The organism is Microtetraspora malaysiensis (genome assembly GCF_001528665.1).
Classification (GTDB): Bacteria; Actinomycetota; Actinomycetes; order Streptosporangiales; family Streptosporangiaceae; genus Microtetraspora_A; species Microtetraspora_A malaysiensis.
Genome location: NZ_BBYJ01000031.1, coordinates 1 through 98,415, shown reverse-complemented (window position 1 = coordinate 98,415; position 98,415 = coordinate 1). Strand labels below are relative to the sequence as shown.

Annotated in this window: 87 protein-coding genes, 2 tRNA genes, 1 rRNA gene, 1 pseudogene and 1 riboswitch; of the genes and pseudogenes, 53 read left to right on the top strand and 38 right to left on the bottom strand. The window is 71.2% G+C overall.

Annotated features, from left to right (window positions below):
- The coding region (locus tag AWQ71_RS42185; protein WP_157570730.1) for an HNH endonuclease signature motif containing protein at positions 1 to 610 on the top strand (610 nt) is incomplete at its 5' end.
- Positions 611 to 768: 158 nt separating this feature from the next.
- Here the strand turns inward: AWQ71_RS42185 and dapD are convergent.
- Genes dapD through AWQ71_RS33590 form a run of 3 tightly spaced genes read right to left on the bottom strand, consistent with a single transcriptional unit; the run spans position 769 to position 2,250 of the window.
- A complete protein-coding gene (dapD, locus tag AWQ71_RS33600) occupies positions 769 to 1,734 on the bottom strand; it encodes a 2,3,4,5-tetrahydropyridine-2,6-dicarboxylate N-succinyltransferase (RefSeq protein WP_067141214.1) in 966 nt (321 codons plus the stop codon).
- A gap of 1 nt (position 1,735) precedes the next feature.
- Positions 1,736 to 2,047 (bottom strand): response regulator transcription factor, encoded by a 312-nt coding sequence (locus tag AWQ71_RS44070; protein WP_067141211.1) that lies wholly within the window; start codon positions 2,045 to 2,047, stop codon positions 1,736 to 1,738.
- On the bottom strand, positions 2,044 to 2,250 hold the full coding sequence (locus tag AWQ71_RS33590; RefSeq protein WP_067141208.1) for an ATP-binding protein: 207 nt from the start codon (positions 2,248 to 2,250) through the stop codon (positions 2,044 to 2,046). Before AWQ71_RS33590 ends, AWQ71_RS44070 begins: the two co-directional genes overlap by 4 nt.
- Here AWQ71_RS33590 and AWQ71_RS33585 point away from each other — a divergent pair.
- The 8 genes from AWQ71_RS33585 (at position 2,249) to AWQ71_RS33545 (ending at position 11,605) form a co-directional block, all read left to right on the top strand.
- Complete coding sequence (locus AWQ71_RS33585) at positions 2,249 to 2,536, top strand: hypothetical protein (protein WP_157570729.1); 288 nt, start codon at positions 2,249 to 2,251, stop codon at positions 2,534 to 2,536. The genes AWQ71_RS33590 and AWQ71_RS33585 overlap by 2 nt on opposite strands.
- 90 nt (positions 2,537 to 2,626) lie before the next feature.
- Positions 2,627 to 3,922: a glutamate-cysteine ligase family protein gene (locus tag AWQ71_RS40915; protein ID WP_084259578.1), complete on the top strand. Its 1,296-nt coding sequence runs from the start codon at positions 2,627 to 2,629 to the stop codon at positions 3,920 to 3,922.
- 80 nt (positions 3,923 to 4,002) lie between these two features.
- A complete protein-coding gene (gene egtB, locus AWQ71_RS33570; protein WP_067141202.1) occupies positions 4,003 to 5,433 on the top strand; it encodes an ergothioneine biosynthesis protein EgtB in 1,431 nt (476 codons plus the stop codon).
- Positions 5,434 to 5,439: 6 nt separating this feature from the next.
- Entirely contained in the window at positions 5,440 to 6,315 is an 876-nt protein-coding gene (locus AWQ71_RS33565) for a class II glutamine amidotransferase domain-containing protein (RefSeq protein ID WP_067141199.1), read from the top strand.
- Between the two features lie 48 nt (positions 6,316 to 6,363).
- The gene (gene egtD, locus AWQ71_RS33560) at positions 6,364 to 7,293 is read left to right on the top strand and encodes an L-histidine N(alpha)-methyltransferase (RefSeq protein ID WP_067141195.1); all 930 of its coding nucleotides are present in this window, start codon (positions 6,364 to 6,366) and stop codon (positions 7,291 to 7,293) included.
- Positions 7,294 to 7,450: 157 nt separating this feature from the next.
- Positions 7,451 to 9,094 carry a carbamoyltransferase family protein gene (locus tag AWQ71_RS33555; RefSeq protein WP_067141193.1) on the top strand — a complete coding sequence of 548 codons (1,644 nt, stop codon included), beginning with the start codon at positions 7,451 to 7,453 and terminating at the stop codon, positions 9,092 to 9,094.
- Between the two features lie 144 nt (positions 9,095 to 9,238).
- Positions 9,239 to 10,594, top strand: a complete 1,356-nt coding sequence (locus AWQ71_RS33550; RefSeq protein ID WP_245658744.1) for a cytochrome ubiquinol oxidase subunit I — start codon at positions 9,239 to 9,241, stop codon at positions 10,592 to 10,594.
- Positions 10,595 to 10,615: 21 nt separating this feature from the next.
- Positions 10,616 to 11,605: a cytochrome d ubiquinol oxidase subunit II gene (locus AWQ71_RS33545; RefSeq protein ID WP_067141190.1), complete on the top strand. Its 990-nt coding sequence runs from the start codon at positions 10,616 to 10,618 to the stop codon at positions 11,603 to 11,605.
- A gap of 28 nt (positions 11,606 to 11,633) precedes the next feature.
- Here the strand turns inward: AWQ71_RS33545 and AWQ71_RS33540 are convergent, their stop codons facing one another.
- A complete protein-coding gene (locus tag AWQ71_RS33540; protein WP_067141187.1) occupies positions 11,634 to 12,395 on the bottom strand; it encodes a Mut7-C RNAse domain-containing protein in 762 nt (253 codons plus the stop codon).
- An 86-nt stretch (positions 12,396 to 12,481) separates the two neighbouring features.
- Positions 12,482 to 13,102, bottom strand: coding sequence for a hypothetical protein (locus AWQ71_RS33535; RefSeq protein WP_067141183.1), 621 nt, complete (start codon positions 13,100 to 13,102; stop codon positions 12,482 to 12,484).
- A gap of 659 nt (positions 13,103 to 13,761) precedes the next feature.
- Between AWQ71_RS33535 and AWQ71_RS33530 the strand changes: the two genes are divergently transcribed.
- From AWQ71_RS33530 to AWQ71_RS33515, 4 genes are all read left to right on the top strand, one after another.
- Complete coding sequence (locus AWQ71_RS33530; RefSeq protein WP_281196423.1) at positions 13,762 to 14,730, top strand: cobalamin biosynthesis protein; 969 nt, start codon at positions 13,762 to 13,764, stop codon at positions 14,728 to 14,730.
- Positions 14,731 to 14,849: 119 nt separating this feature from the next.
- Positions 14,850 to 15,773 (top strand): ABC transporter ATP-binding protein, encoded by a 924-nt coding sequence (locus tag AWQ71_RS33525; protein ID WP_067141177.1) that lies wholly within the window; start codon positions 14,850 to 14,852, stop codon positions 15,771 to 15,773.
- Positions 15,754 to 16,554 (top strand): ABC transporter permease, encoded by an 801-nt coding sequence (locus tag AWQ71_RS33520; protein ID WP_067141174.1) that lies wholly within the window; start codon positions 15,754 to 15,756, stop codon positions 16,552 to 16,554. Before AWQ71_RS33525 ends, AWQ71_RS33520 begins: the two co-directional genes overlap by 20 nt.
- On the top strand, positions 16,554 to 17,666 hold the full coding sequence (locus tag AWQ71_RS33515) for a PucR family transcriptional regulator (RefSeq protein WP_067141171.1): 1,113 nt from the start codon (positions 16,554 to 16,556) through the stop codon (positions 17,664 to 17,666). Before AWQ71_RS33520 ends, AWQ71_RS33515 begins: the two co-directional genes overlap by 1 nt.
- On the opposite strand, the gene AWQ71_RS33510 is transcribed toward AWQ71_RS33515, so the two are convergent.
- On the bottom strand, positions 17,656 to 18,615 hold the full coding sequence (locus AWQ71_RS33510; RefSeq protein WP_067141168.1) for a quinone oxidoreductase family protein: 960 nt from the start codon (positions 18,613 to 18,615) through the stop codon (positions 17,656 to 17,658). The genes AWQ71_RS33515 and AWQ71_RS33510 overlap by 11 nt on opposite strands.
- A 264-nt stretch (positions 18,616 to 18,879) precedes the next feature.
- Between AWQ71_RS33510 and AWQ71_RS33505 the strand changes: the two genes are divergently transcribed.
- Positions 18,880 to 19,158 (top strand): hypothetical protein, encoded by a 279-nt coding sequence (locus tag AWQ71_RS33505; protein WP_067141165.1) that lies wholly within the window; start codon positions 18,880 to 18,882, stop codon positions 19,156 to 19,158.
- Positions 19,159 to 19,199: 41 nt separating this feature from the next.
- On the opposite strand, the gene AWQ71_RS33500 is transcribed toward AWQ71_RS33505, so the two are convergent.
- The 4 genes from AWQ71_RS33500 to AWQ71_RS33485 are packed head-to-tail and all read right to left on the bottom strand — an operon-like array spanning position 19,200 to position 23,141.
- Complete coding sequence (locus AWQ71_RS33500) at positions 19,200 to 20,303, bottom strand: ABC transporter ATP-binding protein (RefSeq protein ID WP_067141162.1); 1,104 nt, start codon at positions 20,301 to 20,303, stop codon at positions 19,200 to 19,202.
- Entirely contained in the window at positions 20,300 to 21,151 is an 852-nt protein-coding gene (locus AWQ71_RS33495) for an ABC transporter permease (RefSeq protein ID WP_084259576.1), read from the bottom strand. The genes AWQ71_RS33500 and AWQ71_RS33495 overlap by 4 nt, the downstream gene beginning before the upstream one ends.
- On the bottom strand, positions 21,139 to 22,002 hold the full coding sequence (locus tag AWQ71_RS33490; RefSeq protein ID WP_067141159.1) for an ABC transporter permease: 864 nt from the start codon (positions 22,000 to 22,002) through the stop codon (positions 21,139 to 21,141). The genes AWQ71_RS33495 and AWQ71_RS33490 overlap by 13 nt, the downstream gene beginning before the upstream one ends.
- Positions 21,999 to 23,141: an ABC transporter substrate-binding protein gene (locus tag AWQ71_RS33485; RefSeq protein WP_245658742.1), complete on the bottom strand. Its 1,143-nt coding sequence runs from the start codon at positions 23,139 to 23,141 to the stop codon at positions 21,999 to 22,001. The genes AWQ71_RS33490 and AWQ71_RS33485 overlap by 4 nt, the downstream gene beginning before the upstream one ends.
- Positions 23,142 to 23,387: 246 nt before the next feature.
- Here AWQ71_RS33485 and AWQ71_RS33480 point away from each other — a divergent pair, with 246 nt between their 5' ends.
- Both AWQ71_RS33480 and AWQ71_RS33475 read left to right on the top strand, forming a co-directional pair.
- Complete coding sequence (locus AWQ71_RS33480; RefSeq protein WP_084259575.1) at positions 23,388 to 23,654, top strand: DUF6504 family protein; 267 nt, start codon at positions 23,388 to 23,390, stop codon at positions 23,652 to 23,654.
- Complete coding sequence (locus AWQ71_RS33475; protein ID WP_067141150.1) at positions 23,654 to 27,400, top strand: DNA polymerase III subunit alpha; 3,747 nt, start codon at positions 23,654 to 23,656, stop codon at positions 27,398 to 27,400. The genes AWQ71_RS33480 and AWQ71_RS33475 overlap by 1 nt, the downstream gene beginning before the upstream one ends.
- Before the next feature lie 59 nt (positions 27,401 to 27,459).
- Here AWQ71_RS33475 and AWQ71_RS44065 read toward each other — a convergent pair.
- The 3 genes and pseudogenes from AWQ71_RS44065 to AWQ71_RS33465 all read right to left on the bottom strand — a co-directional run.
- Positions 27,460 to 27,939: pseudogene (locus AWQ71_RS44065) on the bottom strand (DUF4328 domain-containing protein); the annotation flags it as partial.
- A gap of 356 nt (positions 27,940 to 28,295) precedes the next feature.
- On the bottom strand, positions 28,296 to 29,309 hold the full coding sequence (locus tag AWQ71_RS33470) for an LLM class F420-dependent oxidoreductase (protein WP_067141147.1): 1,014 nt from the start codon (positions 29,307 to 29,309) through the stop codon (positions 28,296 to 28,298).
- 50 nt (positions 29,310 to 29,359) lie between these two features.
- Entirely contained in the window at positions 29,360 to 30,073 is a 714-nt protein-coding gene (locus tag AWQ71_RS33465) for a FadR/GntR family transcriptional regulator (RefSeq protein ID WP_067141144.1), read from the bottom strand.
- 100 nt (positions 30,074 to 30,173) lie between these two features.
- On the opposite strand from AWQ71_RS33465, the gene AWQ71_RS33460 reads away from it, so the two are divergent.
- The 3 genes from AWQ71_RS33460 to AWQ71_RS33450 are packed head-to-tail and all read left to right on the top strand — an operon-like array spanning position 30,174 to position 33,039.
- A complete protein-coding gene (locus tag AWQ71_RS33460) occupies positions 30,174 to 30,926 on the top strand; it encodes a (Fe-S)-binding protein (protein WP_067141141.1) in 753 nt (250 codons plus the stop codon).
- Positions 30,923 to 32,377: a lactate utilization protein B gene (locus AWQ71_RS33455; protein ID WP_245658740.1), complete on the top strand. Its 1,455-nt coding sequence runs from the start codon at positions 30,923 to 30,925 to the stop codon at positions 32,375 to 32,377. Before AWQ71_RS33460 ends, AWQ71_RS33455 begins: the two co-directional genes overlap by 4 nt.
- Positions 32,374 to 33,039: a LutC/YkgG family protein gene (locus AWQ71_RS33450; protein WP_067141138.1), complete on the top strand. Its 666-nt coding sequence runs from the start codon at positions 32,374 to 32,376 to the stop codon at positions 33,037 to 33,039. The genes AWQ71_RS33455 and AWQ71_RS33450 overlap by 4 nt, the downstream gene beginning before the upstream one ends.
- Here the strand turns inward: AWQ71_RS33450 and AWQ71_RS33445 are convergent.
- Positions 33,029 to 34,096, bottom strand: a complete 1,068-nt coding sequence (locus AWQ71_RS33445) for a baeRF2 domain-containing protein (RefSeq protein ID WP_067141135.1) — start codon at positions 34,094 to 34,096, stop codon at positions 33,029 to 33,031. The genes AWQ71_RS33450 and AWQ71_RS33445 overlap by 11 nt on opposite strands.
- Positions 34,097 to 34,110: 14 nt before the next feature.
- Positions 34,111 to 34,491, bottom strand: a complete 381-nt coding sequence (locus AWQ71_RS33440; protein ID WP_067141133.1) for a DUF2795 domain-containing protein — start codon at positions 34,489 to 34,491, stop codon at positions 34,111 to 34,113.
- 79 nt (positions 34,492 to 34,570) lie between these two features.
- On the opposite strand from AWQ71_RS33440, the gene AWQ71_RS40905 reads away from it, so the two are divergent.
- The 10 genes from AWQ71_RS40905 to AWQ71_RS33390 all read left to right on the top strand — a co-directional run bounded on the left by AWQ71_RS40905 (position 34,571) and on the right by AWQ71_RS33390 (position 49,598).
- Positions 34,571 to 35,647 carry a GNAT family N-acetyltransferase gene (locus AWQ71_RS40905; protein ID WP_169806691.1) on the top strand — a complete coding sequence of 359 codons (1,077 nt, stop codon included), beginning with the start codon at positions 34,571 to 34,573 and terminating at the stop codon, positions 35,645 to 35,647.
- Positions 35,648 to 35,799: 152 nt separating this feature from the next.
- Entirely contained in the window at positions 35,800 to 36,699 is a 900-nt protein-coding gene (locus tag AWQ71_RS33430) for a sirohydrochlorin chelatase (RefSeq protein WP_084259571.1), read from the top strand.
- A gap of 16 nt (positions 36,700 to 36,715) precedes the next feature.
- Positions 36,716 to 37,804 carry a nicotinate-nucleotide--dimethylbenzimidazole phosphoribosyltransferase gene (gene cobT / locus AWQ71_RS33425; RefSeq protein WP_084259570.1) on the top strand — a complete coding sequence of 363 codons (1,089 nt, stop codon included), beginning with the start codon at positions 36,716 to 36,718 and terminating at the stop codon, positions 37,802 to 37,804.
- A 147-nt stretch (positions 37,805 to 37,951) separates the two neighbouring features.
- Positions 37,952 to 39,184, top strand: coding sequence for a uroporphyrinogen-III C-methyltransferase (gene cobA / locus AWQ71_RS33420; protein WP_067141130.1), 1,233 nt, complete (start codon positions 37,952 to 37,954; stop codon positions 39,182 to 39,184).
- Positions 39,181 to 42,948 (top strand): GTPase, encoded by a 3,768-nt coding sequence (locus AWQ71_RS44060; protein ID WP_245658733.1) that lies wholly within the window; start codon positions 39,181 to 39,183, stop codon positions 42,946 to 42,948. The genes cobA and AWQ71_RS44060 overlap by 4 nt, the downstream gene beginning before the upstream one ends.
- Complete coding sequence (locus tag AWQ71_RS33410; RefSeq protein ID WP_067141127.1) at positions 42,945 to 44,576, top strand: GTPase; 1,632 nt, start codon at positions 42,945 to 42,947, stop codon at positions 44,574 to 44,576. Before AWQ71_RS44060 ends, AWQ71_RS33410 begins: the two co-directional genes overlap by 4 nt.
- Positions 44,577 to 44,691: 115 nt before the next feature.
- Positions 44,692 to 45,426 carry a single-stranded DNA-binding protein gene (locus AWQ71_RS33405; protein WP_067141124.1) on the top strand — a complete coding sequence of 245 codons (735 nt, stop codon included), beginning with the start codon at positions 44,692 to 44,694 and terminating at the stop codon, positions 45,424 to 45,426.
- Positions 45,427 to 45,846: 420 nt separating this feature from the next.
- Positions 45,847 to 47,142, top strand: a complete 1,296-nt coding sequence (locus AWQ71_RS33400; protein WP_067141121.1) for a GGDEF domain-containing protein — start codon at positions 45,847 to 45,849, stop codon at positions 47,140 to 47,142.
- 31 nt (positions 47,143 to 47,173) lie between these two features.
- A complete protein-coding gene (ettA, locus tag AWQ71_RS33395; protein WP_067141119.1) occupies positions 47,174 to 48,838 on the top strand; it encodes an energy-dependent translational throttle protein EttA in 1,665 nt (554 codons plus the stop codon).
- Positions 48,839 to 49,115: 277 nt separating this feature from the next.
- Complete coding sequence (locus AWQ71_RS33390; protein ID WP_369407232.1) at positions 49,116 to 49,598, top strand: acyl-CoA thioesterase; 483 nt, start codon at positions 49,116 to 49,118, stop codon at positions 49,596 to 49,598.
- Here the strand turns inward: AWQ71_RS33390 and AWQ71_RS33385 are convergent.
- The 5 genes from AWQ71_RS33385 to AWQ71_RS33370 all read right to left on the bottom strand — a co-directional run bounded on the left by AWQ71_RS33385 (position 49,573) and on the right by AWQ71_RS33370 (position 53,415).
- Positions 49,573 to 51,144 carry a glycoside hydrolase family 13 protein gene (locus tag AWQ71_RS33385; protein WP_067141113.1) on the bottom strand — a complete coding sequence of 524 codons (1,572 nt, stop codon included), beginning with the start codon at positions 51,142 to 51,144 and terminating at the stop codon, positions 49,573 to 49,575. The two genes, AWQ71_RS33390 and AWQ71_RS33385, sit on opposite strands and share 26 nt — an antisense overlap.
- Positions 51,145 to 51,173: 29 nt before the next feature.
- On the bottom strand, positions 51,174 to 51,542 hold the full coding sequence (locus AWQ71_RS33380) for a globin (RefSeq protein WP_067141110.1): 369 nt from the start codon (positions 51,540 to 51,542) through the stop codon (positions 51,174 to 51,176).
- Between the two features lie 34 nt (positions 51,543 to 51,576).
- Positions 51,577 to 52,539, bottom strand: a complete 963-nt coding sequence (locus AWQ71_RS33375; protein WP_067141107.1) for a mechanosensitive ion channel family protein — start codon at positions 52,537 to 52,539, stop codon at positions 51,577 to 51,579.
- Between the two features lie 127 nt (positions 52,540 to 52,666).
- Positions 52,667 to 52,954, bottom strand: a complete 288-nt coding sequence (locus AWQ71_RS42180) for a hypothetical protein (RefSeq protein ID WP_157570728.1) — start codon at positions 52,952 to 52,954, stop codon at positions 52,667 to 52,669.
- A 197-nt stretch (positions 52,955 to 53,151) separates the two neighbouring features.
- Positions 53,152 to 53,415, bottom strand: coding sequence for a hypothetical protein (locus AWQ71_RS33370; protein ID WP_067141104.1), 264 nt, complete (start codon positions 53,413 to 53,415; stop codon positions 53,152 to 53,154).
- A 339-nt stretch (positions 53,416 to 53,754) separates the two neighbouring features.
- On the opposite strand from AWQ71_RS33370, the gene AWQ71_RS33365 reads away from it, so the two are divergent.
- The 4 genes from AWQ71_RS33365 (at position 53,755) to purU (ending at position 59,014) form a co-directional block, all read left to right on the top strand.
- Positions 53,755 to 55,359, top strand: a complete 1,605-nt coding sequence (locus tag AWQ71_RS33365) for an NsdA family TPR-like regulatory protein (RefSeq protein WP_067141101.1) — start codon at positions 53,755 to 53,757, stop codon at positions 55,357 to 55,359.
- On the top strand, positions 55,356 to 55,862 hold the full coding sequence (locus AWQ71_RS33360; protein WP_067141098.1) for a GNAT family N-acetyltransferase: 507 nt from the start codon (positions 55,356 to 55,358) through the stop codon (positions 55,860 to 55,862). Before AWQ71_RS33365 ends, AWQ71_RS33360 begins: the two co-directional genes overlap by 4 nt.
- Before the next feature lie 329 nt (positions 55,863 to 56,191).
- The gene (locus AWQ71_RS33355; RefSeq protein WP_245658723.1) at positions 56,192 to 58,096 is read left to right on the top strand and encodes a tetratricopeptide repeat protein; all 1,905 of its coding nucleotides are present in this window, start codon (positions 56,192 to 56,194) and stop codon (positions 58,094 to 58,096) included.
- Between the two features lie 69 nt (positions 58,097 to 58,165).
- Positions 58,166 to 59,014, top strand: a complete 849-nt coding sequence (purU, locus tag AWQ71_RS33350; RefSeq protein ID WP_067141094.1) for a formyltetrahydrofolate deformylase — start codon at positions 58,166 to 58,168, stop codon at positions 59,012 to 59,014.
- An 89-nt stretch (positions 59,015 to 59,103) separates the two neighbouring features.
- Here purU and AWQ71_RS33345 read toward each other — a convergent pair whose 3' ends face one another.
- Entirely contained in the window at positions 59,104 to 61,161 is a 2,058-nt protein-coding gene (locus AWQ71_RS33345) for a prolyl oligopeptidase family serine peptidase (protein WP_067141091.1), read from the bottom strand.
- A 316-nt stretch (positions 61,162 to 61,477) separates the two neighbouring features.
- On the opposite strand from AWQ71_RS33345, the gene AWQ71_RS33340 reads away from it, so the two are divergent.
- The 3 genes from AWQ71_RS33340 to AWQ71_RS40900 all read left to right on the top strand — a co-directional run bounded on the left by AWQ71_RS33340 (position 61,478) and on the right by AWQ71_RS40900 (position 63,184).
- Positions 61,478 to 61,987: an HNH endonuclease gene (locus AWQ71_RS33340; RefSeq protein ID WP_067141088.1), complete on the top strand. Its 510-nt coding sequence runs from the start codon at positions 61,478 to 61,480 to the stop codon at positions 61,985 to 61,987.
- 12 nt (positions 61,988 to 61,999) lie between these two features.
- A complete protein-coding gene (locus AWQ71_RS33335) occupies positions 62,000 to 62,827 on the top strand; it encodes a GNAT family N-acetyltransferase (protein ID WP_067141085.1) in 828 nt (275 codons plus the stop codon).
- 147 nt (positions 62,828 to 62,974) lie between these two features.
- A complete protein-coding gene (locus AWQ71_RS40900) occupies positions 62,975 to 63,184 on the top strand; it encodes an FmdB family zinc ribbon protein (protein WP_084259568.1) in 210 nt (69 codons plus the stop codon).
- 6 nt (positions 63,185 to 63,190) lie between these two features.
- On the opposite strand, the gene AWQ71_RS33330 is transcribed toward AWQ71_RS40900, so the two are convergent.
- The 3 genes from AWQ71_RS33330 to AWQ71_RS33320 all read right to left on the bottom strand — a co-directional run bounded on the left by AWQ71_RS33330 (position 63,191) and on the right by AWQ71_RS33320 (position 66,439).
- On the bottom strand, positions 63,191 to 63,667 hold the full coding sequence (locus AWQ71_RS33330; RefSeq protein WP_067141082.1) for a helix-turn-helix transcriptional regulator: 477 nt from the start codon (positions 63,665 to 63,667) through the stop codon (positions 63,191 to 63,193).
- A gap of 157 nt (positions 63,668 to 63,824) precedes the next feature.
- On the bottom strand, positions 63,825 to 65,663 hold the full coding sequence (gene ilvD, locus AWQ71_RS33325) for a dihydroxy-acid dehydratase (protein ID WP_067141080.1): 1,839 nt from the start codon (positions 65,661 to 65,663) through the stop codon (positions 63,825 to 63,827).
- Between the two features lie 71 nt (positions 65,664 to 65,734).
- Positions 65,735 to 66,439, bottom strand: a complete 705-nt coding sequence (locus AWQ71_RS33320; RefSeq protein WP_245658721.1) for a nuclease-related domain-containing protein — start codon at positions 66,437 to 66,439, stop codon at positions 65,735 to 65,737.
- A gap of 262 nt (positions 66,440 to 66,701) precedes the next feature.
- On the opposite strand from AWQ71_RS33320, the gene AWQ71_RS33315 reads away from it, so the two are divergent.
- The 3 genes from AWQ71_RS33315 to AWQ71_RS33305 all read left to right on the top strand — a co-directional run bounded on the left by AWQ71_RS33315 (position 66,702) and on the right by AWQ71_RS33305 (position 68,852).
- Positions 66,702 to 68,123, top strand: coding sequence for an amidase (locus AWQ71_RS33315; protein ID WP_067141074.1), 1,422 nt, complete (start codon positions 66,702 to 66,704; stop codon positions 68,121 to 68,123).
- Between the two features lie 70 nt (positions 68,124 to 68,193).
- Positions 68,194 to 68,487: a hypothetical protein gene (locus tag AWQ71_RS33310; RefSeq protein ID WP_067141071.1), complete on the top strand. Its 294-nt coding sequence runs from the start codon at positions 68,194 to 68,196 to the stop codon at positions 68,485 to 68,487.
- Between the two features lie 5 nt (positions 68,488 to 68,492).
- Entirely contained in the window at positions 68,493 to 68,852 is a 360-nt protein-coding gene (locus AWQ71_RS33305; RefSeq protein WP_169806690.1) for a TPM domain-containing protein, read from the top strand.
- Here the strand turns inward: AWQ71_RS33305 and AWQ71_RS33300 are convergent.
- The 4 genes from AWQ71_RS33300 to pepN all read right to left on the bottom strand — a co-directional run bounded on the left by AWQ71_RS33300 (position 68,849) and on the right by pepN (position 74,581).
- The gene (locus tag AWQ71_RS33300) at positions 68,849 to 69,823 is read right to left on the bottom strand and encodes a hypothetical protein (protein ID WP_067141066.1); all 975 of its coding nucleotides are present in this window, start codon (positions 69,821 to 69,823) and stop codon (positions 68,849 to 68,851) included. The genes AWQ71_RS33305 and AWQ71_RS33300 overlap by 4 nt on opposite strands.
- Positions 69,824 to 69,848: 25 nt before the next feature.
- The gene (locus AWQ71_RS33295) at positions 69,849 to 71,267 is read right to left on the bottom strand and encodes a DUF2207 family protein (protein ID WP_067141063.1); all 1,419 of its coding nucleotides are present in this window, start codon (positions 71,265 to 71,267) and stop codon (positions 69,849 to 69,851) included.
- Between the two features lie 2 nt (positions 71,268 to 71,269).
- On the bottom strand, positions 71,270 to 71,821 hold the full coding sequence (locus tag AWQ71_RS33290; protein WP_067141060.1) for a LemA family protein: 552 nt from the start codon (positions 71,819 to 71,821) through the stop codon (positions 71,270 to 71,272).
- Between the two features lie 192 nt (positions 71,822 to 72,013).
- Entirely contained in the window at positions 72,014 to 74,581 is a 2,568-nt protein-coding gene (pepN, locus tag AWQ71_RS33285; RefSeq protein ID WP_067141057.1) for an aminopeptidase N, read from the bottom strand.
- A 165-nt stretch (positions 74,582 to 74,746) separates the two neighbouring features.
- Here pepN and AWQ71_RS33280 point away from each other — a divergent pair, with 165 nt between their 5' ends.
- Complete coding sequence (locus AWQ71_RS33280; RefSeq protein ID WP_067141054.1) at positions 74,747 to 75,367, top strand: mycothiol-dependent nitroreductase Rv2466c family protein; 621 nt, start codon at positions 74,747 to 74,749, stop codon at positions 75,365 to 75,367.
- Between the two features lie 118 nt (positions 75,368 to 75,485).
- Positions 75,486 to 76,892, top strand: a complete 1,407-nt coding sequence (locus AWQ71_RS33275) for an aldehyde dehydrogenase family protein (RefSeq protein WP_174550780.1) — start codon at positions 75,486 to 75,488, stop codon at positions 76,890 to 76,892.
- Here the strand turns inward: AWQ71_RS33275 and def are convergent.
- Positions 76,889 to 77,377, bottom strand: a complete 489-nt coding sequence (def, locus tag AWQ71_RS33270; RefSeq protein ID WP_067141048.1) for a peptide deformylase — start codon at positions 77,375 to 77,377, stop codon at positions 76,889 to 76,891. The genes AWQ71_RS33275 and def overlap by 4 nt on opposite strands.
- A 120-nt stretch (positions 77,378 to 77,497) precedes the next feature.
- On the opposite strand from def, the gene AWQ71_RS33265 reads away from it, so the two are divergent.
- On the top strand, positions 77,498 to 77,965 hold the full coding sequence (locus AWQ71_RS33265; RefSeq protein ID WP_067141045.1) for a ribose-5-phosphate isomerase: 468 nt from the start codon (positions 77,498 to 77,500) through the stop codon (positions 77,963 to 77,965).
- 57 nt (positions 77,966 to 78,022) lie between these two features.
- Here AWQ71_RS33265 and AWQ71_RS42175 read toward each other — a convergent pair whose 3' ends face one another.
- The gene (locus AWQ71_RS42175; RefSeq protein ID WP_157570727.1) at positions 78,023 to 78,184 is read right to left on the bottom strand and encodes a hypothetical protein; all 162 of its coding nucleotides are present in this window, start codon (positions 78,182 to 78,184) and stop codon (positions 78,023 to 78,025) included.
- Between the two features lie 9 nt (positions 78,185 to 78,193).
- Positions 78,194 to 79,435, bottom strand: a complete 1,242-nt coding sequence (locus AWQ71_RS33260) for a GNAT family N-acetyltransferase (protein ID WP_067141042.1) — start codon at positions 79,433 to 79,435, stop codon at positions 78,194 to 78,196.
- 121 nt (positions 79,436 to 79,556) lie between these two features.
- Between AWQ71_RS33260 and AWQ71_RS33255 the strand changes: the two genes are divergently transcribed.
- Both AWQ71_RS33255 and AWQ71_RS33250 read left to right on the top strand, forming a co-directional pair.
- Positions 79,557 to 80,672: a PP2C family protein-serine/threonine phosphatase gene (locus AWQ71_RS33255; protein ID WP_084259566.1), complete on the top strand. Its 1,116-nt coding sequence runs from the start codon at positions 79,557 to 79,559 to the stop codon at positions 80,670 to 80,672.
- 76 nt (positions 80,673 to 80,748) lie between these two features.
- Positions 80,749 to 82,053 (top strand): M50 family metallopeptidase, encoded by a 1,305-nt coding sequence (locus AWQ71_RS33250; protein WP_067141039.1) that lies wholly within the window; start codon positions 80,749 to 80,751, stop codon positions 82,051 to 82,053.
- Between the two features lie 98 nt (positions 82,054 to 82,151).
- On the opposite strand, the gene AWQ71_RS33245 is transcribed toward AWQ71_RS33250, so the two are convergent.
- The 3 genes from AWQ71_RS33245 to AWQ71_RS33235 all read right to left on the bottom strand — a co-directional run bounded on the left by AWQ71_RS33245 (position 82,152) and on the right by AWQ71_RS33235 (position 85,220).
- Positions 82,152 to 82,838 (bottom strand): VldE C-terminal domain-containing protein, encoded by a 687-nt coding sequence (locus AWQ71_RS33245; protein ID WP_245658719.1) that lies wholly within the window; start codon positions 82,836 to 82,838, stop codon positions 82,152 to 82,154.
- Positions 82,839 to 83,109: 271 nt separating this feature from the next.
- Positions 83,110 to 83,284, bottom strand: a riboswitch (cyclic di-AMP (ydaO/yuaA leader).
- Between the two features lie 71 nt (positions 83,285 to 83,355).
- Complete coding sequence (gene galT, locus AWQ71_RS33240) at positions 83,356 to 84,417, bottom strand: galactose-1-phosphate uridylyltransferase (RefSeq protein WP_067141033.1); 1,062 nt, start codon at positions 84,415 to 84,417, stop codon at positions 83,356 to 83,358.
- Positions 84,414 to 85,220: a DeoR/GlpR family DNA-binding transcription regulator gene (locus AWQ71_RS33235; RefSeq protein ID WP_067141222.1), complete on the bottom strand. Its 807-nt coding sequence runs from the start codon at positions 85,218 to 85,220 to the stop codon at positions 84,414 to 84,416. The genes galT and AWQ71_RS33235 overlap by 4 nt, the downstream gene beginning before the upstream one ends.
- A gap of 151 nt (positions 85,221 to 85,371) precedes the next feature.
- Between AWQ71_RS33235 and AWQ71_RS44900 the strand changes: the two genes are divergently transcribed.
- Positions 85,372 to 85,449, top strand: coding sequence for a 50S ribosomal protein bL37 (locus tag AWQ71_RS44900; RefSeq protein ID WP_387416559.1), 78 nt, complete (start codon positions 85,372 to 85,374; stop codon positions 85,447 to 85,449).
- A gap of 59 nt (positions 85,450 to 85,508) precedes the next feature.
- Here the strand turns inward: AWQ71_RS44900 and AWQ71_RS33230 are convergent, their stop codons facing one another.
- The 3 genes from AWQ71_RS33230 to AWQ71_RS33220 form a co-directional block, all read right to left on the bottom strand.
- Positions 85,509 to 86,204, bottom strand: a complete 696-nt coding sequence (locus AWQ71_RS33230) for a hypothetical protein (protein ID WP_067141030.1) — start codon at positions 86,202 to 86,204, stop codon at positions 85,509 to 85,511.
- A gap of 81 nt (positions 86,205 to 86,285) precedes the next feature.
- A complete protein-coding gene (locus AWQ71_RS33225) occupies positions 86,286 to 88,019 on the bottom strand; it encodes an ATP-binding SpoIIE family protein phosphatase (RefSeq protein ID WP_245658717.1) in 1,734 nt (577 codons plus the stop codon).
- 204 nt (positions 88,020 to 88,223) lie between these two features.
- Positions 88,224 to 88,297 (bottom strand) — tRNA-Pro (locus AWQ71_RS33220).
- Positions 88,298 to 88,386: 89 nt separating this feature from the next.
- Here AWQ71_RS33220 and AWQ71_RS33215 point away from each other — a divergent pair.
- Positions 88,387 to 88,457 (top strand) — tRNA-Gly (locus AWQ71_RS33215).
- Positions 88,458 to 88,558: 101 nt separating this feature from the next.
- Here the strand turns inward: AWQ71_RS33215 and AWQ71_RS33210 are convergent.
- Positions 88,559 to 89,020: an ATP-binding protein gene (locus tag AWQ71_RS33210; protein ID WP_245658715.1), complete on the bottom strand. Its 462-nt coding sequence runs from the start codon at positions 89,018 to 89,020 to the stop codon at positions 88,559 to 88,561.
- A gap of 281 nt (positions 89,021 to 89,301) precedes the next feature.
- Here AWQ71_RS33210 and AWQ71_RS33205 point away from each other — a divergent pair, with 281 nt between their 5' ends.
- The 7 genes from AWQ71_RS33205 to AWQ71_RS33175 all read left to right on the top strand — a co-directional run.
- Positions 89,302 to 90,168: a Sco1979 family transcriptional regulator gene (locus AWQ71_RS33205; RefSeq protein WP_067141025.1), complete on the top strand. Its 867-nt coding sequence runs from the start codon at positions 89,302 to 89,304 to the stop codon at positions 90,166 to 90,168.
- A gap of 198 nt (positions 90,169 to 90,366) precedes the next feature.
- Positions 90,367 to 91,764, top strand: coding sequence for a trigger factor (gene tig / locus AWQ71_RS33200; RefSeq protein ID WP_067141023.1), 1,398 nt, complete (start codon positions 90,367 to 90,369; stop codon positions 91,762 to 91,764).
- Positions 91,765 to 91,964: 200 nt separating this feature from the next.
- Complete coding sequence (locus AWQ71_RS33195; protein ID WP_067141022.1) at positions 91,965 to 92,609, top strand: ClpP family protease; 645 nt, start codon at positions 91,965 to 91,967, stop codon at positions 92,607 to 92,609.
- Complete coding sequence (locus tag AWQ71_RS33190; RefSeq protein WP_067141019.1) at positions 92,606 to 93,268, top strand: ATP-dependent Clp protease proteolytic subunit; 663 nt, start codon at positions 92,606 to 92,608, stop codon at positions 93,266 to 93,268. The genes AWQ71_RS33195 and AWQ71_RS33190 overlap by 4 nt, the downstream gene beginning before the upstream one ends.
- Before the next feature lie 194 nt (positions 93,269 to 93,462).
- Positions 93,463 to 94,746, top strand: coding sequence for an ATP-dependent Clp protease ATP-binding subunit ClpX (gene clpX / locus AWQ71_RS33185; protein ID WP_067141016.1), 1,284 nt, complete (start codon positions 93,463 to 93,465; stop codon positions 94,744 to 94,746).
- Between the two features lie 36 nt (positions 94,747 to 94,782).
- Positions 94,783 to 97,407, top strand: a complete 2,625-nt coding sequence (locus tag AWQ71_RS33180; protein WP_067141013.1) for a valine--tRNA ligase — start codon at positions 94,783 to 94,785, stop codon at positions 97,405 to 97,407.
- Positions 97,408 to 97,978: 571 nt separating this feature from the next.
- A 16S ribosomal RNA gene (locus tag AWQ71_RS33175) occupies positions 97,979 to 98,415 on the top strand; the annotation flags it as partial.

Sequence of the window (98,415 nt, the reverse complement as noted above, 5' to 3'; positions counted from 1 at the left end):
CGGTCAGAGTGCGGGTGGCCGGGGCACCCGGGCCGGTAGGCCGAACGATCGGCCTGCCCGCGATGGCGAACAGCGCAAACAAGGACCGGGACACGCACGGGGACAAGGCCAGGCGCGGGGACCGGGACAGGAACAGGAGCGGGGACAAGCACAGGGGCGGGGTGCGGACTGGGCGACGCCCGGCGGGCTCATCTCAGGACGCACACTGCCCGGGCTGCTGCTCGCCACCGGACAGCTCCTGCCCGTCACCGACATCCACCGCCTCGCCCAGACCTCCAGCCTCACCCGCCTGGTCATGGACGCCGACGGCTGCGTCCTCGACGTCGGACGCACCGCCCGCCGCGCCACCCGACGACAACGCCGCGCCATCCTCACCCGCTACACCCGATGCATGGTCGACCACTGCCCCATGCCCGCCCACCTGTGCCAGATCGACCACATCACCAACTGGTCCGACGGCGGCACCACCGACCTGGACAACCTCGGACCCACCTGCCAGTTCCACAACCGCGACCGCTACCGCAACCCCACCCACTACCAACTCCACCGCACCGGCAAGAACCGCTGGGGCTTCACCTACATCAGCCCCCGAACCAGGACCCGCCAATGATGATCACAAGGTGGGTCTTCCGAACGGCGCTCCGAACGGCGGTTCGGACCGCGCTCCGGACCGCGCTGCCACCGGGCGGTCGCTGTGCTGTGGCGTCGGGATGGGCAAAGGGGGCGCCTCGCGCCGTCTGGGTGGTGACGGGGCGAGGCTGGGCCGGGTCAGTCGTTGGCGTGCAGGGCGGCGTTGAGTTCGATGCCGGTGCCCGTACGCGGAACGACCTCGACGGCACCCGTCGTCGAGTTGCGCCGCAGGAGCATGTTGGAGCGGCCGGACAGTTCCTTGGCCTTGACCGTGGTGCCGTCGGGGAGGGTGACCTTGGTGCCGGCGGTGACGTACAGCCCGGCCTCGACCACGCAGTCGTCGCCGAGGGAGATGCCGATGCCGGAGTTCGCGCCGAGCAGGCAGCGCTCGCCGAGGGAGATGACCTCCTTGCCGCCGCCGGAGAGGGTGCCCATGATGGACGCGCCGCCGCCGACGTCGGAACCGTCGCCGACGACGACTCCGGCCGAGATACGGCCCTCGACCATCGAGGTGCCCAGCGTGCCCGCGTTGTAGTTGACGAAGCCCTCATGCATGACGGTGGTGCCGGGGGCGAGATGCGCCCCGAGCCGTACCCGGTCGGCGTCGGCGATCCGGACGCCGGACGGCATGACGTAGTCGACCATGCGGGGGAACTTGTCCACGCCGTACACGGTCACCGGGCCGCGGGCGCGCAGGCGGATCCGCGCGTTCTCGAAGCCCTCGACGGCGCAGGGGCCGTGGTTGGTCCACACGACGTTGGAGAGCAAACCGAAGATGCCGTCCAGGCTGAGCCCGTGCGGGCGGACCAGCCGGGCGGACAGCAGGTGGAGCCGCAGGTAGAGGTCATGCGTGTCCACGGGCGGCTCGGACAACTTCGCGATGCCGGTCTCGACCGCGACGACCTCGACGCCGCGCACGTCGTCGCGCCCGAGGAGCGGGGCGAGCTCGCCCGCCTGCGAGGCGTCGAGCCGCCGCGTCCCCGCTGCGGGGGCGTCGCCCAGGGTGGGGGCGGGGAACCAGGTGTCGAGGACGGTGCCGTCAGAGGCGATCGTCGCAACGCCAATGCCGTGCGCACCCATGGTGCCGGAATCGAGAGCTGTCATGTCACCCAACGCTACCGGCATCGCCCGGACGGACGACTCCCGACTCGTACGCGTACCGGACGGCCTGGGCGCGGTCGCGCAGCCCGAGTTTGGCGAGGATCAGGCGGGCGGCGGCGAGGCCGTCCAGCCGGGGCATCGCGATGTCGAGCAGGACCACGTCGGGACGTAGCCGCCGGGCCAGCTCGACCGCGGCCCGCCCGTCGGCGGCTTCGCCGGTCACCATGAGGTCGGGCTGGGTGCCGATCACCAGCCGAAGCCCGGCGCGGATCATCGCCTGGTCGTCGGCGATGAGGATGTCGATCGTCTCGCTCACAGCGGGATCATCGCCCGCACGCGATAGCCGCGGGGGGAGAGCGGCCCGGCGGTGAGGGTGCCGTGAAACAGGGCGACCCGCTCTCGCATGCCGAGCAGGCCGTGCCCGCCGCGGGCCGGCGTGCTCCCGGCGTGCGGGCGGCACATCGTCATGTTCCAGCGGTTCCCCGTCGCCGAGGCCCAGGAGATCATGGGGGCCGCCATGCGTCCCGCGATGATCGTCGGCTGGCAGCTGCCCGGAAGGATCGGCTCGTTCCTCGGGCTGATCCTGGTCGCGGTCGCGGTCGCGGTCGCGTACGCCCGGTCCGGGCGGGCGGGCCGGTGGTTCCCGGCCGGTGTCCTCGTCGGGATGCTCGTCTGGCTCTTCGGGGCGAGGTCCTGGAACCTGGTGCTCGGGCTCGCGGGCCCGGTCATCCTGCTCCTGGCGTTCGGCGCTGTCGGCGTCGCGATCCTCCGCATGGACGACCGGGAGTGGTCCTCCGCGGGATGAGTCTCATGGCACGTCAAAGCCCACTTTTCACTACAGGCGTTACAAATCAGTCAAAGCGGGGATGACATTGGTCCCGTGGCTGGAGGGGCGATGACTGATGTTCAGGCTTTTGCTCGGGGGTGCTTCCAGCGCACCGAAACGGACCGGGTGGGCGTAGAGCTGGAGTTCCTGGTTTTCGACGCGGAGACGCCGTCGCGCCAGGTGCCCATCGCTCGCGTCGCCGACGCGCTCCCGCCGCTTCCCGGCGGGAGCGGCGTCACGTTCGAGCCCGGTGGCCAGCTGGAGCTGGCCACGCCCCCGCTGCCGCTGTCCGAGGCCGTGGCGGGTCTCGTCGCGGATATCGACGCCGTACGGCGCGCCCTCTCGGCGGCGGGGCTGGTGCTCGGGAGCCGCGCTCTCGACTCGATCCGGATACCGGTTCGGCAGCTTCGCCTCCCGCGGTACGAGGCCATGGCGGCGTTCCTCGGCCTGCCGTACGGGCGGCTGATGATGTGCTCGACGGCCTCGGTGCAGGTGAATCTCGACTTCGGGGCGAACCCCCGGGCGCGCTGGGACAGGGCACACCTGCTCGGTCCGGTGCTGGTGGCGGCCTTCGCGAACTCGCCGAGGGACGGCTGGATGTCCGGCCGTCAGGCCGTCTGGCTCAACCTCGACCGGACCAGGACCGCCCCGGTGGCGATGGGCGGCGACCCGGCCGAGGAGTGGGCCGAATACCTCCTCGACGCCCGCCTGATGCTGGTCCGCGAGCCCGAGAACGCGCCCGGGACGAACGCGCCTGCGACGAACGCGGCCGGCACGAGCGCGCCCGGCACGAGCGGAGCCGACATGAACGGTGCGAACGAGGCGGGCGCGAACGACGTGAACAGCGCGAACGCGGCCGGCGTGTACGGCGGCGGGCGGGGGCGGGCGCCGATAGGCCCCGGCGTGGTCGCGTGCCGCGCGGTTTTGGACGGCTCGCCGTACCGGGACTTCGCCCGGGTCGCGGGCAGGCCGCCGACCGGCGACGACCTGGCCTACCACGCCACGACCATGTTTCCCCCGGTGCGGCCGCGGGGGTGGATGGAGATCCGCTACCTCGACGCCCAGGGGCCGAAGGACTGGCCCGTCTGCGTCGCCGTCGTCCACGCGCTCGTCACGGACGACCGGGCGGCGGACGCCGCGCTCGACGCGGCGTTGCCGGTGCGCGGGGACTGGGCGCGGGCCGCCCGGTTCGGCCTGGCGGAGCCGCGGATGCGGCGGGCGGCCGAGGTCTGCTTCCGCGCCGCGGTCGAGGCGCTGCCCCGGCTCGGGGCGGATCCCTGGCTGGTCGAGCGGGTCGGCCGGTTCGCCGCCCGGTACATCGAGCCCGGCCGTTCCCCCGCCCTCGATCTGGAGATGTGCGGGTGATCGCCGGACGGCCGCGACGGCGTCCGCCGTGACTTCTTCCCCCAGGCCGCGCCCGGAGTCTCCACACCGAAGGAGATCGGATGAGAGAACGGCACGCCCCGCCTCCCCCGGCAGCGGGAAAGGAACTGATCGCCGCCGAACTGGCCGCCGCGCGTGCGCGGTCGCTCGCGTACACCGACATGGAGGACGACCTGCTGGTCCGCCAGCACTCGCCGCTGATGTCCCCGCTGGTGTGGGATCTGGCGCACGTCGGCAACTACGAGGAGCTGTGGGTGCTGCGCGCGGCCGGGGGGATCACACCGCTCCGGCCCGAGATCGACGACATCTACGACGCGTTCAAGCATCCGCGTAAGGACCGGCCCTCGCTGCCTCTCCTCGGGCCCGCGGAGGCGCGGCGCTACATCTCCGGCGTCCGGGGCCGGGTGCTGGACGTGCTCGACGCCGTCGATCTGGACGATCCGGACCCGCTGCGCGCCGGGGGCTTCGTGTTCGGGCTGGTCGTGCAGCACGAGCACCAGCACGACGAGACGATGCTCGCCACGCTGCAGCTCTCGGGGGAGCCGGGGCTGATCAAGGACGGCGAGCTCCCGGCCGGACGTACCCAGAACGCGGGCGAGACGCGGTCCGGTCAGGACGAGGTGTTCGTGCCTCCGGGGCCCTTCGTCATGGGGACGGACGCGCTGCCCTGGGCGTACGACAACGAGCGCCCGTCCCATCTGATGGACCTGCCGGGCTACTGGATCGACCGCTGGCCGGTGAGTAATGGCGACTACCTCGCCTTCATCGCGGACGGCGGGTACGACGACCCGCGCTGGTGGCGCCCCGAGGGCTGGGAGTGGGTCTGGCAGAAGGGGATCCACGCCCCGCTCTTCTGGACCCGCGGTCGCGCGGAAGGCGGCGCGGGACGCCGCACAGGAAGCCATATAGGAAGCCATATAGGAAGCCATATAGGAAGCCACGCTGGACACACAGGAAACGGCGGCCGGCGGGCCGCGGGCGGCGACGGCTGGTGGCGCAGGCGCTTCGGCCGGATGGAGCCGGTGCCGCTCGACGAGCCGGTGCAGCATGTCTCCTGGTATGAGGCCGACGCGTACGCCCGATGGGCGGGCAAGCGGCTGCCGACCGAGGCGGAGTGGGAGAAGGCCTGCGGTGGCCGGAGGTTCCCGTGGGGGGACGCCGACCCGCGGCCGGACCAGGCCAACCTCGGCCATCGGGCGGCCCGGCCCGCCCCCGTCGGCGTGTACCCCGCCGGGGCCGGGTCGTACGGCGCGGAACAGATGATCGGGGACGTGTGGGAGTGGACCTCGTCCTGGTTCCAGCCCTATCCGGGGTTCCGCAGCTTCCCGTATCCGGAGTACAGCGAGGTGTTCTTCGGCGAGACCTACCGTGTGCTGCGCGGCGGGTCGTGGGCCACTCATTCCGCGGCGATCCGTACGACCTTCCGGAATTGGGACTATCCGATCCGGCGGCAGATCTTCGCGGGGTTCCGGTGCGCCCGCGTGGCCGGGTGACCGCCCGTGTGCAGGCACGCGGCCTGGCTGGGGCCGCCCCGACCGCTGTCGTCGCTGATCGGGGAGTCCGAGCACGGCCTCCTCCACCAGGCGTACGCGCCCCGGCTGCAGCGGTACGGGACCGTCAACGCGGACGGGTTCGGCATGGGGTGGTACGACGACGGGCGGACCGAGCCGGTCCGATACCGCCGCTCCATCCCCATATGGGCGGACGCCAACCTGCCGGGGCTGGCCGCGGTGGCGCGGTCAGGCTGCCTGCTGGCGGCCGTGCGCTCCGCGACCATCGGGATGCCGATCGAGGAGAGCGCCACGGCGCCCTTCTCCGACGGACGCTGGCTGCTCAGCCACAACGGCCGGGTGGAGCGCGACGCCCTCCTCCCGCTGCTGTCCGCCGACGTCACCGTCCCGGAACGCGTGCCCGCAGGTGGGGCTGACGGAGAGATGCCGGCCCCAGCGTCGGTCCCGGCGTCGGTCCCAGCGTCGGTCCCAGCGCCGGCCCCGGCGGCGGTCCCGGCCGCGGCCTCCTGGAACGGCGCCGCCGCCCCGGCCGCGGGCGGCGCGACTCCGGAGAGTCTGTGCGACTCGGCGTGGCTCGCCGCGGCCGTGTTCGCGCGGCTCCGCGCGGGGATGCCCGCGGCCGAGGCCGTGGCGCGGATCGTCACCGAGGCGGCGCGGACAGACCCGGCGGCCCGGCTCAACCTGCTCGTCTGCGGCGGATCCGAGATCGTCGCCACCGCGTGGGGCGACACCCTTTTCACCCATGTTCACGAGGGCGTGCTCCTGGCGAGCGAGCCCCTGGACGGCAGGCCGGGCTGGCGTGCCGTGGATGACCGCACTTTGGTCGTGGCATCCCCCGACGGCGTGAGCGTGACCCGCATCTGACCCGTCAGGCACCTCTGAGCACGTCTGACACGTATCCGAGGAGCGGAAGTGATCAACCATCTCGACGGCGGTTATCTGCGCCAGGCACTGGAACGAGACGTCCGCACCGGCCTCACCTCCGAACCGAAGTGGCTGCCCCCGAAGTGGTTCTACGACGAGGTGGGCAGCGAGCTGTTCTCCCGGATCACCCGGCTGGACGAGTACTACCCGACCCGGCGTGAGCTGGCGATCCTGCGTTCTCACGCCGCCGACATCGTGCACAGGAGCGGCTCGGACACCCTGATCGAGCTGGGCTCCGGCACCAGCGAGAAGACGGCCCTGCTGCTTCCGAAGATGCGCGTCTACATGCCGGTGGACGTGGACGCGGTCACCCTCCGGGCGAGCGCGCGGCGGCTGTCGGCGCGCTTCCCCCGCCTGGCCGTACAGCCGGTGTGCGCGGACTTCGAACGGCACCTGTCGCTGCTCCCGCCGGGGATGGTCGCCTTCCTGGGCGGGACCATCGGCAACCTCGACCCCGAGGCCAGGGAGGTGTTCCTGAACGAGCTGCGCTCCACCCGCAAGCCCGGCGACGCCTTCCTGCTCGGGGCCGACCTGGTCAAGGACAGGGGGCGGCTGATCCGCGCGTACGACGACGCCGAGGGGGTGACGGCCGCCTTCAACCGCAACGTGCTCCACGTCATCAACCGCGAGCTGAACGCCGACTTCGTCCCGGACGACTTCGCGCACGTGGCCCGGTACGACGAGGAGAACGAGTGGGTGGAGATGCGGCTGCGGGCGACCCGCCCGATGCGGGTCCACATCCGCGACCTCGACCTCACGGTCTACTTCGTCCGGGGCGAGGAGATGCGCACCGAGATCAGCGCCAAGTTCCACCGCGACGGGCTGGCGGAGGAGCTTGCGCGGGCGGGCTTCGCCCTGGACCGCTGGTACTCCGACCCGGGCGGGGACTTCGCCCTCGCGCTCAGCACCGCGCGCTGAACCGTCCGGCGGAGCCCACGGGTCAGCTGCCATCTGGCTACATAGCGTGACATTCCTCAAGTAGCGCTTCTGTCTCGTCCGGCCTTCACACAGGGCGGCGTTTCAGAAGCGCTGCTCTCGGTAACAGCATCGGAACGCTCCGAGCGGAGGTACGCGGATGCGGTTCTTGGGGATCAACGCCATATTCCATGATCCGGCGGCGGCCCTGGTCATCGATGGCGAGATCGTCGCGGCGGCCGAGGAGGAGCGGTTCAGCCGGCGCAAGCACGGCAAGCGCTCGGTGCCGTTCTCCGCCTGGGAGCTGCCGGAGGAGGCGGTGGCCTGGTGCCTGAGCCAGGCCGGACTGCGCCCCGACGACCTCGACGGCGTGGCCTACTCCTACGACCCCGCGCTGGTCCGGCCGGGGCTCGCCGGGGCGGACGAGCATTGGGAGGACCTGCGCACCGCATACGCGCGGAGGGCCCCCGCGTTCCTCGCCACGGCCGTGCCCGGGTTGGACCCGGACCAGGTCAGGTTCGTGCCGCACCACATCGCGCACGCGGCCTCGGCCGGGCTGGCCGCGCCGTACCGCGAGTCGGCGGTGCTGGTCTGCGACGGGCGCGGGGAGGCGGTCTCGCACCTGGCCGGGCACTATCGCGACGGCGAACTGACCGTCCTGGCCGGCCAGGAGCTCCCGCACTCCCTCGGGCTGATGTACGAGGAGGTGACCGAGCACCTCGGCTTCCTCCGTTCGGGCGACGAGTACAAGGTGATGGCGCTCGCGGCCTACGGCGAGCCGCGCCACCTGCCGGAGCTGCGGGAGCTGGTCTACGCGACCGGCGACGGCGGGTTCCGGGTCGAACCGATCGACTGGACCGGGTACGCCAAGCGCCGCGAGGGTGGCCAGGGGGTGTGGGCGCCCGAGCACGCCGACCTGGCCGCGAGCGTGCAGGCCCGGCTGGAGGAGGTGCTGCTCGACCTCGCCCGCTGGCTGCACGACCGCACCTCGGCCCGCTATCTGACGATGGCCGGGGGAGTGGCGCTCAACTGCGCCGCCAACACCCGCCTGCTGGCCGAGGGGCCGTTCGCGGACATCTGGGTCCAGCCGGCGGCGGGCGACTCGGGGACCGCGCTGGGCGGCGCGCTCCATCTGGCCCGCGCGTACGGCGAGAACGTCGCGCCGATGCCGGGCGCCGACCTCGGGCGCGGCTGGCGGGACGAGGAGCTGGCCGTCTGGCTGGACGTGGCACGGGTGGCCTACGACCGCCCCGACGATCTGGCCGGCGCGGTCGCGGCCGAGCTGGCCGCCGACCGGATCGTGGCCTGGTTCCAGGGCAGGAGCGAGTACGGCCCGCGCGCGCTCGGCCGCCGCTCCCTGCTCGCCCACCCCGGCCGGGCCGGCAACACCGAACGGCTGAACGCGGTGAAGGGACGCGAGCGGTTCCGCCCCGTCGCGCCCATGGTGCTGGCCGAGCGGGCGGCCGAGATCTTCTCCCGGGGGCCGGCGTCCAGCCCGTACATGCTGTTCGTGCACGACGTGCGGCCGGAGTGGCGGGACCGGATCCCGGCGGTGGTCCACGTGGACGGCACCGCGCGGATCCAGACCGTGGAACGTTCCCGCGAGCCGCTGCTCGTCCGGATGCTGGAGGAGTTCGAGGTCCGCACCGGGCTGCCGGTCGTGGTCAACACCGGCCTGAACACGTCCGGGCGGCCGATGGCGGACGACCCCAGGGACGCCCTGGAGTGCTTCGGTTCCACGCCGGTGGACGTGCTGGTGCTCGGGCCGTTCCTGGTCCGCAGGCGGGCGGTGGTCGGCGTGTGATCACCGTGGCCGTCCCGGCGACCGGCGCCCCGACGGTCGCTCGACCATGTGATGGCATAAAGTCACCGATCGCGTACGCTGTGTCGTTTGATGGCGATACCGGGTGGGGACGTGCCATGACATGTCATCCCGACGGGCGCTGCCGTGCTGAGCCCGCTCGCCCTCGCGGCGGGCCCGGCCAGCCCGGCCGACCTGCTCGCGGCCCGGATGCAGATGGGGTTCTCGCTCGGGTGGCACATCATCATCGCCTGCCTGGGGGTGGGGATGCCCAGCCTGCTCCTCTTCGTGGAGTGGCGGGCCGTGCGGGCCGGCGACGCCGACCTCATGCGGCTGGCGCGGCGGTGGGCCAAGGGGATCGGCGTGCTCTTCGCGGTGGGCGCGGTGTCGGGCACGATCCTCAGCTTCGAGATGGGCCTGCTGTGGCCGGGCCTGATGGACGTGTACGGCCAGGTGATCGGGATCCCGTTCGCGATTGAGGGCGTGGCGTTCTTCATCGAGGCGATCTTCCTCGGCATCTACCTGTACGCCTGGGACCGGCTGCCGCCGCGTATCCACCTGCTGAGCGGGCTGCCCATCGCGATCGCGGGTGTGGCGTCGGCGTTCTTCGTCGTGTCCGCCAACGCGTGGATGAACCAGCCGCGCGGCTTCGACCTGGAGAACGGCCGGGTGACCCGGGTCGATCCGATGGCGGCCATGTTCAACCCGGCCACGCTGCACCAGACCGTCCACATGATCATCGCGGCATTCATGGTGGCCGGGTTCGGCACCGCGGCCGTATACGCGGTCGGGATGCTGCGCGGGCGCCGGGACCGCTACCACCGGCTGGGCTTCCTGATCCCGTTCACGCTCGCCGCGGTTCTCTCCCCGATCCAGATCTTCGTCGGCGACTACGCCGCGCGGGTCCTCGCCGAGCACCAGCCGACCAAGCTCGCGGCGGCCGAGGCGCTCTTCCGCACCGGCACGCACGCGCCGCTCAGCTTCGGCGGCGTGGTCCGGAACGACACGCTGCACTGGGCGGTCGAGGTGCCGAGCGCGCTCTCGATCCTCGTCGGGTTCAGCCCCGCGACCCTGGTCAAGGGGCTGGACCAGGTGCCGCGCGCCGACCGGCCGCCGGTCAACCCGGTCCACTGGGGGTTCGACGTGATGGTGGCGATCGGGTTCTTCCTGCTGCTGATCTCCGCCTGGCTGGCGGTCGCGTGGTGGCGGCGGCGCGACCTGCCCCGCCCGCGGCTGTTCCTCTGGCTGGCCGCGCTCGCCGGGGTGGCCGCGGTCGTCGCCGTCGAGGCGGGCTGGATCGTGACCGAGGTGGGCCGCCAGCCCTGGATCGCGTTCGGCAGGATGCGCACGGTCGAGGCGGTGAACCCCGCGCCCGGCCTGTGGGTGGGGTTCCTCATCGTGCTGCTGGTCTATCTGCTCCTCACCGTGGCGACCGTCTACGTACTGCGGGTCATGACCAGGGCCGCGCTGGTGCGCGCGGTCGCCCCCCAGGAAAGGGCCTGACGGACAAGCCATGGACGCCTGATGGACACTGCGCAGATCGTGCTGGTCGTGCTGTGGGTGGGCATCACCCTCTACGCGCTGCTCGCCGGGGCGGACTTCGGCGGCGGCGTCTGGGATCTGCTCGCCGGGCGCGAGCACGCGAACCGGCGGCTCATCGAGCACGCGATCGGGCCGGTCTGGGAGGCCAACCACGTCTGGCTGATCTTCGTGCTCGTCGTCCTGTGGACGGGGTTCCCGCCGGTGTTCGCGGCGGTCATGTCCACGCTCTACATCCCGCTGACGGGGGCGGCCCTCGGGATCATCTTCCGCGGCTCGGCGTTCGTCTTCCGCAAGGTGAGCACGCAGTGGTGGCAGCGGCGCCTCTTCGGCGCCGCGTTCGCGATCTCCTCGGTGTTCACCCCGTTCTTCCTGGGCGCGGTCGCCGGGGGGATCGCGTCGGGCCGGGTGCCGCGCGGCCTGGCCGCGGGGAACCTGCTCGGCAGCTGGTTGAACCCCACCTCGATCTACGGCGGCGTGCTCGCGGTCGGCGTCTGCGCCTATCTCGCCGCCGTCTATCTGTGCGACGACGCCGTACGGGCCGGGCTCGACCCGGAGGGGTTCCGGCGCAGGGCGATCGGCACCGGGATCGTGGTGGGCCTGATCGCGGTGGCCGGCATCGGCGTGCTCCGCCTGGACGCCCCCAGGCTCTTCACCGGGCTCACCCATCGCGCGCTGCCCGTGGTCGTGGCCGGCGCCGTCATGGGCCTGGCGTCGCTCGGCCTGCTCCTGGCGCGCCGGTACCTGCTGGTCCGGCTCACGGCGGTGCTCGCGGTGACCGCGGTCATGTGGGGGTGGCCGCTCGCTCAGTACCCCGTGATGCTGCCGCCGTCCCTCACTTACCAGCAGGCGGCGGCCGGACCCGGGGTGCTCCTGTTCCTGTTGATCGCGCTCGGCGTGGGCGCGCTGCTGATCCTGCCGTCGATCGGGTGGCTGCTCCTCATCCAGCGGCGACTGCCGTACGACTCCCACTGACCGGGCGTCGCCCGGGGTACGGCCGAAGTCACACGATTCGGCGCGCCATGGCGATGATCTCCTCCAGGCGGTCGCCGTGCGCCCCGCGCCAGTAGACCCGGTGGCAGGCCGGGCAGCGGGCGAACGTCTCGTAGGTGCGGCGCGTGCCCGGCGGCAGCCTCCGCACCACCTCGGCCTTGCCCGTCGCGACCAGCGGCCCGTTGCAGGCCGTGCAGCGGGTCCACGGGGCCAGCGGCGGCGCGAACCTCTCCAGCACGTCGGCGAGCTGCTCGTCCGGCCGTGATCCCCGGACGTACGCCCCGAGCCACAGCGCCCTGCGCCGGAGCAGCCCGCGGTCCTGGGTCAGCAGCACCCGCCGCTCGGCGTTCGCCCGCTCGATCAGCGTGTCGTCGTCCAGGTCGTTGCGGTACGCCGTGTCGACGCCGACGACCCGCAGCCGCCGGGCCAGCGTGCCCAGGTGCACGTCGAGCAGGAACCGGGACGAGGGCACCCGCTGCGGCCGCTCGACCCCGAGCACCCGTACGGCCTCGCCCGGCGCGGGCCGGTACGCCGGGGGCACCGGGCGGCCCTCCACCACCAGCGCGCCGACCTCGGTGAGCGGAACGCCGATCGACTCGACCACGTGCCCGAGCGAGGACGTGCCGTCGTAGGGGACCGGGAGCGCCGTCTCTCCCGCTGCCTTTCCGCCGGCCTCTCCCGATCCGGCCCGCGCTTCCGTGCGCCGCAGGCGAGACGAGAGGAAAAGCCGCAGCTCGGGCGCGACGGTGACGGTCAGCTCCCGTCCGGTCATGCTCCCAGCATGCCAGCCGCCGCCCGTACGGCAGGGCGCGGTCCGCCCGCACCGCCGCCGGTAACGGGTAACGGGTGAGCGCGCGGTCAGATCTGGTCGACCCGCCAGAGCGTGAGACCGAACGCCGTGGCGACGGGACGCCACTGCTCCACGAAGCGGGTCTTGGCGTTCTGGGCGTCCGCCGACCGGTCGAGGCCCGTGACGTAGTCCTCGTCGCCGGTGACGGGGCCGGTGCAGCCGCCCTTCAGGTACCGCCGCGCCCAGGACAGGAAGGCGGTGTCCGCGTCCGCCGAGGCGTCCAGTGCCTCGATCAGCGTCGCCTTGAGGTTGTCGCCGCCGGACAGGGACGACACGTCGAGGTCCCGGGCCGACGCGAGCTGCTCGCGGCGGCTGTCGGTGATGGACGCGATCGTGTCCGCGCCGGAGCCGTCGCAGCCGCTCACGCTCGCGATCGCGCCACTCAGCCCCGAGCGGGCGGAGTGGCTGCCCGCCAGGAGGGTCTCGATCGCCCGCGCCTGCCCGCCGGCCTTCTCATCCGAGCCGCCCGCCGTTCCGGTCTCCGTGGTGGTGGGGTCCGGCGTTTCGCCGGGCGTCGGCGAGGAGGCGGTCGGCTCCGTCGAGGCGTCCGGGCTCGCCGTGGCGATCGAGCCGGTCGGCGGGCCCGTGTGCGTCGGTCCGGTGGACCGCCCGGCGACCAGCCACCACACGAGCGCGAGTGCGAGCAGCGCCGGGACGACGCCCAGAGCGACCTTGGGCCAGCGCCGGTTCCGCAGACGCCACGGTTCCGAGGGCTCGAAGGGCGTGCGAGGACCCGGCGGGTCCCAGGCCGCATGGTGTTCCTGCGGCGCGTGTGTCGGCGGTCCTTGCCATGCCGCACGGCGCCCCCGCGGCGCGTGCGGCGGCCCTTCCCATGCCGCCGGTCCCTCCGGGGCGCGCGGTCCTCCCGGCGTCTCCTGGCCCGGCTGCCGTACCGGCTTGGGAGACCAGTACGGAGAGGTCTCCGGGGACAACCAGAGCCGGCCTTCCGCGGACGGCTCCGCCGCCGGCGGCCGGATCGGCTGGGGAGCGGGCAGGGAACGACCGCATCGGGGGCAGGAGGGAAGGCTCCCCATATCTGCCCCGCAATGGTCACATACACGACTGGGCGCAGGATCCCGGTTCACGAGCTCCCCATATCCGGTCAGGCAAAAATGTGACAATGTTCGGCTTTTTCCGTCAAAGCCGAATTGATGCGCGACGGGGAAGACGACTGTTTTGCACCGACTCTACTCATGGTCGTTTTGCGTTTCATAGACTCTTCCACCCCCGGTTTCCCTCCCGGGAGGCTCGGTGGTCACGTTCCACGCGATCACGAGACAATTCCCCCGTGAAACGTACGGAGAGGTACACCGCCGCGGGGATGGCGCTCGGGGTCGTGGCCGACGCCCTCGTGGGCGACCCCCGCAAGGGGCACCCGGTCGCCGTCTTCGGCGGCCGCGTCGCCGCCCTGGAAAACCGCATACACGCCGACTCACGGGCGCGCGGGACGCTGTTCACCGCGATCTGCGTGGGCGCGGTCGCCGGGATCGGGGTCGCCGCGGACCGGCTCACCCGCGGCCGCCCGCTGGCGCGTACCGCCGTCACCGCCGCCGCCACCTGGGCGGTCCTCGGAGGGACCACGCTCGGCCGCGAGGGCGCGCACATGGCCGCGTCCCTGGAGTCCGGCGACCTCGCCGCCGCCCGCGCGCGGCTGCCGCACCTGTGCGGGCGGGATCCCTCCCGGCTGGACGCGCCGGAGCTGGCGCGGGCCACGGTCGAGTCGATCGCGGAGAACACCTCCGACGCCGCCGTCGCGCCGCTCTTCTGGGGCGCGGTGGCGGGGGTGCCCGGCCTGCTCGCCTACCGGGCGATCAACACGCTCGACGCCATGGTGGGACACCGCTCCCCGCGCCACGAGCGGTTCGGCTGGGCGTCCGCCCGGCTCGACGACGCGGCCAACCTCGCCCCGGCCCGGCTGACCGGCCTGCTCGCCGTCGCCCTCGCCCCGGTCGCGCGCGGGTCGTCCCGCCGGGCGCTGGCCGCGCTGCGGAGGGACGGGCACCGCCACCCGAGCCCCAACTCCGGCCAGTGCGAGGCCGCCTTCGCCGGAGCCCTCGGCGTACGGCTCGGCGGCGTGAACGACTACGGCGGGCGGCGCGAAGCGCGGCCCGAGCTGGGGGACGGGCCGCGGCCCGCCGTCCCCGACATCCGCCGTGCCGTACGGCTCGCCCGGGCGGTCTCCTGGACGGCGGCGGCGTTCGCGGTCGGCGCCCGCTGGGCGGTGGCGGCCCGGCGTGGAGCGAGCGCGGCGCGGTGACCCCCGGCCACGATCCGGGGTGAGCGCGGCTGGTTGCCGGAACCGCGAAAGAAACAGATCGCCAGATATCCGATGACGGGCATTTCCTCCGCGAGGCACGTGGGAGGACCATTCCGGTCATGACAGCGGTTGTTCAGACCGAAGGACTGACCAAGTTCTACGGGAAACGACGGGGCCTGCACGACCTCGACCTGGAGATCCAGCCGGGCGAGGTCTTCGGATATCTCGGCCCCAACGGTGCGGGGAAGACGACGACGATCCGGCTGCTCCTCGACGTGATCAGGCCGACGTCGGGCCGGGCCGTCGTCCTCGGCCTCGATCCGCGCGACAGCCGGGCGCGGGCCAGGATCGGCTACCTGCCCGGCGAGCTGGCCGTGGAGGGCCGCGAGAAGGCGGGCGCCTACCTCGAGTTCATGGCAGCGGTACGCGGCGGGCCGTCGCGCCGCCGCATCGAGGAGCTCGCCGAGCGGCTGGAGGCCGACCTGTCGGCCCGGATGGGCGAGCTCTCCAAGGGCAACAAGCAGAAGATCGGCCTCATCCAGGCGTTCATGCACGAGCCCGAGCTGCTCATCCTCGACGAGCCGACGAGCGGCCTCGACCCCCTCGTCCAGCAGGAGTTCCTCGCCATGGTCCGCGAGGTCAGGCGCGAGGGCCGCAGCGTCCTGATGTCCTCGCACGTCCTGGCCGAGGTGGAGCACGTCTCCGACCGGGTCGGCATCGTCCGCTCGGGCCGGCTGGTCGCGGTCGAGGACGTCGCCGCACTCAGGGAGCGGGCGGTCAGGAAAGTCGAGTTCCACTTCGACGCGCCGGTCCCCCGGGAGGCGTTCGAGAACCTGCCGGGCGTGCGGGACCTGGTCGTCGAGGGCGCGAACCTGCGCTGCACCATCGACGGCCGTCCCGACGCGCTGATCAAGGCGGCGGCGCGGTTCACCGTCGTCCACATGGTCAGCTCGGAGCCCGACCTGGAGGAGATCTTTCTCACCTACTACAGCGAGGAAGAGCACGGTGACGAGGAGGCCGGGCATGTCCGCGCTCGTGCGTAAGACCCTGGGCGACTACCGCAGGGCGCTCATCGGCTGGACCATCGGGGTCTGCGCGTTCTTCCTGCTCTACCTGTCGATCTACGACAGCATCGCGGCGAACCCGGACCTCTACGAGAAGGCCGCGCTGGCCAAGTATCCGGGCGCGCTCAAGGACCTCATGGGCGGGCTGGCCGACCTGGCCACCGGCGCCGGATTCCTCCAGGTCATCGCGTACCAGCTGTTCGGCCCCATGATGCTGATCATGTGCGCGGCGGTGCTCGGCAACCGGGCCGTCGCCGGGCCGGAGGAGTCCGGCACGCTGGAGCTGGTCCTCACCCTGCCGATCAGCCGGCGGCGGCTCGTCCTCGGACGGTTCGCCGCGCTCGCCCTCGGCCTGCTGGGCGTCGGGCTCGCGACCTTCCTCGTGATCGCCGTCATGTCGGCCGTCCATGACATGGGCGTGCCGATCGGCCACATCGCCGCCGCGCACGTCGGGCTGTACCTGCTGGTCCTGTTCTTCGGCACGCTGGCGCTCACGCTGGGCGCGGCCGTCGGGAGCAAGGCGCTCGCCCTGGCGGCGACCGCGGTCTACGCGATCGGCGGGTACGTCGTCGAGACGCTCGGCAAGAGCGTGGACGCGATCTCCTGGCTCCGCGTGATCTCGCCGTTCCACTACTTCCTGGACGGCAGGCCCATCTATCAGGGCTGGCCGGTGGGCGACTATCTTGTCCTGCTGGCGGCGACGGCCGTGCTTCTCGCGGTGGCCGTCCTCACGTTCGACCGGCGTGACGTAGGAGTCTGATGGACGTGCTCGTTCGGGTGAGCGAGGCGACCGGGGTACCCGCCGACCTGCTCGGCGGGTACCTTTCCGCGCTGGCGGCGTCCGTCGCCACCGGCCGGCTCCCCGACCGCGCGGAGACGGACGCGCTCAGGGCGTGCGGCACGCTCGCCGCCGAGCGCGGGGTCCCGCTGCGCGCCCTCGCCGACGCCTGCCTCCTCGTCGCTGAGCTGACGCAGGCGACACCGGGGACCGCCGCGATCTTAGGAGTCGTACGGCGCGGCCTCTCGGCCTTCGCCGAGGGATACGAGGAGGCCCACCTCACGGCCATCGCCACGGAGGAGGGGGCGCGCCGGGAGTTCGTGGACGACCTGCTCCAGGGCCGGGCGGACGCGCGGCAGGCCGAGCACTTCGGGCTCCGCCTGGCCGAGGCGTACACCGTGACCGTGGTGCGGGCGGCGGACCCGCTGCCGCCGGACGCCCCCGTGGTCAGGCGGATCGAACGGGCGCTGGTGGCGAGGTTCGGCTCGCACAACATCCTCGTTGCCGGGCGCGACGGCATGCTGGTCTGCGCCGCGCCCGCCTCGCTGGCGGCGGCGACGGGGGAGTTCACCCACCAGGTGCGGTCGTCGCTCGAGGCGTGGCGGGCCGGTGTCGGGCGGCCGCACCACGGGCCGGGCGGCATCGTCACGTCGTACCGGGAGGCGGTCGGCGCGATCGACCTCGGTGAACGGCTCGGCCTGCGCGCGCAGGTGCTCAAGGCGGCCGACCTGCTGGTCTTCCCTGTGCTGCTGCGCGACCACGGCGCGATCGTGGACCTGGTCGGCACCGTGCTCGGCCCGCTGGAGGCGGCGCGCGGCGGACCGGAGCCGCTGCTCTCCACCCTGGAGGCCGTGTTCGCGTCCCACGGGAACCACACGGCCGCCGCGCGCCGGCTCGGCGTCAGCACCCGGGCCGTCACCTACCGGCTGGAGCGGGTGCGCAGGCTCACCGGCTTCTCCCCGGTCGACCCCACGCAGCGGTTCACCCTGGAGACCGCGGTGCTCGGGGCGCGCCTGCTCGACTGGCCCGCCCGTCCCCTCGACGGCCGGGCGGGATCCGACGGGCGGCACGACCCCTTCGGGCTCAGGGGATGAGCAGGAGCTTGCCGGTCGTGCGGCGGGCCTCCAGGTCGTCGTGCGCCCGGCGTGCCTCGGCCAGCGGGTAACGCCCGGTGATGTGCACCTTGAGCGCCCCCGACGCCACCCAGCCGAGCAGCTCGCCCGCCCGCCCGAGCAGCTCCTCGCGCGTCGCGACGTAGTGGCCGAGCGACGGCCGGGTCAGGAACAGCGAGCCGCCCAGGTTCAGCCGCTGCGGGTCGACCGGCGGGACCGGGCCGCTGGCCGCGCCGTACAGGGCCATCATGCCGCGCGGGCGCAGCGACGCCAGCGAGCCGTCGAACGTGGACGCGCCGACGCCGTCGTAGACGACGTGGACGCCCGCGCCGGTGATCTCGTGGACCGCCTCGCTGAAGTTCTCGTAGCGCAGCACCTCGTCGGCGCCCGCCTCCCGGGCCAGCTTCTCCTTCGCCTCGGTGGAGACGGTGCCGATCACCCGGGCGCCGAGCAGCTTGGCCATCTGGGTGAGCAGCAGCCCCACGCCGCCGGCCGCCGCGTGGACCAGCACGTCGTCTCCCGGTCGCACCGCGTACACCGAGTGGGTCAGGTAGTGGGCGGTCAGCCCCTGGAGCAGCACGGCGGCCGCGAGCTCGGGCGAGAGGCCACGGGGGAGCGGCACCGCCTGGTCGGCCGAGACCACCGCGCGCGTGGCGTAACTGCCGAGCGCGTTCGCCCAGCCGACGGCGTCGCCCACGACCAGGTCGGTCACGCCCTCCCCGGTCGCGATGACCGTGCCCGCCCCCTCAGAACCGGGGACGAACGGCAGCGGAAGCGGGTAGCGCCCCTGCCGATGGTAGACGTCGATGAAGTTGACGCCGCTCGCCGCGACCTGGACGAGCACCTCGCCCGGGCCGGGCGCCGGATCAGGCCGCTCGGCGTACTCCAGGACGGAGGAGTCACCCGGGGTGGAGACGACTATGGCACGCATGAAAACTCCCGTTGCGAGACTTCCTTGCTCGTGCCCAACCCCCGCGCCGCCACCCCTTGTTCCCGCCGCCCGAAGACCCACGTCGACGCGGCGATCTCCCGGACATCCGGATCCGGTCCACCACGAGCGTCGACGTCGAGCCGGGTCAAGTGGTCGGTAAGTGGTCTGTACCTACGGTCGCCAGTGTGATTATGATCATGATTCCGGTGCGGCGGGGTCCCGCCTCGCCGGGAACGGCCGATCCCCACCCCGAAGGGACAGCTCATGTCGAACAAGCTCACCAGATTGGCCGCGACGTCGCTCGCGGCGGTCACCCTGGCGACGGCGGGTTCCGCGCTGGCGGCACCCGCCGAGGCCGCGGTCACCGGCTCCGGCACGTCGAGCACCTCGGTCGCCCTCGCGTCCACATGGATCAAGTACGGCGATTACTCGTCCGAGGCGAAGTGCAAGGCGAAGGGCGAGGAACTGCGAAAGAAGGGGACGTACCTGTCGTACTTCTGCGAATACACCGGCTTCTTCACGCTGATGGTCCTGACCAGGTGACCGGCTGAACGCATGCGGCGCGGGAAACAGATGTACCGCCGCTAGGAGTCGGCGCCCTCGAGGTCGGCGGCCGACACCAGGACGGGGCGGTCGACGAAGGCGACGGTCACGGTGACGCCGGGCGCGAGCCGGACGGAGTCGTGGCCGGGCACATCGGCGAGCAGCTCCGCGCCGTCCGCGAGCTGGACGCGCAGGCGCGCGATCGAGCCGCGGAAGGAGGAGGCGACCACCGTGGCCGTGCCCTCGGCCGAGGGGGTGGCGAGCACCGCCTCGGGCCGGACGAGCACGTCGACCGGCCCGTGGACGGGCGGTCCGTCGACGGGCAGCGTCTGTCCCAGCACCGTGACCCGCTCGCCCGAGGCGGCCCCGGGAACGTGGTTCATCGTGCCGACGAACTCGGCGACGAACGGCGTGGCCGGCCGGTCGTACAGCGTGGCCGGGGCGGCGACCTGCTCCAGGCGTCCCGCGCGGAGCACGGCCACCCGGTCGGCGACCGACAGCGCCTCCTCCTGGTCGTGCGTCACGAAGATCGTCGTGATGCCGAGGGAGAGCTGGAGTCGGCGGATCTCCTCACGGAGCGCGCCGCGGACCTTGGCGTCCAGGGCGGACAGCGGCTCGTCGAGCAGCAGCACCCGCGGTTCGAGCGCGAGCGCCCTGGCGATGGCGACGCGCTGCTGCTGCCCGCCGGAGAGCTGGTGCGGGTACCGCTCGCCGACGGTGGGGAGGCCGACCAGCTCCAGCAGCTCCTGCGCCCTGGCGTGCCGTTTGGCCGCCGCGACCTTGCGTACGCGCAGGCCGAAGGCCACATTGTCCCGGGCGTTGAGGTTCGGGAAGAGGCTGTAGGACTGGAACACCATTCCGGCGTCGCGCCGGTTGGCGGGCACGCCGGTGATGTCCCGGCCGTCGATGAGGACCGCTCCCTCGTCGGGGTGCTCGAACCCGGCGACGCACCGCAGGGCGGTGGTCTTGCCGCATCCGGACGGGCCGAGCAGGGCGAGCAGTTCGCCGGGCTCGGCGGCGAGGTCCAGGCCGTCGAGGGCGACGGTGCCGCCGAAACGCCGGTGCAGCCCGCGAAGCTCCACCCTGGCTCCGGCGGCGGCCTCCGTGACGGCTTCGCCGGTGGCCCCGGTGACGGGCGCGGTCATGATCGATTCCTTCCTGCGAGGGAGACGGCGAGCAGAACCAGCCAGGTGAGCAGCAGGCTGAACAGCGAGACGGCGACCGATACCTGGGCCTGCGAGCCGGAAATGTAGACGATCCACACCGGGAACGGTTGGAAGCTGAGCAGCCGCGCGACGGTGAACTCCCCGAGCACCAGCGCCAGCGTGAGGAACGACGCGCCGGCCAGGGCCGAGCGCAGGTTCGGGACGATCACCCGGAACATGACGTGCGGCCAGGAGGCCCCGCAGTTGCGCGCCGCCTCCACGAGCGTGCGCACGTCGATCGCGCGCAGCCCCGCGTCCAGTGAGCGGTAGACGTAGGGCAGGGCGAGCACCACGTACGCGAGCACGAGCACCACGGGGAAATCCGGGTTCTGCAAGGCGATGATCGTTTGGTAGAAGGGGGTTGTGGCCAGGTATTCCGGCCCGAACCGCAGCACGGTGCCGATCCCCGCGACGAACGTGATCGGCGGGACGACGAGCGGCAGCGTGCACACCACCTCCAGGACCGGCCGCAGCCGCGGCGCGCCCAGTCGTACGGCCAGCATGGCCGGCAGGGCGAGCAGCAGGACGACCGCGATGGTCGCCACCGCCAGCGCCAGCGACAGCAGCAGGCTGGAGGCGAACCCGGGAGCCGAGAAGATCTGGCCGTAGGCGTCGAGGCTGAAGCCCTGGGGGTCGTCCACCGTGAACCAGAACGAGGCGGCCATCGGCACCAGGAAGTACACCGCGGCCAGCGCCAGCACGACCACGCGCCAGGCCCGCGGCCGTTCCTTGCGCCCGGGGGCGGAGGACGCGTTTCCGGCGATCGGGGCCGGCGTCAGCGCAGCCATCGGGCGCTCCTCCGTTGCAGCGGCAGGTAGACGGCCATGACCAGCCCGGCGACCACGATCATGTCGAGGCTGAGCGCGAGTGCCACGTTCTCGTGGCCGATGAGGACGTTGCCGGTCAGCGCGTTCGCGATCTGGAGGGTGACCAGCGGCACCGTCGTGCCGACCATCGCCGCGGCTGTGGCGTAGGCGGCGAAGGCGCTGCCGAACAGGAGCACCACCGCGCCGAGCAGTGACGGCGCGAGCACGGGCACGCCCACATACCGCCAGTACTGCCAGGCCGAGGCGCCGTTGTTCAGCGCGGCCTCGCGCCACTGCGGCCGCAGGCCGTCCAGGGCGGGGGTGACGACGAGAACCGTCAGCGGGACGGAGAAATACAGGTAGACCAGGGTGAGTCCCCAGAAGTTGTAGAGGCTCCACCCGTGCTCGCCGAGCCCGAGGGCGCGGGTGACGACGCCGGAGTTGCCCAGCGTGGCGATCCAGGCGAACGCCAGCGGCACCCCGCCGAAGTTCGCCAGGACGCCCGACGCCGTGAGGACGGCCTGGCGCAGCCGGGAGGCGACCACGGCCTGGGCGAGGAAGACGCCGAGGACCGTGCCGAGCACCGCGACCGTCGCCGACAGCTTCACGCTCCCGATCAGCGCGGTGAGATAGGCCCCCTGCAGCGACTCGGCCAGGTTCTCGCCGGTGAACCGCCCCTGGCGGACGAACGTGCCGCCGAGCAGCACGACCAGCGGCGCGCCGAAGACGACCGCGACGAACGCCAGCAGCGGCGCCGTCGCGATCCATCCTCTCGAGCTTTTACGGTTCCGGCCCGGCACCGGGACGGAAGCCGTACTTACGGGACGGCTCATCCGGAGACCGCGGCGCCCCAGCCGGAGGCGAGGGTCTCCTTGGCCTTGTTGATCTGGGCCTCGCTCGCGAACGTGGGCGTCCCCTCGACCGTGGGGAGCTTGGCCACGACGGCGGCGTCGGCCGTGCCGTCGGTCTGCATCGCGGGCAGCAGGACCGCGCGGGCGTAGCCCTTGAGGTAGAGGTTCTGGCCCTCGGCGCTGAAGAGGAACTCCTGCCACAGGCGGGCGGCCGCCGGGTGCGGCGCGTCCTTGTTGACGGCCTGCGCGTAGAACTGCGAGTACTTGCCGTCGCTCGGCACGACGACCTTCCAGTCGACGCCCTTGTCCGCGAACTGGTCGGCGTACCCGGCGTTGAGGTAGTCCCAGTCGATGCTGATCGGCGTCTCACCGTTCTGGACGGTGGCCGGGGTGGACTCGACGGGGTTGAAGTTGCCGGCGGCCTTGAGCTTCTTGAAGAACTCCAGGCCCGGCTGGATGTCGTCGAACGAGCCGCCGTCGGCCAGAGCCGCGGCGTAGACCCCGGCGAAGGCCGCGCCCGCCTTGGTCGGGTCGCCGTTCAGCGCGACCTTGCCCTTGTACTCGGGCTTGAGCAGGTCGGCGTACGTCTGGGGGCAGTTCGGCACCCTCTTGGCGTCGCAGCCGATCGAGACGTAGCCGCCGTAGTCGTTGACCCAGCCGCCGTCCGCGGCCTTCTGGCCGTCGGGGATCTTGTCCCACGTCTGCACCTTGTACGGCGCGAACAGGCCCTCCTGGGCGCCGCTCAGGGCGAAGGACTGGCCGAGGTCGAGCACGTCGGGGGCGCGGTCCTGGCCCTTGAGCGTCTTCACCGCGTTGATCTCGTCCGAGCTGGAGCCGTCGGGGTTGTCGCTGGTGATCGTGATGCCGTACTTGCTCGAGAAGGTGTCGAGGAGTTCCCCGTAGTTCGCCCAGTCGCGGGGCAGCGCGATGACGTTGAGCTTGCCTTCCTTCTTGGCGGCCTCAACCAGCTTGTCCATCCCGCCGAAGTCGGCGACGGAGGTGGCGGCCTTCGCGTCGGGTCCTCCGGAGGAGGTGTTCTCGGCGGGTGCGGCTCCGCAGGCCGCGCTCAAGGGGATGGCCAGGGAAAGGGTGGCCACGAGGCCGGCGATGCGTGCAGACACGCTTTTGTCTCCCGCTGTCGTACCTGAATCGAACATGGGCGAACCCGATGTAACTGAGCAAACCCAGTTAGCCCTGGGCAGATTGCGCTTTGGTGAACAGAAGGGCCCGAGATGATGGCGCTTTGTGAACGGGTCGCGGCGCGTTCCCCCCGACCGGGTTGCGGTCGATCTTCTGAGAACATATGTTCGAAGTAGTACGTAGCGCCCGCCTTCCCCCGGGTGCCGACCATGGGGGGAAGATCCGTCTTGAGCAGACTTTACGGCGATCCGATCGAGGTGTGGGTCAGGGACGGCCGGCCCGCCCAGTTCGTCTGGCGCGACCGTCTCTATGCGATCCGCCAGGTCCAGGATCACTGGGTGGTGGCCCGCGAGTGGTGGAAGACCTCCGACGCCGACCCGGGTGAGCGGCGGTTCTGGCGGGTCGAGGCCGGCATGGGCCCCGGCGTCGGGACCTACGAGCTGCGCTTCGACACCGCGAGCCGCGGCTGGCTGCTGCTGAGGGCGTGGGACTGATGGCCTCCTTCGTCCATCTCCACGTGGCCTCGGCCTACTCCCTCCGGTACGGCACGGCCTTCCCGCCCGCCCTGGTCGCGCGCGCGGCGGCCCACGGCATGGACGCCCTCGCGCTGACCGACCGCGACGGCCTCTACGGCGTGATCAAGCACATCCAGGCATGCCACGCTGAGGGGCTCGCCCCCATCGCCGGCGTCGACCTGGTCCTGCGCGCCCACGACCACCGTGCGGCGCGCGGCGGGCGCGCGGGCGTCCACGGCGACGCCGGGGAGACCCGGGGCGACGGCCCGGCGGGCGACGACGAGCGGCGGGTCGTCGTCCTGGCCCGCGCGGACGGCTGGGGCCCCCTGTGCCGCCTCGTCACCGCCGCTCACCACGCGGGCGAGCGCGGCGAGCCGTACGTGACGCGCGAGATGCTCGCCGAGCACGCGCGCGGGCCCGAGGGCGAGCCTCGGCTGGTGGTGTTGCTCGGGCCCAGGTCCGACGTCGGCCGCGCGGCGGCCGGGCAGCGCGACGAGGAGGCGCGGGCGCTGCTGGCCGACTGGCGCGCCGCGGCGCCCGACGTCGTGGTCGAGGTGGCCGACCATTACGGCTACCGCGACGCGAACGTCGCCGCCCGGATGCTCGGCCTGGCCGACTGGGCGGGCCTCCCCGCCGTGCTGACCAACGCGGTGCGCCACCTCGACCCCGACGACCACCAGGTCGGCAACGTGCTGGACGCCGCGCGCCGGCTCGCGCCGCTGCACGCCCGGCACCTGGAGCAGTCCTCCCAGGCGTACCTCAAGAGCGGCGAGGAGATGGCCCGGGTGGCGGAGCGGGTCTGCGGCGGCGACCGGAGCCGGATGGCCCGGCTCCTGGCGGAGACGCGCCGTGTGGCGGAGCGGTGCGCGCTCGACCCGGTCGAGATCGTCCCGCTGCTGTCCGACCCGCCGGGCGCGCCGCACCTGCCCGAGGTCGGCGGCGACCCGGTCCCGATGCTGCGGAGCCGCTGCGAGGAGGGGCTGCGCCGCCGCGGGATGGAACGGTCGAAAGAGGCCAGGGAGCGGCTCGCCACCGAGCTGGACATCATCGAGCGGAAGCGGCTGTCCGGCTACTTCGTCGCGGTGGCCGACATCACCGACATGATCCGCGGCATGGGGGTGCGCTGCGCGGTCCGCGGCTCCGGCGCGGGCAGCCTGGTCAACTACCTTGCCGGCATCGGCGAGGTGAACCCCCTCGAACACGGCCTGCTCATGGAGCGCTTCCTGTCCGAGGGCCGCCGCGGCCTGCCGGACATCGACGTGGACGTCGAGTCCGCGCGCCGGCTCGACTGCTACCGCGCCATCCTCGGCCGGTACGGCGAGGCCCAGGTGGCCTGCGTCTCCATGATGGAGACCTACCGGGCGCGCAGCGCGATCAGGGACGTCGGCTCCGCCATGGGGCTGCCCCCGCACGAGATCGACGCCATCGCGAAGGCGTTCCCGCACATCCGCGCCAAGCAGATCCGGGCCGCCCTGGCCGACCTCCCCGAGTTGCGCGACAGCGGCCTGAACGACCGGTCGCTGGAGACCGTGTTCCGGCTCGCGGAGAAGCTCGACGGGCTGCCCCGGCACATCGCGCTGCATCCGTGCGGCGTGCTGGTCGGCAACGCGGCGCTGCGCGACCGCACGCCGGTGGAGCGCAGCATGCTCGACTTCCCGATGTCGCAGTTCGACAAGGACGACGTCGAGGAGGCGGGCCTGCTCAAGCTGGACGTGCTCGGCGTGCGGATGCAGTCCGCGATGGCCCACGCGCTGGACGAGATCGAGCGGGTCGACGGCGTGCGGGTCGACCTGGACGCCGTCCCGCGCGACGACGTGGACACCTACGACATGATCTGCTCGGGCCACACGATCGGCTGCTTCCAGATCGAGTCGCCCGGCCAGCGCGAGCTGGTCGCCAAGCTGGAGCCGCGCACGATGCACGACCTGATCGTGGACATCTCGCTGTTCCGGCCGGGCCCGGTCAACTCCGACATGGTCACGCCGTACCTGGAGGCCAGGCACGGCTTCCGGCGGCCGTCGTACGCGCACGAGGAGCTGCGCGAGGCGCTGCGGGAGACCCACGGCGTGGTCGTCTTCCACGAGCAGGTGCTGAAGGTCGTCGACGTCATGACCGGCTGCGGGCTGTCGGAGGCGGAGCAGGCCCGCCGCGCCCTCGGCACGCCGGAGGGCAGGGAGGCGGTCCACGACTGGTTCGTGCCGCTGGCCGCGGAGAGGGGGTTCGACCCCGCCACGGTGGAGAAGGCGTGGAAGGTCCTCGACGCGTTCGGCGCGTTCGGGTTCTGCAAGGCGCACGCGGCGGCGTTCGCGCTGCCGACCTACCAGTCGGCGTGGCTGAAGCGGCATCACGCGGCCGCCTTCCTGGCGGGCGTGCTCACCCACGAGCCGGGCATGTATCCGAGCCGGGTGATCCTCGACGAGGCCCGCCGGTGCGGCGTCGGGATCCTGGCTCTGGACGTCAACCACTCCGGCCGGCACTGGCGGGTCGAGAAGACCGGCGGCGAGCCGGCCGGACCGCCTCCCGAGGAGCCGTACGGCGAGGCGACGGGAGAGCCGACGGAGGAGCCGACGGGAGAGCCGCTGACCCTCCGCGTCCGGCCCGGCGACCTGGGCCCGCGGCGGCAGGACGTCGATCTCGGCAGTGGTGTCGACAGCGGCGTCGGTAGTGGCGTTGATGGCGGACCCGACGGGGGGACCGGAGGGTTCGGCCGGGGCTACGCCCTGCGCGTGCCGTTCTCCGCGGTACGCGGGGTCAGCGAGGCCGAGATCGACCGGATGGTCGCCGGCCAGCCGTACACGTCGGTGGCCGACTTCTGGGAGCGGGCCCGCCCGTCCCGGCCGGTCGCGGAGCGGATCGTCGAGGTCGGCGGCCTCGACACGATGTACGGCCTGCGCCCCGGCGGCCCCCGATGGCGGCCCGGCCGCCTGACCAGGCGGGACCTGATCGCCCAGGTGGGCGCGCTCGACCGCTCGTCGGCGGCCGGCGTGGCGGCCAAGGGCGACACGGCGGCGGTGCAGCTCCCGATGGCGTTCGCCGAACGGGTCACCCCGGGCGAACTGCCGGAGATGACCGAGGCCGAGGTGGTCGAGGCCGAGCTCGCCGTCCTCGGCATGGACGTCAGCCGGCACGTGATCGGCTTCCATGACGAGCTGCTCGACGCGATCGGCGTCGTCCGGGCGAGAGACCTGCTGCGGCAGCGCAACGGCGCCGAGATCCTGGTCGCCGGGGTCAAGGTGGCGACCCAGACGCCCGCCGTGCGGTCGGGACAGCGGGTCATCTTCCTCACCCTCGACGACTCCACCGGACCGATCGATCTGACGTTCTTCGAGTCGGTGCAGGCGCACACGGCGGCGACCGTGTTCGGGTCGTGGCTGCTGGTCGCGCGGGGGGTGGTCCGGCGGACCGGCGCGCGGGCCGTCTCGCTGCGCGCCCTGAACTGCTGGAACCTCGTCGATCTCGACGAGCTGTGGCGCGCGCCGCCGCCCCGCGGAGGCGTCGACGCCGTACGCGCCCTGCTGGAGGAGACGCCGGAGCCCGACGGCGGCGTCGGCGGCCGTCCCATCGAGTACGGCAACGGCTACCGGCTCTCGCCCTACTCCGACATCGGGCCGGCCCCGGGCGTGCGCGACGCCGCGGCCTTCCTGGCCCATCCCACCGAGCCCCAGCGGCGGCTCTGGCACGCGAGCTCCGGCAGCTCCGGGCCCACCCGCACGCGCAGGCGGTGACGGCCCGCGTCGGCCGGGGCGGCGGCCGCCCGCGGGTCGCGGAATCCGGTGATCCGGTGGACGGTCGCGGCGCACAGCGCGGCGGCGACCGCCGCCGTCACCAGTTCGAGCGGCCCCACGCCGGTCAGGTCGGCCGGACCGTGGGTGCGCGGCAGCCGTACCAGGATCAGCCAGATCAGCGTCAGCCAGCTCATCCACCAGCCGGCGAGCAGCGGGAGCCAGCGGGAGCGGCTCCCCCTGCCGCGCGCCGCCTCCCGCCAGGCCTGGTCGGCGACGATCGGGGGCGCCACGAGGTTCACGCCCGGCACCAGCCAGGCGCCGAGCGTGTAGAGGCCGGAGGAGGCCGGCCGCACCTTCCGCAGCCAGCCCAGATAGGCCACCGCCGCCGCGACGGTGGCCCCGGCGAGCAGCAGTATGAGGATCGCGAACACGGTCACGGCCCCGACCACCTCGCGGGCGGCCGGGTTGTGCGGATCGCCGCCGAACGCCGCGATCTCGCGGGACAGCCGTCGTCCGCGTACGTGCTCGAAGAGCACCATCGCGGCCATCGCGGCGACCTGCGCGCCGAGGCTCGCGTAGACGGCCGCGGCCGACCGGCTCACTTCCGACGAGGCGGACCGCATGTGTTTCTCCCCCCGGCCTCCGTGTCACTTGCCCCTCTCGTATCCCATTGATACCGGCGCTAATCGGAGCCGATCCGGCGTCCGCCACGGGCCATAGAAAGGTTTGGCACACGCTTCCCGCCAGCTTTGGCCGGGCGATCGATCGTCGCTGGTGAAGGGAGGTCCGAAGGGTGGTCTGAAGGGAGGTCCGAAGGGTGGTCTGAAGGGAGGTCCGAAGAGTGGGGTGAAGAGTGACCGCGGTGCAGGGGGCGACCGCTGACGGCGGGGAGGGTCTAGCCGCGGACGAGGTCGCGGACGGTCCGCAGCGTCTCCTCGTCGCGCGGCCCCATGACGAGGAGGTTCGTCACCGGGCTGGCCCGCCACGGCTTCAGCCGCTCCCGGATCCGGGCGGGCGGCCCGACCAGCGAGATGCCGTCGGCCAGTTCGTCCGGGATCGCGGCGAACGCCTCCTCCTTGCGTCCGGAGAGATAGAGCGCCTGGATGCGCTCGGCCGCCTCGGCGTACCCCATGCGGCCGATGATGTCGGCGTGGAAGTTGCGCGTCTTCGCGCCCATGCCGCCGATGTACAGCGTGAGCATCATCTTGACGCCGTCCAGGGCGGCCCGGACGTCGTCGGTGACCATCGTCATGACCATGGCCGCCACGTCGAAGCCCGGCCGCGTCCCGGCGAGCGCCGTGCCGTACATCGTGTCGATCTTGTCGGGGAAGGTGAACAGCGGCAGCCAGCCCTGGGCGATCTCGGCGGCGAGCGCGACGTTCTTCGGACCCTCCGCGCCGAGGTAGACGGGGATGTCGGCGCGGAGCGGGCGGGTGATGAGCTTCAGCGGCTTGCCGAGGCCGCCGGGCAGCGGCAGCGGATAGTGCGGCCCGTCATTCGTAACAGGTTCTTCCCGGCGCCAGATCTTGCGCATGATCTCGACGTACTCCCGGGTCCGGGCCAGCGGGCGGGCGAACGGCCGGCCGTACCAGCCCTCGACGACCTGCGGCCCGGACGCGCCGACGCCGAGGAGCAGCCGGCCGCCGGTGAGGTGGTCCAGCGTCATCGCGGTCATCGCGGTGGCCGCGGGTGTGCGCGCGGAGAGCTGCGCCACGCTCGTGCCGAGCTTGATTCTGCTGGTCCGCGCGCCGTACCAGGCGAGCGGGGTGAACGCGTCGCTCCCGTACGCCTCGGCCGTCCACACCGAGTCGTATCCCAGGCGTTCGGCGGCCTGGACGAGCCCGGTGGCGTCGTCGGCGGTCCGCTGCCAGTAGCCCAGATTCAGTCCCAGTCTCAGGTCCTCGGCCACCCGGTCCTCCTCAGGTCGCGTCTGCGCGTGGAACCTGATTAGAACACGTTCTAGCTCGGATAGGCACGGGCCAGATGCTCGGCGACGGCGGCCGTCGCGGCCTCGGCGTCGCGGGCGCGCACCGCGTCGAGGATGCGGCGGTGGTCGGCCTGCAGATCCGCCGTGTCGCCGAGGCGGCGCACCGCGTCGACGGCGTAGCGCCGTACCGCGTCGCGCAGGGCGCGCATGATCGCGGAGGTGAGCCGGTTGCCGGAGGCCGCCGCGAGGGCCATGTGGAAGGCGATGTCGTGCGCGACGAACTCCTCGGGGGTGGCGGCGGCGTCCATCGCGGCGACGGCCCGGGCCATCTCGTCGAGCGCGGCCCCGCCGTCGCCCGCGGCACGGGCGGCCGCCCACTGCTCGATCATCAGGCGGGTGTCCACGACCTCGCGCATGGTGAGCGTGGACAGGCTCAGGTTGAGCCGGAGCAGCTCGGTGAGCGCGCTGTCCGGCCGCGACGTCAACACCGCCCCGGCGTCCGGGCCCCGCCCGGCCTGGGACGACACCACACCGAGGGTCGCGAGCGCGCGCAGGGCCTCGCGGACCGACGAACGGCTCACCCGGAGCTCCTCCGCGAGCTGGCGCTCCCCGGGCAGCCGGTCGCCGACGGTGAGCCCGCCGGCGGCGATCCGCTCCTCGATCCGGTCGAGGACCTCCTCGAAGGCCCGCGTCCGGGCGCCCTCCGGGGCGCGCCGGGGCTCCCGGTGACCGTCGACGACGCTCAACGTCCGTCCTCCTCCGCGTGGGACCGGCTCTCCGGCCGGGTGTGTGGGCGGGTGTATGGTCAGACCATATTTGGTCCGACCATACCTGCGGGAGCCGTACGTGCGGGTCGCCCTGTTCATCACCTGCGTCAATGACACGCTCTTTCCCGGGACGGGGAAGGCGACGGTGACGCTGCTGCGCCGCCTCGGCGTCGACGTCGCGTTCCCCCGGGCGCAGACCTGCTGCGGGCAGATGCACGTCAACACCGGCTATCGCGAGGAGGGCGTACGGCTGGCGCGCCACTTCGCCGAGGTCTTCGGCGGGTACGACGCGGTGGTCGTGCCCTCGGGCTCGTGCGGGGCCATGGTCCGCGAGCAGTACCCGCGGCTGGCCCCCGCCGCGACCGAAGAGGTGGTGCCGAAGGTTTACGAGCTCTCCGAGTTCCTGATCGACGTGCTCGGCGTGACCGACGTGGGGGCGTATTACCCGCACCGGGTGACCTACCACCCCACCTGCCACTCGCTGCGCGGCCTCCACCTCGGCGACCGGCCGCTGCGGCTGCTGCGGAACGTCCGGGGGCTGGAGCTCGTGCCGCTTCCCGGCGCCGAGGAATGCTGCGGCTTCGGCGGCACCTTTGCCGTGAAAAATCCTGCGATATCCGCCGCGATGTGCGCCGACAAGGTCGGGAACGTCATGGCCACGGGGGCGCAGGTCCTGTGCGCCGCCGACAACTCCTGCCTGATGCACATCGGGGGGACGCTCACCCGCCAGAAGACCGGAGTCAAGATCATGCATCTGGCCGAGATCCTCGCCGCGACCGAGGCCACCGAGGACGCCCCGGCCGCCGCGACGATCGAGAGGTCCGCGCCGTGAGCCGCACCTTCCTCGGCATGCCCGGCCGCGCCCTGGAACGCGGCTTCCCCGCCAACGCGGCCGCGGCCGTACGCGACTCGCAACTGCGGTTCAACCTGCGCAAGGCGACCCGCACGATCCGCGGCAAGCGGGCGTCCGTCGTCGCCGAGCTGCCCGACTGGGAGGGGCTCCGCCAGGCCGGCAAGTCGATCAAGGACCACACGCTGCGCAACCTCGACCGCTACCTGCTGCAGCTCGAAGGCGCGGTCACCGCCGCCGGCGGGCACGTCCACTGGGCGAGGGACGCCGACGAGGCCAACCGCATCGTCGCCGGCCTGGTCAAGGCCACCGGCGAGACCGAGGTGGTCAAGGTCAAGTCGATGGCCACCCAGGAGATCGGCCTGAACGAGGCGCTCGCCGCCGAAGGCGTCACCGCGTACGAGACCGACCTGGCCGAGCTGATCGTCCAACTCGGCGACGACTGGCCCTCGCACATCCTGGTCCCGGCCATCCACCGCAACCGCGCGGAGATCCGCGAGATCTTCCGGAAGCGGATGGGCGAGTGGGGCCGGCCCGCGCCGGAGGACCTCACCGACGACCCGCGGGCGCTCGCCGAGGCCGCCCGGCTGCACCTGCGCGAGCGCTTCCTCTCCACCAAGGTCGCGATCTCCGGGGCGAACTTCATGATCGCCGAGACGGGGACCCTGGTCGTGCTGGAGTCCGAGGGCAACGGCCGGATGTGCCTCACCCTGCCCCGGACGCTGATCAGCGTCGTCGGCATCGAGAAGATCCTGCCGACCTGGCGCGACCTGGAGGTCTTCCTCCAGCTCCTGCCCCGGAGCTCGACCGGCGAGCGGATGAACCCCTACACCTCCACCTGGACCGGCGCGACCGAGGGGCAGGAGTTCCACCTCGTCCTGCTCGACAACGGGCGCACCGACGTCCTCGCCGACGAGGTCGGCCGCCAGGCGCTGCGCTGCATCCGCTGCTCCGCCTGCCTCAACGTCTGCCCGGTGTACGAGCGCGCCGGCGGACACGCCTACGGATCGGTCTATCCCGGCCCGATCGGGGCGATCCTCACGCCGCAGCTCCGCGGCATGGGATCGGAGCTGGACCGTTCGCTGCCGTACGCGTCGTCGCTGTGCGGCGCCTGCTACGAGGTGTGCCCGGTGGCCATCGACATCCCGGAGGTGCTGGTCGACCTGCGGGCCAAGGCGCGGCATCCGCGCGCGGAGCGCCTGGGCATGGCGGCCGCGGGCTGGATATTCAACCGGCCGGAACGGCTGGCGCTGGCGCAGCGGGCGGGCGGGCGGCTGCGCCGGTTCGTGCCGAAGCGGCTGCCCGGCCCGATGTCGGCGTGGACCGACACCCGCGACATCCCGGACATCCCCCGCGAGTCGTTCCGCGACTGGTGGGACCGCACCGGAGGAGGACAGACGGGAACCGAACCCAGGGACGGAGCCGCCCGATGAACGCCCGCGACCAGATCCTCGCCCGCATCCGGGGCGCCGTCACGGGCGCGCCCGACGTGGAGGTGCCCCGCGACTACCGGGGCGCGACCGGCCCCGGCCCCGGTGCCGGGACCGCGGAGCCGCGGCTGATCGACCTGCTCGCCGAGCGGCTGCGCGACTACCGGGCGATCGTCCACGTGGTCCCCGAGGCCGAGATCGCCTCCGTGGTGCGGGAGGCGCTCGCCCGCCGCGCCGCCGCCCGCCTCGTCGTCCCGGACGGCCTCCCGTCCGCCTGGCTCCGCCCCCCGGAGGGGGAGGCCGTGCCGTACGAGACCGTGCCGTACGAGACCGTGCGGGACGACCCCGAACTGAGCGCCGGCGACCTCGACCGCGTGGACGGCGTGATCACCGGATGCGCGGCGGCGATCGCGGAGACCGGCACGATCGTCCTCGACGCCGGCCCAGGCCAGGGACGTCGCGCGCTGACGCTGCTGCCGGACTACCACCTGTGCGTCGTCCGCGCCGACCAGGTCGTGGCGGGAGTGCCGGACGCCGTGGCCGTGCTGGTCGCCGAACGGCCCCTGACCTGGATCAGCGGGCCGTCGGCGACCAGCGACATCGAGCTCGACCGGGTCGAGGGCGTGCACGGCCCGCGCACCCTCGAAGTCGTGATCAGTACCTGAGCACCGCGCCGACGCCGTCGGGAGAGTCGAGTTCCGGCACGAACCAGAGCTCGGCGTCGGTCATCGCGACGGCGCGGGCCAGGGCGGCGTCGGCCCGCTCCTCGACCGGCAGGTCCACCCCCAGGTCGGTCAGCTCGCCCGGCTCGGCGGCGAGCTGGGTGCCCTCCGGGCCGATCCACAGCGTGGCGTCGGAGGACGGGTCGTCCCGCAGCAGCAGCGTCGCCACCCGCCCGTCGCGCAGCACCCGCGCGGTCTCGGCCAGGCCGGTCGCGTACGGCCCCTCGTGGTAGGCGTCGAGCAGCGCGGTGTGCCGTTTGCGCTGCCAGGCCTCGATGGCGTGGTTCACCTCCGCATGGAACGGCCCGTCGGCGGCCCCCGGGGCGCGGCTGCCGCGCTCGGCCACCACGACCCGGGACGCCGCGTCCTTGCCGAGAGCATCCATGATCATGCGGCGGGTCTGCGGCTCGCCCGCCAGCACGATGATCTCCGCGCCGATGCTGTGCGCCTCCTTGTCCATCACCTCGGCCACCGCGACGGCGTTGAGCCGCCAGGTCTCCTCGGCGTCCCGCTCGTACCGGGTCTGCGACCATCCCCCCTGGCCGGTCTTCTGGATGGGCCAGTCGGCGGCCTCGACCGACAGCTCGCGCTTCGGGCCGCCGCAGGAGACGATCACGTCCGCGCCCGCGTGGTCGGCCAGGACCGCCAGATGCGGCACCGTCTCTCCGCGCTGGGCCAGCATGGGCACCACATGGGGCAGCGGCGACCAGCGGGCGATCTCGCGCCGGGGCGACGCGGCCAGGGGTTCGGTCAGCACGACGGAGGTCCCCTCGGCGAACACCGCGCGCCCGGGCGCCGTCGGCGTCGGCTCCTTGACCAGCTCGCCGACGGCGGCGCGTACCTCGGGCGAGGCGCCTCGCGCCGCCAGCTCCTCGTCGATCCGCCGCCAGCGCAGCTCGACCGCGCTGGCCTCCTCCTCCGTGATGCGGGTGGTGTCCAGATAGACCGAGACGAAAGGTCCGCGGCGCTCGTACAGATGACGGACTGAGTCCAGTCTCACGAGGTCTCCCCTCATCAGCGGTGGCGCTCGACGCCGAGCCCCAGGGCCTCGGCCACCTCGCCGACGTTGTGGAACTTGAGCTCGGGAAGCTGGCGTACGGCCTCGATCACGGCGTCGGGAGCGCTCTTCTCCTCGGCGTGGGCCAGCAGGTTCTCGCGGTTGGCCGGATATTCGGCGTCGCTCAGCCACATCGCCAGGTGGCTGCGGCGCTCGACGTCCGCGGGGGTGATGCCGCTCGACGTCCCCGGCGGCCGGCGGCCCGGCTGCGGATCGTTCGGCTGTGGATCGTTCTCGGTGTGGGTGGTGCCGCCGCCCTGAGTGAGGCCCTCAGTCTCGTGCTTCCGCTCGTCGTCCGCCCGGGGGCTGTGCTTGTCGCTGCCGCGTTGGATACTCATGACCTCACCTCCCGAATCGGGTCATGTGGAGGCCCGTACCCGCCCCGTCCCCCCCAAACATCGCAACCGGAGGGAATCCATGTTCGACGAGCGCCTCACGATCGCCACCGAGCGGCTCGTCCTGCGGCCCTTCGGCCCCGGTGACGCCGCGCAGGTACGCGAGATCGTCAAGGAAGGCGAGCAGGTGGGGCTGCCTCCGGGCGCCCCGGGCCACGCGATCGGCGTCGCCGCCTGGCTCTCCCAGGGCGTACACGAGCTGTGGCGCTCGGGCCAGGGCATCCACCTCGCGATGGAGACGGGTGGCGTGATCGTCGGCGCCATCAGCCTGTTCAAGGCCCAGTGGGCCGCGGCCATCGCCGAGGTCGGCTACGGCGTCCGCCCCTCCTACCGGGGACGCGGGTACGCGCCCGAGGCGCTCAGGGGGCTCACCGACCGTGTGCTCGGCCCCGGGCCGCTGCGCCGGGTCGAGCTGCGGGCGAACCTGGACAACACCGCCTCGATCAGGGTCGCGGAGAAGGCGGGGTTCATCCGCGAGGGGGTGCTGCGCGGCGCCGGTTTCGAGGACGACGGCCCGCACGACCTGGTCGTCTTCGGCCTGCTGCGCGGCGACGGCCGCACGGTCGTCGGACGCAGGCTCGGCGGCGAGCACATCGTCCTGCGGCCGTTCGACCGGCGGGACGCCTTCGACGTGCTCGCCGCGGTGCGGGACGACCCCGAGATCGCCCGCTGGATGCCGTGGGCCGCCGGTTACACCCTGGAGCGCGCCGTCGAGTGGTGCACCCGCCACGCCCACGCGCCCGGCCTCTCCGGCGCCAACTTCGCCATCGAGCCGCGCGACGGCGGGCGGTTCGCGGGCGCGGTCGGCGTCCACCGGGCCGACCGGGAGCGGGGCGACGTCGAGGTGGGCTACTGGATCTCGCCGTGGGCGCGCAGGCGCGGCTACGCCGTCGAGGCGACCCGGCTCGTCACCGCGCACCTGCTCGACCTCGGCTTCGACCGCGTCCAGTTGGTGATCGCGACCGGCAACCACGCGAGCCAGGCGGTGGCGAAACGGGCCGGATTCGCCCAGGAAGGCATCCTGCGGCAGGCGGTTCCGGTGCCCGGCGGACGCTCCGATGCCGTAATGTTCAGTGTGCTCAGAGGGGAAATGCAATGAAATTCCCTATGTGTGGAGCGGCCACCGGCCGGATGATCGTCTCGCCCGTCTGACCCTGCCGATGGCACGAGCAGTGCCCATCGTCGGCACGGTCGGCTATCCTCGCGAGCCGGATTACAAATCCGCAGGTCAAGGCATGGGAGATCAGGCAGATGAAACCGCCGCTGCTGCTCATCGGGCACGGTACCCACGATGAGACGGGGGTCGCCGAGTTCGGCAGGTTCGTCCATCGGCTCCGCTGCCGACTCGACCAGCGCGTCGCCGAGGTCAGCGGAGGCTTCATCACCAAGGCCAAGCCGCAGCTCCGCGACTCCATCTCCTCGCTGATCGCGCACGGCCACCATCACCTCATCGCGCTGCCGCTCAGCCTCACCGGCGACCGCGAGGCCCTCGGCGACATCCCCGGCACCATGGCGCTGGAGCAGGAGCGTCACCCCACCCTGGAGTTCGACCTCGCCCGGCCGCTCGGCCCCGACCACCGCATCCTCGAACTGCTCGCCGAGCGGCTCGCCGACGCCCAGGCCGACATGCCCCGCCTCGTCACCGAGGAGATGCCCGAGGACATCACCCCCGCCGAGACGGCCGTCGTCCTGGTCGGCCACGGCGCCGCCGACCCCGCCGTCAACGCCGAGGTCCACCGCGTCTCCCGGCTGTTCTGGGAGACCCACGCCCCCGAGATGCTGACCGTCGAGACCGCGTACATGTCGCACAACCGGCCCGGCGTCCCCGGCGGCCTGGAGCGCTGCCGCCGGCTCGGGGCCAAGCGCGTGATCGTCCTGCCGTACCTGCTGTTCGCCGGCGGCGTCCTCGAACGCATCTGGGCCCAGGCCCTGGCGTACGGCGCGAACCACGAGGGCCTGGACATCCGCTGCGCCGAGGTCATCGGCGACTGCGAGGGCCTCGCCGACGTCGTCATCGACCGGTACGAGGAGGCGCTGGCCGGCGCCGCCGACCCGGGCGTGTGGACGGCACGCCGCCGGTTCACCGAGGCCCTGGCCGTCGAGCGCATGGCCAGGGACGAGCCCGAGCCGGAGATCCCCACCCCCGTCTGACATTGGAGAACACGCGTTGACCCCGCTTGATGAGACGATCTCGGCGATCCGCCCGGCCGACCGCAACGCGATGGCGCGGGCACGAGAGCACCAGGACCGGCTCACCAAGCCGCGCGGCGCCCTCGGCGCGCTCGAAGACGTCGCCGTACGGCTCGCCGGGGTGGCGGGCGTCTGCCCGCCACCGATGCCGGCGCCCGCCGCGCTCGCGATCTTCGCCGCCGACCACGGCGTCCACGCCCAGGGTGTCTCGCCGTGGCCGCAGGAGGTGACCACCCAGATGGTGGCCAACTTCCTGGCCGGCGGGGCCGTGGCCAACGCCTTCGCCGCCTCGGCCGGGGCCTCGGTGACCGTGGTCGACGTGGGCGTCGCCGCCGACCTGCCCGCCGCGCCCGGCCTGCGCGCCCGCAAGGTCGCGTACGGCACGGCCGACCTGTCCCTCGGTCCCGCCATGACCGCCGGCCAGGCCGCCGCCGCGCTCGCGGTGGGCGTCGAGACGGCCCGCGAGCTGATCGAGGACGGCGCCCGCTGTCTCATCACCGGGGACATGGGCATCGCCAACACCACCGCCTCCGCCGCGCTCATCTGCGCGTACACCGGGCGCGAGGCGGCGGAGGTGACCGGGCGCGGCACCGGCATCGACGACGTCACCCACCAGCACAAGATCGACGTCGTGCGCCGGGCGCTGGAGGTCAACCGGCTGCGGGAGGCCGACGGCTTCGCGCCGGAGCGGCGCGACGACGCGCTGCGCGCCCTCGCCTCCGTCGGGGGGTTGGAACACGCCGCGATCGCCGGGTTCATCCTCGCCGCCGCCGCGGCGCGCGTGCCGGTCATCCTCGACGGCGTGATCGCCGGCTCCGCCGCCCTCGCGGCCGTCGCCCTTGCCCCCGCCGCCGCCGCCTATTGCGTCGCCGGGCACCGATCGGCCGAGCCCGGCCACGCCGCGACCCTCGACCACCTCGGTCTGCGGCCGCTCGTCGACCTCGAACTCCGCCTCGGCGAGGGCACCGGCGGCCTGCTCGCCCACCCGCTGGTCAGCGCGGCCGTACGGGTGATGCACGAGGTCGCCACCTTCGACTCCGCCGGCGTGACCGACAAGGAGCGGTGACCCGCCCTGCTCTAGGATCTGTCGGGCGAACGGCACGGGGGAGCCCGCCGCCCGACGGAGCCTGATCCGCTGAGCCGCCGGTCACCGGCCAACCGGTAAATTTGCCTCCTAGCACAGCACGCTTGACGCATTAGGGAGATAGGGGTCATGGCGCCCTACCTGCTCGGCCTTCGCCTCGATGGGCGGCGGGTCCTGGTCGTGGGCGGCGGCCGCGTCGCGCAGCGGAGGATCCCCGCCCTGCTCGACGCCGGGGCCTCGGTCGTCCTCGTCTCGCCCAGCGCCACCCCCGCCCTCGACGACCTGATCGCCGACGGTCGCGTTACCTGGGAGCGCCGGTCGTACCAGGTGGGGGACTGCGACGGCGCGTGGCTGGTGCACGCCTGCACCGACCGGCGCGAGGTGAACGCGGCGATCGCCGCCGAGGCCGAGGCCAAGCGCATCTGGTGCGTACGCGCCGACGACAAGGAGGCGTCCGCCGCCTGGACGCCCGCGAGCGGCCGGGTCGGGGAGATCGGCGTCGCCATCACGGCGGGCGGCGACCCGCGCCGGGCCGCGGGCATCCGCGACGAGGTCGTCAACGCGCTCCGCGACGGCAGCGTGGACGCGCGCCGCCACCGCGGCAAACCCGTCGGTGTCGCCCTCGTCGGCGGCGGGCCGGGCGACGCCGGGCTGATCACCGTCCGGGGACGTCAGCTCCTTGCCCAGGCGGACGTCGTCGTGGCCGACCGGCTCGCCCCGCGCGCCCTCCTCGACGAGCTGCCGCCCGACGTCGAGCTCATCGACGCCGCCAAGATCCCGTACGGCCGTCAGCTGGCGCAGGAGCGGATCAACGAGCTGCTGGTCGAGCACGCCAGGCAGGGCAAGTTCGTCGTCCGGCTCAAGGGCGGCGACCCGTTCGTCTTCGGACGCGGCGGCGAGGAGATGATCGCCTGCGCCCGCGCCGGCATCCCGGTGACGGTCGTGCCGGGCGTCACCAGCGCGGTGGCCGTCCCGGCCGCGGCCGGAGTGCCGGTCACCCACCGGGGGGTCAGCCAGGAGTTCCACGTGATCTCCGTACACGTGGCGCCGGACGATCCGAAGTCGACGGTCGACTGGCCGGGGCTCGCGCGGTCGAAGGGAACGCTCGTCCTGCTGATGGGCGTCGAACGGGTCGCGGAGATCGCCGACGCGCTCGTACGGTACGGACGTTCGCCGGAAACTCCCGTGATGGTGGTGCAGGACGGTACTCTTCCCACCCAACGAGCACTCGCCGCCACGCTCTCCACGGTGGCGGAGCGCGTGACCGCGACCGGGGTGCGGCCACCGGCGATCGTGATCGTCGGCGACGTCGTCAGAGTCGGCCAGGAGATCGAAATGGTGCGAGCGGGGCGGATCTCGTGAAGCCGCCTGCCTGGAAGACGCCCGACGACGGGTCCGTCGACCGGTCCGGCCACGCGGAGAACGAGGAGCAGGCCATCGATCACACCGGCGAGCACCCGGAGACACCGGGAGAGCAGACGGTCGCCTTCCGTCCCATCCAGGACGGCGGCCCGGCCGACTCCGGATCGGGGAACGGCGACCACCCGGCCCAGAGCGATCCCGCACGTTCCGACTGGGACAGGGGCGACAGCTGGGACGGTTTCACGGTGCGTCCCTCCCACGGGGCGACGGACTCCGGCACCGACGACGACCACTGGGACGCCTTCGCCGAGCGAGACGCGCGCACGCCCGACACGACCGGTGCCCCCGACCGCCCGGCCCGCCCGCGCATCGGTGACCGTACGGCGTGGGCGACGCCGGGCTGGGACGCGTTCGCCACGCAGCAGCCGAGGCGCCCGTCCCCGCTGAGCGGCGCCTCCGGCGCGCCGGGAGCGGGCGAGCCGCCCCGCGCCGCCCGGCCCGACATCGACGAGCCTCTCGTACGCGGTCGATCGGCACACCGCGAACCGGCGTGGGACGCGCCCCAGCACGACGTGACGCCGGGACCGGCGGAGGAGACGTCCGTCTGGGACCCGCCCGCTCGTGACGACGCGGCCCTCCCTCGCCGAACTCCGGCGGAGGGGACATCCATCTGGGATCGGCCGGCCCGTGACGCCGCGGCGACGGAGAGCGCGCCCGAGAGCGCGCCGGAGGTGACATCCGTGTGGGACGCCCCCACGACGGACACCGCCGCCGACCGGACCTCGGTCTGGGACACCCCGGCACGCGCCTCCCGCGACGCCGCGACGCCTCCGAGTGACGCCCGTACGGGTTCGGAGAGGACGGGCGACTGGGACGCCTTCGCGCCGCGACCCGCCGCCGACGCCGCCCGCGAGGGCGCCGAAGCGCCGGAAACGACCGGGCAGCCCGACCTGGCCGATGTGGTCAGCGCCGGATTCGCCGCCGTCGCGGACGGGCTCTCGGGCTGGGACGCTTTCAGCGCGACCACGCGGCCCCGGACGGGCGGCGACCTCGACCCCGTTGCGGCGCCGGACACGTCCGGCACGCCCGCCCACGACAACCGGACGTACGGCGAGAGCGCCACGTCAGATGACCGCGCGGCGCCCCCCGTCCACGACGGAACGGCGGACCGGGCAGATCGCTCCGACGCGGCGGACAGTCAGGAAGACGGTTCGGATACGCCCTCCGCGGGCGCGCCGTCGCCCTGGCATCACGCCGAGGAGGCGGGGGACGAGACCGCCGCCGACCGCTCCGCCACCGCGTCCGACGGTGACGTCGCCTCCGGTGACTCCACCACCGTGTTCATCGGCCCCGCCGAGCCGTACGACGCCGGTGTGCCGGACGTTCTCGCCGTCGGGGACGGCGAGAACGTCCTGGACGTGACCGGCGACGGCGGGCACGTCGGCGAGATCGCGGACACCCCCGAGGCCGTTCGCGACATCGACGCGCTCCAGAGCGACGGGCATCCCGCGCAGATCGAGGACGCCCCGGGCGCGGCGGACGACGGGGAAGCCGAGGAGGCCGGGCGATCCGGAGCGATCGAGTGGCCCGACGGGGCGGGACAGATCGAGGACGGCTCGACATCCGAGCCTCGGCCGGACGACTCCGGTGACGCCGAGGAGGCCGGGCGATCCGGAGCGATCGAGTGGCCCGACGGGGCGGGACAGATCGAGGACGGCTCGACATCCGAGCCTCGGCCGGACGACTCCGGTGACGCCGAGTCCGCCGCGTTCGGACACGCGGCCGACGGCGAGGGTGTTTTCGCCTACGAGGCGTGGCGCTCGGACGAGACCGGCGACGCGAGCGCCATCACGGGCGAGAGCGGCGACGCGGCGGATAGCGAGGACGCCGAGGTCGGGCTCCGCGCCGCCGAGGGCATGCCTCACGGCGCCGAGGTCAGGACGGGCGACGCCGAGCACGCGGAGGACGCGACCGGCGGCCCGGACGACGAGGCCGACGGGGTTGAGCGGGTCGAAGAGCCTGAAGAGGCAGCGGCCGAAGAAGAAGTCGTAGAGGCTGACGAGGACCCCGTCGCCCGGGTGCGCGCGGTGCCGCTGCCGGAACCCGTCTCCGCCGCGCTGACCGAGGCGCTGGACCAGCTCCGCCTGGCCGTCGAGGACCTGCACTTCGGCCTGGACATCCCGGGCGCGGAGGAGGCCCGCAAGGCGCAGGCCGCCGTGCTGGCCCAGCTTGAGGACTACGTCATCCCGCGCGTGCACATGAGCACCGCACCCGCGCTGATCGTCGTCGCGGGCTCGACCGGGGCGGGCAAGTCCACCCTGGTCAACACGCTCGCCGCGCAGCGGGTGAGCATGACGGGCGTGCGCCGCCCCACGACGGGGACGCCCGTGCTGGTGTGCCACCCCGACGACCACGAATGGTTCGCCGAGGGAGACCTGCTCGGCGGGCTGACCCGGCTTGAGCGGCCCGTCGAGGGCGTAGGCGCGGACAGCGTCGTGCTGTCCACCACCGAGCGCCTCCCGCCGGGCGTGGCGCTGCTCGACACCCCGGACATCGACTCGGTCGTGGAGGAACACCACGAGATCGCCCATCGGATGCTCGACGCGGCCGACCTGTGGGTGTTCGTGACCACCGCCTCCCGGTACGCCGACGCGCCCTCGTGGAACCTGCTGCGGCTGGCCAAGGAACGCGGCGCGCGGCTGGTCATCGTGCTGTCCCGGGTGCCGGAGAAGTCCCGCGACGTCATCGTGAAGCACTTCGGCCGGATGCTCGACGAGTACGGCCTGGCCGACGCCGAGCGTTTCGTGATCAAGGAGACGGCGGTCACCGAAGGGCGGCTTCCCGACAAGGAGGTCTCCGAGCTGCGGATGTGGCTGGCCCACCTCTCCGTGGACGACGAGCGGCGCGCCGCCGCCGTACGGACGACCCTGAACGGCGTCCTGGACAGCTTCAGGAACCGGGTGCCCGCGCTGGCCAGGCATCTGGAGACGCAGGTGGCGCTGCGCGCGGACCTGCGCTCCGACGTGGACGCCGCGTACATGGGCGCGCTGGCCGACATCGACGAGGCCACCAGGAACGGCTCGCTGCTGCGCGGAGAGGTGCTGGCCCGCTGGCAGGACTTCGCCGGCTCCGGCGACCTGATCCGCACTCTCCAGCTCCGGCGGGGCGGCAAGGGGGGTCAGCAGGGGCCGGAACGCGCCCGCGCGCTCAGGACGGCGATCAGGAGCGCCCTGGAAAATATGATCAACTCCGCCGCCGAGCGGGCCGCGGAGGAGGTCGTCGCGCGCTGGCGGCAGCGGGCGGGCGCGGGTGACCGGCTCGCCGCCACACCCGGCCTCGGCCGCTCGTCCGGCGAGGTCGCGCAGCGCACCGCGCGCGCCATCGGCGCCTGGCAGGACCACGTCACCGAGCTGATCAGGACCGAGGGCGTGACCAAGCGCTCGGTGGCTCGGTTTGTCTCCTTCGATGTGGAGTCGCTCGCCCTGATCTTCACGGTGGGCCTGCTCGGTTACGGCGCCACGGACGTCTCGTCCGGCCGGGGCGCGGGCGCGCTGCCGCAACGCCTGCTGCGCGCGCTCCTCGGCGCCGAGCCGCTGCGGAACATCAGCGCCAAGGCCCGGAGCGATCTGCGCGCCCGCATCGGCATGGTCTTCGACGAGGAGACCCTGCGCTACGTGGACACGCTCGACGGCGCCGGGATCCCGGACGAGGCAGCAGCCACCCGCCTGTACCAGGCGACGTACAACCTTGAGGTCGCACGATGACTGCCAGCACCACCGACGTCCAGTACGGCCTCGGGGCCAGGTTCGCCGCCCTCACGCGGCTCGTCGAGCTGGGCGCGGGCCGGGCCGACCAGGCGACGCTCACCGAGGCCGCCCAGTTGCTCGTCCGCGCCGGGGACCGGCTCAGGCTGTCCCCGGACCACACGGTGGTCGCGCTGGCCGGAGGCACGGGCAGCGGAAAGTCGTCCCTGTTCAACGCCATCTCCGGCCTCGAACTCTCGCCCATCGGGGTGCGCAGGCCGACCACCGCCCGCACCCACGCCTGCGTCTGGGGCCTGGACGGCGCCGGGCCGCTCCTCGACTGGCTGCAGATCCAGTGGCGGCACCGCTTCGCCCGGGCCAGCGCGCTGGACAAGGGGGAGAGTCGGCTTCACGGGCTCATCCTGCTCGACCTGCCCGACCACGACTCGATCCGGGCGCTCACCGACACCGAGGCCGACCGGCTGATCAAGGTCTCCGACCTCGTGGTGTGGGTGCTCGACCCGCAGAAGTACGCGGACGCCTCCGTGCACCGGCGCTACGTCACCGAGCTGGCGGGGCACGACGCCGTGACGGTCTTCGTGCTCAACCACGCGGACCGGTTGTCCCCGGAGGACCGCGAGATCTGCGTGGCCGACCTGAGAGAGCTGCTCTCCAAGGAGGGCGTGGACGGCCCGCAGGTGGTCGTGACCTCCGCGGTCACCGGCGAAGGCGTCGACGACCTCAAGGCGGTGCTCGCGGAGTCGGTGGTCCGGCGCCGCGCGGCCTTCCAGAGGCTGGAGGCGGACCTCGACCGGCTGATGAGCCCCCTCACCAAGGACGTCGCCGACGTCTCGCACGTCGAGCCGGCCGTGGACGGCGCGCGCCGCGAGGGGCTGACCGACGCCCTGTGCGACGCCGTCGGCGTCTCCGCGGTCGGCGAGGCCATGGAGAACGTGTACGGCGTACGCTCCGTGGACTGGGTCGGCTGGCCGTACGCGCGGTGGGCGGCCCGGCTGCGGCCCGACCCGCTGAGCAGCCTGCGGCTCGGCGATGTGAAGGACGAGATCCGCGCCCTCGTGGGCAGCGCCGTCAGCGCCCAGCCGGCGGAGGTGGACAACGCCGTGCAGGCACTGGCCGACGGTGTCACCCAGGGGATGCCGGAGGTCTGGCAGGCGGGCGTGCGCGACGCGGCGCGGTCGAGGTCCGGCGAGTTGCCCGCGACGCTCTCCGACGAGCTGTCCCAGGTCGCCCCGCCACTGGACCGGGTCCCCGGCTGGTGGTGGCTGCTCAGGATCTGGCAGTACCTTCTCGTCGTGCTGTTCGTGGCGGGGGTCGCCTGGGCCGGCTCGATCCTCGCGTACGGCGTGCTGAAGGTGGGCGCGGCGCCGATGGAGATCCTCGGTGACGTCGGCCTGCTGCCGTGGCTCGGGTTGCTGATCGTCGGCGTTCTGGGCCTGGGCCTCCTGTCCGGCATGGCGAGCAGGAACTTCGTCGTTCTCGGCGCGGCGAAGGAACGGGAGCGCCTGGAGAGGGGCATGCGTCGCCGGGTGGCCGCGGTGGCGGAGGAGATGGTGGTCGCGCCGGTCGAGGGCGAGCTGCGGCGCTACAACGAGTACTTCGCAGCCGTGGCCGCCGCGTCCCGGAAGTAACCGTCCCCAGGCGCCGGGTTTTCCACAGAACCGGATTCGGGGGAGAACCCCCGGCGGGGGAGCGGGCAGAGTCGGCCCCGGTGTCCGGCGAGGGTCCGGACCTGGGGAGGACTCCATGAGCGACGTCTACGTCACGTTGAGCGGCAACGTCACCGCCGACCCCCGGCAGTATCAGTTCCCCGACGGCTCGCGCGCGACGAGCCTGCGGCTCGCGGTCAACCGCAGGGTGCTCGATCGGCAGTCCCAGACGTGGACCACTCAGGACACGACGTACTACACGATCCGCTGCTACCGGGCGCTCGCCGACAACGTCGCCCAGTCGGTCCGCAAGGGCCACCCGCTGGTCGTGTACGGCAGGCTCCGGATCAAGCAGTTCCAGGACCGGCAGGGCGAGCAGAGGTTCCTGGCCGAGGTCGAGGCCAGCTCGCTCGGCCACGACCTGAAGTGGGGCATCGCGAGCTTCGAGAAGCCGGTCCGGTCCTTCGCGGGCACGCCCAGCGGTGAGGACCGGCAGGGCATGGACGACGCCACCCGCGAGTGGGAGCTGAGGCCCGTGCCCCACGCGGACGAGCGGGACGCACTCCCGGACGGGAGACGGGACCCGCGCCCGGCGGAGCAGCGGGCGGCCCGGGAGAGCCAGCCCGTTCGCCCGGCCGAGGGAGGGGACGCCCAGCCGTCGGAGAGGCGGGGCACTCATCCGGCGGAGGCGTCCGCGTCTTCCGGCGATGCCGCTGCGGGCGAGGCCGCGGAACGTGCGGACGAGCGCCCGTCCTCCAGCGCCATGGAGGGGCGGGAAACGGGCGACGTGCCCTGGCCGGTCGAGACGGTGCCGGATGCGCTCGCGGCATGACGACGAGTGGCTGGAAACCGGAAGCGATGTCGCGGGGGGCCAGAGGCGGTGTGCGGTGAGTGGCGGAGGTAGCGCCCGGAGTGCCGGAGGGTGGCAGGTGAGGGGTCAGCGTGCGGTGGCAAGGGCATCGGCCGTGCGCGGCCGGTGCCCCACGGTGGAACGTCCGGGTATCGGCCGATGGCGACTTCCGCGTCGCTGCGAGAGCACCCTTACTAGGTCCAGGTCACACCCCGCACCATGGCTGCTCCTTTCCCACACGGCCCCCCTGGTGAAGGAGCGGTTACCTCGTCTGCCGTCCGGACATTCGACGGCACAGACTGCCAAAGGTAGCGGTTCCCGTCGCGTGACGCACACTCCGCAATTATTGTGTTACACATCGTGAGACGCTGGAGTCAGCGCACGGACACGTGGGGAGACTGGATGACGGCACCCAGCCAGACCTCGGCCACACCGCGAGACGGATCGCCCTCGCGGCGCGGTCGGTGGCCCCTGCTGGCCCAGCGCCGTCCTCTCGTCGTCTACTTCTTCGGCATCGTCGCGCTGGACCTGGCCGCGATCGCGTACCTGCTGATCGCGACGCCGTTCCACCTCTCGCACCTTGCCGCGTTCGCCGCCCTGACGGTGTGCGGCGCCGTCTGCATCGAGGCCACCCGACGGCTCGGCATGCCCGCCGGGGTGTCCCGCGACCTGCTGTCGGCCTGGTGGCTGCCCGTCGTGCTGCTGCTCCCACCGGTGTACGCCCTGCTCGCCCCCATCCCGCTGCAGATCCTGCTGCAGGCGCGCGTCCGCGCCACGGTCGTCTACCGGAGGGTCTTCAGCGCGGCGGCGATCGGAGTGGCCGCGTGCGCGGCCTCCGTGGCGTTCCACGCGTGGATCCCGGCGCCGGGCGAGCTGTCCAGCGGCCGCGCGCTGCCCATTCTCGCGGCGGTGGCCTGCGCCGTCCTGTTCACCGCGCTCAACACCGCGCTCATCGCCATCGCCGTGCGCACCGCCGATCCCGACACCCGGTGGCGGGAGCTCCTGTGGAACCGCGAGAGCGCGTTGCTCGACGCCGTCGAGCTCTGCCTCGGCGTGACGGTCGCCATCGCGTGCGCGCTCAACCTGGGGCTGCTGCTGCTCGCGCTGCCGCCGGTGGTGCTGCTGCAGCGCAGCCTGCTGCACGCCCAGCTGCAGGCCGCCGCGCGCACCGACCCGAAGACCGGGCTGCTCAACGCCGCCGCCTGGCAGCGCGAGGCGGACACCGAGATCGTCCGCGCCCGGCGCACCGGCGAGACGCTCGCGCTGCTCATCGTCGACATCGACCACTTCAAGCGGGTCAACGACACCTACGGCCACCTCGTCGGCGACCAGGTGCTGATCGGGGTCGCCGGCACGCTGCGCAGCCAGCTGCGCGACTACGACGTGGTCGGCAGGTTCGGCGGCGAAGAGTTCGTGATCCTGTTGCCGCGGGCCGACGTCACCGAGGCCAGGCGGGTGGCCGAGCGGTTGCGCTCCCGGGTGGGGCGCATGGCGGTCCCGGCCGACCACGCCATGGTCACCGTGACGATCTCGGCCGGAGTGGCCATCATGAACATGCACGGCAACGATCTCATCGAGTTGCTCGCCGCCGCGGATCTCGCCCTCTACCGGGCCAAGGAGCTCGGCCGTGACCGCATCTGCCTCCCTGCGCGTCCCACGGCTCCTCCACCGCGCACAGGGGATGAGATGACCGGCTGAAGCTACCGTGGGTGCCACTACCCTTGGAGTCATGCCGGAGTACATCTACACGATGCAGCGCGTGCGCAAGGCGCACGGTGACAAGGTAGTCCTCGACGATGTCACGCTGTCCTTCCTGCCCGGAGCCAAGATCGGCGTTCTGGGCCCGAACGGCACGGGCAAGTCAACGCTGCTCAAGATGATGGCGGGGCTCGAGCAGCCGTCCAACGGAGACGCGCGGCTGATGCCCGGCTTCACCGTCGGCATGCTGCAGCAGGAACCCCCGCTCAACGAGACCAAGACCGTTCTGGGCAACGTCGAGGAGGGTGTCGCCGAGACCAAGGCGATGCTCGACCGGTTCAACGCGATCGCCGAGCAGATGGCCACCGACTACAGCGACGAGCTGCTGGCAGAGATGGGCAAGCTGCAGGACGCGCTGGACCACCGCAACGCCTGGGACCTGGAGAGCCAGCTCGAGCAGGCCATGGACGCGCTCCGCTGCCCGCCCGGCGACGCGGACGTCTCCCAGCTCTCCGGTGGTGAGCGCCGTCGCGTCGCGCTGTGCAAGCTCCTGCTGGAGCAGCCCGACCTGCTGCTGCTCGACGAGCCGACGAACCACCTCGACGCCGAGAGCGTCCAGTGGCTGGAGCAGCACCTGGAGAAGTACCCCGGCACCGTCCTGGCCGTCACCCACGACCGTTACTTCCTCGACAACGTGGCCGGCTGGATCCTGGAGCTCGACCGCGGCCGCTGCTACGCCTACGAGGGCAACTACTCCACCTACCTGGAGGCCAAGGCCGCGCGTCTGAAGGTCGAGGGCCAGAAGGACGTCAAGCGCAAGAAGCGCCTGGAGGAGGAGCTCGAGTGGGTTCGCTCCAACGCCAAGGCCCGCCAGACCAAGAGCCGCGCCCGTCTCCAGCGCTACGAGGAGATGGCCGCTGAGGCGGACAAGTACCGCAAGCTCGACTTCGAGGAGATCCAGATCCCGCCGGGCCCGCGCCTCGGCACGACGGTGATCCGGGCGGAGAAGCTCTCCAAGGGCTTCGATGACCGCGTCCTCATCGACAGCCTCTCCTTCGACCTGCCCCGCAACGGCATCGTCGGCATCATCGGCCCGAACGGCGTCGGCAAGACCACGCTGTTCCGCATGATCACCGGCGGTGAGACGCCGGACGGCGGCGCCATCACCGTCGGCGACACCGTCAAGATCTCCTACGCCGACCAGAGCCGGGCGGGCATCGACCCGAAGAAGAACGTCTGGGAGGTCGTCTCCGACGGGCTCGACCACATCAAGGTCGGCAACGTCGAGATGCCGTCCCGGGCGTACGTCGCGGCGTTCGGCTTCAAGGGGCCGGACCAGCAGAAGCCGGCGGGCATCCTGTCCGGTGGCGAGCGCAACCGCCTCAACCTCGCCCTGACCCTCAAGCAGGGCGGCAACGTGCTGCTGCTCGACGAGCCCACCAACGACCTCGACACCGAGACCCTGTCCAGCCTGGAGAACGCGCTGCTCGACTTCCCGGGCTGCGCGGTGATCACCTCGCACGACCGGTGGTTCCTCGACCGCATCGCCACGCACATCCTGGCGTGGGAGGGCGGCTCGAACTGGTTCTGGTTCGAGGGCAACTTCGCCGACTACGAGAAGAACAAGGTCGACCGGCTCGGCGTGGACGCGGCTCGCCCGCACCGCGTCACCTACCGCAAGCTGACCCGGGACTAGGTCGTGTCTGACAAATCAAGCCCTGCTGCGCGCGGCCCAGACGGCGCCTCGCCGCGTTGTCGTCGTCGGCCGTAGGCTCCGCTACGGCCTCCTCCTCCGCCTTGCGATGCATCCACCTGGATCCGCGCTCGCTACGGGCAGCATTTGTCAGACACTCCCTAGCCGACCCTTGGCCCCGGCGCAGGTCGCCGGGGCAGGGGGCCGGTCCCGGCCTCGGCCGGTGCTCGTCGCGACCCCGCCCGCGTGCGGAAACCGCGGGTGGAATACGGTTTCCGGTGTGTCCGGACAACCTCTCTCCGACGGCGCCGGCCGTGCTGTCGGCCGTACTGTCATGAGTGCCGCCACCCCCGCCGACCGGCGACACGTCTTCCACCGGCAGGTCCGCTTCGGGGACATCGACAGCCTCGGCCATGTCAACAACGTGCGGTTCTTCGACTTCCTGGAGGACGCGCGGCTCGGCATGCTCGTCGTCGATCGGCTCCGCGAGGGCGACCGTCCGCACCGGGGCCTGGTGGTCGCCCGGCACGAGATCGACTACCGCCACCCGCTGACGTTCCGCCCCGATCCGGTACGCGTCGAGACCTGGGTGACCGAGATCAGGCCGGTCCGGTTCACGCTCGCGTACGAGATCAAGGACGACGAGCACGTCTTCGTCGAGGCGCGTTCGGTGATGGTCGCCTACGACGTTCAAGGCGCGCGCCCCCGTCGGCTCACCGAGGACGAGCTCGCCCATCTCAAGCGCTTCTTGGTCGAGGAGTGAGAGGTCGGTCGCGCAGCAGCCACGCTCCCGTGTCCGGCGGCAGCATGCCGCCGTCCAGGGGAGCGCTGGAGATCAGGACCCGCTCGTGGGGCGGTAGCCGTACCGGGTCGGTGCCGCAGTTGACGGCGCAGACCAGCGGGTCGCGGGAGAAGACCAGGGCGCCGGCGGGGGCGTCCAGCCAGGTGATCGTGTCCGGCAGCGTGCCCCGCAGGGATCGGCGCGCGGCCAGCGCCCGGCGATAGAACGACAAACTGGAGCCGGGGTCCGTCATCTGCCGTTCCATGGTCAGCCCCGCCCACTCGGGCGGTTGCGGCAGCCACGACCCGCCCGATCCGAAGCCGAACGGCGGGGCCGTCCCCGACCAGGGGAGCGGCACCCGGCAGCCGTCCCGACCGGGCATCGCCCCCTTCGTTCGGAAATAGACGGGGTCCTGACGTACTTCCGACGGAAGGTTCTTTACCTCGGTTAGTCCTAATTCCTCCCCTTGGTAGAGGTATGCCGACCCAGGGAGGGCGAGCATCGCCAGCAAGGCGGCACACGCCCTGGCGAGCCCGGCCCCCGGATCCGCCGCGCCCTCGCCGTAGCGGGTGGCCTGCCGTACGACGTCGTGATTGGACAGCACCCACGTGGGCGCCCGCATCGCCGCCAGCGTGGTCTCGATGACCTCGCGGAACGCGCCGGCCGACCAGGGCGCCTCGAGCCAGGCGAAGTTGAAGCTCTGGTGCAGCTCGTCGGAGCGGACGTAAAGGGCGAGGTCCTCGGCCGAATCCGTCCAGACCTCGCCCACCGCGGCGCGGTCGCCGGGATAGGAGTCGAGCACGGCGCGCCACTCGCGAAAGACCTGGTGCACCTCAGGGCGGCTCCAGATGGGCGACCGGGCGCCGAACCCGAGGGCGGTGTCGGGTAGCCCCTCCGCCTTGTGCAGGCCCATGGCGACGTCGATGCGGAAGCCGTCCACGCCCCGATCCAGCCAGAACCGCAGCGTGGTGAGGAAGTCTTCCCGCACTTCCGGGTTGTTCCAGTTGAAATCGGGCTGCTGGGGCGCGAAGAGGTGGAGGTACCAATCGCCGTCCGGCAGCCGGGTCCACGCGGGCCCGCCGAAGACCGAGAGCCAGTTGTTCGGCTCCGTGTCCGGCCGTCCGGGTGGGGAGGGCCGGAAGATGTACCGATCGCGCTCAGGCGAGCTCTCAGGCGCGTTCAGGGCCTTCTGGAACCAGGGGTGGGCGGCGGAGCTGTGGTTGGGGACGATGTCGACCATCAGCCGCAGCCCCTGGCCGTGCGCGTCCGCCACCAGGTCGTCGAATTCGTCCAGAGTGCCGAAGAGCGGATCGACGTCGCGGTAGTCCGCGACGTCGTAGCCGCCGTCCGCCATGGGGGAGCGATAGAACGGGGTCAGCCAGATCGCGTCGACGCCCAGGTCCGCGAGGTAGGGCAGCCGACTCCGCACGCCGGCGAGATCGCCGACCCCGTCACCGGTGGAGTCGGCGAAGCTGCGGACGTAGATCTCGTAGACGACGGCGTCATGCCACCAGGGGGTTTCACGCATGCCCCAGGGCTGCCCCGTGGCAGAGAGCGTTATGCGTTCATCATGCTCTGGGCCGCGTAGACGAGGTAGCGCAGGAGCTGCTCCTCATGCTCGGGGGCGAGCTCCAGGGAGTGCACGGCGTCGCCCATGTGCTTGAGCCAGGCGTCCCGCTCCGCCTCGCCGATCGTGAACGGCACGTGCCGCATGCGCAGCCGGGGATGGCCGCGCTCCTGGCTGTAGGTGTTGGGGCCGCCCCAGTACTGGATGAGGAACATGCGCAGCCGGTCTTCGGCGCCCTCAAGGTCGTCTTCGGGGTACATCGGGCGCAGCAGCGGGTCCGCGGCGACGCCTTCGTAGAAGCGGTGCACGAGCCGCCGGAACGTCTCCTCGCCTCCGACAGCCTCGTAAAACGTTGTCACCGCTTCAGCCTAGGCCAGTTACCGGCGAGTAGGTTCAGCCCGCGAAGGCCAGGTTCTTCTCGTCGAACGCCCTCTTGATCCGGATCCGCAGCTCGCGGGCCACCTCGGCCTGCTGCGCCGGGGCGGTCTTCACGCTGACCCGGAAGATGACCGACTTGTCGGAGATCTGCTCCAAGCCGTACACCTGGGGCTCCTCGACCAGGAGGGCGTCGCGGTACTCCGGCTCCTCCCACATCGCCGTCGAGACGCCCTTGAGCAGCTCGCGCACCGTCGTGATGTCCGCCTCGTACGGCACGTTCACGTCGACGACCGCGCGCGACCAGCCCTGGGACTCGTTGCCGACCCGGCTGATGGTGCCGTTGCGGACATACCAGACCTTGCCGTCGGCGTCCCGGATCCGGGTGATCCGCAGGGTGACGGCCTCGACGGTGCCGACCGCGACTCCGGTGTCGATGACGTCACCCACGCCGTACTGGTCCTCAAGCAGCATGAACATGCCGGCGATGAAGTCCTTGACCAGCTCCTGCGCGCCGAAGCCGACCGCGACACCGATGATGCCGACGCTGGTGAGCAGCGGGGCCAGCTCGATGCCCAGGTTGGACAGGATCATCAGGGCGGCCGTGCCCAGAATCACAACCGAGGACAGGCTCCGCAGCACCGAGCCCATCGTCTCGGCCCGCTGCCTGCGGCGCTCGGTGAGGATCGCGGTGCTCGCCTCGCTCGACCCGGACGACATGGTCTTGAACCGCTCCGGCAGGACGCCCTCGCTGGCCCGCAGCGTCACCCGGGTGATGAGGCGGTGCGCGACGCTCCGCACCACCAAAGCGACGGCGAGGATCAGGCACAGAGTGAGAAGGGCGTCGACGATCCCGGCCACGAGGGGGACCCAGGGGTACACGCCGTCGGGGAAGGACGCGTTGAGGACCGAGCACGTCAGGCCCTTGCCGCTCTTGCACATGTTGGTCATCGCGGTGACCGAGTCTCCCACTGTGTCCATGAAATCCGGCTCAGAAGACGGTGTCGGAGTCGGCGCGTACGGGAACACGAGGTGGATCCCCCCGGATCGGTTCGGTCAGCAACGGGCAGGTAAACCTAACTCATTGTGCAGACTGGACCGGCCGTCGTCACATCGCCGGGGAAGGCAGATTCCCCCGCCCGGCGTCGGGGACGGCGGGCAGGGGTTTCACCGCGACGAGCGGCAGGGCATGGCGTGCGCACCCGGAGCGCGCGCCATGCCGTTCTCCGGAGGGATCCTCCTCGATCACCGTCCGAGCCTGGCCGGTACGACCAGGATCGGACGGCGGCGTGCCGTGCTCGGCGTGGTCTCCGCCGGGCACGAGATGGTGGGGGCCGGGGGCGCACAGCGTCCCGGGCCGCCGCGTCAGGCGCGGCAGTCGCGGGGCGCTCCGCACCGTGCGCTCCGCCGGCCCCATGAGCCGCGATGTGCTAGTGCCCCTCCCGTCAATCTTTGCCCCGTCGCGTCGCCCAGGGCGGCACCTCGCGGCGTAGTCGTCGTCGGCCGTAGGCTCCGCTCCGGCCTCCTTCTCCGCCTTGCGATGCACGACCCTGGACCACCGCTCCGTCCGGGCAAACCTTGCCGGTCACGGCACTAGTTGTCGCTCACCGCGGCGAGCACTCGGGCGACCTTGCGCGCCGCACCGGCCGGGTCGTCCGCCCGGTGCATCCGCTCTCCCCAGGACCACCAGTAGTCCGTTGCCCTGCACACGACGTTCTCCGTGAGACTCGTGGCCTTCGGGTTGATCACCCGTACGAAGGGGCGGCCTGACTGGGTGCGTACGACCCGGGCGAGAAGGCCGCGGGAGTCGAGTTCGGATACCAGGAGTTCCAGACGCTGGAAATCGTCATCCTCCACTTCGGTGTCCTCCTTGGTTTTCGGCGAGCCCGACGCACCGGGCGTCTTTGACCCGGGCTTTCGGTCCTGGCGGGCTCAAGATGACTCACCAAGCATGAACCGGTCAACGCCGCCCGTCGGCTCTGCGGTTAGGCAAACCCCCAAGTAGGTTGAAGAAAACCACCTGCTGAGGAACGATCCTTAGTCAGCACCTTCAACTACTCGTCCATGCCGGGCAAAAACTGGTCCATCATTCTTGTGTAGCCGCAGCGCGACAGAGACGTTACGCTGCGTCAGCAGATGAGGACCCTTCGGGACACGCGGTCGGCGCCATCACCCGTCCGCGAGAGAGGGGCCGGGATGTCCGGCAGGCAGCACAGGGAAACGGAGATCGCACGGCGGGTCAGGGCTCGGGGTCTGGCCGTCGGGCGGGCCGTGGCCGTGATCGCCGACGAGATCCATCTTGCGTGTGGACCGAAGTTCGGCACCACGAAGATCAAGGCGCACCGCCTGTCGAACGGCATCGCACTCGCGGATGTGATCGAGCAGGTACGGGCGCTATTCGAGCGGGACGGGAAAGCCGTCCCGGGGATCGGCGAGACGCTTCTGTCCGCCTACGAGTCGGGGCTGAAGAAGCCCGGACCGGAGTACCTCCACTACCTGTGTTCCGTCTACCGGGTGGAACCGGCCGCCCTCGGCTACGAAGGGCCGTGCATCTGTGGCCACGGCCACGGAATGCCCGGCAATGTCCGCGGCTGCGATTTCGAAGAGGGAATACCTGACACTTCCCCCAATGTGCGCGAGCTGTGGATACAGCCGGATGGCGGTAGTCCTTCCGCGGACGGGGGCGAGGAGGACGAGAACGTGCTACGGAGGACGCTGCTGAAGATCCTCGCCGGTACCCCGTTGGCTCTCGATGGCCAGGTGCTGGGTGCGGTGGAGAACATACGACGACACATGGACGAGACGATGGCCTCGGCGACCGTCTCGCCCGCGATGCTGGACCAGTGGGAGGAGACGACCACCGGTTTCGGCAGGCAGTACATGAACACCCCGCCGCTTCGCCTTCTCTGCGACGTGCTGCTGGAGTTCTCCACGGTGCGCAAGGCGCTGGAGCGGCGGCAGCCGGTCGACATCCAGGAACGGCTCTGCCGCATGACGGCTCAGCTCTCCGGGCTCTGCGGGATGATCATGATCGACCTCGGCGACCATCGCATGGCCCGATCGTTCTTCCGCACCGGGCGTACGGCCGCCGACGAGACGGGCGACCGCGCGCTGCGTGCCTGGGTGAGCGCCCGCGAGGCGCTGGTCCCGCTCTACTACGGCGACCCGCGCGAGGCGCTCGCGCTGGCGAAGAAGAGCCGGGACATGGCCGGGCAGACGCCCTGCGCGGCCAAGACCATGGCACCGGTGGTCGAGGCCAGGGCGCTCGCCATGCTGGCCGGCAGCACCGGTCCCAAGAAGGAGGTCGTCGACCAGGCCAAGCGGGCGCTGTCCCGGGCCAGGGCGGCGTTCGCGCAGATGAGCAGCAACGACCAGGAGGACCCGGCCTTCGGCTATACCGAACGGCAGCTCTACTTCTACCAGGGCGACGTCCTGGTCAAGCTGGGGCAGACGTTGGAGGCGGACCTCATACTGGAGCAGGCGCTCGGCAAATACTCCGGTGAGGACCTGCTCGACCAGACCCTGATCCGCTTCGACCGCGCCCAGTGCCGCCTGATCGAGGGCGAGGTCGAGGAGGCGCTGGAGATGGGCCGCAAGGCCATCGAGATGATCGAGCGCGAATACCGCACCGAGCTGGTCATGCGCCCCGCGCAGGACCTGCTCAAGGCGGTCCAGTCGAAGTACGGCGACGTCCCCGCGCTCGCGGCCTTCCGGGAGTGCCTGCGGTCCGCCACGGAGGACGCCTCCGCCGCGGCCGCGGCGGCCGCCGTGACCCTCGAGCAGAACAGGCAGCAGACGTGACGGGGGCGCTCCGGATCCGCCGCTACCGCTGGTCGGACCTCGACGAGGTCTTGGCGCTGCACCAGATCGGCCTCGCCCAGGTCGGCCTGATGCCGGGTGACGGCGTCTACTACGACGACGACTTCCCGCGTATCCAGGCGGTGTACCTCGCCGATCGGGGCGAGTTCCTGGTCGGCGAGGAGCCGGGCGGCGGCCGGATCGTCGCGATGGGCGGTCTTCGCCGCGTCGACGACGAGACCGCGGAGATGTGCCGGCTCCGGGTCCATCCGGAGTTCCAACGCCGCGGTTGCGGCGCGATGATCCTCGAACGGCTGGAGGAACGCGCCCGCGAGCTCGGCTACCACGTGCTGCGCGGGGACACCACCCTGCAGCAGGGGGCCGCCGTCGAGCTCTATCGGAAGTACGGCTGGCGCGAGATCCGGCGGGAGACGCGCGGCACAGCCATAGTGCTCTATGGGGAGAAATACCTTACTCCCGTTGTTTCACCGCAATTAATCAGATAAACCACCCTGCCGGGCCTTGCGGATTACCGATTCGTGTCGATACTTATGCCTTGTCATGAACGGCGAGGGCCGCGGTGAGCGGAGTGGGAGGCGGAACAAGCCTCCCGCGAAGCGAACGGGGACCCAAGCGCGACCGTGTCACGGAAAAGAGGCACGATGAAGAAGATCATTATCCGCAAGCCCGGCACGGTGCGGCTCACCGGAACGTCGAGCGTGATTCACAAAGGGTGACCTGGAGCCCTCGGCAGAACGGCCGCGCAATCTGGGTCCGGGGGAGGCATTCCCGTGATCGCCTGGCCGCCCTCCACGCCCTGGAGCTTCCTCCGCCCGTGGCGCCCCTGATCAATGGGCATCGACGGGTGCGCGGCCCCTACACCATCGGTGGCGCGCTGCTGCGTGCGCTCGTCCCAGCCGCGCTGGAGCGCGCCCCCGACCTGGTCGCCGCGTACGCCGTCGCGATCCGGGCCGCCGCCCCCGACCTCCGGCCGCTCGTGCCGTCCCAGGCGGAGCCGCTGAGCGACGGCCTCCACGAGGACGAGCGGATCCTGGTGCCGGCCCCCCGGCGGACGCTGCGCCTCGCCAACGGCATCGCCGAGTTCGTACGGGACTGTCTGGACGGGCCGCGCGCGTTGCGCGTCGACAACGTCCACGAGGCCGACGCCACCGATCGTGAGCTGCTGGCCGTGCTCATGCGCCGTGTTCCCGCCCTGACCGTGGCCGTGGGCGCGCCCACGTCACCCGACGGATGGAGCGAGACGGACGTCGTCCTGGTCACGGCGCCGCCCGCGGAGGACGACACCGGCATCCGCGTCGACGACTACGCCGAGAACTTCATCGCCTCGGACGGCACCACCGACGACCCTCGGGCGTACGCGGCCTATCTGGCGCTGCCGCCGGCGGAGCGGGCCCGGGCGCACGACCGGAGGGCGGCTGAGCTGACCGGCGAGCACCTGCTGGGGGCGGTGCCGTACCACCGGGAGCTGGGCGGCGACCGGGAGGCCGCGCTGGCCGCGCTGTGGACGGCGGTGGACCACTGCGTCGGCGAGGGCTTCCTGCACGCCGTGGCCGAGCTCGGCCCGCGCGGGCTGCGTCTGGCCGCTCCCGGATCCGACCTTTGGTGGCGCTTCGCGCACCGCACGGCGACCGCGCTGGCGGGGATCGGCCGCCGGGCGGAGGCGTTCGAGATCTACGAGAGCGCCCGCCGCGCCAGCGTGGACCCCGCCGTCCACGCCGCGGCCGCGTACGGCACGGCCATGCTGGACGCCCGCGACCCCGACCCGGCGCGGCGCGACCTCGGCCGGGCCATGGGGTGGATCAACGAGGCGATCGCCGTCTCGACGCTGCTGCCGGACCGCCGGGAGCGTGCCTTCAAGCTCGGCTTCGACCGCAACGGGCGGGCGCTGATCGAGCTGCGGCAGGGCCGGATCGACGAGGCGCTGCGCCTGGTCGAGTCGGCGATCGAGCTGGCCGAGCGGGATCTCGCCCCGGACGCCCATCCCCAGCACCGGATGGTGCTGTTCGCCAACCGGGCGCAGCTCCTGGCCCGGGCCGGCCGGCGTGCGGACGCGCTGGAGGACTTCGACCGGGCCGTCGCGATCGATCCCGCGTTCCCCGACCACTATCTGGATCGCGGCAACCTGCTGCTCGCGATGGGCCGGCCGCAGGACGCGCTCGCCGACTACGAGACCGCGATCAGGCTCGGCCCGCCCCTGCCCGAGGCGTACTACAACCGGGCCGAACTGCTTCTGTCCGCCGGTGACCTGGACGCGGCCCTGGCCGACCTGGACCACGTTCTGGAGCTGGACCCGGCCTTCCTGGACGCCTATGTGAACCGCGCGGGTGTCCTGGTGATGCTCGACGAGGACGAGGCGGCCCGGCGCGACGTCGAGGCGGGGCTGGTGATCGACCCGGGCAACCCGCACCTGCACGGCGTGCTCGGCCAGCTCGAAACCGCCGCCGGCCGGTACGGCGAGGCCCGGGCGGCGTTCGATACGGCGCTGGCGCGGGATCCGGGCCTCGCCGGGGCATGGGCGAACCGGGCGATCCTGCGCTACCAGACGGGTGATCTCGACGGCGCCGTGGCGGATCTGACCCGGGCCATCGAGCTCGGCGAGGACGCCGCCCTGTACGCCAACCGTGCGGTCGCCCTGCGCGACCTCGGCCGGTCGGACGAGGCCGCCGCCGATCTGACGCGGGCACGGGAACTCGATCCGGGCATCGACGTGGAGAGCTGAGCCGAAGCCGCGGGGGCGGTATCATGCTCAGTTTGAGGCGAGAGCGCCAAGAAACCCAAGGATCAAGGCATGACTGCTGACTATGTGCTGACCCTCTCCTGTCCGGACCGTCCCGGTGTGGTCGCCGCCGTCTCGGGGCTGCTGGCCGGGCACGGCTGCAACATCACCGAGAGCCAGCAGTTCGGGGACCCCGTCGCCAACCGCTTCTTCATGCGCGTCCAGTTCACCGGCGACCTCCCGCTCGACGACCTGCGCGCGGCCTTCACCGCGCTGGCGCCCGAGTACGGCATGGACCTTCAGCTCTTCGACCAGGCGGTCAAGCCGCGGGTGCTGGTGCTGGTCAGTAAGTTCGACCACTGCCTCAACGACCTGCTCTACCGGGCGCGCTCCGGCCTGCTGAACATCGAGATCGTCGCGGTCGCCTCCAACCACCCCGACCTGCGGCCGCTCACCCAGTCGTACGGCATCGACTACCACCACCTGCCGGTCACGCCGGAGACCAAGCCGCGGCAGGAGGCCGAGATCCTCGCGCTGGTCGAGCACTACCAGGCCGATCTGGTGGTGCTGGCCCGATACATGCAGGTGCTCTCGGAGGACCTGTGCGCCAAGCTGGCGGGACGAGTGATCAACATCCACCACTCGTTCCTGCCGTCGTTCAAGGGCGCCAAGCCGTACCACCAGGCGTACGCGCGGGGGGTCAAGCTGATCGGCGCGACCGCCCACTACGTGACGCACGACCTGGACGAGGGGCCGATCATCGAGCAGGAGGTCGCGCGGGTCAACCACACCCACTCGCCCGAGGACCTCGCCGCGATCGGCCGCGATGTCGAACGGCAGGCGCTGGCCCGCGCGGTCCGGTGGCACACCGAGCACCGGGTGCTGCTCGACGGCCACAAGACCATCGTCTTCCCCCGATAGGGGGCCGGCCCGGCCGCTACGTCCGCGCTCCGTCGGCACGGGGGCGTGGGGTACGGCCGGGCCCGGTCAGGCCCGGCCGTACCCGCCGGTCAGGCGAGCCCGGTGTGCCGGGCGAGGAAGGCGAGCTGGTCGGCCGCGAGATCGACGCTCCGGCTCACCGCGCGCGCGCCGTGCCCGACCTCTGCCTCGTTGCGCAGCAGGATCGGGCGGTCGGCGGCCTGGGCGTGCTGCAGGGCGGCGGTCATCTTCCAAGCGTGCAGCGGATGGACCCGGGTGTCGGAGGCGAAGACCGTGAACAGCGTCGCCGGATAGGAGACGCCCTCGCGGACGTGATGGTAGGGCGAGTAACTCCAAAGCCAGCCGAACTCCTCCGGCACGGAGGCGGAGCCGTACTCGACGTTCCAGGTTTCGCCGAGACCGAACTTCTCGTAGCGGATCATGTCGAGCAGCGGCGCGGAGCAGACCACGGCGGCGTACAGCTCGGGCCGCTGGGTGAGCGCCGCACCGACCAGCAGGCCGCCGTTGGAGCCGCCGGAGATGCCGAGCTGCTCGGGCGTCGTCACGCCCGTCGCGATCAGGTGCTCGGCCGCCGCGTGCAGGTCGTCGTACACGTTCTGCTTGTTGCCGAGCATGCCGTCGCGGTGCCACTGCTCACCCTGCTCGCCGCCGCCCCGGAGCTGGGCGATGGCGTAGACGCCGCCCGCCTCGACCCAGGCCAGGATCGACCCGGAGTAGCCCGGGGTCATGGGGATGCCGAAGCCGCCGTAGCCGTACAGGATGGTGGGCCGGGGGCCGGAGCCCTCACGGGAGATCACCAGCATGTGGACCTCGGTGCCGTCCTTGGAACGGTAGACCACCTGCTCGGTGTTCACCGTGGGCACCTCGACCGCGCCGGGTGAGGCGGCCCAGAGCGACGTCTCGCCGGTGCGCGCGTCGAAGCGGTAGACGCTCGGCGGTGTGGTGTTGTCCGTGTAGGAGAACCACGCCTCGTGGCCCCCCTCGGGGCGCTCGGTGATGCCGCCGATGGAGCCGAGACCGGGCGTCGGCACCTCGCCGATCCGGACGCCCGTCTCCAACGTGTGGATCGCGATCTCGGAGACGGCGTGCCGGGTCCAGCCGACGAGCATGACCGGCTCGTCCAGGTCATCGAGGATCGCGAAGTCGGAGAGAACCGCCTCGGAGTCCTCGGGGATCAGGTCGCGCCAGTGCTCGTACGTCGGCGTCTCGGGCGAGGTCACGCAGATCCGGGCCCGGGGCGCGTCACGGTCGGTGAACACGTACAGCCGGCCGTCACGGCCGAAGTGCAGGCCCGTCTGCGCGTCGACGCCCTCCTGGACGGTGACCAGCGCGGGCGCCTCGAGCGGCGAGGCGGTCAGATCCGCCACCCACAGGTCGTTGCGCGGGGCCGTGCCCTGCGCGGCGGAGACGGTCAGCCAGCGGCCGTCGCGGGAGACCGAGACGCCGTAGTAGTTCGTCTTCTCCAGCCCTTCGCCGAAGATCAGCACGTCGCCGTCCGGAGAAGTGCCGACCCGGTGCAGGTAGACCCGCCGGTGGAACTGCTCCTCGCCCTCGGGGACCTCCGACGGCGCCAGCTTGCGCACGTAGTAGAACGCCTCGCCGCCGGGCAACCAGGCGATGGGGGAGTAGCGGCACCGGTCGATCGGCCCCTCGATGACCTCCCCCGTCTCGACGTCGAGCACATGGAGCCGGGACTCCTCGTCGCCGCCGACCGAGATCTGGTACGCGAGGCGGGCACCCTCCTTGTCCGGCTGGTAGGAGTCCAGGGTGGTCAGCCCCGAGGGGTCGAGCGCCATCGGGTCGATCAGCGCCCGCTCGCCTTGACCGTCCGCCACGTACAGGACCGCGTGCTCCTGGTCGGGCGTGCGGCGCATGAAGAACCGCCGCTCGCCGCGCCATGCGGGCGGACCGACCGAGCCGGAGCGCAGCAGTGCGGCGACACGCTCACGGAAGCGCTCGCGGTCGGGCAGCTCCGCGCTCTTGAAGAGGTCGTCCTGCGCGTCCAGCCACTCCTTGGTGGCCGGGGCGTCCGCGTCCTCCAGCCATCGGTAGGGGTCGGGGACAGGGGTTCCGTGCAGGTCGTCGACGATGTCGTCGCGGCGGGCGGGTGGATACGACAGTCCGGTCATGCCTCGCACTTTAAAGCAGGTCGCCGACAGGAGCGCGCCGCTCGTCAGGAGTAAAAAGAGCCTCGAAAGGGGATAAACGTCAACAGGCGTCCCAATCGTGAACCTCACTCGCGCTTTATGGGGTGGCGGATGGGGCGCGGCAAAGGCCACACTTTGGTGGAGGGCGGTGCCGTGGTGACCATCCGCTGGACCGTCCGGCGGAGGTCCCTGTGACGGAAGCACCCGGGTCCCAACCGACGGGACCACAACCAGGGCGCACAGCCGTGCTCCCGCGCCATCTCAGCCCGGCTCACGAGATGGCGAAGGAGGTCGGCTGATGCGCCAAGTACTCCTTCTCAATGCCACCTACGAGCCGTTGACCACGCTGTCCTTGCACCGGGCGGTCATCCTGGTGCTGCGCGACAAGGCGGAGGTCGTTCATCAGGACGGACGGGGGGCGGTGCTGCGTTCGGCCAGCCGCACCCTCGACGTGCCGTCGGTGATCCGGCTGACGCGTTATGTCCGCATCCCATATCGGTCTCGCATCCCGCTCACGCGGGCCGCGCTCATGCGGCGGGACGACTTCCGCTGCGCGTACTGCGGGCAGCGGGCCGAGACCATCGACCATGTCATCCCCCGCTCCAAGGGCGGTCCCCACACCTGGGAGAACTGCGTCGCCTCCTGCATGCCGTGCAACCACCGCAAGGCGGACCGGCTGCTTGAGGACCTCGGGTGGACGCTGCGCGTCACCCCGGTGGTGCCGCACGGCGCCCATTGGCGGCTCATCGGCGCGCAGTTCGACGGTGACCCGCAGTGGGCGCCTTACCTCGCCCAGTCCGCCGCCTGACCCAGGACCCGGATGGCCGGCAAACCGACGTGGACCTTCACCGCCGACGCGGAGACCTTCGCCGTGGCGGCCGAGGGCTGGCTGCTGCGCGACCCGGTGCGCAACACGGCGGCGCTGACCGTGCTCCGGAGCCTGCGGAGCGGCCAGTTCTCGGAGAATCCGCTCATGGGGTGGTTCACCGAGGCAGGTTCGGTGGAGGGGGCGGTGATCCACACCGCCCCCTATCCGCTGCTGCTCGCCGCCATCCCCTTGGCCGCCATCCCGTCCCTGGTGAGCGAGCTGATCGCCCTCGGCAGATCGCTGCCCGGCGTCAACGGTCCCGTTGCGCAGGCGGAGGCGTTCGCCCGCGCCTGGTGGGAGCCCGAGCGGGGCCGCCGCTCCGATCGCCTCTACCGGCTCGGGACCCCGGTCCCGCCCAGCGTCCCGGGCGCGGCCCGTACGGCCGTCGCCGCCGACATGCCGCGGGCGGTCCAGTGGATCCGGGAGTTCGAGGTGGAGGCCGACGTGGAGGTGAGCGCCGACCCCACCCCGGTGGTCGCGGCCCGGATCAACAGGAACGAGCTCGTGTGGTGGGAGGACGGCGGCCGTCCCGTCGCGCTGGCCTGCGTCTCGACACCCATCGCCGGGATGTCACGGGTGGGGCCGGTCTACACGCCGCCGGAGTTCCGCGGCCAGGGGTACGGCTCGGCCGTCACGTACGCCGTGACCAGGAAGGCGCTGGACGAGGGGGCCGCAGAGGTACTGCTCTTCGCCGACCTGGCCAACCCGCGTTCGAACTCCATCTATCAGGCCCTGGGGTACGAACCCGTGGCCGACTACGCCTCCATCAGCTTCCGCTGAGGGGCCCCGGCCCACCCGGTCCGGGTCTTCGGCCGCACGCAGGTCGCCGCCGTGACGCGACGGGCGAGCTGTCCGAGTCGCGGCCGTTGGTCCAGGTGGTGACCCGGCTCGACCCCACCGTCCTGAACGAGGCCGTACGCTACGGACATGCCTCGTTATGACTACCGTTGCCGCTCCTGCGGATCGACCTTCGAGCTGAACAGGTCCATGGCCGAGGCGAACGCGCCCGCCACCTGTCCCTCGGGACACGACGACACGGTGAAGCTGCTCTCGACCGTGGCCGTCACGGGCGGCGCCGCCGCCCCGCGTCCCAGCGGTGGCGGCGGCGGTTGCTGCGGTGGCGGTTGCTGCGGCTGACCGGACTCAGGCCGCGGCGCGGCGCTGGAACGGCAGGTAACGCTCGGGAAGGTGGGGGCGGGCCGGCAGGTCGGTGGGCTCCACCGCGGCGACGCGGTCGAGCCGGAACGCCCGGATCCCGCTCCGCATCCGGCACCAGCCCACGAGGTACCAGTGGTCGCGGTGGGCCATGAAGGTGACCGGCTCGACGTTCCGGGTGGTCATCCGGCCGGTGGCGTCGCGGTACTGGATCTGGAGCACCAGCCGGGCGGTGATCGCGTTGGCGATCACCCTGGCGCGCCGGGCGACGTCGGTGGGGAGCGGCGTGGTCAGCGTGGTCAGGGTGGTGGCGGTGACGTCGTCGTTCAGGTCGAGGTGCTGGAAGGCGTGGCGCAGCCCGCGGCGGGCGGTGACGGACTGTGGGCCGGTCCCGAGGTGGGCCAGGGACAGGGCCAGTGCGGCGAGCTCAGCGGTCGTCAGGGTGTTCCTAATGACGTTGGCCATACCATAATTTTACCTCCACCGACTGACATTTTTTCGAACGCGTGGTCGGCGGAGAGGTGATTGTCCCCTCTCAGCGAGCCCGTCCCCGAAGCGCCCTGCAACGGCCGGAGGGGACCGGGGCGGCCGCCCCGATCCCCTCCGTATGACGGAAGACCGACTAGCGAGAGAGCTGCGAGATGTCCCTGGAGGCCCCCGTCGAGGCGGAGGTGGTCAGGGCCGCGTACGCCTGGAGCGCCGCCGACACCGGCCGGTTGCGGTCGCGCGGACGGTAGCCGCCGAGCTCGGCGAGCAGCTTCTCCCGGCGGGCGGCCAGCTCGCTCTCGGTCACCTTCACCTCGATCGAGCGGGCCGGGATGTCGATCTCGATGGGGTCGCCGTTCTCGACCAGGGCGATGAGCCCGCCCTCGGCCGCCTCCGGGGAGGCGTGGCCGATGGACAGACCGGACGTGCCGCCGGAGAAGCGCCCGTCGGTGATCAGCGCGCACGCCTTGCCCAGGCCCTTGCCCTTGAGGAAGCTCGTCGGGTAGAGCATCTCCTGCATGCCGGGGCCGCCCTTGGGACCCTCGTAGCGGATCACGACCACGTCGCCCGCGGAGACCTTGCCCGAGAGGATGCCGTCGACCGCGTCCTCCTGCGACTCGAACACCACCGCCGGGCCGGAGAACTTCCAGATCGACTCGTCCACACCGGCCGTCTTGACGATGCAGCCGTCGGGGGCGATGTTGCCGTACAGCACGGCGAGGCCGCCGTCCTTGGTGTAGGCGTGCTCGGCGTCGCGGATGCAGCCCTCGGCGCGGTCGAGGTCGAGCGAGTCCCAGCGGGCGTCCTGCGAGTACGCCTTGACCGTGCGAACGTTGCCCGGCGCGGCGTGCCAGAGCTCGATCGCCTCGTCGCGGACCTCCGGCGACTTGGGGTCCCAGGCGGAGAGGTATTCGCCGAGCGAGGAGGCGTGGATGCTGGGCACGTCGCGGTGCAGCAGCCCGGCCCGGTCGAGCTCGCCCAGGATGCCGGGGATGCCGCCGGCACGGTGCACGTCCTCGACGTGGTACTTGGCCGTCGCGGGAGCGACCTTGCACAGGCACGGCACCCGCAGCGACAGCTCGTTGATCTCCTTGAGCCCGAAGTCGACGCCGGCCTCGCGGGCCGCGGCGAGCAGGTGGAGGATCGTGTTCGTCGAGCCGCCCATGGCGACGTCGAGCGCCATGGCGTTCTCGAACGCGTCACGGGTGGCGATGCTCCTCGGCAGCACCGACTCGTCGTCCTGCTCGTAGTAGCGCCGGGTGATCTCGACGACCGTGCGGCCGGCCTCCTCGAACAGAGCCTTGCGCGCCTTGTGCGTGGCCAGGGTCGTGCCGTTGCCGGGCAGCGCCAGGCCGATCGCCTCGGTGAGGCAGTTCATCGAGTTGGCGGTGAACATGCCGCTGCAGGAACCACAGGTCGGGCAGGCGTTCTCCTCCATTTCGAGGAGGGTCTCGTCGCTCACGCTGTCGTCCGCCGCCGCGATCATCGGGTCGATCAGGTCGAGCTTGCGGCCGGGGGTCTTGCCCGCCTCCATGGGGCCGCCGGAGACGAACACCGTCGGGATGTTCAGCCGGAAGGCGGCCAGCAACATGCCCGGGGTGATCTTGTCGCAGTTGGAGACGCAGATCAGCGCGTCCGCGCAGTGGGCGTTGACCATGTACTCGACCGCGTCCGCGATGAGTTCGCGCGAGGGCAGCGAGTACAGCATGCCGCCGTGGCCCATCGCGATGCCGTCGTCGACCGCGATCGTGTTGAACTCGCGGGGGATCGCCCCGGCCTCGCGCACCGCGGCGGCGACGACGTCGCCGACCTCGCGAAGGTGGACGTGACCGGGGACGAACTGGGTGAAGCTGTTGGCCACCGCCACGATGGGCTTCCCGAAGTCACTCCCGGCTACACCGGTCGCCCGGAGCAGGGCCCGGGCACCGACCATGTTTCTGCCGTGTGTGACCGTACGAGACCTGAGGGCTGGCATGACGTCGCTCCCATCGAAGACAGTGAGTCCTCAAATGGTACGGCCGTCGCCGGAGGAAACGGGTCGCGTGCTCAGCTCTCGGGATAGCGCGGCGGCAGAACGCGCTCGGCGGCGCGGTGGATGGAGTCGATCTCCGCCGACGTGAGCGACCGCTCCCGCTTGGTGATCCACTTGCGGACCATGCTGCCGGAGAAGACGTCCACGTCGCGTACGTTGAGGATGCGCCAGGGGATGGCCGGCCCGTAGATCGCCAGCGAGGGGACCACATGGATCTCGCGGCCCAGGGCCTTGCCGATCAGCTCGCTCGCCTGGGACGCCTCCCAGCGCGCCTCGTCGAGGCGCGGCTTCTGGTTGAACGGCCCATGGAACAGCTTGCGGTGGGACTGCACCCGCACCGGCAGCCGTTTGTCCCACTTCTCGGAGTCGACGGCGTAGACACCCGTCGGGCCGATCACGAGATGGTCGATCTGCGCGTCGCTGCCCGGGACGGCGCGGGCGTGGAGCGTGCGGAAGCCGTTGCGCTCCAGCCGCTTGAGCTGGTACTCGGTGCGCCGCTCCGCCGCCGAAGGGCGCCGCCACGCCGGGATCGAGGACACGCTGCGTGCCCGGTACATCGTGTCGGCGATGGCCGCGAGGATCGCGGCGGTCAGACCGATGCGCCAGCCGCCGAGCAGGAATCCGACGACCACACCGGCGGCGAGGGCGACCAGCGCACGTCGCAGCAGGTGGTGGTAGTCGAACCGACTGGCGAGAGCCTTCAGGGAGGCACGCTCCACCGGGGCGTAGGTGGTGGACGCGGCCTCTTCCGGCGGCGTCGCGGGTCGATCCGACGACTCGTCACTGACCCAGATCGGTGACGTATCGTGACCGTCTTCTGGCGCTAGACCGGTATCCACATCACTCACCGTAGTTGAGCCTTCGGCGGGTTGCCTAGTGTTGGGTGGTTCATACTTTTGTGGCTGGCTTCACCGGATTGGTGGGCCCGCCAGGTGGGTATCGTCTCTAGATATCTTCGCGCCGCGGGCCTACCGTGCGGTAGTGGCCCACATTCACGATCTTACTGCGCTGGAGCAGGCGGCAGCCGTACGGAACAGGGAACTGTCACCTGTCGAGATCGCCGAGCACTACCTGGAACGAGCCGAGCGGCTGAACGAAGAGGTCGGAGCGTTCGTCACCCTCACCGCCGACCGGGCGTTGGAGGAAGCGCGCAAGCTGGAGGCCCAGGTTCTCGCGTCCGACGACCCGCCTCCGTTCCTCGGCGTGCCGATACCCGTCAAAGACCTCAACCTGGTGAAGGACGTGCCGATCTTCTTCGGCTCCGCCGCCTACGAGGGTTTCATCGCGCCGGTGGACGACAGCGTCGTCGAGCGGCTGCGCGACGCCGGCACGATCATGCTCGGCAAGACGAGCACGCCCGAGTTCGGGCTGCCGTGCTATACCGAGACCGCCGTCGGCCCGCCCGCGCGTACGCCCTGGGACCTGACGCGCTCGGCCGGAGGGTCGAGCGGGGGAGCGGCCGCCGCCGTCGCGGCCGGTCTGGCTCCGGCGGCGCACGGCAGCGACGGGGCGGGCTCCATCCGGATCCCCGCCTCGGTCTGCGGCCTGTACGGCATCAAGCCGACCCGCGGCCGCATCTCGTTCGCGCCGATCATCCCCGACCTCGCCGGCCTGTCCACCAACGGCCCGATCACGCGCGACGTCGCCGACGCGGCGGCGCTGCTCGACGTGATGGCCCACAACAATCCCGGCGACCTGTACTGGGCCCCGCCGCCGGAGCGCGGCTCCTTCTCCGCCTACGTCGGCGTGGAGCCCGGCCGGTTGCGGATCGCGCGGTACGCCACGCCGGTCGTCCCGGACGCGGACGTGCATCCGGAGGTGCTGGCCGCGTACGAGAGCGCGTCCGCGCTGCTGGAGTCACTGGGGCACGAGGTGGTGGACATCGATCCGCCCTTCGGCGCCGACGTGGTGCCCGAGTTCGTGAAGCTGTGGTTCACGTTCGCCTGCATGCACCCGGTGGCCGAGGGGGTGGAGTCCCGGCTGCGCCCGCTCACCGCCTGGCTGCGGGAACGCGGTTTCGCCACCGCGGCTCCGGACTTCCTGAAGGCGCAGTCGGCGCTCCAGCTCGCCACCCGCTTCGCGCTGCTCGTCACCGACGAGTACGACGCCGTGCTGACGCCCACCGTGACCAGGCCGCCCGTCCCGGTGGGCTGGTTCGAGGACGTGGACACGCCCGAGGAGACCTTCGAGCGGATGAAGCGCTTCGCGCCGTTCGCCGCCACGTACAACATCAGCGGGCAGCCGGCGGTCAACCTGCCGCTGCACTGGTCGCCCGAAGGGCTGCCGGTCGGCGTCATGCTCGCCGGGCGGTTCGGCGACGAGGGGACGCTGATCTCGCTCTCGGCTCAGATCGAGGCGTCCGTGGGCGGCTTCTGGGGCGAACGCCGGCCGTCCGTGTGGTGAGCCCGGCCCGTCGCCGCCTCCCACGCGGGCGGGCTCGACCCGTTCTCACCTGCGGAGTTACCGTGATGATGTGCACAGTGAGCTGCAGATCGTCGGATTCCTTATCGGGGTGGCGGCGGGACTCACCCTGCTGATCTCCCTGGTGGTCCTCGCGTTCGGGCGCCCGGCCAGGACCGAGGCCGTCCCGGGCGAGGAGGTCTGGTTCGGCGGGCCAGGGAAGACCGAGCACGGGGCGGACACGTCCGTCCTCGTGCTCACCGGCCGTCCGGCACACTGGCTGCCGGCGATCGACGTCGACTGGAAGGCGATGGCCGGGGCCGCGCAGCCGCGGGCCCGAACCGGCGGCGCCTCCGCGGGATGGTGAGGGCCGTGCGCGCGCTGACTCCTCTGCAGATCGACGACATCCGCTCCGCGCGCGGAGCGGCCGAGGCCCGCACCGGGCTGCGCTTCGCGGTCTATCTCGGGCGGGCCGAGGGGCCGAGGCGGGAGTTCGCCGAACGGCTGCACGCCGCGCTCGGCGACGTCGCCGACCGGGCGGTCCTCATCATGGTCGACGTGGAGGACCGGGCCCTGGAGATCGTGACGGGCGAGCGGGCCAGGAAACTGCTCACGGACGGGGAGTGCCGGCTCGTGGCGGTCTCCATGACCGCCGCCTTCGCCGCGGGCGATCTCGCCGGCGGCCTGGTCACCGGCCTCGCCGCCCTGGCCGACTGCGTGGCCCGCGTCTAGTGCTCCTCCAGGAGCTTCACCAGGTGGGCCGACACGTCGGACAGCAGGGAGGCCGGCCGTACGGGCACGGCCGCGACGGCGGAGAACAGGCTGGGCAACCCGGACAGGGAGAAGCCGTCGTTCTCGGTCGCCCGGTGGCCGACCTCGTTCTTGTCCAGCAAGGACCGGCTGCGCTGCCACGCGTCCCGGACCTCTTCCGGCGACGGCACACCGAAGCCGTGGCCGACCGGCGCGGCGTGGCGGAGCCGTACGAGCGGGGTCTCGGCGAAGGCCAGCGCGACGCGGGAGCGGAGAGCGAGATCGTCCTTCTCCGGCACCCAGTCCATGGCGGTGCAAGGGGTGCGGCAGCGGGCCACGCAGGTGGCCAGGGCGCCGGCGACCTGGCTGTGCTGCCGGTCGAAGTAGGCGCGCCAGCCCTGGCCGGGCTCGACCGCCACACGCAGTGTCCGCTCGACCGCCGACTGCTCCGCCCGCGTGTGGTCGCACTCCCGGTCGCCGATCGAGCCGAACCTGCTGCCCGGCGCGCGCAACCCCTCGGGCCAGCGCACCGGGTCGCCCGCGTGGCCGAGGGCCGGCTCGAACGCGAGCAGTGGGAGGTACTCGCTGGCGATGTGGACCGCCGAGATCATGGTGCTGAGCTCGCGCCGCCTCCAGCGGATCTCGATCACCTCCAGGAGCAGCGCGTACGAGGGTCGCAGCGACTCCAGGGCGCCGCGTGGCTGCTCACGGGACGTCTGCGGCATGTGGCAGGCGCGGGCGCGGCGCCGCAGGTCGGCCGGGACGCTGCGCGCGTCGTTCTCGTCGGCGAAGTCCTCGGCGTCCAGGGTGAGCAGCCGCTGGCCGAACTCGCACACCGCGGCCACCTCGTCGGCGCGTTCTCCGGGCCCCAGGACCGCGGGAGCGAGGGCTCCGACGTCACCGAACGAATACCGCTGTGCGAGCGCGATCAACAGGTCCCTGGCCGACTTCATCGAATCACCATCTCATGGCCAAGTGTCATTCCTGACGGGGGTCGAAGATCCGGACCTCTCCGAGGTTCTCCGGGGCGACGACGCGGTGTTCCTCGGTGTCGTCGTACCCGGCCGTTCCCTGGAGGCGGGACCGCTCGATCACCTCGATCGCGTCGATCCAGCCGAGCTTTCTGCCGACCCGGGCACGCACCCTCTCTCCCTCCGAGAGAGAGCTCCACAGCCGCTCGCCGATGCCGTACGCCTTGACCTCGCGGGCCCGGCCGTCGTCGATCGCGCACCAGTAGGCGTACTTGGGATCGTTGTTGCCCTTGGTGCCGGCCTGGAAGCGGCGGAGCCGGACGATCTGGCCCTCGATCTCGGCCTTGCCGGTCAGATCGACGACCGCGTACCACAGCGGCACGCCCGCCACGACGGCGGCGACGGCGAGGAAGGTGGGACGGACGAGCGTGTCCGGCCACAACCCGAAGGCCGACGCGACCAGCAGCGCCATCCAGGTCCAGAAGCCCGCGAAGAAGCCCGCGGCCAGGGCGTAGAACAGCATCGGCAGCGGCTCCCTCGCCCACAGCATGCGACGGGGATAGCGGACGCGCACGACGTGCCACATGCCGCCGTAGTCGGACCAGGCCCGCCTGTCGTCGGCGGGGACGCCCACCGGCAGGCCGGCCACCGCGCGCGGCGCCAGGCCGAGCGCCGCGGCGTAGGCGAGGTGCCGCCCCCAGATCGTGACGGACGCCGCGGGCTGCTCGGCGAACCGGCCGGTGGCCGCCAGGTGCTCCCGCACGCCCAGCCACTGCCCCGCGGCCCGCGCGCCGTCCGGCGTGCCGCGCTCACCGTTGAGCCGCCCCATCAGTGCCAGGAGCAGGGCGAAGGTCACCACGGCCGCGCCCGGGCCGCCTTGGCGTTCGTCGTCGCTCATCGTGACCGCGACGGCGACCGCGAGGGAGGGTACGGCCGCCGCCGCGGTAAGCAGAGCCGCCTGGGCCCTGCTCCATCGGGGCCGGGACAGGCCCAGCGCCCGGGCCTCCACGATGACCTTCTTGCGGAAGCTCTTCCACCATCGGCCGAGATTCCGCGAGCCCTCGGCCAGCGCGCCGGTCGCCACGACCCCGTCCACGGCGAGCGACATCACGTGGTCGTAGACGAGCTTCTCGTACGGCCGGAGGTCGCCGGGGTCGCGGCGGAGCCGTACGAGGGACAGCTCGGGGCCGATCTCCTCGATCCGCACGACGCCTCTGGAGGCGAGGTCGAGCAGCGTGGCGGAGGGGGCCTCGTCACACAGCTTCCAGTGGCCGGTGATCAGGTCGACGATCGCGGGGGAGTGGGGGGCGAGATCGCCGGTGGGCGGCGCCGCCACGACGTCCGGGTTGCGGGTGGCGAGGGCGAGCGCGGCCAGGAGCAGCAGCCAGAGCGCGACGGCCGCGCCTGCGGCCAGCCAGAGAAGCACGGTCAGAACCGAACCTGGACGGGGCCGCGCTCCTCGCCCGGCGCCTGGAAGTACTCACGCGGGGCGAACCCGGTCATGCCCGCGACGATGTTGGCCGGCACGGTCTGGATCGCGTTGTTGTAGGTCAGGACCGCGTCGTTGTAGTACTGCCGGGTGTAGGCGATGCGGTTCTCGGTGTCTGACAGCTCCTCCTGGAGCTCCGAGAAGTTCCGGCTGGCCTTGAGGTCGGGGTACGCCTCGGCGAGCGCGAACAGGCCCTTCAGCGCGCCGGAGAGCGCGTCCTCGGCCGCGGCCTGGTCCTTCGGGGTCTGGGCGCCGACCGCCCGGGAACGCGCCGCGACGACGGCTTCGAGCGCCTGACGCTCGTGGGAGGCGTATCCCTTGACGGTCTCGACGAGGTTGGGGATGAGGTCGTGCCGGCGCTTGAGTTGCACGTCGATCTGGGCCCAGGCGTTGTCCACCGCGCCGCGCCCGCGTACCAGGCGGTTGTAGAGGGAGACGGCGGCGAGGCAGAGCAGCACGGCGATGACGGCGATGGAGATGAGCGTGATCACGGGGCCTCCTCGGGGTCGGGCACACGGTAGACGTGGCCCGCCGCGCTGTAAACGGTTCGACGCCACAATGTCACCCCGAGTAACTTGCGGCGTGCTTTCGCGGGGCTTTCACCGGCCCCTCCCGCACGCGGAGAACGGGAAGGCCCCGGCCTGAGCGGGCCGGGGCCTTCCGTTCGATCGGACGTCGCCGCGTCAGACGGTCGAGGCGTCCTTCTCACGGGCGCGCAGCGCCCGGCTGATGCCGTCGGCGCCTTCGAGCACCAGACGCCGCAGCGCGTGCGGCGGCTGGGTCGCGGAGATGTGGTCCTCCGTCCGCGCGACCGTCTCCGGCCTGATCAGCAGGGCCGGGTAGCAGCCGATCACGAAGTTCTGCGCGCTGTCGGAGGTCCACTCCTTCCAGATGCGGCCGACCTCGTCGAAGTACTTCTCGCCGTACGGCTCGAGCAGCTCGACGTGGTTCGGGTCCATGAAGCCGCCGATCGTGGAGCGCAGCACCGCGCCGCTCAGCGTGCCGCCGGTGATGGCCGACCAGGTCTCCGCCTTGGCCTCCGGGGTGGGGATCGACGCCCGGCACATCGCGGCGGAACGCTCGCCCTTGGCGGTGGCGTCCCGCTGGAGCTCGGCGTCGATGTCCGCGGCCCCCAGGACGCCGCCGGAGACCAGCGCCTGGGTGAGCGTCCAGCGCAGGTCGGCGTCGACCGCGAGCCCCTCGGGGGCGGCGGTGCCGTCGAGGATGCCCTTGACGAACGCCAGGTCCTCGGCCGAGACCGCCACCGAGGTGAAGGCGTTGACGTAGGCGAGCTGGTGGTCGGAGCCCGGCGCGGCCGACGCGACCAGGCCGCGCAGCGCCCGGGCCAGCTCGGCCATGCCCTCGTCCACCCAGGCGGGGTCGGCGTACTGCTGTACGGCCAGCCGGGCCTGGCGCAGGACGGTCTGCACGACCGTGATGTCCTTGACCGCGTCGATGCCGGAGACGACCAGCTTGACGTAGTCGCGGGTGGCCATCTCGGAGTCCCGGGTCATGTCCCAGGCGGCCGACCAGCAGAGCGCGCGGGGCAGCGAGTCGGTGAACGCGGTGATGCCGCCGTCGACCAGCGTCCGCAGGGACCGGTCGTCGAGCCGGATCTTGGCGTAGGTGAGGTCGTCGTCGTTGACCAGGACCACGTCGGGCTGGGCCTCGCCGACCAGCTGGGGGACCGCGGTGCGGGCGCCCACGACGTCGAGCTCGACCCGCTTGGTGCGGGTGAGCACGCCGTCGATCATGGAGTAGAGGCCGATCGCCACCCGGTGCGAGCGGAGCGTCGGGTGCTCCTGCGGGGCCTCCTGCAGCACATCGAAGGTGAGGAAGCGGCCCTCGTCGTCGGTGGTGAAGGACGGGCGCAGCGTGTTGACCCAGGAGGTCTCCAGCCACTCCTTCGACCAGGACGACAGGTCGCGGCCGGAGGTGCGCTCCAGCGCCGTCAGCAGGTCCTGCAGGGTGGTGTTGCCCCAGGCGTGCTCGTTGAAGTAGTCGCGGACGCCGGCCAGGAAGTTGTCCAGGCCGACGTAGGCCACGAGCTGCTTGAGCACCGAGGCGCCCTTGGCGTACGTGATGCCGTCGAAGTTGACCTCGACGGCCTGCATGTCCGGGATGTCGGCGGCGATCGGGTGGGTCGAGGGGAGCTGGTCCTGCCGGTACGCCCAGGCCTTCTCGACGTTGGCGAAGGTGGTCCACGCGCCCTGGCCCCAGCGGGTGGCCTCGGCCTGGCACAGCACCGACATGTAGGTGGCGAACGACTCGTTCAGCCACAGGTCGTCCCACCAGCGCATGGTGACCAGGTCACCGAACCACATGTGCGCCATCTCGTGCAGGATCGTCTCCGCACGGCGCTCGACCATGGCGTCGGTGACCCGCGACCGGAAGACGTAGTCCTCCAGGAAAGTGACCGCGCCCGCGTTCTCCATCGCGCCCGCGTTGAACTCCGGGACGAAGAGCTGGTCGTACTTGCCGAAGGGGTAGCGCACGTCGAAGACGCGGTGGAAGAAGTCGAAGCCCTGCTTGGTGACCTCGAAGATGTTGTCCGCGTCGAGGAACTCGGCCAGCGACTTGCGCACGTAGATGCCGAGCGGGATGCCGTCGTGCTCGTCCCTGACCACGGCGTACGGCCCGGCGATCAGCGCGGTGATGTACGTGGACATGACCGGCGTGGCCGGGAAGTGCCAGCGCCTGGCCGCCTGCAGCGTGCCGTGCCGGCCCTCGTGCGCCTCCAGCTCCTCGACCGAGTCGGGGGCGGCGTTGGACACGACCTCCCACTCCGCGGGCGCGAGCACGGCCAGCTCGAAGGTGGCCTTCAGGTCAGGCTGGTCGAAGCAGGCGTACATCCGGTGCGCGTCGGCCGTCTCGAACTGGCTGTGCAGGTAGACGCGCTGGTCCACGGGGTCGACGAAGCGGTGCAGGCCCTCGCCGGTGCGCATGTAGGACGCGTCGGCGTCGACGCGCAGCACGTTCTGCTCGGCCAGGCCGGGCAGCGGGAGGCGGCCCTTCTCCTCGTCGTAGGTGCTCACGTCGAGCGCCACGCCGTTCAGCTTGGCGGACCTGACGTGCGCGCCGTGCAGGTCGATGAACGTGTCCGCTCCCGGTTGGCCGGAGGTGAAGTGGACCGTCGTGATGCTCTCGAACCGCTCCTCGCCCTCCGTCAGGTCGAGCTCGACCGCGTAAGACTGGACGGTCAGCAGCCGAGCGCGCTCCCGGGCCTCGTCACGGGTCAGATTCCCTGCCACATCCGCTCCTCATCACATGCCCCGCCGCTCCATCGCGGAGGGATGAACCGATCCTGCCATGGCCTGACGATGTAAATCGCCCTCAAATCGGCCGGTGGAATAGCCAGATCCGGCCATCGGTTACGCACCGATGCAACCACATTGCCCACCGGGAGGCTCCTTCATATGTCCGAGACCAAGACCGTCGACTTCTGGTTCGATCCCTTCTGTCCGTGGGCGTGGGTCACCTCCCGCTGGATGGTCGAGGTCGAGCGGGAGCGCCCGGTGCGCACGCGCTGGCGCATCATGAGTCTCGCCGTGCTCAACGAGGGCAAGGACATCCCGGAGGAGTACCGCGAGAAGCTCAGCCGGGCGATCGAGCCGGTGCGCGTGCTCGCCGCGGCCGCCGACAAGTACGGCGAGGAGGTCCTCGGGACCCTTTACACGGAGCTCGGCACGCGGTTCCACGATGGGGGCCGGCGCAAGCAGCCGGAGACGTGGACGGAGACGATCGCGGAGGCGCTCACGGCCGCCGGGCTCGACCCCGAGCTCGTCTCCGCGATGGAGTCGGAGGAGTTCGACGACGCGATCCGCGCATCGCACAACGAGGGCATCGAGTTGGTCGGCGAGGAGGTCGGCACCCCGATCATCGCCGTCGACGGCGTGGCGTTCTTCGGCCCGGTCGTCTCGCCCATCCCGCGCGGCGAGGACGCGGCCCGGCTGTGGGACGGCGTCCTGCTCGTGGCGGGCACGGACGGCTTCTTCGAGCTCAAGCGGTCCCGCACTCGCGGCCCGATCTTCGACTGACCTCGCATTTCTGGCTAATGCGGATTTTTAGCCGCTTGTCAGGCTCTGTTCGACCTTCGCGTTAGCCTGGACGCCGCGCCAGGGGCGCCGGCCCGAGTCGCACACAAGGATGAGGTTCATGCGTCAGCTGTACGTGAACGGAGTCTGGCTCTCGTCCACCTCGGGCGAGGGGGTCGACGTGGTCAACCCCGCCACCGAGGAGATCATCGACCGCGTCCCCGCCGGCTCGCCCGCCGACGTCGAGCCGGCGGTCGCCGCCGCCCGCGCCGCATTTCCCTCGTGGTCGCGTACGGCGCCGGCCGAGCGCGGCAAGCTGCTCGCCGCGGCCGCCGGGCTGCTGCGGGAGCGGGCGGAGGAGATCGCGCGGACGATCACGACCGACCTGGGCGCCCCGTACCCGGTCGCCCTGCAGGTGCAGACGCTGATGCCCGCGGGCGTGCTCGAGAGCTACGCGCGGCTCGCGGAGGAGTACGACTTCGACCGGGGCCGGGTCGGCGACTCGCTCGTCGTCAAGGAGCCCGTCGGCGTCGTCGGCGCGATCACGCCCTGGAACTACCCGCTGCACCAGGTGATCTGCAAGGTCGCGCCGGCGCTCGCGGCCGGCTGCACGGTCGTCCTGAAGCCGAGCGAGGTGGCGCCGCTCGCCGCGTACGCGCTGGCGGACATCTTCCACGAGGTCGGCCTGCCCCCGGGCGTCTTCAACATGCTGAGCGGGCGCGGCCCGGTCGTCGGCGAGGCGCTGGTCACCCATTCGCACGTCGACATGGTCTCCTTCACCGGCTCGACCCGCGCGGGACGGCGGGTCGCCGCGCTGGCCGCGGAGACAGTCAAGCGGGTGGCGCTCGAACTCGGCGGCAAGTCCGCGAACCTCATCCTCCCCGACGCCGATCTCGCGGCCGCCGTCAAGGTCGGTGTCGCCAACGCCTTCCTCAACTCCGGCCAGACCTGCTCGGCCTGGACCCGCATGCTCGTCCACTGGGACCAGTACGACGAGGCGGTACGACTCGCTGTCGAGGCGGGGCGCAAGTACACGGTGGGTGACCCCTTCGCCGAGGGCACCCGCCTCGGGCCGCTGGTCTCCGCCGCGCAGCGCGACCGCGTGATCCGCTACATCAACCGGGGCCAGGAGGAAGGCGCGCGCCTCGTCCTCGGCGGCACCGACGCCCCCCTCGAGCGCGGCTACTACGTCGAACCCACGATCTTCGCGGGCGTCGCGCCCGGGATGACGATCGAGCAGGAGGAGATCTTCGGGCCGGTCCTGGCGATCGTGCCCTTCGGCTCGGAGGACGAGGCCGTTCAGATCGCCGACGGCACGCCGTACGGCCTTTCCGGGGCGGTGTGGGCGGGCACCGAGGAGCGGGCGCTGGCCGTGGCCCGCCGGCTCCGCACCGGCCAGGTGGCCGTCAACGGCGGCCGGTTCAACCCGCTCGCGCCGTTCGGCGGCTACAAGCAGTCGGGCATCGGCCGCGAGCTGGGGGAAGCCGGCCTGGAGGAATACCTGGAGACGAAGGCGATCCTGCTCTAGGGGGTCTGCAGCAGGATCTTCCTACGGTCGTCCTTGGCCAGCCGGTCCACGTACAGGGTGCCGTTGAGGTGGTCGAACTCGTGCTGGAAGCAGCGGGCCAGCATGCCGCGCGCCTTGACCGTCACGGGCCGGCCGAGCCGGTCGAACCCGCGGAGCGTGACGCCCGCGGCGCGCGCGGTCGGGGCGTACAGCGGCTTGCCGGTCTCCTTGCCGGGCACGGACAGGCAGCCCTCCTCCTCGAGGACCTCCTCGGGGTCGTCGATCGTGAGCTCGGGGTTCACCACGTGGCCCTTGCGGTTGCTGATGTCGTAGACGAAGAGCCGCCGGCCCACGCCGATCTGCGGACCGGCCAGCCCCACGCCGTCGGCCATGTACATGATCGAGAACATCTCGTCGATGAGCCGGCGCAGTTCCCGGTCGAAGTCGGTGACCGGCTCGGCGGGGGTGCGCAGGACGGGGTCGCCCACGTAGCGGATCTCGCGCATGTCTCTCCTGGTCTGTCGGCCTCCGCGCCTGCCCGGTAAGGAGTCACGGGGGCGGTGGCTTGTTACTTTAGTGGAGCCCCTGAAGTCGTGTCTCGGGTGAGCACCTGCGAGACTTGGGCTGTGCGTGTCTACATCGGTGCCGACCATGCCGGCTACGAGCTCAAGAACCACCTCGTCTCCTGGCTGAAGGAGCAGAACCACGAGGTGATCGACTGCGGTCCGTTCGTCTACGACGCCGAGGACGACTATCCGGCGTTCGTGCTGCGCGCCGCTCAGGGGGTGGCGGGCGACCCCGGCAGCCTCGGCGTGGTGCTCGGCGGCTCCGGCAACGGCGAGCAGATCGCGGCCAACAAGGTGCGCGGCATCCGGGCCGCGCTCGCGTGGAACGACGACACCGCGCGGCTCGCCCGCGAGCACAACGACGCCAACGTGATCAGCCTGGGCGGCCGGATGCACCCCGTCGAGGACGCGGTGCGCTTCGTGGAGATCTTCCTCTCCACGCCGTTCTCCGGGGTCGAGCGGCACACCCGCAGGATCGGCCAGCTCTCCGACTACGAGACGACCGGCGAGCTGCCGCCGCTGCCGTAGCCGCCGCCTCCGATCACGCGCCGGGAGGCGGGCCGGTGCCCGCCTTCCGACGTTCCGTCACTCCGCCGGCCGTTCCTTGCCGCGACGCGCCTCGCGTCGCGGCATCTCGTCGCGCAGCAGTCGCCGGTCTGCGGCCTCCTGCTGCTCCGGGGTGGGCCGGGACACGTCCCGGGCCCGCATCGCGACGACCGTCGTAATCTGCAAGTTTTGCAGCGCCATGAGGCGAGCCTAGAAGATCAGGCCGCCCCACGGGCGCGGCTCCCACGACATCGCGGTGGACAGCGCGCGCAGCGCGCCCTCGCTGTGCTCGGTGATCAGGCCCGCCGCCCCCAGCGCGGTCAGGGGACGCCCGCCCAGGTACGCGGCGCCGAGCGCGTCCACGGGCAGCGTCACGTCGGCGGGGTCGCCGGTCCGCGCACAGGAGGCCTTCACCGTGCCGGGTCCCGCGCTCGCGACCAGCCGGAAGCGGCCCGCGTTCCACGGGCACACCCGGTCCTCCACCTCGATCACGAGGTCCACAGGGGAGGCGTAGGCGCGGGAGGCCAGCGCCCGGTCCACGTCCACCAGGCGGATCCACAGGTCGTCCAGCCAGCCCGCGTTGAGCTGCCGCGGCTCGGCCAGCAGATGCACGATCGGGTCGTCCACCGGGCGCGCCCAGACGCGCAGCCGCGCGCACAGGTCCCGGTCCAGCACGCTGCGCCAGGTCAGCGCGTACGCCGCGGGGTCGGTGGCGAACAGCTCCCGCAGCAGGACCTCACCGTCGGGCACGCTGTGCTCGGTCCACCCGTCCTTGACCCGGAACAGGGCGTAGCCCCGCGGCCCGTGGTCGTCCTCGACGATCACGCAGCGCAGCGGACCGTTCCCCCTGCGCTGGGCCTCCTCGTCCCCGACGACGCTGAGGCGCCAGCGCGCGTCGGAGCGGGCGTACAGGCCCGGCCGGGTGGTCCGCACGGCCTCGAAGACCTTCTCCAGGTCGGCCCGGGCCGCGGCCGGATCGGCGAGACGCACGCGCAGGGACGGGTCCGAGGGGGCGTCGTGCCGGAACGCCGAGTGCGCGGTCGGGATGCGGAAGAAGACGGAGTCGGCGGCCCTGCCGTACCCGAACCGGCCGTAGATCGCCGCCTCCGAGGCGTAGAGCGCGGCGACGGGCTCGCCCTTCTCGTGCAGGTCGCCGAGCTGGCGGGTCATCAGCGCGGTCAGGACGCCCTTGCGGCGGTGCGAGGGAAGCACGCCCACCGCGGTGACCCCGGCGACCGGCATGGGGCCGCCCGGCACGGTCATCGTGAGGCCCGCCACGACGGTGCCGCCGACGAGGAGGTCTCCGTCGTATGCCCCCAGCGAGCGGTCCACCTCGAACAGCTCGCGCCAGTGATCGCGTTCCTCGGTGTCGGAGGAGTTGAACGCCTCACGCTGGACTCGGATGAATTCCGGCCAACCGGACTCTGCGATGGGACGAACCTGGACACTCATCCGCTCACAGTAGGAGCGTGTAAAGGTCGAGGGCCAGCGAATAACCCTCGGTCCTTGGTGATCTAGGCCTTGGTCAAGTGGCTGCCCACATCGGCGGCGGGCGGATACAGTCGAGGTCATCATGAGTTCCCGTCGGACGCCGCTCATCCCTCCACGGCTCCGTGCTCTGCTGGTGCGCGTGCCGCTTCTGGTGCCGCTTGTCCGATTGCTGAGGAAGAGTTCGTCGAACGATCGCCATCGCCTGATCGCCCTGATGGTCGCCACGCTGCTTGTCGGCGTGCTCGACATCCAGGTGTCCGATCACTGGTTCTCACCCGCCCTGCTGGTACCGCTGATGCTCATCGGCGGCCTCCAGCTCCGGCTGCGCAGTCTGGCCATCCTGCTCTGCGCGGTCGTCGCCTCCCTCCTCTACATGGCCGTGGCCGGAGGCGTCATGCGGCTCGGGCCGGGGTTGCTCATCACCGTCGGCTTCACCGCCGTCCTCGCCTGGATCATGGCCCGGACGCGCGCCAAGCTCGGTGTGCAGGGCCTGCGCGGCGACGCGATGCTGCTGGAGCTGCGTGACCGGCTCAAACGCCAGAGCGAGCTGCCGCACCTCCCCAAGCACTGGGGCGGCAAGGTGGTGCTCAAGCAGGCCGGCGGCTCCTCCTTCGGGGGCGACTTCGTGGTGTCCGTACGGCAGGGCGACCGCGTGGAGATCGCGGTCGTCGACGTCTCGGGCAAGGGCGTGGACGCCGGCACCCGGGCGCTGATGCTCTCCGGGACCTTCGGCGGGCTGCTCGGCTCGGTGGACGACTTCCTGCACGCGTGCAACTCCTACCTGCACCGGCAGCGCGGCGACGAGGGGTTCGTCACCGCCGCCCACCTGAGTCTCGACCTTTCCACCGGCGAGTACGTCATCACGTCGGCGGGGCACCCGCCCGTCGTCAAGTTCGACGCGGGCACGGGCACCTGGCACGTCTCCGCGGCCAAGGGCGTGGTGCTCGGCGTGGTGCCCGACCTGCACTGCGAGCCCGACACCGGCGTGCTGCGCAAAGGCGACGCCCTGATGCTCTACACCGACGGCCTCATCGAGCAGCCGGGCCGCGACATCGACGCCGGGCTCGACCGTCTGCTGGGCGAGGCCGAGCGCCGGCTGCTGCCCACCGGATACCGGGAGGGCGCCCGGCAGATCGTCAACTCCATGTCCGCGGGGCACAACGACGACTGCGCCCTCGTTCTGATCTGGCGCCCATGAGCCACTGAACGGTGGGTTACGCTCGACACGGGCAACGCATGGAAAGAACACTTCTCCTCCACGGGGGTACGCGCTGATGAACTGGCTGTTCTTAGCCGGATTCCTGGTCCTTTTTGTGGGCCTTCTCCTCTCCATCGCGTTGCACGAGATCGGGCACCTCGTCCCCGCCAAGCTCTTCGGCGTGCGCGTGACGCAGTACATGGTGGGCTTCGGTCCCACGCTCTGGTCGCGCGGGCGCGGCGAGACCGAGTACGGCGTGAAGTGGCTTCCCTTCGGCGGCTACATCCGCATGATCGGCATGTTGCCGCCGCGGCCGAGCGATGACCCCACCAAGCTGCGCAGCGTCTCGACCGGTCCGTGGCAGGGCCTCATCGAGAACGCCAGGGCCGTCGCCTCCGAGGAGATCCGCCCCGGCGACGAGAGTCGCGTCTTCTACCGCAAGCCCTGGTGGCAGAAGGTCATCATCATGTTCGGCGGGCCGGCGATGAACTTCGTGCTGGCCTTCGCGCTGTTCTCGGTCGTCGCCATGGGCTTCGGTGTCCAGACGTACAAGCCGGTCGTCTCGACGGTGTCCCAGTGCGTGGTGCCGGCCACCCAGGCCGAGCAGCGCGATTGCCGGCCGAGTGACCCGATGACCCCGGCGGCCAAGGCCGGCCTGCTTCCGGGCGACCGCATCGTCTCCGTCGGCGGCACGCGGGTGAGCTCGTGGGAGTCGGCGACCGCGCTGATCCGCGCGCACGGTGCGGGCCGTACCGACCTGGGCGTGGTCCGCGGGGGCAAGGAGACGACGATCGGCGTGGACCTGATCGCCCAGGACCGCCCGTCGGTGGACGACCCGGACAAGATCGAGAAGAACGTCGGCTTCCTCGGTGTCGCGCCGACGATGGTCGTCGAGAAGCAGGGCCCGGGCTTCGTCGTCGGGCAGATGTGGGACTTCACCCAGCGCACCGCCGTCGCCATGGTCAACATCCCCAAGAAGATGGTGGGCGTCTGGAACGCGGCCTTCTCGGGCGAGAAGCGCGACCCGAACGGGCCGGTCGGCATCGTCGGCGCGGGGCGCTTCGGCGGTGAGATCGCGGCCTCGTCCGTCCCGCTCGAAAACAAGATCATCATCTTCATCAACCTGCTCGCGGGGCTGAACCTCGCCGTCGGCATGTTCAACCTCATCCCGCTGCTCCCGCTGGACGGCGGGCACATCGCGGGCGGCCTCTGGGAAGGGCTCAAGCGCGGCTTCGCCCGCGTCAGCCGCCGTCCCATGCCGGGGTACGTGGACGTCGCCAAGGCGTTGCCGGTCACGTACGTCATGGCGGCCCTGTTGCTGGTCATGGGCGGCCTGCTGGTCTACGCCGACCTGGTGAACCCGATCCGCCTGTCCGGCTGACCGCCGAGCCCCGGCGATGTGATGATCACGCGGGCGGGCGCGCCTCGGGGGCGGAGGCGTGCCCGCCCGCGCGATCGCGGGGGGTGAGGTGGATGGCTTCAGTACATCGAGATGTGCACGTGGTCGTAGTGGTTGGCGGTGACGCCGCCGCGGTTTGACATCGTCCGCCAGCCGGGGCTGCCGAGGTTGTAGATCCGCTGCTGCCAGATCACGTACTTGACGCCCAGCTTGGAGCCGTTCTTGATGACCCAGGCGGCGACGCTGTCGCCCAGGGCCTTCATGCCCGGGCTCGGCATGGCGCCGCCGGAACTCATCATGAAGTCGCAGGCGCGGCCGAGAGGATGCTCGCCGCCGTCGTTCTCGGCCCGGTAGCAGCCGACCGTGAACTTCAGGTCGAAGTTCTTGCTGACCTGTTCCTTCATCAGCCGGGTCCGCGGCGTGATGTTGTCGCTGCCCGAGGGCAGCTCCGGAGCCCAGCCGCCGGCAGAGCGCCTGCCCGGAGCGATCGGTATGAGCTGATCGAGCTTGGCTCGGATGTCGTCGATCAGCTTCTCGGCGTCCTTGCGCTGCCGGGCGACCTCGTCCGACCGCGTCTTGATCTCCGTGATCAGGGCGGCGGCCGCGTCCGCCGCGGCTTTGCGCTCCGCTTTGAGTGTGGCGAACTGCGAGACCACGACGGCCTGCTCGTCCTGGAGCTGGGCCAGCACGGCCGCCCCTTGCAGGTCGGGGGTGCCGAACAGGCCGAGGTCGTGCGTCTGGTAGCGCAGGCCCGCGAGGCTGACCATCTCCCGCCGTGCTGCCTCGAAGTCGCCCTCGGCCTTGGCCAGCCGCTCCTTGGCCGCCTTCTCCGACTGCTGGGCCTTGGCGAGCTCGACCCGTTTGCCGTTGTAGTCGGCGATCAGTTTGTCGATCTTCTTGCGCAGGTCGGCGAGCTGCTTCTTGAGCTGGGTCTCGCTTGGCTTGGGAGCGGCGGCGCCGGCGGCGGAGGCAGTACCGAAGACGAGGGCGGCGGCGGTCAGCGCGGCCGCGGCCGCCGGAAACGCGCGGGGCAGAGCCCACTCCTCTCCATCTGCCGGCCGGGTTAGCTGACGGGTTCGGACTGGAGAAGTCCGGGCACGTGCGTGCCTTCACCCCAGGTGCTCGGCGTCCGTCCCGTACGAGGACGGATCGCCACAAGGTCGTGGGTCCCCGGCTCCCGGGCGAGGCGCCCGGGATTAGGCGCACCGGCGGTGACCGCCGGTGCGATGGATAGTAGTGGTAAAAGCGAGGTTTGCGCTAATTAAAGTTGTAATCGATTAGAGATCAGTTCGTTATCGAGGATTCGCGAAGTATCCGGGCGGCCTCCTCGGGCGCGACGTCGTTGACGAAGGCCCCCATCGCCGACTCCGACCCCGCCAGATACTTCAGCTTGTCCGGCGCTCTCCGGACGCTGAAGAGCTGGAGGTGGAGGTAGGCCAGCTCCCGCCGGTACCGCACGGGCGCCTGGTGCCAGGCCGCCACGTACGGCATGGCCACCCCGAACAGCGCGTCAAGCCGGCGCAACACCCCGGTGTAGAGCGGCCCGAAGGCGGCCCGCTCGTCCGCGTCCAGGGAGGGCAGGTCCGGCACCCGCCGATGCGGATAGACGTGGACCTCGAACGGATAGCGGGCGGCGGCCGGGACGAACGCGATCCAGTGCTCGTTGGCCGCCACCACCCGAGGCCCCTTCCGCTCGGCGGCCAGCACGTCCGCGAAGAGGTTGCCGCCCCGGTGCCGCGCCGCGACGTCGAGCATGTGCCGGGTACGCGGCGTCACGTACGGATAGGCGTAGATCTGGCCGTGTGGGTGGGGGAGGGTGATGCCGATCTCCGCGCCCCGGTTCTCGAAGCAGAAGACTTGCTCCACCCCCGGCAGGGCGGCCAGCTCGGCGGTGCGGTCGGCCCACGCGGCGAGGACGAGCTCCACCTGGTCGGGGCCGAGCGAGGAGAAGGACGCGTCGTGGTCGGAGGTGAAGCAGACCACTTCGCACCGCCCGACGCCGGGCCGCGCCGCGCTCAGCCCGCCGGGATCGGGAAAGTCGCCCTCCATGAAACTGAACGAGGGGAAGCGGTTCTCGAAGACCGCGACGTCGTAGGCCGAGGGGATCTCCGAGGCGGGGTGCGCCGGGCAGAGCGGGCACTCGTCGGCGGCAGGCAGGTGGGTCCTGGTCTGGCGATGCCCGGCGATCGCGATCCACTCGTCCATGAGCGGGTCGTAGCGCATCTGCGAGGCGGGCGGGCGCGGCGGCAGGTCGCGCGGGTCCACCGCGCCGCGGTCGGCGTCGTCGCGCCGGTCGTAGTAGAACAGCTCCCGCCCGTCGGCCAGGTGCGTGATCGTGCGCTTCATGCCGTGGGCTCCGCCCGCTCGTTCGGCTCGGACGGATCGGCCAGCACCAGCTCGCCCACGCGCTCGGACAGTTCCGCGCGGGCCTCGGCGGGCAGGCCGGTGTCGCTCACGACGACGTCGGCCCGATCGAGTTGGGCGATCGTGCTGATGCCGACCGTGCCCCACTTGGAGTGGTCGGCCAGGACCACCAGCCGCTGCGCCGACCCGACCAGCTCGCGGTCGGTCTCGGCCTCCAGCAGGTTGGGCGTGGTGAACCCGGCGCGGACGTTCATCCCGTGGACGCCGAGGAGCAGCACGTCGACGTTCAACGAGCGGATCGCCGCCACCGCGACCGGGCCGACCAGCGCGTCGGAGGGGGTGCGTACGCCCCCGACCAGCACCACGGTCTGATCAGGCCGCCCGGACCGGTGGAACACGTCCGCGACCTTCAGCGAGTTCGTGATCACGGTCAGCTCGGGTACGTCGGCGAGGTGCCGCGCCGCCGTCCACGTGGTCGTACCGGCCGACAGCGCGACCGAGCTGCCCGGACGCACGAGACGTGCGGCGCGGCGCGCGATGGCCTCCTTCTCGGCCTGCTGCCGCGCCGATTTGGTGGAGAACCCCGGTTCCTCGGTCGACCCGGCGCCGGAGATCGTGGCGCCTCCGTGGACCTTCTCGACCAGCCCCCGCTCGGCGAGCGCCTCCAGGTCGCGCCGAATCGTCATGTCGGACACGCCGAGGTCCCGGACCAGCTCCGCGACGCGCGCGCCACCGGTTCTGCGGATCCGCTCCAGGATCGCCTGCTGCCGTAGCTGGGCCAGCATCACCGCTCCAATCAACAGATTCCAACAAACTATGCCACATTCTTGCGGGGAATCATGTTTGGTCCTGAGGATATGAGCGGCGACGCTGTACGGGCCCGGCCGCCTCATGAAGAGTGAGGGCACTGGCTGTACGACGGAAGGCGGTTCCCGCATGGGCAAGCGAGCGCGCAAGTCGAAGTCACGGAAGAAGAAGCAGGCGAACCACGGCAAGCGGCCCACCGGCCGCTAGCCGGCCCGGGCCTCGGGGCGGTGGGTGGCACCCTCGGCGCCCCCACCGTCCACCGGGGCTCAGCGCGTACGGCGGCCGCTTCGCCGGAAGTCCGCGGCGGCCGCGACCAGCACGCCGGCGACCATGAGGAGCCGCAGTCCGATGTCGGGAAACCGCGTCATGGTGTGGAAATAGCGCTCGGCGGCCACGAGATCGAGCTTGTACGACGCCACGGTGTTCATGTAGACGCTGTGCGCGATCGAGAGCACGGCCGCGAGCGCGAGCGTGCAGGCGGCGACGCCCAGTCCCGCCGACAGCGCGGCCCTGCGGCGGTTCGGCGCCAGCAGAAAGCCCGCGGCCAGCAGGGTCGCCGAGGTCGCCGGAAGGATCCAGCCGAGCGAGTTGTAGGCGAACCTGCCGGTCGTGATCAGGCGCAGCCCCTTGCGCGCCATCCTTGCGGCATCGATCCACAGGCCCTGGTAGACGGCACTGTGTGACAGGCGCGGCAGCTTCTCGGCCACCAGGCTCCTGACATGGTCCAGCTTCACGTCGAGATCCACCGGAAGCCCGCGCTGTTCGAGCGCGGCGGCCGCCTCATCCACACTCCACACCTCGCCCGCCGTCCACACAGCGACCATGGAGAGCGGCGCGAGCACGCACCCGAAGGCGATCAGGAGGGCCGCGAACCCCGCCGCGAGGTGACGGCGGGGACGGCCCGACGCCGCACGTCGCCGGCGCAGGCGGAGCGGTTCGGCGTGCGCGTCCGTCTCGGTCACACCACCGCTCCCCCCGTGCGTTTCCGGGGGAGATACCCGCGACGCCGGACGGCACGGGAAAAGGCCGGGTCAAGAAGACGTTCAGGGGAGGCGCTGCTCGACCCAGACGATCTTTCCCTGGGCGGTGGGACGCGTTCCCCAGCGGTAGGCGAACCGCTTGATCAGCATCAGCCCGCGCCCGGTGTCGTCGTCCAGGGCGGGCGTGCGCGGCGCCGGGGCCGTCGAGGAGCCGTCGGCGACCTCGCACACCAGCGTCCGGCCGCGCAGCAGACGCAGCTCGATCGGCGGCCACCCGTGCTTGAGGGCGTTGGTGACCATCTCGCTGACGATCAGCTCGGTGGTGTCGGCCAGGCTCATGAGACCCCACGCCGACAGCGTGTTCCGTACGAACCTGCGGGCCGTGCGGACGAACCGGGGGTCGTCCGACAGCGGGAAGGACGCCATCTCGTCCGGGTCGAGATCACGGACCCGGGCCAGCAGCAGGGCGATGTCGTCGCGCTCGTGCCCGGGCCGCTGGCTGTTGATGGTCAGGTCGCACATGTCCTCGAGATCTTGGAGCGGTCCCGCGAGCAGGTGGCGCAGGGCCATGATCCCCGCGTCGATGTCCCGCCGTCTGCTCTCCACCAGCCCGTCCGTGTAAAGGGCGAGGACGCTGCCCGCCGGGAGCGTCAGCTCCCGCGTCTCCAACGGGTCGCTGCCGATACCGAGCGGCAGCCCCGGCGGCATCTCGACGATCTCGGTCGACCGGTCGGGATGGAGCAGGATCGGCGGCACGTGGCCGGCCCGCGCGATCGAGCAGTTGCGCGTGATCGGGTCGTACACGGCGTACACGCAGGTGGCGATCTGCGTCGGGTCGAGGTCCTGGCTCATCAGGTTGAGCCGGAAGAGCACCTCGTCGGGGGGCAGGTCCAGGCTCGCGAGGGTGCGCGCGGCGGTGCGGAGCTGGCCCATGGTCGCGGCCGCTCTGGTGCCGTGCCCCATGACGTCGCCGACGACCAGCGCGGAGCGGCACCCGGGCAGGGGGATCACGTCGTACCAGTCGCCGCCCACGCCCATGAGGTCGCTCGCCGGGAGGTACCTGGAGGCGATCTCCATGCCGAGGGCGTGGGGCAGCTCGGCGGGCAGCAGGCTGCTCTGCAGCGTCAGGGCGGTCCGGCGCTCACGCGTGTACAGCAGGGCGTTGTCGACGCAGACGGCGGTCCGCGCGGCCAGCTCCTCGGCCACCGCGACGTCCTGTTCCTCGAACGGCGGGCCTCCCGGCCGCCGGGTGAACACCGCGCATCCCAGCACCCGTCCGCGCGCGCTGAGCGGTACGGCGAGGAAGGAGGTGTCGGTGAGCAGCGCCGCGACGGTGCTCTCCCGGTCGAGGCCGCTGCCGATCAGCCGCGCCGTCTCAGCGTCCAACTGGGGATACATGAGCGGCATGCCGGTCGCCATGCACTGGGCGTGGGGGAGCTCCGAGGGGTAGGCCGTCACTTCGTCGAGCGGGACGGCCCGCACCCACGCGTGCGGATCGTCGGCGGCGACGCCGAGGGCCATCCGCCGGACCAGCGCCGTGCCGTCCAGCGGGCGGGACGGGAACTCGCCGTCCACGACCAGCCGGTCGTGGATCAGGACTTCCGCGGTGTCGGCGAAGCGCGGAACGGCGACGTCCATGAGCTCGCGGCTCGTCTCCGCGAGATCAAGCGTCGTGCCGATGCTGCGGCTCGCCTCGTTCAGGAAGGTCAGCCGCTCGTTCGCCGAGACCGAACTGCTCCGGCGCCACTCGGACTGGTTCCCCTCTATGGGGTCCTTGATCAGGCAGTTGCGGTTCAAATCCGTTTCTCTCCGGAGAGGCAGAAGATGTCCCCGAATCGTAAAGAGAAGATCTGCCGCATTTCAGGTGTTTGCCAGATGACGGGAGCCGGATCGTCACGCGATCTCGCTCACCCGGCGGCGGCCGGGGCCGCACGAGCACCTCCGGACACGAATGAGGCCGCCTCCGATGCCGGAAGCGGCCCGTCACACTGGAAGAGCTCGTCGGGGCGACAGGATTTGAACCTGCGACTTCTTGCTCCCAAAGCAAGCGCGCTACCAAGCTGCGCCACGCCCCGCTGCGTCGATTGCGCGAGCGCTCCGGAACTCCGGTACGCTTACGCCCTGACGACCGGATGAAGTCTAGACCAGATGAAGACCGGCGCGTGCGGACGTAGCTCAATGGTAGAGCCCCAGTCTTCCAAACTGGCTACGCGGGTTCGATTCCCGTCGTCCGCTCTGATTGCGACAAAGGCCAGGTCAACCGGCATCGGATGACCTGGCCTTCGTCATGCGGCGGGTGCTGACGGATTTTTCTGATCAGCCGCACGCTTTCTGGATCAGTCGGACGCGCGGAAGCGCGCCCACACGGCCTTGCCGCCGTTGTCGAGCGCGTCCCAGCCCCACTCCTGGCTGTACGTCTCGACGATGTAGAGCCCGCGGCCGTGCTCCGAGATGAAGTCGGGCTCCTTGGGCGTCGGGACCTCGTCGCTCGGGTCGGCCACGACCAGGAGGATGTCCGGCGAGAGGCGGACCAGGGTCAATGTGATTGGGCTCTCGTCCCGCGTCTTTCCGGGATAGAGCGCGTAGCGCACGGCGTTGGTCACGAGTTCGGAGACGACCAGGGCGGCGTCGTCGCCGAGTTCGGACAGGCCCCACTCGTTCAGGGTGGAGCGGGTGACGTCCCTGGCGGTCTTCACGGAGTCGGCCTGCGGCCCGAGCGGGCAGATCGCCTGGTCCGCGGCGCCGGCGGAGCGCAGCATCTCGCGGACGCTCCGGCGGGGTAGCTGGGCGGATGGCATGGGCTTCTCCAACATCCTGCCCTTTACCTCCCGCTAGCCGCTTTTGACGTCAGTGCACCATTAGCCCAATATGCACTACGCCATGATGGGACAGCCGACCGGCCCCTGCAAGACCCAAATGCACGTGCAGTTGCCTTGTGCAGCGGCACACGACGTTTTCCGGCGACACGGCGCGATCGGCCCTTGTCATTGGGGCGTGAAGTGGTGACACTGTGTGGGCTGAGGTGTGGCTCAGATCTTTCCCTCGGCGCATGTCACGCATCGACTGAGAGGGAGGCGCCGTGACACAGACCCAGCCGGGCTCCGGGCCGACGGCGCTTCGCATCCTCCTCGGCTCCCAGTTGCGCAAGCTCCGCGAGAACAAGGGTGTCACGCGTGACGAGGCCGGCGAGGTCATCCGGGGCTCCGAGTCCAAGATCAGTCGCATGGAGCTCGGCCGCGTCGGGTTCAAGGAACGTGACGTCGCCGACCTTCTCACCTTCTACGGCGTAGAGGAGCCCCGGGCACGCTCCGCGGTGATGGAGCTGGTGGAGCGGGCCAACGAGCCCGGCTGGTGGCACCGGTTCAACGACGTGCTGCCCGCCTGGTTCCAGGCGTACGTCGGGCTGGAGGAGGCGGCCGCCCGCATCCGCACCTATGAGGTCCAGTTCGTGCCCGGTCTGTTGCAGACCAAGGAGTACGCCCGGGCCGTGATCACCGCGGGCGCCGTCGGGGCCGGGCCCGAGGAGATCGCCCGGCGGGTGGATCTGCGGCTGGGGCGCCAGCGCGTCCTGGACGGCGACGGCGGCCCGATGTTCTGGGCGGTCATCGACGAGGCGGCCCTGCGCCGCCCCATCGGCGGCGTCGAGGTCATGAGGGGCCAGCTCCAGCACCTGATCGACCTGATGAACCAGCCCAACATCACGATCCAGATCATGCCGTTCAGCTTCGGCGGACACGCCGCCGAGGGCGGCGCGTTCAGCATCTTGCGGTTCCAGGACGCCGACCTTCCCGACATCGTCTACGTCGAGCAGCTCGCCAGCGCGCTCTACCTGGACAAACGGGATGAGGTGGACCGGTACGGCGAGGTCATGGAGCGGCTCTGCGCGGTCAGCACGACCCCGGACGAGACCGCCGGGATGTTGCGACAGATCATGCTCGACCTGTGAGCAGTCGCTCCTAGGCGTGTCTCTGCCCTAGACTGCACCTTGGCGCTGGACACCCGCCACAGTGGAGCCTGCCCAAAGGGTCGTGCCAAGGCGGCGGTGCTTCGTGCCGCTCACGTGGGCGCGGCGCCCGTAACGCGCCGCGGTATCCGTGCTAGGCGCGCCCGCGATCACCAAAAGCTTGATCAAGGAGACCACCCCGTGAAGACCGCTGTCGAGGAGCTCAGCCCGACCCGGGTGAAGCTCACCGTCGAGGTGCCGTTCGAGGAGCTCGAGCCGAGCCTGGAAGCCGCCTACAAGAAGGTCGCCCAGCAGGTGCGTGTCCCCGGCTTCCGCCCTGGCAAGGTGCCCGCCCGGATCATCGAGCAGCGCTTCGGCCGCGCGGTGGTTCTCGAGGAGACCCTGAACGACGCCCTGCCCAAGCTGTACGGCCAGGCCGTGGACGAGACCGACGTGTTCCCGGTCAGCCAGCCCGAGATCGAGGTCACCAAGATCGAGGACGGCTCGCAGGTCGAGTTCACCGCCGAGGTGGACGTCCGTCCGTCCTTCGAGGTCCCGGACTTCCAGGGCGCCGAGGTCGTCGTCGACGTCGCCGAGGTGTCCGACGAGGACATCCAGACCCAGCTCGACGCCCTCCGCCAGCGTTTCGCCACGCTGACCGGCGTGGAGCGTGCGGCCGCCAGCGGCGACTACGTCGTCATGGACCTGCGCGCCGAGATCGACGGCAAGAACCTCGAGGAGCAGCAGGCCGCCGACGTCTCCTACGAGGTCGGCGCCGGCTCCGTGCTCCAGGGCCTCGACGAGGCTCTCGAGGGGCTGTCCGCAGGCGAGGAGAAGACCTTCCGCACCACCCTGGTCGGCGGTGAGAACGCCGGCGATGAGGCCGACGTGATCATCAACGTGAAGTCGGTCAAGGAGAAGGTGCTGCCCGAGCTGGACGACGAGTTCGCGCAGCTCGCCAGCGAGTTCGACACGCTCGACGAGCTGAAGGACAGCATCCGCGAGCAGGCCCGCCGCAACAAGCTCGTCGAGCAGGTCATGCAGAGCCGCGAGAAGGCCCTCGACGCCCTCCTCGAGAAGATCGACATCCCGCTGCCGGAGAGCGCGCTCAAGGCCGAGATCGACGCGCGCAAGCACAACCTCGAGCACCAGATCGCCGAGAGCGGCCTGAGCCGCGAGGCGTTCTTCCGCCTCTACCAGACGACCGAGGACGAGCGCTTCGCCGAGTTCGAGGACAGCGCCGCCAAGGCGCTGAAGTCCGGCTTCGTCCTCGACAAGATCGTCAAGGCCGAGGAGATCGGCGTCAGCGAGCAGGAGCTCACCAACTTCGTGGTGCGTCGCGCCATGCAGCTCGGTGTCGCCCCGAACACCCTGGCCCAGCACCTCGCCGACAACGACCAGCTCACGCTGGCCATGATGGAGATCGTGCGGGAGAAGGCCAAGACGGTCGTCGGTGACGCCGCCAAGGTGACCGACGAGGCCGGCAACGAGGTGGACATCAAGGCCATCTACGCCGAGCTCAACCCCGAGCAGGAGGCTGAGGGCGTCGAGGAGGCCGGCGTTCAGGAGCCCGGCTCCCAGGAGGAGTCCGCGGAGTAGGCGTTCGCCACAGGCTTCACCACGACCCCTGTCGCGCTTCGGCGCGGCGGGGGTCTCGTGTTCCCGGGTACTGGGCATGTGGGGGCGCCGGGCCCATGCGCCGTCAGCGAACAGCAACCCGACGGGGCATGAGCTGTCCGCGCCGCGCGTTAAGGTCACAAGCAAAGCCAATCGACTTCGACGCATCGGAAGGTGACGCTGTGACCAGCCCGCCGACCTTCTTCCAGCCCACTAGCTTCGGCCCGGACGCACGCGGCAGTGAGAACGGCTCGTTCCGCCTGGAGGACCAGCTCTACCAGCGGCTGCTCCGCGAGCGCATCGTGGTGCTCGGCACCCAGGTCAACGACGAGGTCGCCAACCGGCTCTGCGCCGAGCTGCTCCTCCTTGCGGCGGACGACCCGGACAGGGACATCTGGCTGTACATCAACTCGCCCGGCGGCTCGGTGACGGCCGGAATGGCGATTTACGACATGATGGAGTACGTGCCGAACAACGTGTGCACCGTCGCGATGGGTCTGGCCGCCTCCATGGGCCAGTTCCTTCTCTGCGCGGGGGCACAGGGCAAGCGGTACGCGCTTCCTCACGCCCGCATCATGATGCACCAGCCGTCGGGCGGCATCGGTGGAACCGCGGCGGACATCGCGATCCAGGCAGAGCAGATGCTCTACGTGAAGAAGACCCTGGCTGAGCGGATCGCTTTCCACACCGGTCAGCCACTCGAGCAGATCGAGCGCGACTCCGACCGTGACCGCTGGTTCACGGCCGAGGAGGCCAAGGACTACGGCTTCATCGACCACGTCGTGCGCAGCGCACGGCAGGTGCCCTCCGAGGGCGCCGTCTCATGAGCGGAGCTTTCGAAGTGAATGAGCTGATCCGGCCAGGAGACATCAACGGCCGTTACATCATCCCTTCGTTCGTCGAACGCACGACGTACGGCGTGAAGGAGATGAACCCGTACAACAAGCTGTTCGAGGACCGCATCATCTTCCTCGGCGTGCAGATCGACGACGCCTCGGCGAACGACGTCATGGCGCAGCTGCTCACCCTGGAGTCGCTCGACCCGGACAGGGACATCAGCATCTACATCAACTCGCCGGGTGGTTCGTTCACCGCCATGACGGCGATCTACGACACGATGCAGTTCGTCCGCCCGGAGATCCAGACGGTCTGCCTCGGGCAGGCGGCGTCCGCCGCGGCGGTGCTGCTGGCCGGCGGCACGCCCGGCAAGCGGTTCGCGCTGCCGAACGCCCGCGTCCTGATCCACCAGCCCTCCACCGAGGGCGGCGGCCAGGGTAGCGACATCGAGATCCAGGCTCGGGAGATCCTGCGCATGCGGGACCTGCTCGAGGACATTCTGGCGCGGCACTCGGGCAAGTCGCCGGACGAGGTCCGCAGGGACATCGAGCGCGACAAGATCCTGAGCGCCGAGGAGGCAAAGGCGTACGGGCTGGTGGACGACATCATCCCGACGCGGAAGAAGCGCGCCGCGGCGATCGCTTCCTGAGGAAGTCGAAGGCACCGGAACGGTGCCCATTTGGGCACGTTCCGGTGCGACTCACCGTCAGGGGGCTCACTGAGGGTCTGGGAGACGGTAACGTCGATACCTGAGCGGGATGACGTTTTCGCACCGACTCAGAGCGCGCGGCGGACGGAAATGACCGCGTCAGCAGGGCGGTCCCACGCAAAGGAGTATCTGGGGTGGCACGCATCGGCGACGGGGGAGACCTGCTGAAGTGTTCGTTCTGCGGCAAGAGCCAGAAGCAGGTCAAGAAGCTTATCGCCGGACCCGGCGTCTACATCTGCGATGAGTGCATCGACCTCTGCAACGAGATCATCGAAGAGGAGCTCTCCGAGTCCTCTGAGCTGAAGTGGGACAACCTCCCCAAGCCGCGCGAGATCTACGAGTTCCTTGAGGCCTACGTCATCGGACAGGACAAGGCGAAGAAGGCGCTTTCGGTAGCGGTCTACAACCACTACAAGCGCGTCCAGTCCGGTGAACGTGCCCGGGACGACGGCCTGGAGCTGGCCAAGTCCAACATCCTGCTCCTCGGGCCCACCGGTTCCGGCAAGACGCTGCTCGCGCAGACGCTCGCCAAGATGCTGAACGTGCCGTTCGCGATCGCCGACGCCACCGCGCTGACCGAGGCCGGCTACGTCGGAGAGGATGTCGAGAACATCCTGCTCAAGCTGATCCAGGCGGCCGACTACGACGTGAAGAAGGCCGAGACCGGCATCATCTACATCGACGAGGTCGACAAGATCGCGCGCAAGAGCGAGAACCCGTCGATCACGCGAGACGTCTCCGGTGAGGGCGTCCAGCAGGCCCTGCTGAAGATCCTTGAGGGCACCACCGCGAGCGTGCCCCCGCAGGGCGGGCGCAAGCATCCGCACCAGGAGTTCATCCAGATCGACACCACGAACGTGCTGTTCATCTGCGGTGGCGCCTTCGCCGGGCTCGAAAAGATCATCGAGTCCCGGATCGGCAAGAAGGGGATCGGCTTCAACGCCATCATCCGGTCCAAGGAGGAGGTGGACTCCTCGGACATCTTCTCCGATGTCATGCCGGAGGACCTGCTCAAGTTCGGCATGATCCCCGAGTTCGTCGGCCGGCTCCCCGCGATCACCTCGGTGCACAACCTCGACCGGGACGCGCTGATCCAGATCCTCACCGAGCCGAAGAACGCGCTCGTCAAGCAGTACCGCCGCCTTTTCGAGCTGGACAACGTCGAGCTGGAGTTCAGCGACGACGCGCTCGAGGCGATCGCGGACCAGGCGATCCTGCGCGGCACCGGCGCCCGGGGCCTGCGGGCCATCCTGGAGGAGGTCCTGCTCTCGGTGATGTACGAGGTGCCCTCCCGCGAGGACGTCGCCCGCGTCGTCATCACCCGCGAGGCGGTCCTGGAGCACGTCAACCCGACGCTCGTGCCGCGGGACCAGCTCCAGGCGAAGCAGCAGCGCACGCCCAGGGAGAAGTCCGCCTGACCCGCGCGAAACGGCCGCGCGGGCACTCGACCGCAGATGGTGGCATGGGAGCGGACGTGGACGGCCATAGAATTGGTCACCGTGACAACGCCTGAACTGCCAACTCAGTACGCACCCGCCGACGTCGAGACCCGAAGCTACGAGCGCTGGGTATCGGAGGGCTTCTTCACCGCGGACCCGGGCAGCGGGCGTGAGCCATACAGCATCGTGCTCCCCCCGCCGAATGTGACCGGTTCGCTGCATGTGGGACACGCCCTCGACCACTCGATCCAGGACGCGCTGACCCGCCGGGCCCGGATGCGCGGCATGGAGACGCTGTGGGTCCCAGGAATGGACCACGCCGGCATCGCCACCCAGAACGTCGTCGAGCGCGAAATCGCCAAGGAAGACCTGTCCCGCCACGATCTGGGACGCGAGGCGTTCGTCGATCGGGTGTGGCAGTGGAAGGAAGAGTCCGGCGGGCGCATCCTCGGCCAGATGCGGAAGCTCGGCGACGGCGTCGACTGGTCGCGCGAGCGCTTCACGATGGACGAGGGCCTCTCCCGGGCCGTCCAGACCATCTTCAAGAAGCTCTTCGACGACGGGCTCATCTACCGCGCCGAGCGCATCATCAACTGGTGCCCCCGCTGTCTCACCGCGCTCTCCGACATCGAGGTGGAGCACAGCGAGGACGAGGGAGAGCTCGTCTCCATCCGGTACGGGTCGGACGAGACGGAGATCGTGGTCGCGACCACGCGGGCCGAGACGATGCTCGGCGACACCGCGGTCGCGGTCAACCCGTCCGACGAGCGCTACGCGCACCTCGTCGGCCAGCTCGTGGAGCTCCCGCTCACCGGCCGCCGCATCCCGATCGTCGCGGACGAGCACGTGGACCCGTTCTTCGGAACGGGCGCGGTGAAGGTGACTCCCGCCCACGACCCCAACGACTTCGAGATCGGCCGCCGCCACTCGTTGCCGTCGGTCGCCGTGATGGACGAGCGCGGTGTGATCACCGCCCACGGCCCCTTCCAGGGACTGGACCGGTTCGAGGCCCGGCCCGCGGTCGTCGCCGCTCTGCGACAGCAGCGCAGGATCGTCGCCGAGAAGCGGCCGTACCTGCACTCGGTGGGCCACTGCTCCCGCTGCAAGACCGTTGTGGAGCCGCGCCTGTCGCTGCAGTGGTTCGTCAACGTGTCGCCGCTGGCCAAGGCCGCGGGCGACGCGGTCCGCGACGGGCGGACCCGCATCCACCCGCCGGAGCTGGCCAAGCGCTACTTCGACTGGGTCGACGACATGCACGACTGGTGCATTTCCCGCCAGCTCTGGTGGGGGCACCGGATCCCCGTCTGGTACGGCCCGGCGGGCGAGGTCGTGTGCGTCGGCCCGGACGAGGAGCCGCCGGCCGGCTACGTCCAGGACCCGGACGTGCTCGACACCTGGTTCTCCTCAGGGCTCTGGCCGTTCTCCACGCTGGGCTGGCCGGAGATCACCCCTGAGCTCAAGCGGTTCTACCCGACGTCCGTGCTGGTCACCGGATACGACATCCTCTTCTTCTGGGTCGCCAGGATGATGATGTTCGGCCTGTACGCCATGGACGGGCAGCCGCCGTTCCGCACGGTGGCCCTGCATGGCATGGTCCGCGACCAGTTCGGCAAGAAGATGTCCAAGTCGTTCGGGAACGTGGTCGATCCGCTGGACTGGATCGCCCGCTACGGCGCCGACGCCACCAGGTACACCCTCCTGCGCGGGGCCAACCCGGGCTCTGACGTGGCCATCAGCGAGGACTGGGCGGCGGGTTCGCGCAACTTCTGCAACAAGATCTGGAACGCGACCAGGTTCACGCTCATGAACGGCGCGGTGTCGGACGGCCTGCCGTCCGAGCTCACCGCCGCCGACCGCTGGGTGCTGTCGAGGCTGCAGAGCGTGATCGCGTCTGTGGACGCGGCCTTTGAGGACTTCGAGTTCGCCAAGGCCTCCGACGTCCTCTACCACTTCGCCTGGGACGAGGTGTGTGACTGGTATGTCGAGCTCGCCAAGATCCAGATCTCCCAGGGCGGACAGGTCGCGGAGAACACCAAGCGCGTTCTCGGCCACGTCTTCGATGCCCTGCTGCGGTTGCTGCACCCGCTGGTGCCGTTCGTGACCGAGGAGCTCTGGCGGGCCCTGACCGGCGGAGAGTCACTGGTCGTGGCCGACTGGCCGGTCCCCGTGGCGGAGCTGGCCGACCCGAGAGCCGAGGAGGAGATCGCCGCGCTCCAGGAGCTCGTGACCGAGGTGCGCAGGTTCCGCTCTGACCAGGGACTCAAGCCTGGCCAGCGGGTGGCTGCCCGGCTGTCCCTCGCCGGTACGGCTCTCGCCCCCCACGAGGAGGCCGTCCGGGCGCTGCTTCGGCTGAACGCGCCAGGGGAGACCTTCACGGCCACCGCCCGCATCGCAGTGGGGGGTGTGGACGTGGAGATCGACACCGCCGGGGCCATCGATGTCGTCGCGGAGCGCAAGCGCCTGGAGAAGGATCTCGCTGTCGCGCGCAAGGAGCAGGCCCAGGTCCTTGGGAAGCTCGGCAACGAGCAGTTCATGGCCAAGGCGCCCGAAGACGTGGTGGCGAAGGTGCGTGCCCGTGCCGCGCAGGCCGAGGAGGACATCGCGCGCCTCGAGGCCCAGTTGGCCGCACTTCCCGCCTAGATGTCATACGGGTCGGCCGACGCAGGTTTGAGGCGACCAGAGCTGGGAATGATGCTCAGGTTGCCTCAGGCGTGCGCGGTCGGCCCTGAGGGGTGGTAAGGTTCTTTCTCGCAGGACACACCGGCGCGTCTCACTCCCTTAGTGGAAATGAGTGCTACGGTTCCTGTATCTCCTCCAACTTCCCGGTAATTCCGGCTGTTCGGGCGCAATTCGACAGAATTGCGAACGGATAGTAATTTGGAGGGGTTGCCCCGGAAACGGGGCGGCTGCGATTCCTCTGGAGTTGCGCGGTTCGGGTCAAGTGCTCCGAAATGGGGCGGTTTGACACGGACCGGGCGACACGGAAGAATAGTAAACAGAAAGAACGAAGCGAATAACGCCCCGGAGCGGATGGCTCGGTTTCGAGTCTGAGGTGATGGTGGTCGCGTCCGTTTCTTGAGAACTCAACAGTGTGCTAAAAGCCAGTGCATGATGCACAACCCCGTCCTTACCTGCATCTTTGGGTGTGGGGGGATGGATTCCTTTGGTTGACATTCATGTTGAATGTTGGCCAGGAAAAACTCGAAGACATTGTTTGGAGAGTTTGATCCTGGCTCAGGACGAACGCTGGCGGCGTGCTTAACACATGCAAGTCGAGCGGAAAGGCCCTTCGGGGTACTCGAGCGGCGAACGGGTGAGTAACACGTGAGTAACCTGCCCCTGACTCTGGGATAAGCCTGGGAAACTGGGTCTAATACCGGATATGACTACTTCGGGCATCCGATGGTGGTGGAAAGTTTTTTCGGTTGGGGATGGACTCGCGGCCTATCAGCTTGTTGGTGGGGTAGTGGCCTACCAAGGCGACGACGGGTAGCCGGCCTGAGAGGGCGACCGGCCACACTGGGACTGAGACACGGCCCAGACTCCTACGGGAGGCAGCAGTGGGGAATATTGCGCAATGGGCGAAAGCCTGACGCAGCGACGCCGCGTGGGGGATGACGGCCTTCGGGTTGTAAACCTCTTTCAGCA

What these genes read in the sequence shown, in the direction of transcription:
- dapD (WP_067141214.1), bottom strand. Translation starts at nt 1,734, where the DNA reads ATGACAGCTCTCGATTCCGGCACCATGGGTGCGCACGGCATTGGCGTT.
- AWQ71_RS33585 (WP_157570729.1), top strand. Translation starts at nt 2,249, where the DNA reads ATGCGTCCCGCGATGATCGTCGGCTGGCAGCTGCCCGGAAGGATCGGC.
- AWQ71_RS33590 (WP_067141208.1), bottom strand. Translation starts at nt 2,250, where the DNA reads ATGGCGGCCCCCATGATCTCCTGGGCCTCGGCGACGGGGAACCGCTGG.
- AWQ71_RS40915 (WP_084259578.1), top strand. Translation starts at nt 2,627, where the DNA reads ATGACTGATGTTCAGGCTTTTGCTCGGGGGTGCTTCCAGCGCACCGAA.
- egtB (WP_067141202.1), top strand. Translation starts at nt 4,003, where the DNA reads ATGAGAGAACGGCACGCCCCGCCTCCCCCGGCAGCGGGAAAGGAACTG.
- AWQ71_RS33555 (WP_067141193.1), top strand. Translation starts at nt 7,451, where the DNA reads ATGCGGTTCTTGGGGATCAACGCCATATTCCATGATCCGGCGGCGGCC.
- AWQ71_RS33545 (WP_067141190.1), top strand. Translation starts at nt 10,616, where the DNA reads ATGGACACTGCGCAGATCGTGCTGGTCGTGCTGTGGGTGGGCATCACC.
- AWQ71_RS33540 (WP_067141187.1), bottom strand. Translation starts at nt 12,395, where the DNA reads ATGACCGGACGGGAGCTGACCGTCACCGTCGCGCCCGAGCTGCGGCTT.
- AWQ71_RS33525 (WP_067141177.1), top strand. Translation starts at nt 14,850, where the DNA reads ATGACAGCGGTTGTTCAGACCGAAGGACTGACCAAGTTCTACGGGAAA.
- AWQ71_RS33520 (WP_067141174.1), top strand. Translation starts at nt 15,754, where the DNA reads ATGTCCGCGCTCGTGCGTAAGACCCTGGGCGACTACCGCAGGGCGCTC.
- AWQ71_RS33515 (WP_067141171.1), top strand. Translation starts at nt 16,554, where the DNA reads ATGGACGTGCTCGTTCGGGTGAGCGAGGCGACCGGGGTACCCGCCGAC.
- AWQ71_RS33510 (WP_067141168.1), bottom strand. Translation starts at nt 18,615, where the DNA reads ATGCGTGCCATAGTCGTCTCCACCCCGGGTGACTCCTCCGTCCTGGAG.
- AWQ71_RS33505 (WP_067141165.1), top strand. Translation starts at nt 18,880, where the DNA reads ATGTCGAACAAGCTCACCAGATTGGCCGCGACGTCGCTCGCGGCGGTC.
- AWQ71_RS33500 (WP_067141162.1), bottom strand. Translation starts at nt 20,303, where the DNA reads ATGACCGCGCCCGTCACCGGGGCCACCGGCGAAGCCGTCACGGAGGCC.
- AWQ71_RS33495 (WP_084259576.1), bottom strand. Translation starts at nt 21,151, where the DNA reads ATGGCTGCGCTGACGCCGGCCCCGATCGCCGGAAACGCGTCCTCCGCC.
- AWQ71_RS33490 (WP_067141159.1), bottom strand. Translation starts at nt 22,002, where the DNA reads ATGAGCCGTCCCGTAAGTACGGCTTCCGTCCCGGTGCCGGGCCGGAAC.
- AWQ71_RS33475 (WP_067141150.1), top strand. Translation starts at nt 23,654, where the DNA reads ATGGCCTCCTTCGTCCATCTCCACGTGGCCTCGGCCTACTCCCTCCGG.
- AWQ71_RS33450 (WP_067141138.1), top strand. Translation starts at nt 32,374, where the DNA reads ATGAACGCCCGCGACCAGATCCTCGCCCGCATCCGGGGCGCCGTCACG.
- AWQ71_RS33440 (WP_067141133.1), bottom strand. Translation starts at nt 34,491, where the DNA reads ATGAGTATCCAACGCGGCAGCGACAAGCACAGCCCCCGGGCGGACGAC.
- AWQ71_RS40905 (WP_169806691.1), top strand. Translation starts at nt 34,571, where the DNA reads ATGTTCGACGAGCGCCTCACGATCGCCACCGAGCGGCTCGTCCTGCGG.
- AWQ71_RS33430 (WP_084259571.1), top strand. Translation starts at nt 35,800, where the DNA reads ATGAAACCGCCGCTGCTGCTCATCGGGCACGGTACCCACGATGAGACG.
- cobA (WP_067141130.1), top strand. Translation starts at nt 37,952, where the DNA reads ATGGCGCCCTACCTGCTCGGCCTTCGCCTCGATGGGCGGCGGGTCCTG.
- AWQ71_RS33410 (WP_067141127.1), top strand. Translation starts at nt 42,945, where the DNA reads ATGACTGCCAGCACCACCGACGTCCAGTACGGCCTCGGGGCCAGGTTC.
- AWQ71_RS33405 (WP_067141124.1), top strand. Translation starts at nt 44,692, where the DNA reads ATGAGCGACGTCTACGTCACGTTGAGCGGCAACGTCACCGCCGACCCC.
- AWQ71_RS33400 (WP_067141121.1), top strand. Translation starts at nt 45,847, where the DNA reads ATGACGGCACCCAGCCAGACCTCGGCCACACCGCGAGACGGATCGCCC.
- ettA (WP_067141119.1), top strand. Translation starts at nt 47,174, where the DNA reads ATGCCGGAGTACATCTACACGATGCAGCGCGTGCGCAAGGCGCACGGT.
- AWQ71_RS33385 (WP_067141113.1), bottom strand. Translation starts at nt 51,144, where the DNA reads ATGCGTGAAACCCCCTGGTGGCATGACGCCGTCGTCTACGAGATCTAC.
- AWQ71_RS33375 (WP_067141107.1), bottom strand. Translation starts at nt 52,539, where the DNA reads ATGGACACAGTGGGAGACTCGGTCACCGCGATGACCAACATGTGCAAG.
- AWQ71_RS33365 (WP_067141101.1), top strand. Translation starts at nt 53,755, where the DNA reads ATGTCCGGCAGGCAGCACAGGGAAACGGAGATCGCACGGCGGGTCAGG.
- purU (WP_067141094.1), top strand. Translation starts at nt 58,166, where the DNA reads ATGACTGCTGACTATGTGCTGACCCTCTCCTGTCCGGACCGTCCCGGT.
- AWQ71_RS33345 (WP_067141091.1), bottom strand. Translation starts at nt 61,161, where the DNA reads ATGACCGGACTGTCGTATCCACCCGCCCGCCGCGACGACATCGTCGAC.
- AWQ71_RS33340 (WP_067141088.1), top strand. Translation starts at nt 61,478, where the DNA reads ATGCGCCAAGTACTCCTTCTCAATGCCACCTACGAGCCGTTGACCACG.
- AWQ71_RS33335 (WP_067141085.1), top strand. Translation starts at nt 62,000, where the DNA reads ATGGCCGGCAAACCGACGTGGACCTTCACCGCCGACGCGGAGACCTTC.
- AWQ71_RS40900 (WP_084259568.1), top strand. Translation starts at nt 62,975, where the DNA reads ATGCCTCGTTATGACTACCGTTGCCGCTCCTGCGGATCGACCTTCGAG.
- AWQ71_RS33330 (WP_067141082.1), bottom strand. Translation starts at nt 63,667, where the DNA reads ATGGCCAACGTCATTAGGAACACCCTGACGACCGCTGAGCTCGCCGCA.
- ilvD (WP_067141080.1), bottom strand. Translation starts at nt 65,663, where the DNA reads ATGCCAGCCCTCAGGTCTCGTACGGTCACACACGGCAGAAACATGGTC.
- AWQ71_RS33300 (WP_067141066.1), bottom strand. Translation starts at nt 69,823, where the DNA reads ATGAAGTCGGCCAGGGACCTGTTGATCGCGCTCGCACAGCGGTATTCG.
- AWQ71_RS33280 (WP_067141054.1), top strand. Translation starts at nt 74,747, where the DNA reads ATGTCCGAGACCAAGACCGTCGACTTCTGGTTCGATCCCTTCTGTCCG.
- AWQ71_RS33275 (WP_174550780.1), top strand. Translation starts at nt 75,486, where the DNA reads ATGCGTCAGCTGTACGTGAACGGAGTCTGGCTCTCGTCCACCTCGGGC.
- def (WP_067141048.1), bottom strand. Translation starts at nt 77,377, where the DNA reads ATGCGCGAGATCCGCTACGTGGGCGACCCCGTCCTGCGCACCCCCGCC.
- AWQ71_RS42175 (WP_157570727.1), bottom strand. Translation starts at nt 78,184, where the DNA reads ATGGCGCTGCAAAACTTGCAGATTACGACGGTCGTCGCGATGCGGGCC.
- AWQ71_RS33260 (WP_067141042.1), bottom strand. Translation starts at nt 79,435, where the DNA reads ATGAGTGTCCAGGTTCGTCCCATCGCAGAGTCCGGTTGGCCGGAATTC.
- AWQ71_RS33255 (WP_084259566.1), top strand. Translation starts at nt 79,557, where the DNA reads ATGAGTTCCCGTCGGACGCCGCTCATCCCTCCACGGCTCCGTGCTCTG.
- AWQ71_RS33250 (WP_067141039.1), top strand. Translation starts at nt 80,749, where the DNA reads ATGAACTGGCTGTTCTTAGCCGGATTCCTGGTCCTTTTTGTGGGCCTT.
- AWQ71_RS33245 (WP_245658719.1), bottom strand. Translation starts at nt 82,838, where the DNA reads ATGGTCAGCCTCGCGGGCCTGCGCTACCAGACGCACGACCTCGGCCTG.
- galT (WP_067141033.1), bottom strand. Translation starts at nt 84,417, where the DNA reads ATGAAGCGCACGATCACGCACCTGGCCGACGGGCGGGAGCTGTTCTAC.
- AWQ71_RS33235 (WP_067141222.1), bottom strand. Translation starts at nt 85,220, where the DNA reads ATGCTGGCCCAGCTACGGCAGCAGGCGATCCTGGAGCGGATCCGCAGA.
- AWQ71_RS44900 (WP_387416559.1), top strand. Translation starts at nt 85,372, where the DNA reads ATGGGCAAGCGAGCGCGCAAGTCGAAGTCACGGAAGAAGAAGCAGGCG.
- AWQ71_RS33210 (WP_245658715.1), bottom strand. Translation starts at nt 89,020, where the DNA reads ATGCCATCCGCCCAGCTACCCCGCCGGAGCGTCCGCGAGATGCTGCGC.
- AWQ71_RS33190 (WP_067141019.1), top strand. Translation starts at nt 92,606, where the DNA reads ATGAGCGGAGCTTTCGAAGTGAATGAGCTGATCCGGCCAGGAGACATC.
- AWQ71_RS33180 (WP_067141013.1), top strand. Translation starts at nt 94,783, where the DNA reads ATGGTGGCATGGGAGCGGACGTGGACGGCCATAGAATTGGTCACCGTG.